This window comes from Nocardia sp. BSTN01 (assembly GCF_015354405.1).
Lineage (GTDB): Bacteria > Actinomycetota > Actinomycetes > Mycobacteriales > Mycobacteriaceae > Nocardia.
Genome location: NZ_JADKYP010000013.1, coordinates 1 through 113,166 on the forward strand (window position 1 = coordinate 1; position 113,166 = coordinate 113,166).

The 113,166-nt window shown below is 68.9% G+C and carries 113 protein-coding genes and 1 pseudogene (1 of these 114 only partly in view); 61 read left to right on the forward strand and 53 right to left on the reverse strand.

The features are described from left to right. Positions 1-83: 83 nt before the first annotated feature. The 6 genes from IRT45_RS13375 to IRT45_RS13400 all read right to left on the reverse strand — a co-directional run bounded on the left by IRT45_RS13375 (position 84) and on the right by IRT45_RS13400 (position 6,631). Positions 84-1,028 carry an alpha/beta hydrolase gene (locus tag IRT45_RS13375; RefSeq protein WP_194806178.1) on the reverse strand — a complete coding sequence of 315 codons (945 nt, stop codon included), beginning with the start codon at positions 1,026-1,028 and terminating at the stop codon, positions 84-86. 85 nt (positions 1,029-1,113) lie between these two features. Further along, entirely contained in the window at positions 1,114-1,497 is a 384-nt protein-coding gene (locus IRT45_RS13380; RefSeq protein ID WP_194806179.1) for a hypothetical protein, read from the reverse strand. Position 1,498: 1 nt separating this feature from the next. Further along, positions 1,499-2,659, reverse strand: a complete 1,161-nt coding sequence (locus IRT45_RS13385) for a thiolase family protein (protein ID WP_194806180.1) — start codon at positions 2,657-2,659, stop codon at positions 1,499-1,501. Between the two features lie 67 nt (positions 2,660-2,726). Beyond that, positions 2,727-3,914, reverse strand: coding sequence for an OB-fold domain-containing protein (locus IRT45_RS13390; protein WP_194806181.1), 1,188 nt, complete (start codon positions 3,912-3,914; stop codon positions 2,727-2,729). Positions 3,915-3,938: 24 nt separating this feature from the next. Continuing rightward, the gene (locus tag IRT45_RS13395; RefSeq protein ID WP_194806182.1) at positions 3,939-5,153 is read right to left on the reverse strand and encodes a CaiB/BaiF CoA-transferase family protein; all 1,215 of its coding nucleotides are present in this window, start codon (positions 5,151-5,153) and stop codon (positions 3,939-3,941) included. Then, positions 5,153-6,631: an aldehyde dehydrogenase family protein gene (locus IRT45_RS13400; RefSeq protein ID WP_194806183.1), complete on the reverse strand. Its 1,479-nt coding sequence runs from the start codon at positions 6,629-6,631 to the stop codon at positions 5,153-5,155. Before IRT45_RS13400 ends, IRT45_RS13395 begins: the two co-directional genes overlap by 1 nt. Positions 6,632-6,834: 203 nt before the next feature. On the opposite strand from IRT45_RS13400, the gene IRT45_RS13405 reads away from it, so the two are divergent. Genes IRT45_RS13405 through IRT45_RS13450 form a run of 10 tightly spaced genes read left to right on the forward strand, consistent with a single transcriptional unit; the run spans position 6,835 to position 15,779 of the window. Beyond that, positions 6,835-7,641 carry a TauD/TfdA family dioxygenase gene (locus IRT45_RS13405; RefSeq protein WP_194806184.1) on the forward strand — a complete coding sequence of 269 codons (807 nt, stop codon included), beginning with the start codon at positions 6,835-6,837 and terminating at the stop codon, positions 7,639-7,641. Next, entirely contained in the window at positions 7,638-8,342 is a 705-nt protein-coding gene (locus IRT45_RS13410) for an SDR family NAD(P)-dependent oxidoreductase (RefSeq protein WP_194806287.1), read from the forward strand. Before IRT45_RS13405 ends, IRT45_RS13410 begins: the two co-directional genes overlap by 4 nt. A gap of 46 nt (positions 8,343-8,388) precedes the next feature. Beyond that, positions 8,389-9,249: a mycofactocin-coupled SDR family oxidoreductase gene (locus tag IRT45_RS13415; RefSeq protein WP_039783446.1), complete on the forward strand. Its 861-nt coding sequence runs from the start codon at positions 8,389-8,391 to the stop codon at positions 9,247-9,249. A gap of 10 nt (positions 9,250-9,259) precedes the next feature. Then, positions 9,260-9,451: a ferredoxin gene (locus tag IRT45_RS13420; RefSeq protein WP_030517538.1), complete on the forward strand. Its 192-nt coding sequence runs from the start codon at positions 9,260-9,262 to the stop codon at positions 9,449-9,451. A gap of 10 nt (positions 9,452-9,461) precedes the next feature. Then, positions 9,462-10,838, forward strand: a complete 1,377-nt coding sequence (locus IRT45_RS13425) for a cytochrome P450 (RefSeq protein ID WP_309240938.1) — start codon at positions 9,462-9,464, stop codon at positions 10,836-10,838. Positions 10,839-10,890: 52 nt separating this feature from the next. Continuing rightward, positions 10,891-12,552, forward strand: coding sequence for a zinc ribbon domain-containing protein (locus IRT45_RS13430; protein ID WP_194806185.1), 1,662 nt, complete (start codon positions 10,891-10,893; stop codon positions 12,550-12,552). Beyond that, entirely contained in the window at positions 12,549-13,562 is a 1,014-nt protein-coding gene (locus tag IRT45_RS13435) for an alpha/beta fold hydrolase (RefSeq protein ID WP_228534298.1), read from the forward strand. Before IRT45_RS13430 ends, IRT45_RS13435 begins: the two co-directional genes overlap by 4 nt. An 8-nt stretch (positions 13,563-13,570) precedes the next feature. Next, on the forward strand, positions 13,571-14,092 hold the full coding sequence (locus IRT45_RS13440) for a DoxX family protein (RefSeq protein ID WP_194806186.1): 522 nt from the start codon (positions 13,571-13,573) through the stop codon (positions 14,090-14,092). A gap of 29 nt (positions 14,093-14,121) precedes the next feature. Next, a complete protein-coding gene (locus tag IRT45_RS13445; RefSeq protein WP_194806187.1) occupies positions 14,122-14,940 on the forward strand; it encodes an NAD(P)-dependent oxidoreductase in 819 nt (272 codons plus the stop codon). 5 nt (positions 14,941-14,945) lie between these two features. After that, the gene (locus IRT45_RS13450; protein WP_194806188.1) at positions 14,946-15,779 is read left to right on the forward strand and encodes an NAD(P)-dependent oxidoreductase; all 834 of its coding nucleotides are present in this window, start codon (positions 14,946-14,948) and stop codon (positions 15,777-15,779) included. 101 nt (positions 15,780-15,880) lie between these two features. Here the strand turns inward: IRT45_RS13450 and IRT45_RS13455 are convergent, their stop codons facing one another. Beyond that, the gene (locus IRT45_RS13455) at positions 15,881-16,435 is read right to left on the reverse strand and encodes a TetR/AcrR family transcriptional regulator (RefSeq protein ID WP_194806189.1); all 555 of its coding nucleotides are present in this window, start codon (positions 16,433-16,435) and stop codon (positions 15,881-15,883) included. Between the two features lie 94 nt (positions 16,436-16,529). On the opposite strand from IRT45_RS13455, the gene IRT45_RS13460 reads away from it, so the two are divergent. Continuing rightward, positions 16,530-17,288: an SDR family NAD(P)-dependent oxidoreductase gene (locus IRT45_RS13460; protein WP_194806190.1), complete on the forward strand. Its 759-nt coding sequence runs from the start codon at positions 16,530-16,532 to the stop codon at positions 17,286-17,288. A 17-nt stretch (positions 17,289-17,305) separates the two neighbouring features. On the opposite strand, the gene IRT45_RS13465 is transcribed toward IRT45_RS13460, so the two are convergent. Continuing rightward, the gene (locus tag IRT45_RS13465; protein WP_194806191.1) at positions 17,306-18,745 is read right to left on the reverse strand and encodes an MFS transporter; all 1,440 of its coding nucleotides are present in this window, start codon (positions 18,743-18,745) and stop codon (positions 17,306-17,308) included. Between the two features lie 127 nt (positions 18,746-18,872). On the opposite strand from IRT45_RS13465, the gene IRT45_RS13470 reads away from it, so the two are divergent. Next, complete coding sequence (locus tag IRT45_RS13470) at positions 18,873-19,316, forward strand: MarR family winged helix-turn-helix transcriptional regulator (protein WP_194806192.1); 444 nt, start codon at positions 18,873-18,875, stop codon at positions 19,314-19,316. On the opposite strand, the pseudogene IRT45_RS37485 reads toward IRT45_RS13470, so the two are convergent. Next, a pseudogene (locus IRT45_RS37485) lies at positions 19,264-20,180 on the reverse strand (TIGR03617 family F420-dependent LLM class oxidoreductase). The gene IRT45_RS13470 and the pseudogene IRT45_RS37485 overlap by 53 nt on opposite strands. Here IRT45_RS37485 and IRT45_RS38000 point away from each other — a divergent pair. After that, a complete protein-coding gene (locus IRT45_RS38000; RefSeq protein WP_375540097.1) occupies positions 20,161-20,337 on the forward strand; it encodes a hypothetical protein in 177 nt (58 codons plus the stop codon). The pseudogene IRT45_RS37485 and the gene IRT45_RS38000 overlap by 20 nt on opposite strands. Here IRT45_RS38000 and IRT45_RS13480 read toward each other — a convergent pair. Beyond that, positions 20,330-21,886, reverse strand: a complete 1,557-nt coding sequence (locus IRT45_RS13480; RefSeq protein ID WP_228534299.1) for an acyl-CoA synthetase — start codon at positions 21,884-21,886, stop codon at positions 20,330-20,332. The two genes, IRT45_RS38000 and IRT45_RS13480, sit on opposite strands and share 8 nt — an antisense overlap. Positions 21,887-22,096: 210 nt before the next feature. Here IRT45_RS13480 and IRT45_RS13485 point away from each other — a divergent pair, with 210 nt between their 5' ends. Then, the gene (locus IRT45_RS13485; protein ID WP_228534313.1) at positions 22,097-22,684 is read left to right on the forward strand and encodes an SDR family NAD(P)-dependent oxidoreductase; all 588 of its coding nucleotides are present in this window, start codon (positions 22,097-22,099) and stop codon (positions 22,682-22,684) included. Here IRT45_RS13485 and IRT45_RS13490 read toward each other — a convergent pair. Together IRT45_RS13490 and IRT45_RS13495 are read right to left on the reverse strand one after the other, a co-directional pair. Then, complete coding sequence (locus tag IRT45_RS13490; RefSeq protein WP_194806193.1) at positions 22,678-22,824, reverse strand: DUF1059 domain-containing protein; 147 nt, start codon at positions 22,822-22,824, stop codon at positions 22,678-22,680. The genes IRT45_RS13485 and IRT45_RS13490 overlap by 7 nt on opposite strands. A 67-nt stretch (positions 22,825-22,891) precedes the next feature. Next, positions 22,892-23,497, reverse strand: a complete 606-nt coding sequence (locus tag IRT45_RS13495) for a TetR family transcriptional regulator (protein WP_194806194.1) — start codon at positions 23,495-23,497, stop codon at positions 22,892-22,894. 133 nt (positions 23,498-23,630) lie between these two features. Between IRT45_RS13495 and IRT45_RS13500 the strand changes: the two genes are divergently transcribed. Then, on the forward strand, positions 23,631-24,425 hold the full coding sequence (locus IRT45_RS13500) for an acyl-CoA thioesterase domain-containing protein (protein WP_194806195.1): 795 nt from the start codon (positions 23,631-23,633) through the stop codon (positions 24,423-24,425). Between the two features lie 30 nt (positions 24,426-24,455). Next, a complete protein-coding gene (locus tag IRT45_RS13505; protein ID WP_194806196.1) occupies positions 24,456-25,334 on the forward strand; it encodes an ATP-grasp domain-containing protein in 879 nt (292 codons plus the stop codon). Here the strand turns inward: IRT45_RS13505 and IRT45_RS13510 are convergent. Genes IRT45_RS13510 through IRT45_RS13520 form a run of 3 tightly spaced genes read right to left on the reverse strand, consistent with a single transcriptional unit; the run spans position 25,294 to position 27,217 of the window. Beyond that, positions 25,294-25,914, reverse strand: a complete 621-nt coding sequence (locus IRT45_RS13510) for a TetR/AcrR family transcriptional regulator (RefSeq protein ID WP_194806197.1) — start codon at positions 25,912-25,914, stop codon at positions 25,294-25,296. The genes IRT45_RS13505 and IRT45_RS13510 overlap by 41 nt on opposite strands. Then, complete coding sequence (locus IRT45_RS13515) at positions 25,911-26,744, reverse strand: SDR family oxidoreductase (RefSeq protein ID WP_194806198.1); 834 nt, start codon at positions 26,742-26,744, stop codon at positions 25,911-25,913. Before IRT45_RS13515 ends, IRT45_RS13510 begins: the two co-directional genes overlap by 4 nt. Next, the gene (locus IRT45_RS13520; RefSeq protein ID WP_194806199.1) at positions 26,741-27,217 is read right to left on the reverse strand and encodes a VOC family protein; all 477 of its coding nucleotides are present in this window, start codon (positions 27,215-27,217) and stop codon (positions 26,741-26,743) included. The genes IRT45_RS13515 and IRT45_RS13520 overlap by 4 nt, the downstream gene beginning before the upstream one ends. Positions 27,218-27,323: 106 nt before the next feature. Between IRT45_RS13520 and IRT45_RS13525 the strand changes: the two genes are divergently transcribed. The 4 genes from IRT45_RS13525 to IRT45_RS13540 are packed head-to-tail and all read left to right on the forward strand — an operon-like array spanning position 27,324 to position 31,415. Beyond that, entirely contained in the window at positions 27,324-28,625 is a 1,302-nt protein-coding gene (locus tag IRT45_RS13525; RefSeq protein WP_194806200.1) for an acyl-CoA dehydrogenase family protein, read from the forward strand. A 26-nt stretch (positions 28,626-28,651) separates the two neighbouring features. Then, the gene (locus tag IRT45_RS13530; RefSeq protein WP_194806292.1) at positions 28,652-29,638 is read left to right on the forward strand and encodes a phosphotransferase family protein; all 987 of its coding nucleotides are present in this window, start codon (positions 28,652-28,654) and stop codon (positions 29,636-29,638) included. Then, a complete protein-coding gene (locus IRT45_RS13535) occupies positions 29,635-30,432 on the forward strand; it encodes an enoyl-CoA hydratase-related protein (protein ID WP_194806201.1) in 798 nt (265 codons plus the stop codon). Before IRT45_RS13530 ends, IRT45_RS13535 begins: the two co-directional genes overlap by 4 nt. A gap of 5 nt (positions 30,433-30,437) precedes the next feature. Continuing rightward, positions 30,438-31,415, forward strand: a complete 978-nt coding sequence (locus tag IRT45_RS13540) for an NADPH:quinone oxidoreductase family protein (RefSeq protein ID WP_194806202.1) — start codon at positions 30,438-30,440, stop codon at positions 31,413-31,415. Here the strand turns inward: IRT45_RS13540 and IRT45_RS13545 are convergent. The 5 genes from IRT45_RS13545 to IRT45_RS13565 form a co-directional block, all read right to left on the reverse strand. Continuing rightward, positions 31,412-31,900, reverse strand: coding sequence for a hypothetical protein (locus tag IRT45_RS13545; RefSeq protein ID WP_373282261.1), 489 nt, complete (start codon positions 31,898-31,900; stop codon positions 31,412-31,414). The genes IRT45_RS13540 and IRT45_RS13545 overlap by 4 nt on opposite strands. 14 nt (positions 31,901-31,914) lie before the next feature. Further along, entirely contained in the window at positions 31,915-32,538 is a 624-nt protein-coding gene (locus tag IRT45_RS13550; protein ID WP_036509135.1) for a TetR/AcrR family transcriptional regulator, read from the reverse strand. Between the two features lie 139 nt (positions 32,539-32,677). Then, positions 32,678-33,475 carry an enoyl-CoA hydratase/isomerase family protein gene (locus IRT45_RS13555; RefSeq protein ID WP_194806204.1) on the reverse strand — a complete coding sequence of 266 codons (798 nt, stop codon included), beginning with the start codon at positions 33,473-33,475 and terminating at the stop codon, positions 32,678-32,680. Continuing rightward, positions 33,476-34,747: an acetyl-CoA hydrolase/transferase family protein gene (locus IRT45_RS13560; RefSeq protein WP_194806205.1), complete on the reverse strand. Its 1,272-nt coding sequence runs from the start codon at positions 34,745-34,747 to the stop codon at positions 33,476-33,478. Further along, positions 34,744-35,931 (reverse strand): CaiB/BaiF CoA transferase family protein, encoded by a 1,188-nt coding sequence (locus IRT45_RS13565; protein ID WP_375540098.1) that lies wholly within the window; start codon positions 35,929-35,931, stop codon positions 34,744-34,746. Before IRT45_RS13565 ends, IRT45_RS13560 begins: the two co-directional genes overlap by 4 nt. Before the next feature lie 179 nt (positions 35,932-36,110). On the opposite strand from IRT45_RS13565, the gene IRT45_RS13570 reads away from it, so the two are divergent. After that, complete coding sequence (locus tag IRT45_RS13570; RefSeq protein WP_309240940.1) at positions 36,111-37,646, forward strand: class I adenylate-forming enzyme family protein; 1,536 nt, start codon at positions 36,111-36,113, stop codon at positions 37,644-37,646. Between the two features lie 28 nt (positions 37,647-37,674). Beyond that, positions 37,675-38,454, forward strand: a complete 780-nt coding sequence (locus IRT45_RS13575) for an SDR family oxidoreductase (RefSeq protein WP_309240941.1) — start codon at positions 37,675-37,677, stop codon at positions 38,452-38,454. A gap of 67 nt (positions 38,455-38,521) precedes the next feature. Here IRT45_RS13575 and IRT45_RS13580 read toward each other — a convergent pair whose 3' ends face one another. From IRT45_RS13580 to IRT45_RS13600, 5 genes are read right to left on the reverse strand one after another with little or no spacing between them, the layout of a single operon-like run. Then, a complete protein-coding gene (locus IRT45_RS13580; RefSeq protein WP_194806207.1) occupies positions 38,522-39,646 on the reverse strand; it encodes an acyl-CoA dehydrogenase family protein in 1,125 nt (374 codons plus the stop codon). Further along, a complete protein-coding gene (locus IRT45_RS13585; protein WP_194806208.1) occupies positions 39,643-40,827 on the reverse strand; it encodes an acyl-CoA dehydrogenase family protein in 1,185 nt (394 codons plus the stop codon). Before IRT45_RS13585 ends, IRT45_RS13580 begins: the two co-directional genes overlap by 4 nt. 3 nt (positions 40,828-40,830) lie before the next feature. Continuing rightward, positions 40,831-41,634: an enoyl-CoA hydratase/isomerase family protein gene (locus IRT45_RS13590; RefSeq protein ID WP_309240942.1), complete on the reverse strand. Its 804-nt coding sequence runs from the start codon at positions 41,632-41,634 to the stop codon at positions 40,831-40,833. Positions 41,635-41,668: 34 nt separating this feature from the next. Beyond that, complete coding sequence (locus IRT45_RS13595; RefSeq protein WP_194806209.1) at positions 41,669-42,628, reverse strand: acyl-CoA dehydrogenase family protein; 960 nt, start codon at positions 42,626-42,628, stop codon at positions 41,669-41,671. Continuing rightward, positions 42,625-43,779 (reverse strand): acyl-CoA dehydrogenase family protein, encoded by a 1,155-nt coding sequence (locus IRT45_RS13600; RefSeq protein WP_194806210.1) that lies wholly within the window; start codon positions 43,777-43,779, stop codon positions 42,625-42,627. Before IRT45_RS13600 ends, IRT45_RS13595 begins: the two co-directional genes overlap by 4 nt. Positions 43,780-43,873: 94 nt before the next feature. On the opposite strand from IRT45_RS13600, the gene IRT45_RS13605 reads away from it, so the two are divergent. Beyond that, complete coding sequence (locus IRT45_RS13605; protein ID WP_194806211.1) at positions 43,874-44,680, forward strand: FadR/GntR family transcriptional regulator; 807 nt, start codon at positions 43,874-43,876, stop codon at positions 44,678-44,680. Positions 44,681-44,790: 110 nt separating this feature from the next. On the opposite strand, the gene IRT45_RS13610 is transcribed toward IRT45_RS13605, so the two are convergent. Continuing rightward, complete coding sequence (locus IRT45_RS13610) at positions 44,791-45,612, reverse strand: LLM class F420-dependent oxidoreductase (protein ID WP_194806212.1); 822 nt, start codon at positions 45,610-45,612, stop codon at positions 44,791-44,793. A 168-nt stretch (positions 45,613-45,780) separates the two neighbouring features. Between IRT45_RS13610 and IRT45_RS13615 the strand changes: the two genes are divergently transcribed. From IRT45_RS13615 to IRT45_RS13660, 10 genes are all read left to right on the forward strand, one after another. Continuing rightward, the gene (locus tag IRT45_RS13615) at positions 45,781-46,482 is read left to right on the forward strand and encodes a DUF4389 domain-containing protein (protein WP_194806213.1); all 702 of its coding nucleotides are present in this window, start codon (positions 45,781-45,783) and stop codon (positions 46,480-46,482) included. A gap of 350 nt (positions 46,483-46,832) precedes the next feature. Then, positions 46,833-48,428: an SMP-30/gluconolactonase/LRE family protein gene (locus tag IRT45_RS13620; RefSeq protein ID WP_309240943.1), complete on the forward strand. Its 1,596-nt coding sequence runs from the start codon at positions 46,833-46,835 to the stop codon at positions 48,426-48,428. A gap of 5 nt (positions 48,429-48,433) precedes the next feature. Next, positions 48,434-49,282, forward strand: coding sequence for an SDR family NAD(P)-dependent oxidoreductase (locus tag IRT45_RS13625; RefSeq protein WP_194806214.1), 849 nt, complete (start codon positions 48,434-48,436; stop codon positions 49,280-49,282). Positions 49,283-49,301: 19 nt separating this feature from the next. After that, positions 49,302-50,687, forward strand: a complete 1,386-nt coding sequence (locus tag IRT45_RS13630) for an SRPBCC family protein (protein WP_194806215.1) — start codon at positions 49,302-49,304, stop codon at positions 50,685-50,687. A gap of 27 nt (positions 50,688-50,714) precedes the next feature. Further along, a complete protein-coding gene (locus tag IRT45_RS13635) occupies positions 50,715-52,541 on the forward strand; it encodes an NAD(P)/FAD-dependent oxidoreductase (RefSeq protein ID WP_194806216.1) in 1,827 nt (608 codons plus the stop codon). Between the two features lie 32 nt (positions 52,542-52,573). After that, complete coding sequence (locus IRT45_RS13640) at positions 52,574-53,491, forward strand: SDR family NAD(P)-dependent oxidoreductase (protein ID WP_228534301.1); 918 nt, start codon at positions 52,574-52,576, stop codon at positions 53,489-53,491. Beyond that, the gene (locus tag IRT45_RS13645; protein WP_194806218.1) at positions 53,488-55,188 is read left to right on the forward strand and encodes a thiamine pyrophosphate-binding protein; all 1,701 of its coding nucleotides are present in this window, start codon (positions 53,488-53,490) and stop codon (positions 55,186-55,188) included. The genes IRT45_RS13640 and IRT45_RS13645 overlap by 4 nt, the downstream gene beginning before the upstream one ends. 57 nt (positions 55,189-55,245) lie before the next feature. Beyond that, entirely contained in the window at positions 55,246-56,679 is a 1,434-nt protein-coding gene (locus tag IRT45_RS13650) for an aldehyde dehydrogenase family protein (protein ID WP_194806219.1), read from the forward strand. Next, positions 56,676-57,494, forward strand: a complete 819-nt coding sequence (locus IRT45_RS13655) for a TauD/TfdA family dioxygenase (RefSeq protein WP_309240944.1) — start codon at positions 56,676-56,678, stop codon at positions 57,492-57,494. Before IRT45_RS13650 ends, IRT45_RS13655 begins: the two co-directional genes overlap by 4 nt. Continuing rightward, positions 57,491-58,234 (forward strand): SDR family NAD(P)-dependent oxidoreductase, encoded by a 744-nt coding sequence (locus IRT45_RS13660; RefSeq protein WP_194806221.1) that lies wholly within the window; start codon positions 57,491-57,493, stop codon positions 58,232-58,234. The genes IRT45_RS13655 and IRT45_RS13660 overlap by 4 nt, the downstream gene beginning before the upstream one ends. An 88-nt stretch (positions 58,235-58,322) precedes the next feature. Here the strand turns inward: IRT45_RS13660 and IRT45_RS13665 are convergent, their stop codons facing one another. Beyond that, positions 58,323-58,904, reverse strand: a complete 582-nt coding sequence (locus tag IRT45_RS13665) for a carboxymuconolactone decarboxylase family protein (RefSeq protein WP_194806222.1) — start codon at positions 58,902-58,904, stop codon at positions 58,323-58,325. A gap of 230 nt (positions 58,905-59,134) precedes the next feature. Here IRT45_RS13665 and IRT45_RS13670 point away from each other — a divergent pair, with 230 nt between their 5' ends. Beyond that, positions 59,135-59,890: a class I SAM-dependent methyltransferase gene (locus tag IRT45_RS13670; RefSeq protein WP_194806223.1), complete on the forward strand. Its 756-nt coding sequence runs from the start codon at positions 59,135-59,137 to the stop codon at positions 59,888-59,890. Positions 59,891-59,907: 17 nt separating this feature from the next. On the opposite strand, the gene IRT45_RS13675 is transcribed toward IRT45_RS13670, so the two are convergent. Further along, positions 59,908-60,579 carry a PAS and ANTAR domain-containing protein gene (locus tag IRT45_RS13675; RefSeq protein ID WP_194806224.1) on the reverse strand — a complete coding sequence of 224 codons (672 nt, stop codon included), beginning with the start codon at positions 60,577-60,579 and terminating at the stop codon, positions 59,908-59,910. Between the two features lie 379 nt (positions 60,580-60,958). Between IRT45_RS13675 and IRT45_RS13680 the strand changes: the two genes are divergently transcribed. Further along, a complete protein-coding gene (locus IRT45_RS13680; protein WP_194806225.1) occupies positions 60,959-61,795 on the forward strand; it encodes an RNA polymerase sigma factor SigF in 837 nt (278 codons plus the stop codon). Between the two features lie 15 nt (positions 61,796-61,810). On the opposite strand, the gene IRT45_RS13685 is transcribed toward IRT45_RS13680, so the two are convergent. From IRT45_RS13685 to IRT45_RS13695, 3 genes are all read right to left on the reverse strand, one after another. Further along, positions 61,811-62,215: a DoxX family protein gene (locus tag IRT45_RS13685; RefSeq protein ID WP_194806226.1), complete on the reverse strand. Its 405-nt coding sequence runs from the start codon at positions 62,213-62,215 to the stop codon at positions 61,811-61,813. A gap of 129 nt (positions 62,216-62,344) precedes the next feature. Further along, complete coding sequence (locus tag IRT45_RS13690) at positions 62,345-62,797, reverse strand: SPW repeat protein (protein WP_194806227.1); 453 nt, start codon at positions 62,795-62,797, stop codon at positions 62,345-62,347. Positions 62,798-62,894: 97 nt separating this feature from the next. After that, positions 62,895-63,938 (reverse strand): alpha/beta fold hydrolase, encoded by a 1,044-nt coding sequence (locus tag IRT45_RS13695; protein ID WP_194806228.1) that lies wholly within the window; start codon positions 63,936-63,938, stop codon positions 62,895-62,897. Positions 63,939-64,046: 108 nt separating this feature from the next. On the opposite strand from IRT45_RS13695, the gene IRT45_RS13700 reads away from it, so the two are divergent. After that, on the forward strand, positions 64,047-64,676 hold the full coding sequence (locus tag IRT45_RS13700; RefSeq protein ID WP_194806229.1) for a class I SAM-dependent methyltransferase: 630 nt from the start codon (positions 64,047-64,049) through the stop codon (positions 64,674-64,676). Positions 64,677-64,679: 3 nt separating this feature from the next. On the opposite strand, the gene IRT45_RS13705 is transcribed toward IRT45_RS13700, so the two are convergent. Genes IRT45_RS13705 through IRT45_RS13715 form a run of 3 tightly spaced genes read right to left on the reverse strand, consistent with a single transcriptional unit; the run spans position 64,680 to position 68,981 of the window. Next, complete coding sequence (locus tag IRT45_RS13705; RefSeq protein WP_194806230.1) at positions 64,680-65,963, reverse strand: ATP-grasp domain-containing protein; 1,284 nt, start codon at positions 65,961-65,963, stop codon at positions 64,680-64,682. Continuing rightward, positions 65,960-66,970 (reverse strand): alpha/beta hydrolase, encoded by a 1,011-nt coding sequence (locus tag IRT45_RS13710; protein ID WP_309240945.1) that lies wholly within the window; start codon positions 66,968-66,970, stop codon positions 65,960-65,962. The genes IRT45_RS13705 and IRT45_RS13710 overlap by 4 nt, the downstream gene beginning before the upstream one ends. After that, entirely contained in the window at positions 66,957-68,981 is a 2,025-nt protein-coding gene (locus IRT45_RS13715) for a CocE/NonD family hydrolase (RefSeq protein ID WP_194806231.1), read from the reverse strand. The genes IRT45_RS13710 and IRT45_RS13715 overlap by 14 nt, the downstream gene beginning before the upstream one ends. A gap of 311 nt (positions 68,982-69,292) precedes the next feature. Between IRT45_RS13715 and IRT45_RS36810 the strand changes: the two genes are divergently transcribed. From IRT45_RS36810 to IRT45_RS13745, 7 genes are all read left to right on the forward strand, one after another. Continuing rightward, positions 69,293-69,805 (forward strand): hypothetical protein, encoded by a 513-nt coding sequence (locus IRT45_RS36810; RefSeq protein WP_228534302.1) that lies wholly within the window; start codon positions 69,293-69,295, stop codon positions 69,803-69,805. Next, complete coding sequence (locus IRT45_RS36815) at positions 69,783-70,193, forward strand: hypothetical protein (protein WP_309240946.1); 411 nt, start codon at positions 69,783-69,785, stop codon at positions 70,191-70,193. Before IRT45_RS36810 ends, IRT45_RS36815 begins: the two co-directional genes overlap by 23 nt. A 92-nt stretch (positions 70,194-70,285) precedes the next feature. Then, positions 70,286-71,122: a hypothetical protein gene (locus IRT45_RS13725; protein ID WP_309240947.1), complete on the forward strand. Its 837-nt coding sequence runs from the start codon at positions 70,286-70,288 to the stop codon at positions 71,120-71,122. 44 nt (positions 71,123-71,166) lie between these two features. Beyond that, positions 71,167-71,466, forward strand: coding sequence for a hypothetical protein (locus IRT45_RS13730; RefSeq protein WP_194806232.1), 300 nt, complete (start codon positions 71,167-71,169; stop codon positions 71,464-71,466). A 144-nt stretch (positions 71,467-71,610) separates the two neighbouring features. Next, positions 71,611-72,948 (forward strand): phosphoribosyltransferase family protein, encoded by a 1,338-nt coding sequence (locus tag IRT45_RS13735; protein WP_194806233.1) that lies wholly within the window; start codon positions 71,611-71,613, stop codon positions 72,946-72,948. A gap of 191 nt (positions 72,949-73,139) precedes the next feature. Next, positions 73,140-74,603, forward strand: coding sequence for an AAA family ATPase (locus tag IRT45_RS13740; protein WP_194806234.1), 1,464 nt, complete (start codon positions 73,140-73,142; stop codon positions 74,601-74,603). A 174-nt stretch (positions 74,604-74,777) separates the two neighbouring features. Beyond that, the gene (locus IRT45_RS13745; protein WP_194806235.1) at positions 74,778-75,767 is read left to right on the forward strand and encodes an Acg family FMN-binding oxidoreductase; all 990 of its coding nucleotides are present in this window, start codon (positions 74,778-74,780) and stop codon (positions 75,765-75,767) included. A 114-nt stretch (positions 75,768-75,881) separates the two neighbouring features. Here the strand turns inward: IRT45_RS13745 and IRT45_RS13750 are convergent, their stop codons facing one another. The 5 genes from IRT45_RS13750 to IRT45_RS13770 form a co-directional block, all read right to left on the reverse strand. Beyond that, the gene (locus tag IRT45_RS13750; protein WP_194806236.1) at positions 75,882-77,132 is read right to left on the reverse strand and encodes an APC family permease; all 1,251 of its coding nucleotides are present in this window, start codon (positions 77,130-77,132) and stop codon (positions 75,882-75,884) included. Between the two features lie 56 nt (positions 77,133-77,188). After that, positions 77,189-77,614 carry a DUF302 domain-containing protein gene (locus IRT45_RS13755; RefSeq protein ID WP_194806237.1) on the reverse strand — a complete coding sequence of 142 codons (426 nt, stop codon included), beginning with the start codon at positions 77,612-77,614 and terminating at the stop codon, positions 77,189-77,191. A gap of 28 nt (positions 77,615-77,642) precedes the next feature. Beyond that, positions 77,643-77,885: a DUF2892 domain-containing protein gene (locus IRT45_RS13760; RefSeq protein WP_039778179.1), complete on the reverse strand. Its 243-nt coding sequence runs from the start codon at positions 77,883-77,885 to the stop codon at positions 77,643-77,645. Positions 77,886-77,923: 38 nt separating this feature from the next. Next, entirely contained in the window at positions 77,924-78,193 is a 270-nt protein-coding gene (locus IRT45_RS13765; RefSeq protein ID WP_030516394.1) for a metal-sensitive transcriptional regulator, read from the reverse strand. A gap of 67 nt (positions 78,194-78,260) precedes the next feature. Then, the gene (locus tag IRT45_RS13770) at positions 78,261-80,414 is read right to left on the reverse strand and encodes an MMPL family transporter (RefSeq protein WP_194806238.1); all 2,154 of its coding nucleotides are present in this window, start codon (positions 80,412-80,414) and stop codon (positions 78,261-78,263) included. Between the two features lie 132 nt (positions 80,415-80,546). Between IRT45_RS13770 and IRT45_RS13775 the strand changes: the two genes are divergently transcribed. The 7 genes from IRT45_RS13775 to IRT45_RS13805 all read left to right on the forward strand — a co-directional run bounded on the left by IRT45_RS13775 (position 80,547) and on the right by IRT45_RS13805 (position 86,865). Continuing rightward, positions 80,547-81,155 carry a DsbA family protein gene (locus IRT45_RS13775; protein WP_194806239.1) on the forward strand — a complete coding sequence of 203 codons (609 nt, stop codon included), beginning with the start codon at positions 80,547-80,549 and terminating at the stop codon, positions 81,153-81,155. A gap of 90 nt (positions 81,156-81,245) precedes the next feature. Next, positions 81,246-82,067, forward strand: a complete 822-nt coding sequence (locus IRT45_RS13780) for a sigma 54 modulation/S30EA ribosomal C-terminal domain-containing protein (protein WP_194806240.1) — start codon at positions 81,246-81,248, stop codon at positions 82,065-82,067. 105 nt (positions 82,068-82,172) lie between these two features. After that, positions 82,173-82,682 (forward strand): pyridoxamine 5'-phosphate oxidase family protein, encoded by a 510-nt coding sequence (locus tag IRT45_RS13785; protein WP_375540099.1) that lies wholly within the window; start codon positions 82,173-82,175, stop codon positions 82,680-82,682. After that, a complete protein-coding gene (locus IRT45_RS13790) occupies positions 82,666-83,127 on the forward strand; it encodes a DUF2267 domain-containing protein (protein ID WP_194806241.1) in 462 nt (153 codons plus the stop codon). The genes IRT45_RS13785 and IRT45_RS13790 overlap by 17 nt, the downstream gene beginning before the upstream one ends. 116 nt (positions 83,128-83,243) lie before the next feature. Beyond that, the gene (locus IRT45_RS13795) at positions 83,244-83,888 is read left to right on the forward strand and encodes a response regulator transcription factor (RefSeq protein WP_194806242.1); all 645 of its coding nucleotides are present in this window, start codon (positions 83,244-83,246) and stop codon (positions 83,886-83,888) included. Between the two features lie 84 nt (positions 83,889-83,972). Next, on the forward strand, positions 83,973-84,971 hold the full coding sequence (locus IRT45_RS13800; RefSeq protein ID WP_194806243.1) for an Acg family FMN-binding oxidoreductase: 999 nt from the start codon (positions 83,973-83,975) through the stop codon (positions 84,969-84,971). A 175-nt stretch (positions 84,972-85,146) separates the two neighbouring features. Then, positions 85,147-86,865, forward strand: a complete 1,719-nt coding sequence (locus IRT45_RS13805; RefSeq protein ID WP_194806244.1) for a GAF domain-containing sensor histidine kinase — start codon at positions 85,147-85,149, stop codon at positions 86,863-86,865. A 40-nt stretch (positions 86,866-86,905) separates the two neighbouring features. Here the strand turns inward: IRT45_RS13805 and IRT45_RS13810 are convergent, their stop codons facing one another. Together IRT45_RS13810 and IRT45_RS13815 are read right to left on the reverse strand one after the other, a co-directional pair. After that, on the reverse strand, positions 86,906-87,817 hold the full coding sequence (locus IRT45_RS13810; RefSeq protein WP_194806245.1) for a universal stress protein: 912 nt from the start codon (positions 87,815-87,817) through the stop codon (positions 86,906-86,908). Between the two features lie 25 nt (positions 87,818-87,842). After that, positions 87,843-88,436 carry a hypothetical protein gene (locus tag IRT45_RS13815; protein WP_194806246.1) on the reverse strand — a complete coding sequence of 198 codons (594 nt, stop codon included), beginning with the start codon at positions 88,434-88,436 and terminating at the stop codon, positions 87,843-87,845. A 307-nt stretch (positions 88,437-88,743) separates the two neighbouring features. Between IRT45_RS13815 and IRT45_RS13820 the strand changes: the two genes are divergently transcribed. From IRT45_RS13820 to IRT45_RS13830, 3 genes are read left to right on the forward strand one after another with little or no spacing between them, the layout of a single operon-like run. Beyond that, the gene (locus IRT45_RS13820; RefSeq protein WP_194806247.1) at positions 88,744-89,694 is read left to right on the forward strand and encodes a universal stress protein; all 951 of its coding nucleotides are present in this window, start codon (positions 88,744-88,746) and stop codon (positions 89,692-89,694) included. Then, on the forward strand, positions 89,681-90,364 hold the full coding sequence (locus tag IRT45_RS13825) for an SRPBCC family protein (RefSeq protein WP_194806248.1): 684 nt from the start codon (positions 89,681-89,683) through the stop codon (positions 90,362-90,364). The genes IRT45_RS13820 and IRT45_RS13825 overlap by 14 nt, the downstream gene beginning before the upstream one ends. Beyond that, positions 90,361-90,936: a hypothetical protein gene (locus IRT45_RS13830; RefSeq protein ID WP_194806249.1), complete on the forward strand. Its 576-nt coding sequence runs from the start codon at positions 90,361-90,363 to the stop codon at positions 90,934-90,936. The genes IRT45_RS13825 and IRT45_RS13830 overlap by 4 nt, the downstream gene beginning before the upstream one ends. 84 nt (positions 90,937-91,020) lie before the next feature. Here IRT45_RS13830 and otsB read toward each other — a convergent pair whose 3' ends face one another. Continuing rightward, the gene (gene otsB / locus IRT45_RS13835; RefSeq protein WP_309240948.1) at positions 91,021-94,992 is read right to left on the reverse strand and encodes a trehalose-phosphatase; all 3,972 of its coding nucleotides are present in this window, start codon (positions 94,990-94,992) and stop codon (positions 91,021-91,023) included. A gap of 216 nt (positions 94,993-95,208) precedes the next feature. After that, the gene (locus IRT45_RS13840; RefSeq protein WP_194806251.1) at positions 95,209-96,093 is read right to left on the reverse strand and encodes a universal stress protein; all 885 of its coding nucleotides are present in this window, start codon (positions 96,091-96,093) and stop codon (positions 95,209-95,211) included. A gap of 165 nt (positions 96,094-96,258) precedes the next feature. On the opposite strand from IRT45_RS13840, the gene IRT45_RS13845 reads away from it, so the two are divergent. Next, on the forward strand, positions 96,259-97,185 hold the full coding sequence (locus IRT45_RS13845; RefSeq protein WP_194806252.1) for a GyrI-like domain-containing protein: 927 nt from the start codon (positions 96,259-96,261) through the stop codon (positions 97,183-97,185). A 120-nt stretch (positions 97,186-97,305) separates the two neighbouring features. Beyond that, complete coding sequence (locus IRT45_RS13850) at positions 97,306-98,154, forward strand: alpha/beta fold hydrolase (protein ID WP_194806253.1); 849 nt, start codon at positions 97,306-97,308, stop codon at positions 98,152-98,154. A gap of 7 nt (positions 98,155-98,161) precedes the next feature. Here the strand turns inward: IRT45_RS13850 and IRT45_RS13855 are convergent, their stop codons facing one another. From IRT45_RS13855 to IRT45_RS13865, 3 genes are all read right to left on the reverse strand, one after another. Beyond that, positions 98,162-99,271 (reverse strand): hypothetical protein, encoded by a 1,110-nt coding sequence (locus IRT45_RS13855; protein ID WP_194806254.1) that lies wholly within the window; start codon positions 99,269-99,271, stop codon positions 98,162-98,164. A gap of 170 nt (positions 99,272-99,441) precedes the next feature. Further along, positions 99,442-100,836, reverse strand: a complete 1,395-nt coding sequence (locus IRT45_RS13860) for a serine hydrolase domain-containing protein (RefSeq protein WP_309240949.1) — start codon at positions 100,834-100,836, stop codon at positions 99,442-99,444. Between the two features lie 45 nt (positions 100,837-100,881). Beyond that, positions 100,882-102,204 carry an MFS transporter gene (locus tag IRT45_RS13865; protein ID WP_309240950.1) on the reverse strand — a complete coding sequence of 441 codons (1,323 nt, stop codon included), beginning with the start codon at positions 102,202-102,204 and terminating at the stop codon, positions 100,882-100,884. A gap of 52 nt (positions 102,205-102,256) precedes the next feature. Between IRT45_RS13865 and IRT45_RS13870 the strand changes: the two genes are divergently transcribed. From IRT45_RS13870 to bfr, 3 genes are all read left to right on the forward strand, one after another. After that, on the forward strand, positions 102,257-103,300 hold the full coding sequence (locus IRT45_RS13870; RefSeq protein ID WP_194806256.1) for a GlxA family transcriptional regulator: 1,044 nt from the start codon (positions 102,257-102,259) through the stop codon (positions 103,298-103,300). A 155-nt stretch (positions 103,301-103,455) separates the two neighbouring features. After that, positions 103,456-103,647: a bacterioferritin-associated ferredoxin gene (locus IRT45_RS13875; protein WP_083904347.1), complete on the forward strand. Its 192-nt coding sequence runs from the start codon at positions 103,456-103,458 to the stop codon at positions 103,645-103,647. A 58-nt stretch (positions 103,648-103,705) separates the two neighbouring features. Continuing rightward, positions 103,706-104,188: a bacterioferritin gene (gene bfr, locus IRT45_RS13880; protein WP_194806257.1), complete on the forward strand. Its 483-nt coding sequence runs from the start codon at positions 103,706-103,708 to the stop codon at positions 104,186-104,188. A gap of 60 nt (positions 104,189-104,248) precedes the next feature. Here bfr and IRT45_RS13885 read toward each other — a convergent pair whose 3' ends face one another. Genes IRT45_RS13885 through IRT45_RS13915 form a run of 7 tightly spaced genes read right to left on the reverse strand, consistent with a single transcriptional unit; the run spans position 104,249 to position 110,901 of the window. Further along, complete coding sequence (locus IRT45_RS13885) at positions 104,249-105,397, reverse strand: acyl-CoA dehydrogenase family protein (protein ID WP_194806258.1); 1,149 nt, start codon at positions 105,395-105,397, stop codon at positions 104,249-104,251. Between the two features lie 13 nt (positions 105,398-105,410). Then, the gene (locus tag IRT45_RS13890; RefSeq protein WP_194806259.1) at positions 105,411-106,556 is read right to left on the reverse strand and encodes a thiolase family protein; all 1,146 of its coding nucleotides are present in this window, start codon (positions 106,554-106,556) and stop codon (positions 105,411-105,413) included. Further along, a complete protein-coding gene (locus IRT45_RS13895) occupies positions 106,549-107,388 on the reverse strand; it encodes an enoyl-CoA hydratase/isomerase family protein (protein ID WP_194806260.1) in 840 nt (279 codons plus the stop codon). Before IRT45_RS13895 ends, IRT45_RS13890 begins: the two co-directional genes overlap by 8 nt. Further along, positions 107,378-108,622, reverse strand: coding sequence for a CaiB/BaiF CoA-transferase family protein (locus IRT45_RS13900; RefSeq protein ID WP_194806261.1), 1,245 nt, complete (start codon positions 108,620-108,622; stop codon positions 107,378-107,380). The genes IRT45_RS13895 and IRT45_RS13900 overlap by 11 nt, the downstream gene beginning before the upstream one ends. Continuing rightward, positions 108,622-109,386: an SDR family NAD(P)-dependent oxidoreductase gene (locus IRT45_RS13905; RefSeq protein ID WP_194806262.1), complete on the reverse strand. Its 765-nt coding sequence runs from the start codon at positions 109,384-109,386 to the stop codon at positions 108,622-108,624. Before IRT45_RS13905 ends, IRT45_RS13900 begins: the two co-directional genes overlap by 1 nt. Next, a complete protein-coding gene (locus IRT45_RS13910) occupies positions 109,386-110,564 on the reverse strand; it encodes an acyl-CoA dehydrogenase family protein (RefSeq protein WP_228534305.1) in 1,179 nt (392 codons plus the stop codon). The genes IRT45_RS13905 and IRT45_RS13910 overlap by 1 nt, the downstream gene beginning before the upstream one ends. Positions 110,565-110,595: 31 nt before the next feature. Then, positions 110,596-110,901 carry a hypothetical protein gene (locus tag IRT45_RS13915; protein WP_194806263.1) on the reverse strand — a complete coding sequence of 102 codons (306 nt, stop codon included), beginning with the start codon at positions 110,899-110,901 and terminating at the stop codon, positions 110,596-110,598. A gap of 295 nt (positions 110,902-111,196) precedes the next feature. Here IRT45_RS13915 and IRT45_RS13920 point away from each other — a divergent pair, with 295 nt between their 5' ends. The 3 genes in view from IRT45_RS13920 to IRT45_RS13930 are tightly spaced (at most 4 nt apart) and all read left to right on the forward strand, a layout consistent with a single transcriptional unit that may run on beyond the window. Continuing rightward, entirely contained in the window at positions 111,197-111,727 is a 531-nt protein-coding gene (locus IRT45_RS13920) for a carboxymuconolactone decarboxylase family protein (RefSeq protein ID WP_194806264.1), read from the forward strand. 4 nt (positions 111,728-111,731) lie between these two features. Continuing rightward, the gene (locus IRT45_RS13925) at positions 111,732-112,997 is read left to right on the forward strand and encodes an aromatic ring-hydroxylating dioxygenase subunit alpha (protein ID WP_194806265.1); all 1,266 of its coding nucleotides are present in this window, start codon (positions 111,732-111,734) and stop codon (positions 112,995-112,997) included. Further along, positions 112,984-113,166: the 5' portion of a hypothetical protein gene (locus IRT45_RS13930; RefSeq protein WP_194806266.1), read on the forward strand. It continues 159 nt past the right edge of the window; 183 of the gene's 342 nt are visible here — the first part of the coding sequence; it begins with the start codon at positions 112,984-112,986; its stop codon lies off the right edge, out of view. Before IRT45_RS13925 ends, IRT45_RS13930 begins: the two co-directional genes overlap by 14 nt.

Sequence of the window (113,166 nt, forward strand, 5' to 3'; positions counted from 1 at the left end):
AATCCCGCAACAATCGGCGAGGTTTGCACGATTTCTTCACCCGGCACGAGCATCGTCACGCACCGTGGCCGGAGAGACGACGATCAGGGATGGGCGCGCTCGCGAACCGCCACCCCCATGGTCCCCGCCACCCACCGGCGGGCCCGTGCGTGGAATTCGCGCGCGAGGCCCGCCCCCGGCGCCCAGCTGTCGAATCCGTGGGGCGCGCCCGGCACGATGTCGAGCTCCACCTCCACACCCGCCGCGCGAAGACGCTCCGCATAGGCCACGTCCTCATCGTGGAACAGGTCGATGGTGCCGACGCCGATCCAGGTGGGCGGGGTGCCGGTGAGGTCGTCGCGGCGGGCGGCGACGGCGAATTCGGGCACGTTCGCGCTGCCGGGTGGGATGGCGAGGTAGCTGCTCCAGCCGTAGAGGTTGTTGTCGTTGGTCCAGCCGAGATGCCGCAGATCGTCCAGGTCGCGGCGGGCGGCGGTGCGGTCGTCGAGCATCGGCGCGCTCAGCCAGAGGGCGGCGGGGCGGGAGCCGCCGTCGGCGACCAGCCGCTGGCACAGGCAGGCAGCCAGGCCGCCACCGGCGCTCTGTCCGCCGAGCACCACCCGGGCGGGGTCGACTCCGAATCGGGAAGCGTTGCGCTGCAACCACATCCATGCGATCCAGCAGTCCTGCAGGGGAGCCGGGAAGGGATGTTCGGGTGCGAGGCGGTAGTCGACCGAGACGATCGTGACGCCGAGGTCGCGGGCGGTGATCGAGCAGAAGGTGTCGTCCTGAACCGGGCTGCCGAGGACGTAGCCGCCGCCGTGAACCCACAACACCGCGACCGGCGAATGTGCACCGGTGGGGCGATAGATCCGCAGCGGTACGCGGCCGGCCGCGAGATGCTCGATGCGCACGCCCGCGATTCGCCGGGCGGGCCGGTGGGCGGCGGCCAGGCGCACCAGGCGTAATGCCCAGCGGCGGCCGATCGCCAGCGGCGGCAACCAGCGCGCGGGTCCGCGCAGTTCCGGCGCTACGAGAGACAGGTCCATCGCGATCTCCTTCTCACACCCGAAACGAAACTATAGTTCGGACAGGTGTCCCACAGCGGCCGATTGCCGGGTAGCGCAGCCACATTCACCCGGGGCAGACGATCCGCACCGAGGGCGGCCGGAGGAATTGCGACCGCGCGGGCACCACCGCGAGCAGGCTCTTGCGCCGCGCGAGGGCCACCGCGTGCCCGACGGCGCCGAAGGGCAGGTGCTGCCACGTCCAGTTGCAGCCGTGCGGCGACAGCAGCATCGCGGTCTGCGCGAAATCGGCATGTTCGACCTGTTCGGCGTCGACGAACATGCCGACCATGATCGAACTCACCAGCGCCGGAGCCAGCGTCCCGTCACAGACGACATGCACGGTCCCGTCGCGGCCGACATAGCGTGCGGCCCAATCCAATACGACACGCCGCCGGGCCACCCGCCCGGTGACGAGCGCGACGACCTCGGATTCGCAGCGCGGAGACATCTCAGCCGTGGGGACCCTCCAGAATCGTCACCGCCGACACCGCCGTGGGGCCACCGAGGTTGTGCGCCAACCCGATTCGCGCCCCGTCGACCTGGTTGACGGCGTGGCCGCGCAACTGCTCGAACAACTCCACGCATTGCGCCACACCCGTCGCCCCCGGCGGATGGCCCTTGGATTTCAATCCGCCGCTCGGATTCACCGGCAGCGCACCGCCCACGCTGGTCGCGCCCGTGTCGACCAGTTTGCAGGCCTCGAAACGGTCGGCGAAGCCGAGGTCCTCGTAACTGATCAACTCGATGCCGGTGAAGAAGTCGTGCACCTCCGCGACATCGATATCGGCCGGGGTCAGCCCCGCCATCGCGAAGGCCTGTTTCGCGGCGCGGACCGTCGCCGGGAAGCTGGTCATATCCCGTTTGTGCTGGTGCATCACCGAATCCAGGCCCAGGCCCACTCCCCGGATCCAGACCGGCCGATCCGTGTAGCGGTCCACCACGTCGTCGGCGGCGAGGATCAGTGCGGCGGCGCCGTCGCTCTGCGGGGCGCAGTCGTACACGCCGAACGGATCCACCACCGTCGGAGCCGCGAGAACCTGCTCCAATGAGATCTCGAAACGCAAGCGCGCCTTGGGATTCGACACGCCGTGCCGGTGGTTCTTCACCGCGATCATGCCCAGATGTTCGCGCCCGGCCGGGGATTCGTGCAGATAGCGGGCGACGTGCAGGGCGAAGCCGGCCGGTGCGATCAGGCCCAGGGGATAGTCCCACGCCATATCGCGGGTCATCGCCTCCCACTCCCAGAGCATGTCCTTGGAGGCCGTTTCGCGGAGTTTGTCCGCGCCGATGACGAGTGCCACATCGCAGGCGCCGGAGGCGATGCCGAACAGGGCGTTGCGCACCGCGTCATTGCCGGTGGCACACGAGTTCTCGACCCGCGTGACCGGCAGGTCCGGCACGCCGAGCACGTCGGCCAGAATGCCCGACGGGAATCCGTCCGGGGTGCCCATCGCGCCGAACCACGCCGCCTGCAGGTCGGATTTCGCGATGCCCTTGTCCACCGACGCCGCGCAGTCGGCGAACGCCATCGGCAGCAGATCCTTGATGCCGAGCGCGAAATGCTCGGCGAACGGTGTCATCCCCGCGCCGACCAGTGCCACCCGTCTCATGCCGCCTCCGTAATCTGCGGGAGCGCCCGCACCCCGGTCGGCGCCACGAGCGCTGCGCGATTGTGTCTCATGCCGCCTCCGAATCCGGCTCGAATGCGTACCCGTAGTCCGGCACCCCCGAGCGCACCGCGACCCGGCGCAGCACCATGCGCCCGCGGTCGCCGATGCGGACCGTGCCGGGATCGGTTCCGGTGACCTTCACCAGTGCCCGCACGTCCACCTCGTCGAGTTCGACGATCACCAGCGAATACGGCGTCCGCAACCCGGGTACCGGCACGTGGACCGTCACCTCGGTGTACACGGTTCCGGTGCGCGGCAACGGAATCAGCGTGTAGTCGGTGCTGAGCCGGCCGTCCTCGCCGAGGCTGTAGCGCGGCGGGAAATCCAGCTCGTCGCGGCCCGGGTGGCGACCGGCCTCCCAGCGCACCTTGGCCTCGAAGGCGCGCTCGTAGGCGGCCAGCGAGATCGGGATGTCGGCACCCGGCACCGCGACCGCCTCCGGTTCGGCTCGCACCGCCGGTTCCCGCCGATACACCCGCACCGGCCCCGCAGACACCGTGACCCCCGACAGACTGGCCTGCTCGACCCCGACGAGCAGACCCGTCTGTCCCCAGTCGGCCAGTGCCGCAAGGGCGAACAGACTCGACCCGGCCCCCGTCGTCGGCAGTCGCGGCGGATCGCCGACGCACAGGTGAGCCGCCTGCGCGTGGTCGACGCCCGATACGATCACCGGCGTATCCACCCACGCTGCCGCCAGCGATGCCAGCAGGCCCCGCTCGTGCAGCAGCCGCGGATCGCCGTAGTCGTGGACGTCGCCGGTGGCATTGCGGGTGCGCACCGGCAGACTGCGCGCCACCCGGGCCGCGGTCCGCACCGCCAGTCCGCGCTCGGCGACCAGGGCCGCCGCCGCACCGGCCGGATCCAGGTCGACGCCGATGATCAGCGTGCGCGGGCGGGCGGAACTGAGCGCGTCGAGTGTCGCGGGCGCGCCGCCGAGTCGTTCGATCACCTCGAGTTCGGGATCCAGACCCAGCCCGGCCAGCAGCACCGCGGCATTGCTGCTCTCCAGCAGCGGTAGATCCCGGCTCACCACGACGACGCGCTCGACGTAGGCGGTGGCGCGCGGGGCGCCCGACAGGGCGGCCCGCCCGGCCTCCACCGCCAGGGTCACCGCATCCTCGTCCGCGCCGGGAACGCGGCCCCGAGGTCCACCCCAGCAGGGCAGATAGGTTCCGATCGATGCGACACAGGGCATGCCCTCAGCCTTCCTGTGTGGAAACTACGTGATGGCGCCGGCGGTCTTGAGCGCGATGATGCGATCCCAGTCCAACCCCAGCTCCAGCAGTACTTCCTCGGTGTGCGCCGCGAATTCCGGCCCGGGTCCGGTATCGGGTGCGGTGAGATCGAATTGCACCGGATTGGCGACCATTTCGAGGCTGCCGACCTGCACCAGGTAGTCGTTGGCGCGAATCTGCGGATCGGAGCCGACCTGCAGGCTGTCCTGTACCGGCGCCCACGGCCCGGCCATGGTCGCCAGCTTCTCGGTCCATTCGGCGAGGGTGCGCTGTCCGATCGCCTCGCGCAGAATCGCCACGCCCGCTTCGGTATTGGCGGCGATCGACTCCGCGGTGGCGAAGCGCGGGTCGTCGGCCAGCTCCGGGCGATCGATATGGCGCATGACGTCGGCCCAGAACTTGGTGGGCTGCAACATGACCAGCGAGAGATAGCGGCCGTCGGCGGTTTCGTAGAGGCCCGAGAGCGGATTGGTCGGCGCCCCGTGCGAACCGGGTGCGGGCGCGATCAACGGCTGCCGCAGATGCGCCGACAGCGCGATGGTGTGGCCCATGGACCACAGGCCGCTGCCCAGCAGCGAGACGTCGACCACCGACGGTTCGCCGGTCCGTTCGCGTTTCAGCAGCGCCGCCGCGATGCCGCCGGCGAGATTCGTTCCGGAGATGGTGTCGCCGAAGGCCGGGCCGGGCGGGGAGATCAGGCCGTCCATCCCTTCCGGGGTGATGGTCGCGGCGACCGAGCCGCGGCACCAGAAGGCGGTCATATCGAAACCGCCCTTGGTCGATTCCTCGCCGCGCGGTCCCAGCGCGCTGCCGCGCGCGTAGACGATATCCGGCTTCACCGCGCGGATGTCGTCGACGTCGATACCGAATTTTGCGCGGGCCTGCGGCAGGAAGCTGGTGAGGAACACATCGGCCGTCTTGGCCAGCTCGTAGATCACCTCGCGCCCCTCGGGGACCGACATGTCCAGTCCGATACTGCGTTTGCCGCGATTGGCGTGCTCGATATTGGGGTTCGGATCGCCCTCGACCTTCAACCGGCCGATCTGGCGCAACCCACGTTGCGGATCACCGGTGCGGGCGTGCTCCACCTTCACCACGTCCGCACCCCATTCGGCCAGTACCGCACCGGCCGAGGGGACGAACCCGTACATCGCGACCTCGAGGACGCGGATGCCGTCCAGGGGTTTGCCGCCGCTCATCAGGCCACCACCGCCGCGAAGGACTTCTGCTCGAGGAACTCCTCGATGCCGGCCACTCCCATCTCCCGGCCGATGCCCGACTGCTTGTAGCCGCCGAAGGGGACATCGGGGTGAAAGTAGTTGCCGCCGTTGATACTCATCGTTCCGGTGCGGATGCGCCGCGCCACCGCCAGCGCTCGGCCCTCGTCGGCGGAGAACACGCCGCCCGACAGTCCGTAGATGGAGTTGTTGGCGATGCGAACCGCATCCTCGTCGTCCTCGAACGGGATCAGGGCCAGCACCGGCCCGAACACCTCTTCCTGGGCGATCTCGCTGTCCGGGTCGACGCCCGCGAGCAGGGTCGGGGCGTAGAAATAGCCCGGGTCCACCTTCTCCCCGCCGTACACCAGTTTCGCCCCGGCCTCCACCGCGCGCTGCACGAGGCCGTGCACCTTGTCACGCTGGCGTTCCGAAATCAGCGGGCCCATATAGTTTTTCGGGTCGCCCGGATCGCCGTAGCTCACCTTGGACATGAATCCGGCGACCATCTCGGCCACCTCGTCGTGGCGTTCGCGTGGCACCAGCATGCGGGTGGTGATGGCGCAGCCCTGCCCGGCGTGGCTGCAGATGCTGAAGGCTCCGAACATCGCGGCGGTGCCGAAATCGGCGTCGTCGAGCACGACCATCGCGGATTTGCCGCCCAGTTCCAGGAAGACCCGTTTGAGCGAATCACCCGCCGCCGACATGATCTGGCGGCCGACCGCGGTGGATCCGGTGAAGCTGACGACGTCGACATCACGATGGGTGGTCAGCGTCCTGCCCACCTCGATATCCGATCCGGACAGCACGTTCACCACGCCCGCCGGAATGTCGGTGTGCGCACCGATCACCTCGCCGAGCGCGAGTGTGGCCAGTGGCGTGTCGGGTGCGCCCTTGAGCACCACGGTGCAGCCGGCCGCCAGCGCCGGCGCCAGTTTCGCCAGCGCCAGCTGATGCGGATAGTTGTAGGCCGCGATGGCCGCGACCACACCGGAGGCCTCGCGCTCCACCCAGCGGCGGTGCATCCGGCCGCGGTCCTCCACCTCGCCCAGCTCCTCGGTGCGCGGGTAGGTGCGGGTGAGACCGGCGAAGTAGTTCACGATTTCGAACGGCGTCTCGAGCTGATTGGCGTGCGTCATCATCCGGGTCGCGCCGACCTCGGCGATGGTCAGCTCGCGCAGGTCCTCGACGTTGGCGCGCAGTGCCGCGTAGAACTGCTCGAGGCAGTGCGCGCGGAATTCGGTGTTCGTGGACCAGTCGGTGGTGTCGAAGGCCCGGCGCGCGGCCGCGATCGCCGCCTCGGTATCGGCGATGCTCGCCTCGGGCGCGTAACCGTAGACCTCTCCGGTAGCCGGGTTGAGTGAGGCGAAACTGCGCTCCCCCGCGACGAGTTCACCGTCGATCAGCATTCGTCTGGTGACGGCGCGCCCGTCGCCGGCCGTCGCGTTGCCCTGTGGCATCCCGTCTCCTCGTTCTATGGAAATTCCATTCTCAGCAATGGAGAATAATGTATCCGAGAGAGTTCGGGCCCAGCAATGGCCGAACGCGCCGAACCGGACGGCTCGACCACCTCCCCGATCCCGGAACGAGCACGAATCCAGGGAAACCTTGCGGAGAAACCGCGAGCGAGAGTACGGTTCTCACATTCGGAAGGGAGATTCTTGTGGTTGAGACGACAGCGTTGAACCCCACCATCGGAGTGGAGGTCACCGGGGTCGAAGATCTGCACGACGACACGGTGATCAGCCGGTGCCTCGAGGCCCTGAAGTGGCGCGGCGTGCTGGTGGTCCGCGGACTGCATCTCGACGACGAGGCCCAGCTGGCGTTCTGCCGGCGACTGGGCACCGTCCTCGCCCCCGGCGGTCGCGAAATCTTCACCATCACACTGAATCCCGAGAAGAACCGGGCCGCGAAATACCTCGAGGGCACCTTCTTCTGGCATATCGACGACACCACCAACGACGTGCCGGCCAAGGCGACCGTGCTCACCGCACGGCACGTGGCGATGGAAGGCGGCGGCACCCAGTTCGCCAGCACCTACGCCGCCTACGAAGGTCTCTCGGAAGCCGAACGCAAGCGCTACGACACCCTGCGCGTAGTGCACAGCTTCGAGGCCTCCCAGCGGCTCGTGCACCCCGACCCGACCCCCGAGCAGGTCGCCGACTGGCGCCAATTGCCCACGCACGAAACATCATTGGTGTGGCAGCGCCGCGACGGCCGCCGTTCGCTGGTCATCGGCGCCACCGCCGACCACATCGTGGGCATGGACGCGGCGGAGAGCCGCGCACTGCTCGACGAACTGCTGGAGTGGTCGACCCAGCCGCGCTTCTCCTACACCCACGACTGGGCGGTGGGCGATCTGGTGGTGTGGGACAACACCGGCATCCTGCACCGCGCCCTGCATTACGACGCGAGCTCCGAACGCGAACTGCACCGCACCACGATCGCCGGAGCCGAACCGTGGGCGTGAGAACAGCGGTGGTCACCGGCGGCGCGTCCGGGATCGGCCTGGCGGTGGCGAATCGGTTGCGCGCCGACGGTTTTCAGGTCGCCACCCTCGACATCAAACCCGGCGACTCCGAATTCGACCACACCGCCGACGTCACCGACCGCGCCCAGATCGACGCCGCGCTCACCGCGATCCGCGAGCGGCTGGGCCCGGTGACGGTGCTGGTGAACTCCGCCGGCGCGGAGGGCTATCGCCGGTTCGCGAATCTGAGCTTCGAACAGTGGGAGCGCACCATCGCGGTGAACCTGCACGGGGTGTTCCACACCATCCAGGCCGTCCTGCCCGATATGCGGGCCGCCCGGTGGGGCCGGATCGTCAACATCTCCTCCTCCAGCACCCATTCCGGGCAACCGTTCATGTCGCACTACGTCTCGGCGAAGTCGGCGGTCAACGGGCTCACGAAATCGCTGGCGCTGGAACTGGGCCCCGAAGGTATCACCGTGAACGCGGTCCCACCCGGGTTCATCGATACCCCGATGCTGCGCAAGACCGAACAGGCGCAGCTGCTCGGCGGAACCATCGATGACCACATCGCCCGCACTCCGGTCCGCCGGGTCGGCCGGCCCGAGGACATCGCCGCCGCCTGCGCGTTCCTCGTCTCCGAGGAAGCCGGCTACATCACCGGCCAGATCCTCGGCGTCAACGGGGGCCGCAACACGTAACCGGCGCGGAACGCGCTGAGGCACAACACAACCGAAAGGACCACCAGTGGGACGCGTGGAAGGCAAAGTCGCCCTCGTCACCGGTGCCGCACGAGGACAGGGCCGCAGTCATGCGGTGAAACTGGCGTCCGAGGGCGCCGACATCATCGCCGTCGACATCTGCCGGGACATCGAGACCATCGGCTATGCGATGGCGCGGCCGGAAGACCTCGAGGAAACCGAACGACTGGTGGAGAAGACCGGCCGCCGGATCGTCGCCGTGCAGGCCGACGTCCGTGATATCGCCGCACTGCGCGACGCGGTGAAACGCGGCGTCGACGAACTGGGGCATCTGGATGTCGTGGTGGCCCAGGCCGGTATCGCCGGCATGAAGGGCGAACCGCAGTGGCAGGCCTGGACCGACGTCATCGACACCAACCTGATCGGCGTGATCAACACCGTGCACGCCGCACTGCCGTATCTGGACACCGGCGCCTCGATCATCGCCACCGGCTCGACCGCGGCGCTGATGGATGTGGCCAAGGTCGATCAGCCCGGTAAGGATCCCGGCGGCATCGCCTATATGGTCGCCAAGCGCGGACTGTCGATGTACATGCACGAGTTGGCGACTCATATCGCCGCGCGCAACATCCGCGCCAATGTCATCCACCCGACCAACTGCAATACGGACATGTTGCGGAGCGAGCCGATGTATCGCTCGTTCCGGCCCGACCTCGAGAAGCCGACCCTGCAGGACGCGCAGCCCGCCTTCCACGTGCAGCAGGCGATGCCGGTGCCGTGGATCGAACCGGAGGACACCAGCAACATGGTGCTGTTCCTGGCCTCCGACGAATCCCGCTACGTCACCGGCATGCAGATGCGGGTGGACGCCGGCGGATACCTCAAGTGGTACGACTATCACATCTAAGGGGAGAACCGTGAAGGTGCGCGTAGATCCGGAGCGCTGCCAGGGACACACCCTGTGCGCCATGGTCGCTCCGAAGTCGTTCGTACTCAGTGAAATCGACGGCCACTCCTCGGCGGTCAGCGAGGACGTTCCGCCCGATCAGGAGGAACAGGTCCGCGAGGCCGCCCAGTCGTGCCCGGAACGAGCGATCACCATCACCTGAGAGGAACGCCGTGACCGCCGAGAACATCACCGCGGCCGGACCGGCGGACGACGAGCGGAAACAACCGCTGTACTCGTTCGACCGGTATGCCCCGGAATATCGCGACAATTTCCTGTCCATCACCCAGGACATGCAGCAGCACTGCCCGATCGCCTGGTCGGATACCCACGGCGGTCACTGGGTCGCCGCCGGCAATCGCGAGGTCTTCGAGCTCGCCCGCTGCCCCTACGTGTCCAACGATCACGATCCCGTCGGGGAACGCCGTGGCTACCAAGGGATTTCGATTCCCAAGCCGCCACGCGCCGCCGCCATCCGGGGCGGGATCCTGGAGATGGACGAGCCCGAGCATCGCGAATTGCGGTCGGCGCTCAATCCGTATCTGTCCCCGGCGGCGGTCAACCGCTGGATTCCGTTCATCGACGAGGTCGTGCGCGCGGCGATCGACGAGAAGATCGAATCGGGCCGCATCGATTTCGTCGACGATCTGGCCAATATCGTGCCCGCCGTTCTCACGTTGGCGATGCTCGGTATCCCGCTGAAGAAGTGGACGGTCTACAACGAACCGGTCCACGCCGCGGTCTATACCCCGCCCGATTCGCCGGATATCGAGCGGATCACCGCGATGCACCGGGAAATGGGACTGGATCTGCTCAACAATCTGATCGAGATCAAGGAGAATCCGCGGCCCGGCATGATCGACGCGGTGGTGCGGGCCACGGTCAACGGCGCTCAGCTGCCCGACCTCGAGATGCTCGGCATGCTGGCGCTGATCATCGGCGGCGGTTTCGACACCACGACCGCGCTGACCGCGCATTCGCTGGAATGGTTGTCGGAGCATCCGGATCAGCGCGAGATCCTCAGCACGGAACGCGAGACCCTGCTCGATTCGGCGACCGAGGAATTCCTGCGGTACTACACGCCGGCCCCGGGCGACGGCCGGACCATCGCCGAGGACTGCGAGGTGGTCGGCACGCGATTCGCCGAGGGCGATCGGCTGTGGCTGTCGTGGGCGATGGCCAACCGCGATCCGTCGATCTTCGAGGACCCCAACGAGATCGTGCTGGACCGGCATCGCAACCGGCACTACAGCTTCGGGCTCGGCATCCACCGTTGCATCGGATCGAATCTGGCCCGCACGGTGTTCAAGCGGATGCTGCTGGCGGTGCTGGACCGGATGCCGGACTACCGCTGCGACCCCGAAACCACGGTGCACTACGACACCATCGCGGTCATCCAGGGCATGCGGCATCTGCCGGCGACCTTCACCCCCGGCCCGCGCCTGGGCGAGGGGCTCGACGCGACGCTGGAGAAGTTGCAGGCGATCTGCGAGGAGCAACAGCTCGCGGCGCCGGTGACCGCCCGCAAGGAACAGGCCGACATCCACTGATCCGCGCGCACAGCCGCATTCGCAGATCGCACCGACAAGCAGGAGGCGTGAGGTGACCACCGCGTCCGGGCGGCCGCTACCGCAGCTCACCGCGCAGAACGAGTTCTTCTGGACCGCCGGCGCCGACGATCGGCTGCGGATTCAGCAGTGCCGGACCTGCGCCGAGCTGATTCATCCGCCGCAGCCGGTGTGCCGTCATTGCCGCGGCACCGATATGGGTGTGCGTGAGGTCTCCGGGGAGGCGACGCTCATCGGCTTCACGCACAACCAGCGGTTCGGATTGCCCGGGTTGCCGCCGCCGTACGTGGTCGGTCAGGTCGCACTGGTGGAGGATCCGCGAATTCGCCTGACCACCACAGTCATCGGCTGCGAGGCCGCCGATCTGGTGCTGGGCATGCGGATGGAAGTCGTGTTCGAACAGCACGAGGACGTGTGGCTGCCGCTGTTCCGGCCCACGGCCGAGCAGCCGGAACCTGCGCCGCTGCCCGCCGACGACATCGACCCGGACCGCTTCGCCGAGCACGTGCGCCCCCGCGTCTGCACGGCCAAATTCGAGGACCGGGTGGCGCTCACCGGCATCGGGATGTCCGATATCGGACGGCGGCTGATGGTGCCCCCGCTGGCATTGACCGTGCAGGCGTGCGAGCGTGCCGTCGCCGATGCCGGACTCACCATGGCCGATATCGACGGGCTCTCCTCGTATCCGGGCGGCGGAAATGTGGGCGGATTCGGCGAGGGCGGGGTGACCGCGCTCGAATCAGCGCTGGGATTGCGACCGACCTGGCACAACGGCGGCATCGAAACCTTCGGGCCCGGTGGCTCGGTGATCGCGGCGATGCTGGCCGTCGCGGGCGGGCTGGCACGGCACGTACTGTGCTTCCGGACCGTCTGGGAGGCCACCTACAACGAGCTGATCCGCACCGGCTCGACGGCACAGCTGGGCGGCGGCCGCACCACCAGCTGGCAGCTGCCGTTCGGCGCGACCTCGGCGGCGCACACCCTCGCCCAGAACGCGCAACGCCACTTCCATCGCTACGGCACGACCAAGGAGACGCTGGGCTGGATCGCGCTGAACCAGCGTGCCAATGCCGCACTGAATCCCACTGCGGTGTATCGGGATCCGCTCACGATGGACGATTACCTGTCGGCGCGGCCGGTGACGAGTCCGTTCGGCCTCTACGACTGCGACGTGCCCTGTGACGGCGCGGTGGCGGTGATCGTCTCGGCCGTGGAGACCGCCGCCGACCTTGCCGAACCACCCGTCTACGTGGAGGCCGTCGGCACACAGATCCTCGAGCGGGTGGAGTGGGATCAGAGCACCCTCACCCACGAGCCACAGGTGCTCGGTCAGTCGGCACATCTGTGGTCGCGCACCGATCTCCGGCCCGAGGACGTCGACGTCGCCGAACTCTACGACGGCTTCAGCTTCAACTGCCTGTCCTGGATCGAGGCGCTGGGATTCTGCAAGATCGGCGAGGCCAAGGACTTCCTCGACGGCGGGAAAAACATTGCGCGCGACGGCATGCTGCCGCTCAACACGCACGGCGGACAACTCTCGCACGGGCGCACCCACGGCATGGGCCTGATCCACGAGGCGGTCGCCCAGCTGCGCGGTGAATGCGGGCCGCGTCAGGTCGCCGGCGCACGGGTGGCGGTCACAAGCAGTGGTGGGCTCACGCCCAGTGGCGTGCTGTTGCTGCGGAGCGAGCGATGACCGTGGAAGCGCCGCGATCCGCAGCCCTCGTACCGGCGGCATCGTCCGAGCGGGGAATCGCCGGCCACCGGGCAGGCGGGCTCGAACCGCCGGGCGTCCCCGAGCAGGTGGTGGCCGAGGCGGACGGGATCGCGGTGTCGGGACTGTTGCTGCGGGCGCGCGAGCCCCGTGCGGTGCTGGTCGCGTTGCACGGGGGCGCGACGACCGCCGCCTATTTCGACTGTCCGGGCCACCCCGAGTTGTCGCTGCTGCGCGTCGCGGCGGAGCTCGGCTTCACCGTGCTGGCTCTGGACCGGCCCGGTTACGGCGCGTCGGCACCGTTCACGGACCGGCTCTGGGATCCGCAGCATCGTGTCGACCTGATGTATTCCGCTGTCACGCAGCTGGTTCCGGATGCCGGCCGGGGCGCGGGCACCTTCGTGATCGCCCATTCCGCCGGGTGTGAACTGGCATTGCGGATGGCCGCCGACCGTCGGGGAGGCGCGTTGCTGGGTATCGAATTGGCCGGTACCGGACGGGAATTCGCTGCGGCTGCCCGGCAGGTATTGATGGGGCCGCGGGGGCCGGTCGAGCGACCGCGCGGACTCGCCGACCTGCTGTGGCGGCCCGCTTCGCTGTATCCGCCGGATGTGGTCGGCGGTGCGGCGCTCGCCGCCGTCGGTCCGCGACTCGAGGCCGCCGCGGTCACGGATTGGGCCGATACCCAATTTCCGGCCCTGGCCACCCGGGTACGTATTCCGGTGCGCTTCACCCTCGGCGATCACGAGCGGGTGTGGCGCAACGATTCCGACGCGATGACACAGGTCGGCGCCACGTTCACCGCGGCGTCGCGAGTGGTACTCAACCGCCAGCCCGGCAGTGGCCACAACCTCAGCGTCGGACGTTCCGCTCGCGCATACCACCTGGGAGTGCTGGGTTTCGCGGAGGAATGCCTGCTGGGCGCGAGAGACAGTTTCGACTGTCTCCCGGAACAATTCGATGGGCCCGAACCGTTCCGGCCCGGAAGGTGAGGTGAGGCGTGCACGCATCCGACACAGCGCTGTTCTTGGTGCGCCTGGTGATCGGCGCGACGATGATCGCGCACGGCTACAACCATTGGCGCGGCGGTGGCCGCATCGACGGAACCGCCCGCTGGTTCGCCGGGCTCGGGTTGCGCAACGGCATCCTGCAGGCCTGGCTGAGTGTGGTCACCGAAATCGGCGCGGGCGCATTGCTGATCGTGGGCCTGTTCACGCCGCTGGCGTGTGCGGCGATCATCTCGGTGATGCTGGTCGCGGGGCTGCTGGCGCATCGCCCGAACGGATTCTTCGTCTTCAAGGAGGGCTACGAGTACGTCCTCGTGCTCGCGGTCACCGCGTTGGCGACGGCCATGCTCGGCCCGGGACGGCTCTCGCTCGACCACGCCACCGATATCGAGGTCGTCGGCTGGGCCGGTGGTGCGATCGCGGCCGGGGTCGCGGTGATCGCGACGGCCGGGCTGCTCGCGACCTTCTGGCGTCCGGCGCCGGCTCCCGCGCACCAGCCGGAACCCACAGCGTGACAGCGGCATTCGACGGAAGAGGTGCGGACATGCGAGTCGGATTCATCGGATTGGGCAGTCAGGGTGGCCCCATGGCGCGGCGAATCATCGCGGCCGGATATCCGACCACACTGTGGGCACGGCGGGCCGCGACCCTGGAGGCGTTCGCCGATACCGGCGCGGCGACCGCCGAAACTCCGGCGGCACTGGGCGCCGACAGCGATCTGGTCTGTGTCTGCGTGGTCGGCGACGACGACGTGCGCGAGGTCCTCACCGGCGAACACGGCGTACTGGCGGGCATGTCGGCGGGCGGTGTGGTGGCCGTCCACAGCACCGTCCATCCCGACACCTGCCGCGACGTGGCGAAAACCGCCGCCGTCCAGGGTATTTCACTGATCGACGCACCGGTCAGCGGCGGCGGACCCGCCGCGGAGGCCGGACGGCTCCTGGTGATGGCCGGTGGTGACGCCGAGGTGGTACAACGCTGCCGCCCCGTATTCGACAGCTACGCCGACCCGGTGGTGCATCTCGGCGACGTCGGCTCCGGTCAGGTCACCAAACTGCTCAACAATCTGCTGTTCACCGCCAACCTCGCGACCGCGATGAGCACCTTCGCCCTGGGCGCCGGCCTGGGTGTGGATCCGGCCCGGCTGGGCGAGGTGATCGCGCACGGCACCGCGAACAGTTTCGCACTCGGGCGCATCGTGGACGCCGGAGTGAGTCTCGACCGGCTCGCCCAGTACGCAGGGGCACTGCTGCGCAAGGACGTCTCCCTGATCGCCGGTCTGGCCGATGCGGCCGGGGCCGACGCCGGCGTCGTCCTCACCGCCGCGGACGCCACCCTGGCGCTGATGAACCAGCAGCGGTGACCCGGATGCGGATCGGATTCGTCGGCGCCGGGCGGATGGGCCTGCCGATGGTGCGGCGGCTCGCCGCGGCCGGGCACGAAGTGCGGGTCACGGTGCGACGCGACGACATTCACACTGCTGTGAGCGAGGCGGGCGCGCACCCGGTGGACACCGCCGCCGCGGCCGCCGAGGGCGCCGACGCGGTACTGGTGTGCCTGTTCTCCGACGATCAGGTGCGCGAGGTTTGTCTCGACGGTGACCTGACCGCGGCCATGGCGCCCGGAGCGATCCTCGCCCTGCACACCACCGGCGATCCGCGCACCGCGCAAGCCGTTGCCGCACAGGCGGTTCCGCATGCCGTGCGGGTGGCCGACGCGCCGGTCAGCGGCGGACCGCACGATATCGCCGCGGGTGCGCTGACGGTCTTCGTCGGCGCCGACGACGACACCGCCGCCGACCTGCGGCCGGTGCTGTCGTGCTATGCCGATCCGATCCTGCACGTCGGCCCGCTCGGCGCGGGTCAGCGGGTGAAACTCGTCAACAACGCTCTGTTCGCGGCACAGGCGGGACTGGTCGCCGCGGCGGTGCGGCTGGCCGGCCAGTTGGGCGTCACGGAAGCGGCATTGCTCTCGGCGCTCCCGCACGCCAGTTCCTCCGGACGTGTCGTGACCAGCATGGCCGCGAAGAAATCGGTGGCCGAATTCGGCGCTGTGGTCGGCGAATTCCTGCGCAAGGACGTCGCCGTGGTCCGCGCCCTCACCACCGAACTCGGCGGCACCCTCGGCGTACTCGACGCCGCCATTTCCGCCGCCCCCTTCGGCCGCGACGACAACGCCGCCCCGCACGTCGGCACCCGCTGACCGCGCCGCGCCGGCTCCGTCACCTGTCACGCGGGCAGGAGCGGCGCGCGGCATCCTCCCCACGGCCCGCCTGCGCCCGAAATCCGGCTCGGCGGGACCGATCATGCTCGTAACCCTTGCTCGATCAGCGACCATCCGCGGGCGGCCAGCACCCGGCGCTCCTGCGCCCCGGTCCGCGTCAGCAGCGCGGCCAGCATCGCCAGCGCGAGCATGAGGTCTTGACACGTCAGATCGGCGCGGACCCGGCCGCGCGCCCGAGCGGTGTCGAGATGATCGCCCAGCAGTGCCGCCACCCGGCTGCTCATCCGCGCCAGCCGCCCGTCGGTGAGCGACGGGTCGATCAATTCGATGAACGCGATCGAGGTCACCACCTGGTCCACGATGCGTTCCAGGAGCTGGTCCAGTCCGGTATCCGGCTGTGCCGCATAGGCTTCCAGCCCCACCACATTGTCCTCGAAGACCGCCAGCGCGAGCGATTCCCGGTCGGCGAAGTGCCGGTACAGACTGCCCTGCCCGACGCCCGCGCGCCGGGCGATCAGATTCAGCGGAGCCTCGAAACCCGATTCGGCGAACACCTCGCGGGCGGCGGCGATCAGAGCCGCTCGATTGGCGGCGGCCGCACCGGGTCCACGATTCCCTCGACGCTGCTCGGTCACCGGCCTACACTACCAACCGGACAGTGATGTCCGGTTGAAACGGCGACGTCGACACGTGCCGGCGGGCCCGCAGCGCACCGAGGAGGGAACACCGTTGAGCACCAGCAATTTTCACAACCGGGTGGCCATCGTCACGGGCGCCGGCTCCGGGATCGGGCGGGCCATGGCCATCGCATTCGCCAAATGCGGCGCCATGGTCGTGGCGGCCGATATCAGTTCCGACGGCGCCCAGGGTACCGCCGCGGAGATCGGCGCGGCCGCGATTCCGGTAGTCATCGACATCTCCGACGAAATCGACGTCGCCCGCGCCACCCGCACCGCGATGGACACCTTCGGCCGTATCGACGTGCTGTGCAACAACGCCGGGATCATGGACAAGATGGCACTACCGGCCGACACCCCGGTGACCACCTGGGAACGCACGGTCGCGGTCAACCTCACCGGCACCTTTCTCATGACCCGGGCGGTGCTGCCCCATATGCTCGACCAGGGCATCGGTTCGATCGTCAACACCGCCTCGGAGGCCGGAATCCGCGGCGGCGCAGCGGGAATCGCCTACACCGCCGCCAAACACGGAGTGGTGGGGCTGACCCGCAATGTGGCCTGGATCCATGCCGGGGACGGCATCCGATGTAATGCGATCCTGCCCGGCCCGACGATGACCGGCATCGCCGGGCCCACCCCGGAATGGGATCTCGACGGGGTGACCCGGCTGCAGCCGGTGATGTCGCTGATGCGCGGTATCGCCGAACCCGAGCAGATGGCCGAGGTGGCCGTCTTCCTCGCCTCCGACGCCGCCTCGTTCATCAACGGCGCGGTGGTCCCGGTGGACGGCGGCTGGTCGGCCGGTTGACCCGGCCGACCAGCGTCTCAGGCCCGTGTCGCGACCGGTTCGGCGACCTCGGTGGCGGTGGCGGGCGCGTTCGGGCGCCGCATCGGGATGAGCGACGCCAGTGCCGCGGCCAGCACCGCGACCCCGCAACCGATGAACAGACCGGTCCGGAAACCACCCTCCGTCGGCACACTGTGGCCGTGGAAGTCCATACTCATCTGGGCCAGCACCACACCGATCACCGCGGCCGACACCGAGGTACCGATCGATCGCATGAGGGTGTTGAAACTGTTGGCGGATGCGGTTTCCGACAGCGGCACCGACGACATGATCAGCGCGGGCATCGCACCGTAGGCCAGCCCGACGCCGCCGTTGATCACGCAGATCGCCACCAGCAGACCCCAGGTCGAACCCATCAGGGCCGTGGTGAGGCCGTATCCGGCCGCGATCACCAGCGCACCGGCGGTGAGCGTGACCTTGGGCCCGCGGGCCGCCGAGAGCCGGGCGCCCAACGGCGAGATCGCCATCATCATCAGGCCGGAGGGGGCCATCCACAGACCCATCGCCATCATGGATTGTCCGAGCCCGTACCCGGTTTCGGTCGGCAACTGCAGCAGCTGCGGCACGATCAGCGACGACGAGTACATCGCGATACCGATCACCACCGAGGCGGCGTTGGTGAGCAGCACCGGCGGCCGGGCGGTGACCCGCAGGTCGACCAGCGGATCGTTGATTCGCAATTCCCACCAGCCCCAGATCAGCAACACCACCGCCGCGGCCACGAACAGTCCCACGGTGGTGGCACTCCCCCAGCCCCAGGTCCCGCCCTTGGACACCGCGAGCAGTAACGCCACGAGACCGGCGCCGAGTCCGACCGCTCCGGCGTAGTCGAACCCACCGCTGCCACGCACCGCGGACTCCGGCACCGCCACCCACACCGCGGCGGCGATCAGCGCGCTCAGCACCGCGGCGCCCCAGAACAGCACCCGCCAGTTCGAATGTTCGGCGACCGCAGCCGACAGCGGAAGGCCCAGGGCGCCACCGATTCCCAGCGAGGCACTCAGCAACGCGACCGCCGAGCCCAGCTTCTCGGCGGGCAGCACGTCGCGCATCACGCTGATTCCGAGCGGAATGATGCCCACGCCCATACCCTGCAGGCCGCGCCCGATGATCATCGGCAGCACCGAGGCCGACAGCGCACACACGATCGAACCGGCGATCAGCGGAATCGTGGACAGCAACAGGATGCGGCGCTTGCCGTAGAGATCGCCGAGGCGGCCGGCCACCGGGGTGGTCACCGCCGCGACCAGCAGCGTCGAGGTCACGATCCACGAGGCATTCGACGGTGTCGTATGCAGCAACTGCGGGAACTGCGCGATCAACGGAATCACGAGGGTCTGCATGACCGAGGCGATGATTCCGGCGAATGCCAGCACCCCGACGATCGAGCTCGACCGGTCGGCGTCCGGCTTGGTCATGTCCACATCTCCCTTTTCCACCTCTGCGATATGTATTATGCACACACAATGTATCATGCACATTCAGGAGCCGGTCACCCGCGCGGCCTGTGATGCCGGTCTCGGTCGCGCACGAGAGGAGGGCGATATGGAACGACCCGTCGCCGCAGTCGAATTCGAAACCATGCTGCTCAGCCGCTATCAGATGATCCGGCGCGATCGGTGCGGTCTCGAGCGCAGCGCCTACGTCCTGCTGAGCCGGCTGACGATGCAGGGGCCGATGTCGATCGGACAGCTCAGCGCCGCCTTCGGCCTCGACACATCCACCCTCAACCGGCAGACGGCGGCGTTGGTGCGCGCCGGGCTGGTGGACCGCATCGCCGATCCGGACGGCGGTCTGGCTCGCAAGTTCCGGGTCACCGAGGCCGGCGCCCGCCGGCTGGAAGAGACCGTGTCCGCGACGGTCGCGAGCCTGGACCGCGTGCTGCACACCTGGCCCGCCGCCGATGTCGCGGAATTCGCGATCTATCTGCGCCGGCTCAACACCGATATCGAGCGTCTCGACGGCCGGCCGTGGCCGCGCCCGGACTGATCCGGACATCGGCACAGGCCTGCCGGATTCGCCGGACCAGATCGGCCATCTCGTCGTCCGGCATATCGCGCGGCGGTGCGAACGACAGTCGCGTGAGCAGGCCACCGAAGCGGTCCGCCGGCCGGCGCGGCAGCTCGTGCACCGCGGCGACGACAGCGAAGGCGTCGACCATATCGTCGGTGATCGACTCCGCCATCCGATCCCAGCGTCCGGCTTTCGACAGTGCGGTCAGTTCCGCGTTCACCGCGCCCCACCCGTGCAGATCGAACAGCGCACGGTAGGCCGGCGTGGAGGCGTAGAAGGCCAGCCGGCGCCGCAGCGTCGCGATACCGCGTTCGATCCGCTCGTCGGTGCCCGTGACGACGAAAGGTGTGGCGACGACCTCGAGTCCCGTGTCGCGGCGGCGCCGAGCGCGGGCAACGTGCGTTCTCGGATCCAGCGGGCGGTGGTGAAACCGTGACAGAGGAATCCGTCGGCGACCTCGGCCGCGACCCGAGTCATGGCCGGGCCGACACCCGCGAGCAGAATCGGCGGCGGGCCGAATTCGTGTGCGGGCGGTACGAAGTCGCGCGGCATCAGGGTATGGCGGGTGAATTCACCCTCGAATGCCAGCTCCGCTCCCTCGTGCCAGTGCGCCCAGACCGCCCGCAGGGCGTGGACGTATTCACGCATCCGCGCGGCCGGACGATCGGCCGGCATCACGAAGCGGCGCTCGATATGCGCGCGCGCCTGCGAACCGAGGCCCAGGTGCAGGCGTCCGCCGGAGAAGCGTGGGTCCGAGTCCGGCCGCTCCCCCGGATCGGGCCCCGGGCGCGGACCCGACGGCCTGTTCCGATTCCTGCCGGTGGTCGACATTCCGGTCATCGGCGCGATCAACGGCGCACGTGTCGCGGGCGGGCTGGAACTGGCGCTGCAGTGCACCTTTCTCGTCGCCTGGTCGCCCGGCACCACCCGCATGGCCGAGTACGGGGCGCGGGTGATCGAACGAGGCCGCGAGCAGATGCGCGGACGGCTCAGATGACCCGGCTTTCGTGGCCGGCCCAATAGCGTTGCCGCAGTAGTCGTTTGTACAGTTTGCCGTTCGGGTCCCGGGGCAGCTCGGTGGTGAAGTCCACGCTCCGCGGGCACTTGTACCCGGCGAGTTCGGCGTGGCACCGGGCGATCAGCTCGGCAGCCAGCGCCGGGCCCGCGGAGGCCGAATCCACCGGCTGCACCACGGCTTTCACCGCCTCTCCCATCTCCGGGTCGGGTACGCCGATCACGGCGACGTCGAGCACCGCGGGGTGGGCGGCGAGCACGTTCTCGGCCTCCTGCGGGTAGATGTTCACGCCGCCGGAGACGATCATGTGTGAGAGCCGGTCGGTCAGATACAGGAAGCCGTCCTCGTCGAGACGGCCGATATCACCGAGGGTGCGCCATCCGTTCGGTCCGGTCGCGGCGGCCGTGCGCTCGGGATCGTTGTGATAGTCGAACGGCCGCCCGCCCTCGAAATACACGACCCCGGTCTCACCCACCGCCACCGGTTGCCCGTCCGCCCCGACGATATGACAGGGCTGCGCCGGGCGGCCGACCGATCCCGGATGAGTCAGCCAATCCTGCGCGCCGATGTAGGTATTGCCGATGTCCTCGGTGCCCGAGTAGTACTCGTTGACGATCGGGCCCAGCCAGTCGATCATCTGCCGCTTGACCGGCACGGGGCAGGGTGCCGCGGAATGCACCACATCGACCAGGCTCGACATGTCGTACCGCCGCCGTTCGGCCTCGGGTAGCCGCAGCATCCGCACGAACATCGTCGGCACCATCTGGGTGTGGGTGACTCGGTGGCGTTCGATCAGTTCCAGGCAGCGGCGCGGATCGAACCGTTCCATCACCACCACGGTGGCGCCGAGGCGCTGCCACGACATCGCGAACACCAGCGGTGCGGCGTGATACAGCGGGGCGGGCGAGAGGTAGACCGCGTCCTGGCGAGCGCCCGCGGCGAGCAGACCGCGCGCGATCTGCACGGGCGGAGCCTGCGGATCGCCCAGCGGCGTCGCGGGCAGCGGTTTGCGCACTCCCTTCGGGCGTCCGGTGGTGCCGCCGGAATACAGCATCTCCCGGCCCTCGCATTCGTCCGGCAGCCGGTCACCGGATTCGGCGGCGAGCAGGTCGTCGTAGCGTTCGAAACCGTCCAGATCGCCTGCGGCGCAAATCTTCACCGCGATCCGGCGCAGATCCAGCCCGGCCACCACCTCGGCCTGCGCCGCCGTGGTCACCAGTGCGATCGCGCCGCAGTCGTCGAGGATGTGCTGCACCTCGCCCGCGCGCAGATGCCGGTTGATCGCCGTGTAATACAGCCCGCAACGCTGTGCGGCCCAAGCGATTTCGAGAAATGAGCGGGTATTCTCGGCCAGAATCGCGAGATGGCCGCCGACCGCGAGACCGCGGCGGCGCAGGGCCTGCGCACCGGCGCGCGACCGCTGTTCCAGCTGTGCGTAGGTCACCGTCTCGCCGCTGTCGCCCATCACGATAGCGGGCCGATCGGGGCAGCGTTCGGCGTACCGGCCCGGAGTCATCGGTGCGGCATTCATCGGCAGTCTCCCGTACCGTCCACAGCATGCGAAGAATTGAATTCACGCTTTGCGAGAATGCTACTCGCGAGAGGTTAGCCTGCGTTTCATCTTCCACTATCCGGACCGGCGGACCCGACGGCGACGTCCTCGACGCCGGCCCGCTGCGCGAGGTCGCGATCACCGCCGAGCGGTGCGGATTCCACGGCGCGGTGGGGCCGGCTCGACATTCTGGTCAACGTCGTCGGGGGCACCTTCCGCGCCGCGTTCACCGACACCCGGCCCAAGGGCTGGGACGCACTGCTGCGCGGCAATCTCACTCATGTGCTGCACGCGTGCGCGCTGGCCGTCCCGCGAATCCGGGCGGGTGGCCGCGGCGGCAGCATCGTCAACCTCACCACGATCGAGGCACACCGGGCGGCACCGGGTTTCGCGGTGTACTCGGCGGCGAAGGCCGCGGTCGAACAGTTCGCCCGCACGCTCGCGGTCGAGCTCGTCCCCGACGGCATTCGCGTCAACAATGTGGCGCCGGACTATGTGCCGACCCCGAATCCGCGCCGGATGCCGCACGGGGATGCGGCGATGACCGATCCACGCGGGCGGCGGGTCGCCATTCCGCTGGGCCGGCCCGGTGAGGTCGGCGACGTCTCGGGGTGCGTGGTGTTCCTCGCCTCGGCGTTGTCGGCCTATCTGACGGGAACGACCCTGCATCCCGACGGTGGGACCGGCGCCTCGGCGGGCTGGTTCAACTGGCCGGAGACCGGCTGGGCGAACTACGCGCCGATGCGCTATCTGGCCGCCGATACGGACGATCAGTAGGCGAGGAAGAGGATTTCGTCGCGCGAGTAGTCGTGGCCGGGGTGGTTCTCGGCCAGATGCTTCTGCGTCTTCTCGACGAGGTCGTCTTCGTCGATGCCGACGATCTGTTCACCGCAGGGGCAGCCCAGTCTGGTCTTCAACGTGGTTCTCCATCGGTCGGGCTGGAATGTCGTTCCCCGTCACCTTAGGCACATTCTGTGCCGCTCGTCACCCCGGGTCACCCGCCCGTTCCCCGTCCGGGACCACCCCTCCGGCGCTGACGGCGGCCCTGAGCTCGGCGTATACCTCGGCTGTAACGTGTGACAATTCGCGCGTGGAGGAACCGTCGAGCCACCGGTCGAAGGCGATGCCGAAGACGGTCACCGCGACCCGGGCGCACAGGGTCGCGACGGCCTCCGAAGCGCCTGCGGTCCGCAGCGCGTCGGCGAGTTCACCACCCAGGACGGCCATTTTCCGGAGTTCACGCTCCTGGAGTCCGGGATTGGCCGCGATCACCGCCCGCCGCTGCCGCTGCCACGCCGGCAGAGCGGGGATCTGCGCACCGGCCGCCTGGATCGCCGCGATCGCCGTCGCCATCGGGTCCGCATCGGCTGGCGCGGCGGCCACCGCTTCGGTGATCGCGCTGCTCAGCAGGTCCTGCCCGCCGAAGAGCACCTCCCGCTTATCGGCGAAATGCCGGAAGAAGGTGCGTTCGGTGAGGCCCGCCCGTTCCGCGATCTCGGCCACCGTGGTCTCGTCGAACCCACGCTCGGTGTACAGCTCGAGGGCCGCCTCCGACAGCCGGCCGCGCGCATTGGGTTCCCATCGGCTCATGATCCGATCCTAGGTGACGACAGTTGCTGACATTCGGCTGCCGGCGGCAACGCGCGAACCGGTGGACACCCTCCGGATACTGTCCTATAACGTGTTCTAATTCGGGTGGGCCGGGAACGGAAGGGCCGAGGCGATGATGGCATTCTTCAGCCGCGACGAACGGGGATTCGTCGCGGGCGACTTCGCGGTGAGCAAATGGTCGCCCGATCACGTAGCCGGACCCGCGATCTGCGGTCTGCTGGCGCGAGAATTGGAAACCCATTGCCCAGGATCGGGTTTCGTTCCCGCCCGCCTCACCGCCGATCTGTTCCGCCCGGTGCGGAACGAACCGATCACGGTGCACAGTGCGGTGGTGCGGTCCGGCACCCGGGTGCGGGTCGCCGATGCGTGGATCACCCAGAACGACGAGGTGCGGGTGCGGGCGTCGGTGATGTATCTGGCCGTCGCGCGGCAACCTCCGGGCCGGATCTGGCAGGCCGAGCAGACTTTGCCGGTGCCCGACCGGCGGCTGGACGCGCCCACCGGTCAGCCACCGGTGTTCAAATGCGGTGACGGCGACTGGTCCGGTGACTTCGCCGCCGCGCAGAACGGCGAACGCAAGTCGGTCTGGCAGAATCTGCCGCCGCTGGTCGAGGGCGAGCCGATCACGCCGTTCCAGCGCGCGGCGTTCCTGGCCGACACCACCAACCTGATCTGCCACTGGGGCACCGAGGGCGTCGGCTACATCAACAGCGACGTGACCCTCACCCTGGCCAGGCTCCCCGAGGGGCGGGAGCTGGGATTGCATGCCCAGGACCACATGTCGGCCGACGGCATCGCGGTCGGCACCGCCACCCTCTACGACCGGGCCGGCCGGATCGGCACCTGCGTCGTCACCGCACTGGCCAACGCCGCCCGCCAGGTGGATATGGCCGAGACGAGGGTCTGAGAGCGTGTGCTCTCATGCGAGGATGACCCGATGATCGTGTTGGTTCCCGCAGACGTTCTGCGCTCCGGCAGCGCCGACGCCCACTTCGCCGCCGATGCCGAGGCCGCGCGGGCGAGTGGAATGCAGGTGGAACTGGTCGATCACGACGCCCTCATTCGCGACGATGCAGCTGCGGCGGTGCGGCGGGTGCGCGGCGATGGGCCCGCGATCTACCGGGGCTGGATGATGCGCAGCGAACAGTACGCCGCCTTCGAGGACGCACTGCGCGCGCGAGGCGTCACATTGTGCACCGATGCCCGGCACTACCGGCGAGCTCACGAATTTCCCGGCTGGTACGACGTCTTCGCCCGGCACACTCCCGAATCGACCTGGACCCGCGGTGTCAGCCGCGACGAATTCGACCTTGCGCGAAGCCATCTGGGATCCGGCCCCGCCGTCGTGCGCGACTACACCAAATCGATGAAGCACCACTGGCACGAGGCGATGTACATCCCGGACCTCGCCGACACCGAGGCGGCCTGGCGGGTCGCACAGCGTCTGTGCGAGCTCCGCGGGCCCGACCTGACCGGCGGCTTCGTACTGCGCCGCTGCGAGGATCTCGCCGCCGAGGAGGTGCGCACCTGGTGGGTCGACGGCAGCTGCCGACTGGCCGGCCCGCATCCCGACACCCCGGACCGGGTGCCGGCACCCGAACTCGATCTCGGTCCAATCGAACCGCTGGTCCGCGACATCGGATGCCGTTTCGTCACAGTCGATTTCGCACTGCGATCCGACGGTGCGTGGCGGGTCCTGGAGATCGGTGACGGGCAGGTCAGCGATCGACCGGGCACCCTCGCACCACACCGGTTACTGGCCGCGCTCGCGCATCTCAGCGGCCCGGCCGCGCCGCGCGAAGACAGAACTCGGTAACCCGCCGCATGTCCGCCGCGGTCGGTTCGGCTCGCCGCCACAGCAGTTCGGCGAGGCGGCCGACCACCGCGTGCGCGGCCAGCGCCGCGCCGACATCCGGTTGTTCGCAGCCCAATTCGGCGAACGGCGCGCGCAGCAGCTCGGCGAGCCGGGTACTGGCCTCCGGCGGTCCGGTCACCAATCCCTGCGCCAGACCGCCGGCATTCCACATCACCGCCCGGGTGGTCGCGGCGACCTCACCGGCACCCTGGGACAGCACGCCGTCCACCCATTCGCGCACCGCCTCCCCGGGTGTGGACCGCTTGCCCATCCGATGCTCCAGATAGTCCAGCAGCCGGGCGGTTCCGTCCTCGAGGAGGGCGGCGACGAGCGCGTCCTTGGAGGCGAAATGCCGGTAGAAGGCATCGTTGGACAGCCCGGCGACGGCGACGATATCGGCGACGCGCGGACGTGACTCGGTTCCGCAGCGCCGCATCACCACCAGCCCGGCATTCAGCAACCGCCGGACCTCCGCGGTGTAGGCGGCGCCGCGTTCGGCCAGGGCCCGCTGCGCGATCCGGGCCGCGACGTCGTCGTTCATCGTCGGCTGTCCGGCCCGGCCCGCAGCGCCGCCGTCACGCCGCCGTCGACGACGAGATCGGTGCCGTTGAGGAAGCTCGCCGCATCGGAGAGCGCGAACGCCACCACGGCCGCGACCTCTTCCGGACGTCCTTCGCGGCGCAGCGGCGTGCGCTCGACCAGCTGCCGCATGGTGGCGTGTTCGGCCGCTTCCTGGCGGCCCTGCGGAGTGTCGATGATGCCGGGCGAGACCGAGCAGATCCGCGCTCCCGCGGGCCCCAGCCGCACCGCCTCCCGCCAGACCAGCCGCTGCACACCGCGTTTGGCCCACCCGTAGGCGATGCCCGGATGCTCCAGCGCCGGGCCCACGGCGTCGCGGATGCGGTCGAGGAAATCCTCGTGCAGCGGATCGTCGAGCACGGCGAGGGCGGCGGGATCCGGTGGATTCGGGTCCAGCAGCGGCGCCATCGACGCGAACACCACCGCCGCGGTGCCCGGGACGGCCAGTGGCCGCACCGCGTCGAGCAGATGAGCGGTGCCGATCAGGTCGACGACGAAGATGCGCCGCCAGTCCGCCATCGTGGGCGAAATCCCCGCCGCATGAGCCACCGCCCGCACTTCGCCGCGTTCGGCGAGGTATGTCGCCAGTTCCGAGACTCGTTCGCGATCGGCGACGTCGACCACGAAGGCCTCGGCCCGGGCGCCATCGGATGTCAGCTGCTCCGCGGCCGCGGTCGCACCCGCCTCGTCGCGATCGGCGAGCACCAGCACATCGACCCGATCCGCCAGGGCGCGGGCGCATTCGGATCCCATCCCACGTCCCGCACCGGTCACCAGCCCAACCGTGGTCATCCGCGATCACCTTCGTTCCGTCGTTCGTGGCCCGGTGCCCAGCAGCGGGCGAGGGCGGATTCGGCTGCGCGACTCAGCAATTCGATGCGGAATCCCGTCGGCCCGGTCAAGAAGGCGAACAGCGGGACACCGCCGGGGCCCGGCCGCACCGCCTCCACCGTGTACCCGGTGTCCTCGAGTTCCGCGATATCGGCGGGCACGTCGTCGGACCAGTAGCCGAGATGGTGAATGCCGCTGCCGGACACCGGCTCCCACAGCGTGCCCGCCACCGCCCGGATCACCTCCACCCGCGGGACGGTCGTGGAGTAGACGCAGCGGATGTCGACGGCCTGCTCGCCGGACGGCGACACCACAGTGAGCGGTCCGCCCGTCTCGATTCCCCACTCGTAGCCCAGCACCCGCGACAGCGCCGCGGTCGTGGCCGCCATATCCGCGGCGACGATACCGATGTGGAACTGGTCGCCGGCCCTCATACGCCGCGCCTCTGCGGAATCCCGTCGGCCAGAATCCCGTCAGCTCGATCAAGAATGCTATTCTTCGTCACGAGAATTATATTTCCATCGAATGGGAGGAGGCGCAATGGCGTGGGATTTCGAGACCGATCCGCAGTTCCAGCAGAAGCTGGACTGGGCCGATGCGTTCGTCCGCGAGGAGGTCGAACCGCTCGACCTGATCTGGCCGCACGAGCAGTTCGTGCCACCGGACCCGGCCCGCCGCGCCGTGCTCGATCCGCTCAAACAGCAGGTGCGCGACCAAGGGTTGTGGGCCACCCATCTGGGGCCCGAACTGGGCGGACAGGGCTACGGGCAGCTGAAACTGGCGCTGCTGAACGAGATCCTGGGCCGATCGTCGTGGGCGCCGGTGATCTTCGGATGCCAGGCTCCCGATACCGGCAACGCCGAGATCATCGCGCATTTCGGCACCGAGGAGCAGAAACGGCGCTATCTGCGACCGCTGCTCGAGGGTGAGCTGTTCTCCAGCTATTCGATGACCGAACCGCAGGCCGGCGCCGACCCGACCCGGTTCACCACCTCCGCGGTGCGCGACGGTGACGACTGGATCATCGACGGCCGGAAATTCTTCTCCTCCAACGCGGCCACCGCGGCCTTCCTCATCGTCATGGTGGTGACCGATCCGAATGTCAGTGCCTATCAAGGCATGTCGATGTTCCTGGTACCGACCGACACCCCCGGCGTGCGCATCGAACGCAATGTCGGACTCTACGGTGAACCGCTCGACGGCGGCGCGCACGCGCTGATCCACTACGACAAGGTGCGCGTTCCGGATTCGGCACTGCTCGGCGGCGCCGGCCAGGCGTTCGCCATCGCACAGACCCGGCTCGGCGGCGGGCGCATCCATCACGCCATGCGCACCATCGGACTGGCTCGCAGCGCCTTGGACATGATGTGCGAGCGGGCGCTGAGCCGCGAAACCGCGGGCAGCCGGTTGTCGGACAAGCAGTTCGTGCAGGGCTATATCGCCGATTCCTACGCCCAGCTGCAGCAATTCCGGCTGTTCGTGCTCTACACCGCCTGGGAGATCGACAAATACAACGACTACCGCAAGGTGCGCAAGGACATCGCCGCGGTGAAGGTCGTGATGCCGACCGTGCTGCACGACATCGCCTGGCGCGCGATGCAGGTGCACGGTGCGCTCGGGGTCACCAACGAGATGCCCTTCTTCACGATGATCCACGGCGCCGGCGTGCTGGGCCTGGCCGACGGGCCGACCGAGGTGCACAAGGGCACCGTCGCCAAACAGGTCCTGCGCGACTACCGGCCGAGCGAGGATCTGTGGCCCAGCCAGTGGATCCCGAAGAAGCTCGACGCCGCCCGCGCGAAATTCGCCGACCATCTCGAACACGAAGTAGGTAACCTGTGATCGACACCGCCCGCCTCGCGGAGTGGATGGACGCCCGCGACCTGCCCGGCCGTGGCGAACCGGCACAGGCCCGGTTCCTCTCCGGCGGCACCCAGAACGAGATCTACCTGATCAGCCGCGGCGAATACCGTTGCGTCCTGCGTATCCCGCCCGCCGGCGCACCTCCCGAACGCGACGCCGGGATCGCGCGGGAGTGGCGGATCACCGCCGCTCTCGAGGGCACCGACGTCCCGCACACGCGCGCCGTCGCGGTCTGCACCGACCATTCCGTCCTGGGCCGCACCTTCTATCTGATGGGCTATGTGGACGGCTGGTCGCCGATGGACAGCAAACGCTGGCCCGCGCCGTTCGATACCGATCTCGAGGCCCGGGCCGGCCTGGCCTACCAGCTCGCCGAAGGTATCGCGCTGCTGTCGCGAGTCGACTGGCGCGCCAAGGGATTACAGGATCTGGGCCGGCCCGACGGATTCCACGAACGGCAGGTCCAGCGCTGGACCGACTTCTTCGCCCGCCACCGCGGCCGCGACCTCGACGGGATGGCCGAGGCCACCGCATGGCTGCGCGCACACCGGCCCCTCGACTACATCCCGGGCCTCATGCACGGTGACTACCAGTTCGCCAACGTCATGTTCGAACACGGCGCGCCCGCTCGGCTGGCGGCACTGGTCGACTGGGAGATGGGAACGGTCGGTGACCCGAAACTGGATCTCGCCTGGATGGTGCAGAGCTGGCCGGACGACACTTCCTCCCCGGAGGCCGCCGGGGTGAGCTATGTGGATCTGCGCGGCATGCCGTCGCGAGACCAGCTGGTCGCGCACTACGCGGACGTGTCCGGCCGGCAGGTCGACGACCTGGACTACTATCTGATCCTGGCGAAATGGAAGCTGGCCATCGTGCTGGAACGCGGATTCCAGCGCGCCGGAGACGATGTCAAGTTGCAGTCCTTCGGCCCGATCGTGCCGAAGTTGATGCGCGAGGCGGCCGACCTCGCCGAGAGCACGGAGTACCGATGAGCACCACCGAATCCACCGACCAGGTCGTCGTCGAGCGCCGCGATGCGGTGCTGATCGCCCGGATCAACCGCCCGGATGCGCGAAACGCGCTCAACGGCACCGTTTTACGCGGTATCGGCGCGGCGGTGCTGACCGCCGAAACCGATCCGGAGATCCGCGCACTGGTGCTCACCGGCACCGGCGACCGCGCGTTCTGTGCCGGGATGGATCTGCGCGAATTCTCCGACGGCTCCGGGAAACACGCGGAGTCACCCGAGGAGCGCAGCGCTCTCGAGGCCTACGCCCGCATGGCCTCGGGCCGCACGCCGGTTCCGGTCATCGGCGCCGCCAATGCCACCGCGGTGGGCGGTGGCCTGGAACTGCTCATGGGCTGTGACATGATCGTGGCCTCCTCGGCGGCGAAGTTCGGACTCCCCGAGGTGAAGCGCGGACTCTTCGCCGCGGCCGGTGGCACCGGTATCGGCACCCGCGTTCCCCTCGGCATCGCCCTCGAATTGCTGCTGACCGGACAGCTCATCGATGCCGAGCGCGCCGAGCGGATCGGTCTGGTGAACGCGGTGGCCGCACCGGCGGACGTTCTCGACACCGCGGTTGCCCTGGCGACCACCGTCGCCGCCAATGCCCCGCTCGGCTTGGCGGCCTCCAAGGAACTCGCCCGCATGGCGGTTACCGACGACGCCGCGGCCACCGAACGCCTGAAGCATTGGCAGCACGCGGTTTTCACCAGCGCCGACGCCGCCGAGGGCGCCCGCGCATTCCTGGAACGGCGCACACCCCGCTGGCAGGGCAAGTGAGCCGGATGCGGGCAGCGGTGTGCCCGGAGTACGGGCCACCGGAGGTGGTGCGCATCGACAAGCGGCCGGTGCCCGAACCGGGCACCGGTGCGGTCCGGGTGCGGGTGCACGCCGCGGCGGTCAACTATCCCGATGTGCTGCTCGTCGCGAACGAATATCAGATCAGCGTGCCCCCACCGTTCGTGCCCGGGAGCGAATTCGCCGGCGAGGTCGTCGCGCTCGGGCCCGGATGCGCAGAGGTCGCGATCGGCGACCGGGTTCGCGGCACCGGCCTGTACGGCGCGTTCGCCGAACAGGTCGTGGTCCCCGCCACCAAGCTCGCACCGATTCCGGACGGTGTCGACGCGGCCGCCGCGGCGGCCTTCGGTGTCACGTATCGCACTGCCTACCACTGCATTCGGTCGGTGGCGCGGGTGTCGGCGGGCGCGGAGCTGATCGTGCTCGGTGCCGGGGGCGGTGTCGGGTCGGCGGCGGTGGCAGTCGGTGCGCGGCTCGGGCTGTCGGTGACCGCGGTGGCCTCCTCTCCCGCCAAACTCGAGGTCGCGGCCTCCCTGGGGGCCACGCGTCTCATCGACCACCGCGACGGCGAGTTGCGCCACGCACTGCGTGCCGCGCTACCCGACGGAGCCGACGCGGTCGTCGACCCGGTCGGCGGGGCGCTCAGCGAACCTGCGCTGCGGTCGGTGCGCCGCGGCGGGCGTTTCGTCACGGTCGGCTACGCCTCGGGCACGGTTCCCCACATCCCCTTGAATCTGGTGCTGGTCAAGGGGATTCACGTACTGGGATTCCAGTTCAAGGATATCGACCGGGCCGAATTCGACCGCAACGAGCGCGAACTCGGGCGGCTGCTGACCGACGGCCTGCGCCCGCATATCGGCGCCCGCTTCCCGCTGTCCGACTCCGCCGCGGCCCTCCGGCTGGTCGCCGACGGGCACGCGGTCGGAAAGGTCGTCATCGATATGGACGACGGGGCGGGCGGTTAACCGGCCACCGGCACCAGATCCACCGGCGGCGCCCACACCGGCGCTCCGCTGCGGAACGTCTCCAGCGGAGCCACCGCGGTGGCCGGTATCCCCGCGGCGGCGAGGGCCTGACGCTTGAAAGCCCGTGCGGCGACACTCAATCGGTGCTGCACCGTATCCACCCGGCAGTCGAGTTCACTGGGACAGAACTCGCCGAGCAGCGTGACCTCGGACAGTCCACGGTCGAGTGTGTCGAGGACGCCGCAGCGGATGCGGTGATCGGTTTCGAACAACTCACCGGCCAGTGCCACCGCATGCGGATGCGGGCCGTGGACGGGCGAGGACAGTGAATCCTCCATATCGAGTACGACGGCGCCGAGAATCTCGAGCGCGCGGGCGTGGGTGGGATCGCCGACGATGACGGTGACCTCCCAGCCCGCCATCCCACGATCGAACAGCCAGCCGCCGGCGCAGCGCACCACTTCGGTCACCGTCGGCGCCACCACACCCAGCCGGTACCTCAATGGACGTCGCTGCGCGTCAGCTCGCGTTCGAGCGACCGAGCGTACTCCTGGAACACCTTGGTCAGTGGAATCGAGGGATCGAGCAGCCATGACGTTTCCATTCCATTGAGAAAAGCGACTATCTCCACAGCCTTGACGGCAGGGTCCACATCGGCGCTGTAGCGCCCGCAGCGCTGTCCGCGCCGGATACTCTCGGCGACCTGATCGGTTGCCGCGCGGTAGCGATCGAGCAGGCGATCGTGCAGCGGCGCATCGGGTTCCAGATTCTCGATCAGCAGCACCGCGTACATGCCGATCAGATCGGGTGCGCGGTGGAAACGATCGGCGACTCCAGAGATCTGTTCGGGCAGTTCGCCTTCCAGATCCGCGTGCATTTCGTCGTCGGTGTCGCGGGCCTCCAGGACCGCGTGCAGCAGTTGATCCTTCGATTCGAAGTGGTGCAGCAACCCGGCCGGGGTGACTCCGGCTTCCCGGGCGATCTGCGCGAGCGTGGTCGACCGCCACCCGTTGCGGGCGAGCATCCGCTGTGCCACGGCGAGGATGCGCAGTTTGCGCTCCTCCCCCTTGGCGAGCAGCGTGTCGTAGGCCCGAACGTTGGCTGGCCGTCGCTGACCGGACACCGAACTCCTTTGGTCGAAGCAACCTACTGAACACACAGTAGGTCGGTTTGCCCCATGTGACAAGGGTCTCATTTGTGCCGACTTTTGCCTCAGATCAGATCCGACACAGCGGACGTATCACGAGCGCGGCCGGCACCGGTCAACGCCCCTTCCACACCGGTGAGCGACGTGCGGCGAACGCCGCCGGCCCCTCCTGCGCATCCTCGCTCCGATAACAGTGTTCACTGGCCGCGCGGGCCGCCCGCAGGGCCGCCGCACGGCCCATCTCGGTGGCGAGCATAACCGTCTCGCGCGCGGCGCGGACCGAAAGTGGTGCGCCGCTGAGGATTTCGCCGGCCAGCTCGATCGCGGTGTCCAGCAGTCGCTCGGGTTCGGCGAGGCGATTGACCAGACCGATCTCGTAGGCTCGCCGCGCGTCGATGGGGGCGCCGGTCAGCAGCAGTTCCATCATGATGCGCTGCGGGATCATGTGGATCAGCGGCGCCGCCCACGGGGAGCTGCGGCCGACCTTCACCTCGGTCACCGCGAAACGCGCGGTCGTCGCGGCGACACACAGATCGCAGGCCTGCGCGATCATCCATCCGCCGGCGAACGCGGCGCCGTTCACCGCGGCGATGGTCGGCTTCGACAACTCGACGGTGTCGTAGGGCAGCGGGTACATCTCCCGCGGCGGCACCCGCATCCCGGTCGCGACCATCTCCTTCAGATCGCCCCCGGCGCAGAAGGCCTTGTCGCCCGCGCCGGTGAGGATCGCGATCCGCAGCGCCGCATCGTGTTCGAAGCGGTCCCAGGCGGCGAACAGACCCGCGCGGATCTCGGCGTCCAGGCAGTTGCGCGTGGCGGGCCGGTTCAGCGTGATGACGGCGATGCCGTCGGCGCGGGCGTCGAACAGCACCGCCCCGGTGCCGGGTGAATCGGTCGCGGGTGTGCCGGCCATTCAGAATCCTCGCTTCGTGATCTCGGCCGCGGCCCGTTCCAGGTCCTCGCGGAAATCGGGATGCGCGATGGCGGTCAACCGGCGCGCCCGCTCGGCGAGGGTGCGCCCCGCCAGCTCGGCCGCGCCGAATTCGGTGACGACGATGTCGGTTTCGCTGCGCGCGGTGGTGACCGGGCCCGACAGCGCGGCGCTGATCCGGCTCACAGTGCCGCCCTTGGCGGTGGCGGGTAGCGCGATGATGGCGTGCCCGCCGCGAGCGCGCGCCGCCCCGCGCACGAAATCGACCTGTCCGCCGGTGCCGCCGAGATAGGCCGTTCCGTGCTGTTCGGCGTTGACCTGTCCGGTGAGGTCGACCTCCACCGCGGAATTGATCGACACCAGATCGTCGAGCCGGGCGAGCACGGCGGCGTCATGGGTGTAGGTGGCCGGGCACATGCGAATCGCGGGGTTGCGGTCGGCGAAGTCGTAGAGCCGGCGGGTGCCGATCAGCGCGCCGGTCACCGAGACGCCGGTGTCGATGCGCTTGCGAGCGTTGGTGATCGCGCCCGCCTCGACGAGGTCGACCAGGCCGTCGCCGATCATTCCGGAGTGCACACCGAGATCCACCCGGTCGCCCAGCATCCGCAACAGCGCGTCGGGCACCGCGCCGATCCCGGTCTGCACCACGGCACCGTCGCCGATGAAGGCGGCCGCGTGGCGTGCGATCGCCTCGTCGACGGGTCCGATCCGCGGCGGGGCGACGGTGACCGGCGGTCGCGATACCTCGACCGCGTAGTCGATCGCGCTGCCGGGAATCGATTCGCCGTAGGTCCACGGCACCTGCTCGTTGATCTCGGCCACCACCACCCGCGCGGCGCGTACCGCCGCGGCGACATGGTCGCTCACCAGCCCGAGGCTGTGGTTGCCGTGCCGGTCGGCGGGCGCGACCTGAACGAAGGCGCAATCGCACCGCAGCGCGCCGGATTCGAGCATCGGCCCGATCTGCCCGACGTGGCAGGCGATCACCTCGAGCGCGTGCGAGGCGGTCAGGCCACGCAGCGCGCCGATCGCGCCCATACTGCGCATCCGCAGGCCGGCCGTGGCGGCCGGGGTGAACGATCCGGAGAAACTGGTAGCGATGAAAACGGTCAGCCCGCCGATCCCCGCGCCTTGCCGCAACAGGATTTCGACCAGGGTCGGCGGTTCGCCGCAGGCCTGCCCGATCACGAGATGATCGCCGGTTCGCAGGAATTCGCTCAGATCCAGGTCCGCCGGATCGCGCACCACCGTCATGCGGCGCCTCCGCCGTCACCGGCACGCGCCAGACCGCTGTCCCGATCGCCGACGAGTTCGGCGGTGTGGGCGCCCAGCCGCGGCGCCGGTCCGGCCACGCGGCCGGGAGTCCGGGAGAACCACGCAGGCGGCCCTGGGAAGCGCACCGGACCGTTCGGCGTGTCGACGGTTTCGAAGAAGCCCACCGCCTCGAGATGCGGATTGTGGAACAGCGCGTCCAGGGAGTTCACCGGCGCCGCCGGGATCTCGAGTGCCCCGAGCAGGTCCAGCCACTGCTGTGTCGTGCGCTCCCGGAACGTGTCGGCCAGCAGGGCGTAGACCTCCTCGATCCGCGCGGCCCGCTGGGCGAGGGTGGCGAATTCGTCTGTGGCCCAGGGCGGACGCACGGCGTCGACGAACGCGATCCACTGTTTGTCGTTGTAGACCAGTGCCGCGAGGTATCCGTCGGCGGTGCGGTAGGGCTTGCGGTCGGGGGTGAGCGCACGCGGATATCCCGGCGGCGCGAGCGCCGGTTCGAACAGAGCGCCGGCGGCGTGCTCCACGAGCATGAACGCCGCCATCGTCTCGAACATGGCGACCTCCACCTCCTGGCCCTCGCCGGTCCGTTCCCGATGGAACAGCGCCATCACCGTCGCGTACAGGGCGGTCAGGCCGGCGATCTTGTCGGCCATGATGGTGCCGACGTAGGCGGTGTTGCCGGTCAGGCGTTGTTGCACATAGGGCAGTCCGCATTCGGCCTGGACCGTGTCGTCGTAGGCGGTGCGATCGGCGGCCGGGCCGCGGCGGCCGTAGCCGTAGCAGTTGGTGTAGACGATCGCCGGATTCACCGCCGCCACCGCCGGATAGTCGAAACCCAGAGCCGCGATCGCCCGTCCGCGCATCGAATGGATGAACACATCGCCGGTGCGGATCACTGCGCGCAGTGCCGCCTTGCCGGACTCGGTGCGCAGATCCAGCACCACGCTGCGTTTGCCGCGGTTGACGTTGACGAACACCCCGCCCATTCCGGGTTCCGGTCCGGCGGAGATGTAGCGAGTGTTGTCCCCGGCGGGCGGCTCGATCTTGATCACCTCCGCGCCCATATCGGCCATGATCTGGGTGCAGTACGGGCCCATGACCATCGCGGTCAGGTCGACGACCCGCACCCCCGCCAGCGGACCGGCGGCGGTGTTCGGCGGCTGCATGATCGGTGCCTCCTCGTTCGACACTTCCGCGCGACGACCGGCTCCGGACGGGCGTGACCACGGCGTCCGGGCACGTGGAATCGAAGCCCACCGGCGGCGCGGAGTCGCGAACCGCCCTCGGGGGCAACATCTTCAGGCTATCTGATGAATCTTTACAAGGATAGTGATATCAAGGTTCGGTGGGCAGTGACAACAACGGCGTGCGGATTCCCGCTTCGGTCGCCGCGATCCTCGATCCGATGCTGGCCACCCGGCCCGACGCCACCGCGATCGAAGCGGTGTCGGGCGCGTGGACGTATGCCGAACTCGACGAGGCGGCGGGGCGGGCGGCGGGTGCGCTGTGGCGACTCGGGGTGCGCCCGGGCGATCGGGTCGCGGCGTGCCTGCCCAACGATCTGCCCATCGTGGCGGCCTTCCACGGCGCCCAGCGGATCGGCGCGGTGTGGGCCGGAATCGGCGAGGCGGCCGCAGCCTCCGAACAACAGCTGCTGTGCGATCTGGTGGAGCCGTCGGTCGTGCTGGCGGGACCGCGATTCGAACCGCGAGTTTCGCACGCTGTCGATCCCGACCGATGGGCCGGGCTGCTCCGCGCGGCCGACCCCGCGCCGCGCGTGGAGCTCAATCCCGAGGCACCGGCCGGAATCGCGTTCACCAGCGGCACCTCCGGGGTTCCCCAGGCCGTCGTGCATTCCCAGCGCGGCATGCTGCTGCCGGGCGCGGTCACGGTGGCGACCCGCGGCTGGGGTCCGGATCTGCGCCGCGGCGACAGTTTCGCGCTGACCATTCTCAACATGATGATCCTGTCCACCCTCACCACCGCCCAGGCCGGCGGCACCGCGGTGATCATGAACCGGCGCGACGCCGACGGCGTGGCGGAATGGATTGCCGCACATCGAGTTACGGTGTGGAACGGCGCACCCGCCCAGCTCTACGATCTGGCCCGCCGCACTGTCGATTCGAGCTCGCTCCGTGAGGTGTGGAGCGGTGGCAGCGACACCTCCGACGCGGTGCGCGACGCCTTCGCCGAGGCTCACGGCCTGGTTCCGCGCGTCACCTACGGGCTCACCGAGGCGCCGACCGTGGTGTCGATCGACCCGCCCGGTTCGGCGTGGCGGCCGGGCACGAGCGGCCGGGTGACGCCGCAATTCGATGTAGCCGCCTACGACGACGATGGGCACCGCCTGCCTGCCGGTGAGCCGGGTGAATTGCGGCTGTCCCCCGCATCGGCCGGGCCGTGGGCGAATCGATGGACACCGATGCTGGGTTACTGGGCCGATGGCCGCGTGCGCCCGGGCGAGCAGCTGCCGCTACCGACCGGCGATATCGGCACCGTCGACGAGGGGGGCTGGCTGCGGGTGATCGACCGCAAGAAGCTGGTGATCATCCGTGGCGGCGCGAACGTCTATCCGCTCGAGGTGGAGCGCGTCATCACCGGATATCCGCAGGTCGCCGCCGCCGCGGTCTGCGCGATACCCGACGAACGGCTCGGCCAGCGCGTCGCCGCCGTGGTCGAGAGTTCGGGTCCGGCACTGGATTTCGATGCGCTGACGGCGTGGTGCCGGCGCGAACTCGCGAGCTACAAGGTGCCCGAGCGCTGGGTTCAGGTGCCGGCGCTGCCGGTGAATGCGATGGGCAAGATCCAGCGCACCGAACTCGCGGCGCTGGTGGCCGCACGGCCCGGCGAACCGCCGTCACCGCCCGGCGCACCCTCATGAAACCCGCTGCGAGGAAAGGAAGTACGCGGTGACCGGACAGCACAGCTCCGGCGGGGCGGACGTCTTCGACCTGAAGGGCCGGGTCGCGATCGTGACCGGGGCGTCATCGGGCCTCGGAGCAGCCGTGGTCCGCACCCTTGCCGGACTCGGCGCCCGGGTAGCGGTGGTGGCGCGCCGGCGCGAGCGGCTGGACGAGCTGGCCGCGGAGATCGACGGCCTCGCCGTCACCGCCGACCTGTCGGAACTCGACCGGATCGGCGCCATCGCCGAGGCCACGGCCGCCGCGCTCGGTCCGCCGGAAATCCTGGTCAACGCGGCGGGCACCATGTTCACCGAGGAACGCGCGGAATCCGAACCGCTGTCGGCCATCCGGTCCACCCTGGAGCTGAATCTGGCCGCACCGCTGCTGCTGTCGCAGGCGGTGTTCGAGCATATGCGCACGGTCGGCCGCGGCAGTATCGTCAACATCTCCTCGATCAGTGGCCGGGTGGGCATCCCCGGCATCCCGCAGGCGTCCTACGCCGCCAGCAAGGCGGGATTGTCCGGTCTGACAGCCGAATTGGCGGTCCAGTGGGCCCGCCACTCCATCCGGGTGAACACGGTGGCCCCGGGCTTCTTCCGCAGCGAGATCACCGCCCCGCTCTACGACAACGAGCGCCCCCGCGATTATCTGCGCCGCAACACTCCCCTGCCCCGCCACGGCACACCGGAGGACGTGGTGGGCGCGGTCGCCTGGCTGGCGGGTGATGCCGCGGGCTATGTCACGGGTCAGACGATCGTCGTCGACGGCGGGTGGACCGCCCGCTGACCCCTACCGAACTCGCAAGCTCGGATGCGCATGGCGTCCGGTCCGGCATTCGATGTCGAGGAAACCCTCAGGGTGTGAAGGCCGGATCCCGGTAGCGGCGGGCGAGGTGTGCTCTGTGTTCGGCCGGGGAGCCGAACAGTGCGCGGTTGAAGGTGGCGCGTTCCAGGTAGCGGTGGATGCCGGTCTCCCAGGTGTATCCCATTCCGCCGTGCAGTTGCATGGCCTTTCCGGCGATGTCGACCGCGACGGCGCAGGCGTGGGACTTGGCCCGGGCGACCGCGATCCACGCATCCGCGCCGCCGCGGACGTGCGCGGCGACGGCGGCGTCGACGAGCCGGCTCGCGACACGCAGTGCGACGAGAATATCCGCGCACGCGTGTTTCACCGCTTGAAAGGACCCGACCGGCCGGCCGAACTGTTCGCGGGTGCGCACGTGGGCGACGGTGGCTTCCAGGGCCGCCTCGGCGAGTCCGACGCTGTCGATCGCGGTGGCCAGCGCGGCTCGCTCGAACAACACGCGCAGCGGGTCGGCCCCTGTCCAGGGCCACACCGACTCCGCCTGGACGCGGGCGTGCTCGGCGTGCACCGCGCCGACGGTGCGGGTCGCGTCGAGAATCGGCTGCCCGGTGACCGCGAGACCGGGCGAGCCGGGTGACACCGCCACCAGAACCGCCGATCCGCCCGGTTCCCTCGCCGGAATCAACAGCGTGGTCGCGGCGGTGACATCGGCGGCGAATTCCGCTGTGCCGGACAGGTATACGGCGTCATCGCGGCGCTCGATCCGGAACGGGACGAATCCAGCGGACCCGCTCCACGGTGGCGCGGCGTCCCCGCCCGCCACCACGATCGGCACATCCGCGCCACCGGCCGTCGCGCGCAACAACCGGTCCCGGGCGGCGTTCGGCGCCACCGCGGCGAGCGCGGGCAGCGTCAGCGCCGTCACCGAGGCGTAAGGGCTGTGGATGAGGGCGCGGCCCATCTCCCGCAGCACCACCGCGACTTCGGCGAATGTGGCTCCCGCGCCGTCGAATTCGGCGGCCACCTCGAGACCCGGCCACCCCGATGCCGCGATCGGCGTCCAGTCCTGCGGCTCCCCCGGCGCGGTCGCCCCGAGGACGCGCCGCGCCACCGCGCGCAACTCGTCGTGCACCTCCGCGAAATCGGTCACCGGCTCCGACAGCTGCCCGGTCATCGCGGCACCACCGGTTCCCGCGGCAGGCCGAGTCCGCGTTCTCCGATGATGGTGCGCTGGATCTCGCTGGTGCCGCCGGGAATGGTCCACTCCCACGAGCCGAGGAAGTCGAGCATCCAGGCCCCCGACTCCCATCCGCTGGACCGCGGTTTGCGCAGCACCGTATGGGCGCTCACCCCCGCCACTTCCGTTCCGAAGTCCGTCATCCGCTGCAGCAGTTCGCTGTAGTACAACTTCACGATCGAGGCATCGGCCGGGCCGGGCCGCTCGGCCGCGACCAGATCCGCGCACAAACCCCGCAGGCCGGCCAGTTCGGTTTCCAGCCGCGCCAGCCGGTCCGCGACCGGTGGATCGTCCAGCGCACATCCGCCACCGGGACGTGGCCGCGCGCACAGCGAGACCAGTCGCCGGAAACCGCCGTGCGCCAGCCGTTCCGCCAGTTCGAGCATCGTCAGCCCGCGTTCGGCGCCGAGTGTCCGCTGCGCCACCTGCCAGCCCTGATGTTCGGGACCGATGAGATTCGCCGCGGGTATCTCGACCTCGTCGAGGAAGATTTCGCAGAAATGCCACTCCCCGGTGGCCTGCCGGATCGGCCGCACCTCCACCCCGGATGAACGCATATCGAGCAGGAAGTATGAAATCCCGTGCCGTTGCGGGGCTTTCGAATCGGTGCGGGCCAGCAGCAGGCACCAGTCGGCGAACGCCGCGCCGCTGGCCCAGAGTTTGCGGCCGTTGACCACGTAGGTGTCGCCGTGGCGGCGCGCGGAGGTGCGCAAGGCCGCCATATCCGATCCGGCGTCGGGTTCGGAGAAACCCTGGCACCAGATCTCGCCGTCCAGAATCGCGGGCAGATGCCGCTCGCGTTGCGCGGCGGTCCCCGCGGCCAGCAGCGTCGAGGCCGCGTGATGAATCGAGACGAACGCCAGCACCAGCCGCGGGGCGTCGTGCGCGGCGAGTTCGGAATACAGCACCGCCTGCTGCGCGACCGGCATACCGCCGCCCCACTCCCGCGGCCAGTGCGGCACCGCGAAGCCGCCCGCCCGCAGGCGTTGAAACCATTCCTGTTGGAAGTCCACGAATTCCGCATCCGTGGCGCCGGTCTGCCGCGCCCGCCACGCGGGCGGAATATTCGCCGCGCACCACTGCCGCACCTGCTCCCGGAATTCGGCCAGGGCATCCATCGGCTACCTCCGGGCCGCCGAGCGCCGCAGCGCCAGCAGCCGTTCACGATGTTCGGGTGAGCACATGGTGACCGATTCGGCGGCGAATCCCGCCTGCATCGCACCGCTGAGAGCCTGTGACAGATACATGTTCGCCACGCGCTTGGTGGCCCGCAGCGCCGGCGCCGGTTGCGCGGCGAGCCGTCGCGCCAGCCGCAGGGCGTCGTCGAGCAGATCCTCCGGTTCGGATACCGCGGTGGCCAGCCCCAAGTCGACGGCGGTCGGGGCGTCGATGCGGTCACCGGTGTAGAGGTAGACGCGCGAGCGCAGCAGCGGAGTGAGCAGCGGCCAGAAGGCCGCGCCCCCGTCACCGGCGACCAGCCCCACGCTCACATGCGGATCGGCCAGATACGCGCTGCGCGACATCAACACCACATCCGACAGGACGGCAACGCTCGCGCCCAGACCCATGGCGGGACCGTTCACCGCGGCGATCACCGGCAGCGGGAAACGCAACATCTCCTCGATGATCTGCGCGCCTTCGCGCAGACTCTCCTCCCGCGCCACCGGATCGTCGAGGAAGGAGGTGATCCAGTCCAGGTCACCGCCCGCGCTGAAGGCCCGGCCGGCGCCGGTCACGACGACCACCTTCGCCGCGGTGTCGGCCGCGAGCTGCCGCCACACATGGGCGAGCGCCCAGTGCAGCGGTTCGTTCACGGCGTTCAATTCACCGGGCCGGTTGATGGTCACCGTTCGCACCGGCCCGCTCCCCGTCACGGTCAGCACATCGGGCAGGTCGTAGGTCGGAATATCGTCCGTCACAGGCACTTACCGCACTTTCGCATTCGGTGCATATGTGCACTCACTGCCATGTCGCATCGACTGCCTCCCCGCCGTCGAACGGCCCGGGCAGGCCCCGTGTGCCGAGATGGCGGGTCAGCCGATCGCGCGTCCCGGAACTCGCCCACGGCAGCCGGCGCAGCGGCAGGCTGTAGCGCGACAACCACGACAGCGGCGATTCGTCGCAGAAGCCGATGGCCCCGTGCAACTGGTGGGCGACCCGGAAGACGATTTCGGCGGCATCGAGCGCGGCGACCCGCGCCGCGAGCGCGTCGCCGAGAGCATCTTCCCCGCCGCACCGGACGCTCCACAAGGCGTATTTCGCGAGGACATCCAGTCCGCTGCGTTCGACTTCGGCATCGGTGAGCTGAAATTGAACGCCCTGGAATTTCGCCAGCGGCTGTCCGAACTGGGTGCGCATCAGGACATGGGAGCGGGTGAGGTCCAGGGCGCGGTCCAGCATGCCCAGCAGCGTCCAGCAGTTGAGCGTCAGCGCGAGTGCCGCGTCCGTGCTCCCGGCCGCCCCGACCGAGGTCAGTGCCAGCGGCGTCACGAAGGCGGAGGTCCGCGGCGACGCACCGTCGGGCAGCGGCCGCGCCTGAAAGAGCTTGCCCTCCACGGTGACTGCCGCCCACCGCAAGTCCAGATCGGCGACCGCACCCCGAGGGCGGGATTCGGTGACCACCACCAGACCGTCGGCCTCCGCGTCGAGCGGCCGCGAGAGCCGTTCGGCCAGCGGATACGGCAGCGCCCGGTAGCCGGCACTGCGGCACAAGGCCGCCGCCGCTTCCAGATCGTCGCCGTCGCGACGCGGATCCAGCTCCCACGCGCCGAGCCCGGCCAGGACGGGCGCGACGATGTCGGCGCGACGGGACGGATCGGCCTCGGCGTCCTGGATCAGCCGGTCCCCGCCCGCGGCCGCGAAGGCCCGGCTCGCCTCGCGGCCGTAGTCGGTGGCCTCCCTGCTCAGGTCGATGTTCACGACGCCCCCAGCAAGGCCCGCGACAACAGCAGTCGCTGCATTTCGATACTTCCCGAAGCGATGGTCGCGGCCTGCGAGTACCGCCAATGGTCGGCGACCGCGCGGCGAAACCAGCTCTCCCGCTGCGTATCCGGTGCGGTGTCGAGCTGGTCTGCCAGTTCGGCGAGTACTTCGGCACTGTCCTGATCGAGCCGGGTCACGGCGATCCGATAGGCAGCGGCATCCGCGGGCGCCACCCGGTCCCCGTTCTGCATCGCGATCACCCGATAGGCCAGCAACCGTGCCCGGCGGCAATGCACCAGCATGCGCGCCCAGCGCCCGCGCAATTCGGCCGGCACCTCCGCCCAGCGATCGCCCAGGACCTGCGGCGCCGCACGCAGCAGTCGTTCACATCGGGCGTAGCGAGCGATGCCGACGCGTTCGAAGGCCAGCACCTCCTGCACGACCGCCCAGCCTTCGCCGACCGTGCCGAGCACATCGTCCTCGGTCACCCGCAACTCGTCGAAGAACACCTCGTTCAGATGGTGCGGGCCCATCATGGCCCGGATCGGCCGCACCTGGACCCCCGGCGAGGACATCGGCACCAGGAAGATGGTCAGCCCGTGGTGTTTGCGGGCGCCGGTGGCCGTGCGCGCCAGCAGGAAACACCACTGCGCCATGGTGGCGTAGGAGGTCCAGATCTTCTGCCCGCTGATCAGCCAGCCGTCGCCGTCGCGGCGGGCCGTGGTGCGCAGCGACGCCAGATCCGAGCCCGCCTCGGGTTCGCTGAATCCCTGGCACCAGATCACCTCACCGCGCGCGATCGGCGGCAGATGGGTGCGTTGCTGCCGCGGGGTGCCGTGCCGCATGAGCGCCGGGCCGACCCAGTTGACCCCCATGTACTGGGCGCCGCGCGGCTCGTGGTGGGCCCACATCTCCTCGCGGACCACCGTCTGCTCCCACACCGATCCGCCGCGCCCGCCGAACTCGCGGGGCCAGGCCGCGCACAGCAGTCCGCGCTCGGCCAGGACCCCGCAGAACTGCTGCGCTACGGCGAGATCGGCCGGATCGTCGGTGAAGGCGCCCAGGAAATCGGCGGGGACATGCTGGGACACCAAGCGCCGCAAGTCATCTCGCAGCGCGTCGGCGGCCTCCCCCATCGTGAAGTCCATCACCCGACGGTACGTCAATCCTCACAAGGATAGCAATATTTGAATGGTCAGCACGGCCTGGTTAGAATCCGTGCATGGACCAAAGGCAGCCCGCGTGACCACCGCGCGTCGCGGGCGGATTCCGCAGCGCCGCATCGCCGAAACGGTCGCCTCCGAGCTGCGTACCCGCATCCTCTCCGGCGACGACGACTATCGCCTGCCCACTCAGGACCAGCTGGTGAAGGAATTCGGCGTCAGCTATCCCTCGATCCGGGAATCGCTGCGCATCCTCGAGACCGAGGGACTGGTCACCGTGCGGCGCGGCAATGTCGGCGGCGCGGAGGTCCACCGGCCCGACGAAACCTCCGCCGCCTACCACCTGGGTCTGGCACTCCAGGGGGCGCGAGTCACCCTCGGCGATCTGGCGGCCGCGCTGCAGATGCTCGAACCGCTGTGCGCCGCCGAATGCGCGCGCCGTCCCGACCGCGCCGAGGTCGTGGTCCCTGCACTCGAGGCCAATATCCACGCCTGCGAGGAAGTGGTCGGCGACGGTGTGGCCTTCACCCGCACCGCGCGCGAATTCCACGACCTGGTGGTCGCTTTCACCCCGAACGCGACGGTGCGCTGCGTGGTGTCCAGCCTGGTCACCCTGTGGTCGGCACAGGAGCAGGCGTGGGCCGAGACACTCACCCGGCGCGGGGAATACCCGTCGAAACCACAGGCCCACGACGCGGCCCGGGTGCACGCCCGGCTGGTCACCGCGATCGCCGACGGCGACGACGCCGAGGCCGAACGCCTGGCCCGCGCCCACCTGCGCGCGACCCAGTCCGTCGTGCTCGAACGCTACGACTCCGGTGTGGTCAACGCTTCCTCGGATCTGGCACGTCAGGCCATCGCCGCGGGTCCGCGCGCGAGACTGTAGGTACCGATCGAAAAGCTCAAGGGCACAGCGCGTTCGGATCGGCTGCGCGCCCCATTCGCACTTGCGGGCAGCGCCGTGAGTATGCCGTCACGACACTGCCCAGCAACACCTCAGTCGCGGTAGCGCTCGGCGACGGCGGCGAATTCGTCGAGAGCGCGCAGCGATTCCGATTCCGGCAGGGTCGGCAACGACAGCGTCACCCGCTCGACGCCGGCCTCCGCATAGGCATCCAGCAGTGCGGGCTCGGGCGCGACCGGCGTGATCGCGATCGGAATGTCGCTGTCGCCGACGGCGGCCAGTTGCGCCGGCACCTCCGAAGGATCGGCCACGCCGTTGGGCACCCACCCGATACCGAGGCGCACCGCACGCCGCGCCGCGACCTCCCCGCCCCCGACGAAGATCGGCGGATGCGGTCGCTGCACCGGCTTGGGCCAGGCGAAGATCGGGTCGAAATCGACGAAGCGGCCGTGGTATTCGGCCAGATCCTGGGTCCAGATCGCCCGGATCGCGGCCAGTTGCTCGTCCAGCAGGGCGCCGCGTGTCCGCGGGTCGGTGCCGTGGTCGGCCATCTCCTCACGGTTCCAGCCGACACCGACACCGAAGACCACCCGCCCGCCGGAAAGGTGGTCGAGGGTGGCCACCTCCTTGGCGGTGTGGATCGGGTCGCGCTGGATCAGCAGCGTGACACCGGTACCGAGCACCAGGCGTTCGGTCACGATCGCCACCGCGGCGAGCGCTACGAACGGATCGAAGGTGCGGTAGTACACACGCGGGAGCTCGCCGCCGCCCGGGTACGGCGTTTCCCGGCTCGCCGGAATGTGGGAATGTTCGGCGAGGAACAGCGATTCGAATCCGCGCTCCTCGAGTGCCGGTCCGAGAACCCGGGGACCGATGCCCTCATCGGTCAGGAAGGTGTTGACTCCGATCTTCATACGAGGCCGAACCTCGCCATCGCATCCGCGTATTCCCCGCCTCGGCGGATGTCTCGCGGGGGGTGACGCGCACCGGCCCGAATTGCCCCTGCGCGCAGCGTGAATGCGAAACAATCGTGCATATCCGACGCGGCTCGGTTGGGCCGCGACCGCCGAGAGGAGCGTGACATGCAACCCGAGGCATCTCCCTACCCGGTCCGCGTGCGCGGCGATCTGGACCCCGCGCTGTCGCGCTGGCAGTGGATCGTCAAATGGATTCTGGCGATACCGCATTACATCGTGCTGTTCTTCCTACATATCGCCTATGCGGTGGTGACGGTCATCGCGTTCTTCGCCATCCTGATCACCGGCCGCTATCCTCGTGGGCTGTTCGATTTCAACGTCGGCGTCCTGCGCTGGTCGTGGCGCGTGCGGTTCTACGCGCTCTCGGCACTCGGCACCGATCGATATCCCCCGTTCAGTCTCCGGTCCGACGAGAGCTATCCGGCCGATCTCGACGTCGACTATCCCGAGCGGCTGCACCGGGGTCTGGTCCTCATCAAATGGTGGTTGCTGGCGATCCCGCAGTATCTGGTCGTCTGGGCGTTCGTCGGCAGCTCGCGGTACTGGGGCGGAGACGACGACGGGACCGCCGTCATCTGGATTCCGCTGCTCGGCATCCTCGTCTTCATCGCGGCGATCGCACTACTGTTCACCGGCCGGTACCCGCACGGGCTGTTCGCCTTCGTACTCGGCATGAACCGATGGACGCTGCGAGTCCGGGCCTACGTGTCGCTGATGCGCGACGAGTACCCGCCGTTCCGGCTGGACCAAGGACCGCGTGAACCCGAAAATGACTCGCGCCCACCGGAATCCGGCTATACCGTCTGATCACTCCCCCGTATGGTCCGGCCGCGGGCGCGGCAACTCCGCGCCCGCGGCCGGACTCACGTTCACCCACGGCCGGCGCGAATGCCGGACGGCGCAGCTGTTTTCACACACCGACAGCTCCACGACCGAGACGAACGTGTCGCCCCACGGGCCGCGGACAGAAGCGGAAACCCGACTGAGCCATGCTACGTCAATCCTGTCAATGATAACAACACTTGAATGATAGGAAGTGGAGAACTACGCTCTCCACAAACGAGAAGGTGTCATACATCACCATCGTCTCGCGGGAGACGGGCGGCCGGCACCGAATCGGGTGATCCCTCGTCCCACAGCACTACGGAGGCTTCGCGGTGACTACACCGGCGCGCTACCTCACCTCGACTGCGGCGAGCGTCGCCGACGGGTGGACCCTCGACCGCATCACCGCACCGAGCAGGTTGTTCGGCGCCAACGGCATTCGCACCGGCGCCGACGGCCGGATCTATGTCGCACAGGTGGCGGGCAGCCAGATCAGCGCCCTGGACCCGGATTCCGGCGATCTGGAGACGATCAGCGCGATGGGCAGCGATATCGTCGCGCCCGACGACATCGCCTTCGCACCCGACGGCGAGCTCTACATCACCGAGTACTACGACGGCCGCGTCAGCATTCGCGACGGCAAGGGCGAAACCCGGGTGCTACGTGACGATCTCCCCGGCGCCAACGGCATCACATTTCATCAGGGCCGGCTGTTCGTCGACGAGTGCCGCCCGGGCGGGCGGCTGATGGAATTGGATCCGGCCGGCGGCGCGCCGCGGATCCTGCTGGACGGCCTGCCGATGCCGAACGCCCTCGAGGTCGGGCCCGACGGCAAGCTCTATTATCCGCTGCTGGGCAGCAACGAGATCTGGCGCATCGACCCCGACGGTGGTGAACCCGAGCGGGTCGCGGCCGATCTGGGCGGACCGGATGCGGTCAAATTCGATGCCGCCGGCCGCATCGTCTCCACCCAGGTCGCGACCGGCGAGGTGGTGCGCATCGATCCGCGCAGCGGCGAGCGAACCGTGCTCGCCACCGTCGGCCCCGGCCTGGACAACCTGACCTTCGTCGGCGAGCGGCTGTTCGTCTCCAGTTTCACCGGCAAGATCACCGAAATCCTCGCCGGCGGGGCCACCCGCACCGCCCTCGCCGACGGACTGACCTGGCCTCTCGATCTGACCGTCGGTCCCGACGGCACCCTCTACATCGCGGACGGCACCTTCCTGCTCGCCATCCCACCGGGCGGCGAATTGTCCACCGCCGGAATGCTTTTCAGCCCCGGTTATCCCGGCTACATCCGCGGCCTCACCGCGACGGGCGACGGGGACCTCATCGTCACCGGCAACGGGTCGGTCTCGCGCTATCGCCCGGCCGCCAGCCAGAGTGAGGTGCTCGTCGAGGGGCTGGACCAGCTCTACGGTGTGGCGGTCGCCCCCGACGGCACCGTCGCGGTCGCCGACCGGGGCACCGGCACGGTGCACGCCGTGCGCGACGGGCGCACCGAACCGCTGGCGAGCGGACTGCGCGATCCGATGGGCGTGGCGTTCACCGCGGGCGGCACCTGCCTGGTCGCCGAAGCGGGCGCGGGCCGGGTGGTCGCGATCGACGGCTCGAAGGCCGATACCGTGGCCGACGGGCTCGGATGTCCGCACGGGCTGGTGGTCCACGACGACCTGGTGTACATCGTCGATGTCGAGGCCAAAGAACTGATCGGCCTGGATCCGAAAACCGAAGCGCGCCAGGCGATCGCGCGGAATCTGCCGGTGGGCGCGCCGCCGGGGGTGACACCCAAACCGTTGCGGGGCCTGCTGCCGTTCTCCGGGCCGCAGGGACCGTTCAGCGGCATCGCCGCCGGTCCCGACGGCACACTCTACCTTTCCGGCGACGCCGAGGGCAGCGTCCTCGCGATCCGGCGCGACGGCCGGTGAGCGCGGTGACGGTCAACGACTTCTTCGGGCTCGACGGCCGCGTCGTCATCGTCTCCGGGGCGAGTGGCGGTGGCATCGGCACGGCGGTCACCCGGCGCATCGCCGAGGCGGGCGCCTCGGTGATCGCGGTGGGCCGCTCCCGCGACAAACTCGCCGCCGATATCGCACCCCTTGCGGCACAGGGACTTCCGATCGTTACGGTGGCCGCCGACGCCGCCACCGACGAGGGCATCGCGACGGTGCTCGACCACGCGCGCGCGGCCGACGGCGAGCTGTACGGCCTGGTCAATATCGCCGGCGGCGCGGCACCGGCGACGTGGATGCCGGCCACCCGGGTCACCCGCGCGGATTGGCGGGCACTACTGGAATGGAATCTGGAGACGATGTTCTTCTTCAGCCAGGCGGTCGCCGCCGAACTGAAAGCACACCGCCTGCCGGGTTCGATCGTGTCGCTGTCGTCGATCAGCGGGATGAACGCCGCCCCCTTCCACATCGCCTACGGCACCGCGAAGGCCGCACTCGTGGCGGCGACCCGGACCCTGGCCGCCGAACTGGCCCTCGACGGCATCCGGGTCAACGCGGTCGCCCCGGGCGTCACCGCGACCCCGGCCTCGGGCACCTACGTGGGCGCCGACCCCGAGCGCGATCGCCGCGCCATCGCCATGGGCCGGCGCGCCCGGCCGGAGGAACAGGCCGGGCCGATCCTGTTCCTGCTGTCGGACCTGTCGAGCTACGTCACCGGGCAGACCCTGCTGGTGGACGGCGGGCTGAACCTGAAATGGACCCATCTGGGCGCGGACAACACCTCGCTGTTCCTCGAGGACGACGGGTTCCGCGCCGCCATCACACGCTGAGACGCCGTCAGGAGAAGTCATGACCGAAACTGCCGACAGCATCACCGAAACGACTGCGGCGCAACCCTTGTCGACGCCGATGACGATCGGCGTCGACGCCTACGTCAGCGCCGAGTACGCCCGCGCCGAGGGCGACAAGCTGTGGGCGAAGGTGTGGCAGCAGGTGTGCCGTGTCGAGGAGCTGCCCCGCGTCGGCGATTTCCTCACCTACGACATCCTCGACGACTCGATCATCGTCGTGCGCACGGCGCCGGATACCCTGCGCGCCTACCACAACGTGTGCGCGCATCGCGGCCGCCGGCTGGTCGACACCCCGCCCGGGGCCCACGACGCGCACGGGCAGCGCAAACAGTTCGTCTGCGGATTCCACGGCTGGCGCTACGACCTCGAGGGCCGCAACACGTTCGTACCCGAACGCGGCGACTGGACGTGCGGGCTGACCGAACGCAACGACGGTTTGCCGCCCGTGCGTATCGATACCTGGGGCGGCTGGGTGTGGATCAATCTCGATTCCTCCTGCGAACCGCTGCGCGATTATCTGGAACCGGCTGCCTCCCTGCTGGATCCGTTCCACCTGGAGAACATGCGGTACCGCTGGCGGCGCTGGCTGACCTTCGACTGCAACTGGAAGGTCGCCTTCGAGGCGTTCATGGAGACCTATCACGTTCCCTACACCCATCCGGAATTCATGAATTTCGGAAATTTCCTCGGCTGGGGCCGCGCCCAGGGCAGGCACAGCAATATCGGCTACGACGCGCCGAAGGGGATGGAGGAGAACCAGGGGAAACTGCGGATCGGCGCCGGTCCCGACGCCCGGATCTCGACCGCGCAACTGCAGAACTTCACCTGGGAGAACGCCAACACCAACACCACCGAGACGATGGTGGAGGTCGCGAATCGGCTCGCCGACGAACTTCCCGCCGACACTCCCCCTGATCAGGTGATGCGCTACTGGCTCGATACCTGCCGCAGGGAGGATGCTGAACGCGGCGTGGTGTGGCCGACCGTGGATCCGGACATCGTCGCGAAAAGCGGTACCGCCTGGCAGATCTTCCCCAATTTCCAGATCGGGCACGCGCTGAACAACATGCTGTGCTACCGATTCCGGCCCTACGGATACGACCCGGACAAGTGCATCTTCGAGGCCGCGGTCTTCGAATTGTTCCCGCCCGGTGCGGAACCGGAGACCGAATGGATCTACACCCCGGTCGGCGACCCGGGCTGGCGGACCGTGCTGCCGCAGGATTTCGACAATATGGCCGCCGTCCAGCAGGGCATGAAATCGCACGGCTTCTCCGGCCCGAAACCCAACCCGTACCGCGAGCGCACGATCGTCAATCTGCACCACAACCTCGCGAAGTACATGGGCACCGGCGCGCCGACCGACCTGGAACGACCCGAATAGAATACTCACCCTCCCAAGGATTTTCCGATGAAACCCTGCGCCCCTACTCGGACCCCCGAGGTCGACAGAGAGGCCCTGCGGCAGAAATATCTGGCCGAACGCGACAAGCGGCTACGTCCGGAGGGACAGCAGCAGTACCTCGAGGCGGCCGGCGAATTCGCGGACTTCTACGAGGCCGACCCGCACCTGCCGGTCGTCCCGCGCGCGCCGATCGACGCCGATATCGAGGTCGTCATCCTCGGCGGAGGTTTCGCCGGGCTGATCACCGCCCACCGGCTGCAGCAGGCCGGCGTCACCGACTTCCGGATCGTGGAACTCGGCGGCGATTTCGGCGGTGTCTGGTACTGGAACCGGTATCCGGGCATCCAGGTCGACTCCGACGCCTACTGCTATCTGCCGTTGCTCGAGGAAACCGGATTCGTTCCGAAGGAGAAATTCTCCCACGGCGACGAATGCTACGAGCAGGCCCAGCGCATCGGTAAACATTTCGGACTCTACGACAAGGCGATCTTCCACACGCTGGTGCGCGCACTGGAATGGGACGAGCAGATCGCGCGCTGGCGAATCGCCACCAACCGCGGCGACGAGATCCGCGCCCACTTCCTGATCATGTGCCAGGGCCCCTACAACCGGCCGAAACTGCCCGGCATTCCCGGGATCACCGACTTCGAGGGCCATACCTTCCACACCGCGCGCTGGGATTACGACTACACCGGCGGTGACCTGCACGGCGGCCTGGATCGTCTCGGCGACAAGAAGATCGCGGTCATCGGCACCGGCGCCAGCGGGGTGCAGGTGATTCCGCATCTGGCGCGCGGTGCGAAGCATGTGACGGTTTTCCAGCGCACGCCGTCCTATATCTTCGAGCGCGACAATCACCCGACCGATCCGGAATGGGTGGCCTCGCTGCAACCGGGGTGGCGCACCGAACGTCAGCGCAATTTCCACAACGCCGCCTTCGCCTTCTACTCCCCCGGCGAACCGGATCTGATCTGCGACGGCTGGACCGAGGTCGCCCGCAATCTGGCCGCGACATTGAACGAGACCGACGGCTGGGCCGCGCTGGCCGATCCGGCGACCTTCCTCGAGCTCAAGGAAATCGAGGACTACCGCGCCATGGAGCGATTGCGGCGACGCGTGGAACAGATCGTCGAGGATCCCGAGACCGCGGAGAAGTTGAAGCCGTATTACCGCAACATGTGTAAGCGGCCGGTGTTCAACGACGACTACCTGCCGACGTTCAACCGGCCCGATGTGACGCTGGTCGACGTCTCCGACACCAAGGGCGTCGAGCGGATCACGCGCAAGGGCATCGTCGCGCACGGCGTCGAATACGAGGTCGACTGCATCGTCTTCGCCAGCGGTTTCGAGATCACCACCGCGCTGGATCGCCAGTTCGACATCGCACCCTTCGCGGGACGCGGCGGGAAATCGCTGTACGAGCACTGGGGCAAGGGTTTTCGCACGCTGCACGGGATCATGGCGCACGGATTCCCGAACCATTTCGCGACCGGATTCATCCAGGGCGGGGTCACGGCGGCCACCACCCTGATGTACGAGCAGCAGGCCGACCATATCGCCTACATCATCGCGCAGGCGCAGTCGCGTGGCGCGACCCGCGTGGAGCCGACGGCGGCGGCCGAAGAGGCATGGGTGCAGACGATCCGGGCCAACACCGTCGACAACAGCACCTTCGTCACGGAATGCACCCCCGGCTACTACAACAGCGAGGGTGAACCGAACGGCCGCTCGTTCCTCGGCGACCCGTTCTGGGGTGGCTTCTACGTGCTCGAGGACCTGCTGCGGGCCTGGCGCGACGCCGGCGATCTGGACGGCCTGACGCTGAGCAGTTAGGCCCGGAACACGATGCGCGAGAGGATATGCCGTTGTCCGAACTGAGATTCGACGATCGCGTCGCGGTGGTCACCGGCGCCGGGCGCGGTCTGGGCCGGGCCTATGCCCTGCTGCTGGCCGAACGCGGCGCGCGCGTGGTGGTCGACGATCCCGGCGGCAGTATGCGCGGTGAGGACCCCGACGCCGGAGTCGCCGCCGAGGTGGTCGCCGAGATCGCCGCCGCGGGCGGCACGGCGGTGGCGTGCACCGCGTCGGTCGCCACCCCGGAGGGCGGGCGGGCGATCGTGGACACGGCGCTCGACCGGTTCGGACGCCTCGACATCCTGATTCACAATGCCGGCACCGTGCGCTACGGATCGCTGACCGAACTGAGTTACGAGGATTTCGAGGCCGTGCTGGATGTGCATCTGCGCGGCGCCTTCCACACCGTGCGCGCGGCCTTCCCGGTCATGAACGAGGCCGGCTACGGCCGGGTGGTGCTGACCTCCTCGATCGGCGGCCTCTACGGCAATCGGTCGGTCGCCAATTACGCGGTGTCGAAGGCGGGCATGATCGGGCTGTCGAATGTGGTCGCCCTCGAGGGCGCCGAGGCGGGAGTGCGCTGCAACATCATCGTGCCCTCGGCGGTGACCCGGATGGCCGACGGTATCGACACCTCCGCCTATCCGGATATGCGCCCGGAACTGGTGGCCCCGGCGGTCGCGTATCTGGCGCACGAATCCTGTTCTCTCACCGGCGAATTGCTGGTCGCGATCGCGGGCCGGGTGGCGCGCGCCTATATCGCCGAGACGCCGGGTGTGTATCAGCCGTCCTGGACCGTCGACGAGGTCGCCGCGCGCATCGACGACATCCGCAACACCGACAACTCGTGGATCCTGCCGCCGCTGAGCGCGCACGCCGATCACATCGGCCGCAGCTTCGCGATGGCGACCGAAGGGAAACAGCAGTGAAGGTTTACGAACGGATTCTCGAACTCTTCGAGGCCGAGGGTATCGACACCATCTTCGGCATTCCGGACCCCAACTTCGTCCACCTGTTCCACCGCGCCGAGGAGCGCGGCTGGAAGGTAGTGGCGCCGCATCACGAGGAATCGGCCGGAATGATGGCCGAGGGCGTCTCGCGGATGACCGGGAAGGCCGCGGTGTGCATCGGCACCCTGGGCCCCGGTATCGCGAATCTGTCCGGCGCCATCATGTGCGCGAAGGTGGAGAATTCGCCGATCATCTTCCTGGGCGGGCAGCGGGCCCGGATCACCGAGCAGCGGGTGCGGCGCGGCCGGATCCAGTTCGTGCAGCAGGCCGGTCTGGTCGAGAATTCCGTGAAGTACAGCGCCAGTATCGAATACGCGGATCAGACCGACGAGATCATCCGTGAGGGCCTGCGCAAGGCGCTGTCGGGCACACCGGGACCGGTGTACATCGAATATCCCTCGCACGTCATCGAGGCGGAACTCGATCTGCCGCCGGCACTGCCACCGCAGCGGTATCGCCTCGTCGGCCAGACCGCGGGCGCCGATCGCATCGCCGAGGCGGCCGAGCACATCCGGGCCGCGCGGCAGCCGATCCTGCTGATCGGGCACGGCGTCCACACCGCGCGGGCGGCGGAATCGGTACGGCAACTGGCCGATCTCATGGCCGCCCCGGTGATCCAGACCTCCGGTGGCACCTCCTATATTCCCGGCCTCGAGGATCGCACCTTTCCCTACGGCTTCTCCCCCTCGGCGGTGGAGGCGGTCGTGCAGTCGGACCTGTGCCTGGCCATCGGCACCGAACTCGGCGAACCCGTGCACTACGGCCGCGGCCGGCACTGGCTCGCGGGCGAGGCGGAGCGGAAATGGATTCTGGTGGAACAGGATCCGGCCGCCATCGGGGTGAACCGTCCCATCGACGTGCCGCTGGTCGGCGATCTGCGGGCGGTGGTCCCACAGCTGGCCGAGGCGCTGCGTGACACTCCACGCACGCCGTCACCGGAGCTGGCGGGCTGGATCGAGCGGGATGCCGCCCGGCTGGCCGAACTGGCCGAATCGGCGCCCAGCGGGAGGAGCCCGGTCCATCCGGCACGCCTGATCGTGGAGGCGACGAAGGCCTTTCCCGCCGACGGCATCATGGCCCGGGACGGCGGCGCCACCACGATCTTCGGCTGGACGTACTCGCAGGCGAAACCGCACGACGTGATGTGGAACCAGAACTTCGGACATCTGGGCACCGGGCTGCCCTACGCCATCGGCGCCTCGGTGGCCGACGGCGGCACCCGGCCGGTCATGCTGATCACCGGCGATTCCTCGTTCCAGTTCCAGATCGCCGAACTCGAAACGGCCGCCCGCCTGAATCTGCCGCTGGTCTGCGTGGTCGGCGTCGACTACGCGTGGGGTCTCGAGGTCGGCGTGTACAAACGCACCTTCGGGCAGGGCTCGCTCGAAACGGGTGTGCACTGGAGTACCGGTGTCCGTCTGGACAAGGTGGCCGAGGGTTTCGGGTGTCACGGCGAATACGTCGAACGCGACGAGGACATCGCACCGGCGATCAAACGTGCCTATGCCAGCGGTAAGCCGGGGGTCGTGCACGTCGCCGTCGATCCGAAGGCCAATTCGGAGGAGATGCCCAGTTACGACGAATTCCGCACCTGGTACGCGGAAGGAATGCAGTAGCCGTGTACACGACAACCTCTGCCCCACAGCGCATCCGGAGAGAAGGACTGGCGGCTCATGCGTGAATATCCGACGTTCTACATCGGCGGGCAATGGGTCGAACCCGCGTCCGCGCAGACCATCGAGGTGATCAACCCGGCGACCGAGCAGATCTGCGGCAGGGTCGCCGCCGGATCGGCCGAGGATGTGGATCGGGCCGTCGCCGCGGCGCGGACCGCGTTCGGGACCTGGTCGGCGACCACCGTCGCCGATCGGCTCGCGGTGTTGCGGGCCGTCGCGGCCGAATATCAGCGCCGCCGTGCGGATCTGGCGGCGGCGCTCACCGAGGAGATGGGCGCACCGGCCGCGCTCGCGGGCGGTTTCCAGGTCGATCTGGGCGCCGGGCATCTCGACACCGCGATCGCCGCACTCGCCGACTACCGCTTCGAGCATCGGCAGGGCGCCTCGCTGGTGGTCAAGGAACCGATCGGCGTGTGCGGACTGATCACACCGTGGAACTGGCCGCTGAATCAGATTGCGGTCAAGGTCTTTCCGGCTCTGGCCACCGGATGCACCGTGATCCTGAAGCCGTCGGAGCAGTCGCCGTTCAACGCGCAGATCTTCGCCGAGATCCTCGACGCGGCCGGTGTGCCCGCCGGAGTGTTCAACCTGGTTCAGGGCGACGGACCGGGCGTGGGGGTGCCGCTGTCGGGCCATCCCGATATCGACATGATCTCGTTCACCGGTTCCACCCGGGCCGGTATCGATATCGCCCGCAACGCCGCGCCCACGGTCAAGCGGGTCACCCAGGAGCTCGGCGGCAAGAGCCCGAACATCGTGCTCGACGACACCGATTTCGCCGCCAACGTCGCCAAGGGCGTGGTGACGATGATGAACAATTCCGGGCAGACGTGCAGCGCCGGATCTCGCATGCTGGTACCCGCCGCGCGCATGGACGAGGCGAAGGAGGCCGCCCGCGAGGCCGCGGGCACCGTGACCGTCGGCGATCCGACCGGTGAGGTCGCGATGGGCCCGGTGGTGTCGGGCGCGCAGTTCGACAAGATCCAGGCGCTGATCCGGAAGGGCATCGAGGAGGGCGCCACCCTGGTCACCGGCGGCACGGGCCGACCGGATGGCCTGGACGTCGGATTCTACGTCCAGCCAACGGTTTTCGCCGACGTCACCAACGATATGACGATCGCGCGCGAGGAGATCTTCGGGCCGGTGCTGACCATCCTCGGTTACGACTCCCTGGATCACGCGATCGAGATCGCCAACGACACCGATTACGGGCTGGCCGGCTTCGTGGCGGGTGCCGACCTGGAGCAGGCCCGCGCGGTGGCCCGCCGCATCCGCGCGGGCTCGGTGGCGATCAACGACGGCTTCGACTTCGCCTGCCCGTTCGGCGGCTACCGCAAGAGCGGCAACGGACGCGAATGGGGCGCATACGGATTCGAGGAGTACCTCGAGACCAAGGCGATTCTCGGATACGCACCGGAGGAGGGGGCGTGAAAACCACGAAACTCAGCGACACGGTCGGCGTGCGGGTCGAGGATGTCGACCTCGATCGTCTCCGCAGCGACGACGACCTGCCGCACGAATGTCTGAACGCGCTCGAAGAACACGGTGTGCTGCTGTTCCCGCGCTTGCACGCCGATGACGAGACGCAGGCCGCGTTCTGCCGCAAACTCGGTGAGCTGGTGCAGTTTCCGCTGTACCCGAATCCGGACGTGATGGAGATCAGTTTCGACCCGGACAACCCCAATGTGGAGTATTTCGCCAGCAACGACTACTGGCATCTGGACGGTTTCATGGACGAGGTGCCGGCCAAGGCGTCCATCATGAGCGCCCACGTGGTAACCGAGACGGGTGGTGAAACCGCGTTCGCCAGCACCTACGTCGCCTACGACGAACTGTCCGAGGAGGAGAAGCGGCGGTTCGAGGGCCTGCGGGTGTGGCACAGTTTCGAGGCCATTCAACGGCTGACATATGCCGATCCGACGCCGGATCAGCTCGACGAGTGGGCACGCCGTGGCGGACGGGAACATCCGCTGGTGTGGACGCACGAATCCGGCCGCCGCTCACTGGTTTTCGGGGCCTCGGCCGATCACGTGGTGGGCATGGACCCGGACGAGGGCCGGGCGCTGCTCGACGATCTGCTGGCGCGGGCGACCGCCCCGGACCGGGTGCTGTCCCATCGGTGGACGGTGGGCGACATGGTGATCTGGGACAACACCGGCCTGGTGCATCGAGCCTGTCCGTTCGATCGGTCGCACCCGCGGCGCATGCACCGGTCCACCCTGGTCGGGCAGGAGTCGATCAAATGAGCGGCCGCACAGCGATCGTGACGGGCGGCGCGTCCGGGATCGGTGGCGCGATCGCGCGGCGTCTGGCCGCCGACGGCTCGCCGGTGGCGGTGTTCGACCTGGACGGCGCGGCGGCCGATCGCGCGGCGCGGGAGATCGGCGAATCCGGCGGTAAGGCGATCGGGGTGGCGGTGGACGTGTCCGACCGCGGCGCCATCGATACCGGCGTGCGGCAAGTGCGCGACGAGCTGGGCCGGCCGTCGATTCTGGTCAACAGTGCCGGAATCACCACGTCCGGTCCGTTTCTCGACATCACCGCGCAGCAGTGGGCGCGGGTGCTGGCGGTCAACCTCACCGGCACGTTCGACTGCTGCCAGGCCGTGCTGCCCGATATGGTCGAGCAGGGCTGGGGGCGGATCGTGAACATCTCCTCGTCGAGTATTCACAGCGGCGCGGCGGGGATGGCCGCCTATGTGTCCTCGAAGTCCGGGGTGCTGGGGTTGACGAAGGTGCTCGCGCTGGAGTTCGCGCGAAAAGGTGTCACCGTCAACACGATTCCGCCGGGGTTCATCGATACGCCCATGATGCGAGCGACCGCCGACCGTGGCTTCATCGATGTGGACAAGCAGATCGACGCTACTCCCGTCGGGCGGATCGGGTTGCCGGAGGATATCGCGGCCGCCTGCGCATTCCTGGTGAGCGAGGAGGCCGGCTATATCACCGGGCAGGTGATCGGCGTGAACGGCGGCCGCAACACCTGAGGCGGGTTGTGTGGAGGCCGGAGCGGGTGTCCGGCCTCCACGGCACCGACTCCGGCCCGGCACCCGCAGGTTCCGGCAGGACGCGCGGTTACCGATGCCGCGGCAGATAGGGCTGCAGATCGTCGTCGGGTTCCACGCCGAAGGATCGCAGAGCCATGGCCAGCATATCGTAGGTGCCGACGGTGAAAACGATATCCATGAGTTGATTCTGCTCGAATTCGGCGGCGAGGACCTCCCAGGTTCGGGCGCCGACCGCACCGTCGGACAGTAATTCGTCGGTGGCGATCAGCAACGCTCTGTCGGCAACCACCCATTCGTCGTCCGGCACCGCCGCCGCGACTCGTTCGATTTCCGCCTTCGACATTCCGGCTATTTCGGCGAGAATGGCGTGCTGGGCCCATTCATAATCACACTGCCGGACGGCGGCGACACGCAGTATCAGCAGTTCGCGCTGCCGATCGCCGAGTGTGGATCCGTACAGCAGATGGCCGTTGAAGCTCAGGAATGCCTTGGCCAGCGCGGGATATCGGGCGAGCGTGCCGAGCAGGTTGGCACCGGCGGGGTGCGTGTCGGCCGGGGTGTCACCGAGCACGGAGGAGCGGAATTCCCCGATGAGTCCGATCAGATCCGGCGACCACTCCGACTTTTCCGCAGGCGTTATTCGAGCCACGACCGACTCCTTCCGGCCGATGCGCAGACCCACCCGGCCATGAATTTCCGGGCCGCATCCCGCCGCCCCGAATCCGCATTTCCGGCGAATACCGGCTTCGGAAATGCTATCAAAACGGCCATTGTTTCGCGATGGTGTTCCGCGCGATGTCCCGCCGCCACGGTCTACACTTCGGTACCGAATTCCGCCGCCCGGCGCGGCGGCCGTCCCGATCGCAGCTTGGAGCGAATGTGCTGGGAGACGAGCCCATCTCGGACGCGTACGCGGCCAACGCCGAGTTCTGGATTCGCATCGTGCGCGACGACCTCGACCCGTACCGCAGCGGCCTCACCGACCCGGCGCTGCTCGCGCTCATCGGCGACTGCACCGGCCTGCACATCCTGGACGCCGGATGCGGTGAAGGCTGTCTGACACGCGAATTGACCACGCGCGGAGCGGGTTTCGTCCACGGCGTCGACACCTGCGCCGAATTCGTCGCGGCCGCCGCGAGCCATCCGGCACACGATCCTGCCCGCGCACGATTCCGGCAGGCCGACGTGGCCGCACTGCCGTTGCCCGACGACAGCGTCGACCTGGTGGTGGCCAACCGCCTGCCGCACGGGCTGTCCGATCCCGGGCGGCGATTCGTCGAATTCGCCCGCGTCGTGCGCCCCGCCGGGCGGCTGGTGATGATGACGATGCATCCCTGCTTCTACGTCGCCCGCGGCGAACGCAGCTGCGCTGGAACGGGTTTCACGATCGGCGACTATTTCGCGGGGCGTGCGGTGCAGCAGCGCTTCGAGGTCGCGGGGACGCGCTCCCCCGCCGCCTCCGTGCAAGCGTTGTATTCACTGGAAACGACGATCGGGATGCTCACCACCGCCGGATTCGCGATCACCGCCGTGCGCGAACCCCGGCCCACCGACCGGCAGCGCCGCGACAACCCCTGGTGGGACGAACATTTCACCCGCCCACTGTTCCTGCTGCTGGAATGCGTCCCGCTATAGAAAGGACCGATGATGTGCTACTCCTCGTCCGTATCCGGTTGGCGGAGCGTCAGCAGGAGATGGTCGAGACGGGTCCGCGTCGGCGCGGGCACCGCGGGCATGGTGTCCAGACCCCCGACGAGCTGCGCGGCCAATTCCTGCAGCTTGACGTTGGTTTCCTGAGATCGCCACGCCAGCACCCGGAACGCCTGCTCCGCCGAGATCCGGTAGACGAACATCAGGATTCCCTTGGCCTGTTCGATCGCCGCGCGGCGCTCGATCACGGCGGGCAGTTCCTCGTCGAGCAGCGCCCGGCGCTGCCGGTCGACCGAGTCGGTGAGATCGACGTAGTAGCCCTGTGTGCCGATCACCTCGCCCGACGCGTCGAGCATCGGCTCCGAGACCACCAGCACATCGCGGACCGTGCCATCGGTGTCGACGATGCGGTGTCTGCTGGAGAACGGTGCGTGGTCTTCGACCGAGGTGACGAGGGTGGCCTCGACCCGATCGCGGTCGTCGGGATGTTTGTGCTCGAGCAGCAGTTCGGTCGTCGGTTCGATCTGCCCCGGTGCGTAACCGTGCATCCTGGCGACCTCGTCCGACCACTCCCATCGCCCTTCGGCGAACCAGAATCGGAACCGGCCGACGCCCTGCGGGTCACCGGCGCCCACCACCCGTTCGACGCCGTCATCATCCCCGCTGGCGACCATGATCGCAGCCTACTCCCCAGCCTCGACGTGCCCCTCACCTGCGCCGATGCCCTGCCGAGGGCGGGCGGTGACGCCACGATGCGCGTCGGCATCCGTTCCGTGGCCCAACCGATACCGGATCCTGTCCGGTTCTCGACCGACGGAACCGGACGGTCCGTAGGATCGGTCCGGTACGCGAACGGCGCGCATCCGCCCGCCTCCCAGCGTGCGATTGTGCACCAGGTAGATGGGTTGCGCGCCAACCAGTTTCGAAACTCCGGCGCAGGCCGAGGCGAACGGTAGACGAATGCGAACATCCGTACGCAGGCGCACCGATGAGCTTGCGTGATCGAGGTGCTCGCTCCATGTCGTCGCATACGACGGAAACGGAGTGGCCCGAATGACACACCCCGCACGAACCCACCGGACCGGAGGCGCCCGGTCGCGTAGCGACAGCTACGACAACATCGAACCGTGGTTCGACAAACTCGCCGACCTCGACGCCACCGACCCGCACCGGCGGGCACTGCGCGAACACATCATCGAACTGTGCCTGCCGTTGGCCGAGCACATCGCACGCCGCTACCTCAACCGTGGCGAGGCCTACGACGACCTGCTGCAGACCGCCCGTATGGGCCTGGTACTCGCCGTCGACCGCTTCGATCCGGGCCGCGGCGCGCCGTTCCTCGGGTTCGCCGTCCCCACCATCATGGGCGAGGTGCGCAAACATTTCCGCGACCACACCTGGGCGGCCCGCGTACCGCGCCGCTACAAGGAACTGCGCCACCGGATCGTGAAGGCCGGCGATCCGCTCACCCAGCGCCTGGGCCGCGCGCCCAATGCCCGGGAACTGGCCGCCGAGCTGGACGTCGACATCGTCGACATCACCCAGGCACTCGTCGCCGCCAATGTCTACCAGTGCGATTCCCTCGACGCCGCCCGCACCGAACGCGACGACACACCGTCCACGGCGGCCGCCGCGCTGGGCGTCGACGAACCCTGCTACGAACTGCTCGAGCAGGCCGCCGCGGTCCGGCCGCTCATCGCCGATCTGCCGCAGCGCGACCGCGACATCCTCGTCCTGCGATTCTTCGAATCGAAAACGCAATCGGAGATCGCCGAGCACTTCGGGGTGTCCCAGATGCATGTGTCACGACTGCTGACCCGCATCCTGGACACCCTGCGCGACGGGGTGTGGAGCACCCCGGAGGACTCGATCGCGCAGATGCAGCCGTAACCGCGGCGGCCTCGGTCAACCGCCCCGCTTCTCCGAGGCGACGAACAGCAGCCCGCCGATCATCGCCATGTTCTTGTGGAACTGCACCTGTTGCGGCTTCCGCGCGCCGGGGTCGTCGATCGCCCAGAACGCATGTCCCGCAATGGTTGTCGGCACCATCGAGGCGACCAGAGCCAGCGCCGACAGGCGGGGCAGTTTGCCCAGTGCCAGCAATACGCCACCGGCCACCTGGACACCCGCATTGACCTGCACCAGCAGCTTGTCGTCCTCGGGCAGCGGCACGACCGAGCGCACCGCGGCGAGGGTCGGCGCCGCCGCCTCCGGCCGAGGTCCGGGCTCGCGCAACGCGTCCGCGCCGAGCACCGCGTAGGTGGAACCCATCAGCACGCGCGCCGCCGCACGCATCGGATCGAAGCGCATATCAACTCCATTCCAGCGACGATGCGGGACAGTTGCCGTCGTGGCGGCGACTACCCCGCTCGCCGGTCTCCATACGCGCGCCGTGCCGACGGACGCGGTTCACGCTCGGTGACCCGGCGCTGGGGCGACTCAATGCTGAGCCGCCGCGGCATGCGGTCGCCGGTCGGTGACGGCCGTGGTCACCAGCAACCCGGCTGCCGCCAGACCCAGAACGGTGACGATCGCACCCATCACCACATTGGTCCACAGCACGCCCGTGGGGCGTTCGCCGACGACCCAGGGGCTGATGATCTGCCAGACACCGATCGGGATCAGGACCCAGCTCAGGCCGTAGCCGTGCGTCGGCATCGCGGTGATCACCAGGCCGATCACCGCCACGGCGAGACCGAGGATCAGGTTCTGGATGACCAATTTCGGGGCGACGGAGAAATCGTTGATCACCCACGGCGTGATGGCCGTGAACAGTCCCGCCAGCAGGACCAATCCGTCGATCGTCACAACCGACGCACCACCCGGGCCGCCATGGCGAGCCTCCCGCCCGGTGGGCCGGTCCACTGCGGTGCTCTGTGGATAGCTGACCATCTCGAGTCTCCTTCCCAACTGTCGTTCGGTACCGTCCGATCGGCCGGCACTGTCGGGCTACCCGGTGTCGCCGCGATGAACCCGGGCGCGCACGGGATCAGGAGGTGCGGTCGGGGCGATCGGTTCGGATCGCGGCCGAGGCAGCGGCGCGGGAACGTACACCGAGCTTGGTGCGCGCGTTCGCGACGTGCCGGTGCACGGTATGGGGACTCAAGGTCAGCCGCTCGCCGATCTGCGCGTCGGTCAGCCCCTCGGACACGAGGCGCAGAATCTCGCGCTCGCGATCGGTCACCGCTTCGGGGCCCGGCGGCGACGGCTGGGACCGCACCGGATATCCCAGCCCCCGCAGGATCGCCTCGGCGACCCCGGTCGCGTCACCGCGCCACGGGAAATGGTCCTCGCCGTACAGTTCGACGAAGGTCGCGCGGCGTACGCGGCGGGCGACGTCGACACCGAGGGCGAAGGGCACCGCGCGATCGTCCTTGCGGTGCAGCACGGTGGTCGGGACGGTCACGGCCGCCAGGTACTCGGTGGCGTCGAGTTCGTAAGTGGCGGACAATGATTGCGCGGCCTGCTCGGCCGTCGCGGACAGCCGCTGGAAGCGGGCGAACCGTTCGCGTTCGGCGCTGTCGGCGCCGGGGACGAACACATCGGCCAGCAATCGGGACCCCAGGCCCCAGTGCGCGGAAATCGCATCCACCAGCGCGCGGCGCGCTCCCTCCGGCGCGATGTCCGCGCCGCGGGCGAATGATCCGTAGAGGACGAGCCGGTGGACCCGGCGGGGCAGCCGGGCTGCGAGTCCGGCGGCGACCGCCGAGCCCGACGACGCGCCCAGCACGGCGACGCGCTCGAACCCCAGCGCATCGACGATATCCGCGGTCACGGCGATTTCGCCGTCCGGATCGACCGGCGCCGCGGTGGCGGACATGCCGCGCCCGGGCTGGTCGTATCGGATGACGGTGAACCGAGTCGCCAGCCGGGACATGAAGGCCCGGAACAGCGGATCCTTCCAGTTGAGGATCAGGTGGCTGCACCACCACCCGCCGATCAACAGCGCGGGACCGCCGCCGACCACCGAACACGCGACCTCGCCGCCGACGGTCCGCACCCGGTGGATCACCTGCTCCTCGGCGCGCACCATGCTGCCACCTCTCGTGCGGCGGCCGTCGAGGCCGGCGCATCATCCGGCATCGATTATGGCCCGAACGGGCCATGCCGCGAAGGGCCGCCGCCCCCCACACTCGTTCACATGACCACTGCAACTCTCGGCCAACGTTTCTTCGCCAGCTGGTATCCGGGCTTCATGTCTCGTGTCGAACGTGCCGGACAGGCCGATCTGCGCCGGGCCCAGCTCTCCTACGCCTCCGGTCGCACCCTCGAAATCGGGGCCGGCGACGGACTGTCCGTCTCGCATTATCCGGACGGCCTGGACGAACTCGTCCTGCTCGAACCGAATCCGGCACTGCGCGCCCGATTGACGGCACGCGCCGGCAGCCTCACCGTGCCCGTCACCGTCGTGGACGGCGACGCGCACCGGCTGGATTTCCCGGCGGCCAGTTTCGATACCGTCACCGCGTCGCTGGTGTTCTGCTCGGTGCGCGATCCGGCCCGGGCGCTGCGCGAGGTGCATCGCGTGCTGCGTCCCGGCGGCCGGTTCCTGTTCCACGAACACGTCCGTGGCACCGGCCTGCGCGCCGGCGTCCAGGACGTGCTGACGCCGCTGCAACGACGCCTCGCGGACGGCTGCCACGCCAATCGGGACTTCGAAAGCCTGCTCGCGGCAGCGGATTTCGCTATCGAGGACATCGCGCACACCCGGATGCCGACGATGATGCCGACCATCGTGCCCCTGGTCGTCGGCACCGCGCGCCGACGGTGAGCGCTATGCCCGGTCCACGTCGTCGAATTCGAAACGCAAGGCGTCGATGCAGCGTTCGTACTTGGCGACCAGATCCGCTTCACTGTCGGCGCCGATGAAGATGTCCGCCAGTTCGTAGCTGTAGCTGTCCTGCGCGGGCATCTCGGACAGGCGCCTTCCTTTGCCGGGAACCACGTCGATGGTGACGCCGGGGATGTCGTCCTGGATCCGCTCGATCTCCGCGGCCGTGGGGATTCTGGTCACGATTCCGTCGGAGAAGCGGCGGTAATAGCATTTGGCGGCGATGTCGTAGCGGCCCTGTCCCTTCGGCAGCCGCGGATCGAGGCCGAGCCCCAGTCGCACCATGCAGTGGTGGTTCGGCACGCCGTCCACGGCATAGAACATGTCGGCGTGCGACTGCGAATGCCGGGCGTTGATCTCCAGCACCGACACCCGTCCGGTGTCCGGATCGCAGAAGAATTCGATGCTGAAGGTCGAATTGTCCAGGCCCATCTGCGCGATCACGCGCTCGGAGATATCGGTCATCCGCGCCACGATCTCGGACGGCAACTGGGACGGATATTGATGCCGGAGAAAACACGGCGTATCCGGGTAGTTGATCGAATCCAGGGCGCCGTTCACGGTGACCTGGCCGCGATAGACGTATCCCTCGGTCGCGGCCTGCACGCCGGTGAGCGTTTCCTCGGCCAGACACGCCTGGCCGCCGATCGCGGCGATCTCCGGGGGAAGGTCGATCCGGTCGAGAACGAATTCGAACGGTTTGCCGACCCGGCCGACGCCCTCGCGGATCTGTTCGACCGCCGCCTCGAGCTCGCTGTCGTCGTGCACGTGGAACGCCAGTTCCGAGGAGAAGGACTTGACGGGTTTGAGCCACACCGGATACGTCATCCCCTCGGGCAGCCTGGCTTCGCCGTCGAGATCGACGATCCCGAACTTGGGGATCTCGTCGATCACCTTGCTCTGCTCGATCCGGCTCCAATATTTGTGCTCACACTTGACCACTGCCTCGAGATCGGCGCTGGGCAATCCGAACCGCTCACACAACATCGGAACCAGGGCGGTCACCGGGAAATCCCAATAACCGACGACGGCCGCGATATCCCCGTCGAAGCCCTTCAGGGCCTCCTCGGCCTTGTGCAGCAGGTCCTCGATCGGAATCTCACCCTCCTGGGTTTCCTCGATTCCGAGCACCCCGTGGAACCGGAATCGCTGTGCGTCCGGAATCAATTCGAGGGTGCGCAGATTTCCGTCGTCGAGACCGATCACGAAGATGTCGGCAGTACTCACAAGCTTCCTCTCTGTGAAACGTCCCCCGTCGGCGCGTACATCGATTCCCCGGTGTCGGACCGGGGCGCCGGGCGTTGCACGAGCCGCACCAGCTGGCGCATCGCGTGGCGGGCCTCGGGAACCTCCGAGAGATGCCACGCGTGGAACATCCCCGGATATTCGAAGTAACCGAGATCGACACCCTCACGCACACACCGCGCCCGGAAACGGCGGGCATCGGCCAGCAGGATGTCGCGGGTGCCGATGAACAGACCGAGTCGCCCGGGCGTCGCGGCGGGCGCATTCAGCGGGCTGATCATCGGATCGCGCCGGTCGAGGTCGCCGGCGTAGAGGCGACCGGCCTCGGCCAATCCGGCGACGCCGAGATAGGGGTCGCACGGGTCGAGGGCCCGGGCCATGGGATCGGTCATGGTGACATCGAGCCACGGGGAGATCATCACGACCTCCTTGGGCGTCACCGCGTCCGTCGCGCCGAGCCGGCGCGCCAGCACCAGCGCCAGCGCGGCACCGGCGGAATCCCCCATGAACACCTTGTTCTCCGACGCGGTGTGCGCGAAGACCTCGTCGTGCACGGCGCGCACCATCGCCACCGTGTCGTCGCCGTGGTACGCGGGGGCCAGCGGGTAGAGCGGCACGGTGACCGTGCACCCGGTCCGGTCGACCAAGCGGGCCAAGAACTTCCAGTGGTCGTGCTGGATCTGGTGGACGTAGGCGCCGCCGTGCAGGTAGAGCACGTGGCGGGAGGTGCCGCCCTCGAGCGGCCGGATGGTGTACACCGGCCGGCCCCGCATGTTCCGGCGCGTCACCCAGTAGTGGGTGTGCAATTCGGCCGGCGGGCGGTCCCGGTCGGGCCGCTGGCTTTTGCGGATACTCTCCCGCAGCGCATGGGCATCGGCAAAGGTCTTGTCCGCGTGCGTCATTCGCATTCCGGCGATCCGCATACGGCTGCGCAGGCTCGGTTTCGCGTGATTCACCGGTCCTACCGGTTCCAGGTCACACGTGGTCACGGGGAATCACCCTCTTCCAGTTCCGCGAGAACATTCGCTGTTCGCCCTCGAATCCGTCGAGTTCGGCGTGGACGTAGAAGTCGGTCGGGGTACAGGTGACGCGGGTCCGGGTTTCGGTGCGGGCCCGCCACTCGCCGCGGGCGAAACTCATCGACCACGACGTTTCCGCTGTGGCGGAACAGAATTCGTCCGCTTTCCAGCTGTAGCGTTCGTGGACGCGGCGGTCGACGTCGAGATCGTGTTCGTCGAAGCGGATCAGGCCGGCGTCCTTGACGATGTCGAGGGCGGATCGGTAGTCGATCAGATCGCGCGAGACCGTCCACTTCTGCTCCCCCGGCCTGATCCGGGTGGTGCGCATCGGCTCGGCGCCTTCGGGTTCCTCGAACGGCCGCACCGCGACATCGTCGGATTCGGCGATCGGCCGGATCGGCAGCGTCAGGGCGCTGACCTCGGTGTACACGGTGACGAGGGCGGGTTCCGGCGGCGGCCACGCCAGCGGCCAGTACGAGGTCGACAGCGACAACCGGATCCGGTGACCCGCCGGAAAGGCCTGGGCCACGGCATTGAGCTGCACGGTGACGCGGTAGCGCCGGCCCGGTTCCAGCGGTCGCGGTTCGTCGTGCCCGTCACGGTGAGTCAGATTGAGCAGGCCGTAGGTCACCCGGGTCGCGCGGCCGTCCGGGGCGACATCCGACAGTCTGGCCGCGATCATCGCCACCGGCTTGTCGGCCGACACCTCCAGCGTCACGGCCGGCGCGCCCACGATCTCGCAGCGTTCGGTCAGCTCGTCGGTATCGAACACCAGCGAGCCGCCGTCCTCTTCGCGCTGGTCGTAGGGCAGATCCGGGGGCGCGCTGTAGGACGCCCACTTCCCGGCGAACTGCCCCACCGACAGCGGCGACTCGACCGCGAGTGCCGCCGGGGACACCGGCTCGCCCGGACGCGTGATCCGGTTACGGGCCAGCGGGTGCGCCACGGCCCGCACGTGCGGCGAGGGCCACGCGGGCTCACCGACCCAGCGGCCGGGCCGCTGTTCGTACGACGTGGACGGCGGGACACTCTCCTGCATCCACGTCCGCAGCATCGGGCCGTCCATCACACCGTTGTCGATATCGCGCAGCCAGTGGTCCCACCAGCGCACCACTTCCTGCAGGTAGCCGATCGCGGGGCCGGGTTCGCCGAGATGCGGGTATTTGTGCGACCACGGGCCGATCAGGCCCTTGCGCGGGACCTCCAGATTCTCGAGCAGCCGTGCGACGGCGTTCGAATAGCCGTCGGCCCAGCCGCTGGAGGCCAGCACCGGAATCTGGACGTCGGCGTAGTTCTCACAGACCGACGCCCGTCGCCAGTAGTCGTCGCGGCGCTGGTGCTCGAGCCACTTCGCGGCCCAGAGGCTGCAGTTCTCCAGCCGCTCCAGCCACATCTCCCGCCACCGGTCACCGACCAGCGCGGGATCGGGCGGCAGGGTGCTGTAGGCGAACATGGTCGCGGATTCGGCGATGTTGTCAGACAGCAGGGCGCCGCCCATGTAGTGCATGTCGTCGGAATAGCGATCGTCGGTGAACGAGGAGATCACGATCGCCTCCAGGCCCGCGGGTTTGCGGGCGGCCACCTGCAGCGCGTTGAATCCGCCCCAGGAGATGCCCATCATGCCGAGCCGGCCGTCGCACCACGGCTGCGCCGCCATCCAGGCGAGCACCGCTTCGGCGTCGAGGTGTTCCTGTTCGAGGTACTCGTCGGCGAGCACTCCCTCCGACTCGCCGGTCCCGCGCAGGTCGACCCGGACACAGCCGTAGCCGTGGCCGGCGAGATACGGGTGGTGAATCGAATCCCGCACCGCGCTCAGGTCCCGCTTGCGATACGGGATGTATTCGAGAATGCCGGGCACCGGGGCGTCGTCGGAGCCGACCGGCCGCCATATCTTCGCGGCCAGCCGCACCCCGTCCGGCATCGGGATCCACACCTGTTCGTCCACGGTGATCTGCTGCGGCATGGACGTCACCGTCCGCATCAGCCCTCCTCGGTTCACATCTCGGTGGTCTGTTCGGCGAAGCGGCGTCTCACCGCCCGCTGCCACCGCCCCCGTCGATTACGCACTTCCGGCGGCTACCCGCTCACGGCCGCGCTACACCGGCAGCGCACCCGGGTGTGCGTTTTCGCACGAAACAACTTCTCGTACAGCATCTTTCGATACGCGGGGGCACGCTCGCGCGCGCTGCGCACCGACGGTGTGAGCTGGGTTACAACACTCGCCGAGCCGTGGCCCCTGGGGCATATGAGCACAGTTTGAATCTCGCACAGCGCGGCTATGACTGCGCCATCATGAGCTCACTGTCTTCCCCGTTGCTCCTGCTGATCTTCCTGGCCTGCGCCGCGGCCATCTGGATGGCCGGCGTGAAACTCTCCGACGCCACCGACGTGTTGTCGCAGCGCTGGCACCTCGGCGAGGCCCTCGGCGGGGTCCTGCTGCTGGCGATCGCCACCAATCTGCCCGAAATCGCGATCACCGCCAGTGCGGCGGCCGCGCATCAGCTCGACGTGGCTGTCGGCAACATCCTCGGCGGGATCGCGGTGCAAACCGTCGTCCTCGTCGCTCTCGACGCCGCCGGTGTGCGCCCGCGCGCGCCGCTGACCTATCTGGCCGCCTCGCTGACGTTGCTGCTGGAAGGTGCGCTGGTCGTGGCGTTGCTGCTGCTCGTGGTGATGTCCACCCAGATGCCGTCCGACGTCATCGCCTGGCGGGTGACGCCGGGAGTCGTCCTCATCGCGCTGCTGTGGGCACTCGGCTTGCTTGGTCACCCTGGCCGCGGGCGTGTACATCGAGCGCAGTGGTGAGGAACTGTTCGGCCGCTGGGGAATGTCCGGAGTGGTGTTCGGCGCGACGGTCCTGGCCGCGGCCACGTCCCTGCCGGAACTGTCGACCGGTCTGACCTCCACCCGGATGGGCGATCACAAACTCGCCGTCAGCGACATCTTCGGCGGAAACGCCTTCCTGCCCGTCCTGTTCCTGCTCGCGACGCTGCTCTCGGGCTCGTCGGTGCTCCCCCGAGCCCACAACACCGACATCTATCTCACCGCCCTCGGCGGCGTACTCACCCTCGTGTACATGACCGGGCTGGTGTTTCGCCCGCGGCGCCAATGGTTGCGGATGGGCCCGGATTCGCTGACCGTGCTGGTCATCTACATCATCGGCATCGTCGGTCTCGCGTTCGTCCCGAGCTGACGGCGGCTCGGTGGCGCGGCGGCGGGGTTGCCCCGCATGCCTAGGATCGAGGTGATCCACTTGCCGAGGATGCGAACAGACAAGGGGTGCGGGTGATTTCAGCACGCGAGATGTGGACGTTGTTCGAGCCGATCCACGCGGTGACCTATTTCGCCCCGGAATGCCGGGCCGCATTCGAGCAGGCGGGGCTGCGCGGCTTCTGGCGTGGATACTTCGGCGGTCGCTCGGCGCCGTTCGGGGCGATCGGACCCGGCGTCGTGACAGCGACCTTCTTCGGCTTCTCCCCCGCCATGGTGGCCCGGGCGCTGCCGGGGGTGTGGGAGCTGGCGACGCCGCAGCGCGTCCTCGAGGCCCGCTCCGCCGGCGCCCGCGCCGCGCTGCTGCGGCTCGGCGGGAGCGACGACGAGTACGCCGAGGCGGCCGAACTGGCCCGGCAGGCCGCCACAGCGGTGGAGCTCGAAGGAAAACCCCTCGCCGCCGCCAATGCCGACCTGGCATGGCCCGAGGACCCGCTGTCGATCCTGTGGCATGCCTGCACGGTGCTGCGCGAGCACCGGGGTGACGGCCACGTCGCGGCGCTGACCACCGCCGGACTGACCGGATGTCAGAGTCTGGCCTGGCGCGCCGCCACCGATTCCGGGCGCGACGTTCTGCAACCGGCTCGCGGCTGGGACGACGAGCACTGGGATCGCGCGCTCGCGGGCCTCACCGAGCGAGGCTGGCTCGACACCGACGGCCGGCCCACGGCTGCCGGTTGTGCCGAATTCGACGAGATCGAAAGCCGCACCGACGATTTGGCCGCACGACCGTGGCGAGCGGTCGGGGCCGCGTCGGCCGAACGCCTCGCCGAGCTGGTGCGACCGCTGGCCCGAGCCGCGCACACCGCGATGCCCGAGCGCACCCCCATCGGCACCCTCCCCCGCCCCTGAGCGGGATCGCTCGCCGTGCGGATCGAGCGGGTGAAAGGCGAGGTATGACGTCCTGGCGTGCGCGGGCCGTGATCGCCCGGATGCGATGGCAGCGCAACAAGCGGTTCTACGCCGACCCCGCCGTCATGCGGGCGCGGTTGGCCGAGCATCAGGCGCCGCGGCGCTCCCGCCCACCGCAGCGCCTCGCCCGCCGGTGCGATATCGCCCATCGCACGGTCGACGGCCGCTCCGTCTACACCTTCACCCCGTTGGGCAGCCCCATGAAGAAGATCCCCGAAGCCCGTCGCGCCACCGACGAATTGGTGGCATCCCTCCACACCGCGGCGGCGCAGACCCTTCGGTAACGCGAGGAGCGTTTCCGTTCGCCGAAAAAACTGACCAACGTCCCACGCATCGGAGCCTTCGGCACGATTCGGCGTCGCCGGCGATCGCGCATAGTGGCCGTATGAGAACCGGCGGTATCGGAAGGGCCGGGCAGGAGGCATTCGATGGTGTTTCGTGATCGCGTCGACGCGGGCAGCCGGCTCGCGACGCGTTTGATCGCCCTGCGTGACACCGATGTCGTCGTACTGGGCCTGCCGCGCGGCGGAGTACCGGTCGCCTTCGAAGTGGCCCGGGCACTGCACGCACCGCTGGACGTCCTGGTGATCCGCAAGCTGGGCGTCCCCTATCAGCCCGAACTCGCCTTCGGCGCGGTCGGCGAGGACGACACCCGCGTACTCAACAGTCTGGTCGTGCGCCGCGCCGGGTTGTCCGAGGACGACATCGATGCGGTGCTGCGGCACGAGCGGGCGGAACTGGCGCGTCGGGTGGACATGTACCGGCAGGGGCGCGACGGACCGTCGCTGCGTGGCCGGACCGTGGTGCTGGTCGACGACGGCATCGCGACGGGGGCCACCGCCCGCGCCGCCTGCCGCGTGGCCCGTGCCCGCGGCGCCGCCCGTATCGTCCTGGCCACTCCCGTCGCCACACGCGAGGCGCTGGCGTCGCTGCGGCCGGAAGCCGACGACATCGTCTGCCTGAAAACGCCACTGCTCTTCGACGCGGTCGGCCAGTGGTACCGGCACTTCGGACAGACGAGCGACGACGAAGTCGTCGATCTGCTCGCCCGGTCGGCGGTCGCCGCCCGCGAACCCCCCGGCGTGCCCGAGCCCGGCGATCCGCCGCTGGTCGACGACGAGGTCACCATCACCATCGGGGAGGCCGAACTGAGCGGCCATCTGACGGTTCCGGAAGCCGCGACGGGCGTGGTCGTCTTCGCCCACGGCAGCGGCAGCAGCAGGCACAGTCCGCGCAACCGATTCGTCGCCACCTCCCTGCAGCGGGCCGGATTCGGAACGCTGCTGTTCGACCTGCTCACCTCCGCCGAAGAGCTCGAGCGCGCCAATGTCTTCGCCATCGGTCTGCTGGCGAATCGGCTGGCAGGTGTCACGCGGTGGCTCGCCGGGATGCACTACGCCGACGACCTCCCGATCGGGTACTTCGGCGCCAGCACCGGGGCCGCTGCCGCGCTGCGGGCGGCCGCCGATCCGGAACTGAGGATCGCCGCCGTCGTCTCCCGCGGCGGCCGGCCCGACCTCGCCGACCTCTTTCTGACCGCCGTGCGCGCGCCGACCCTGTTGATCGTGGGCGGAGACGATCCGGCGGTGATCGAACTGAACCGGTTTGCCCAGCGAGCGATGGCGTGCGAGACACGCGTCGAGATCGTGCCCGGCGCCACCCACCTGTTCGCCGAGCCCGGCACGCTGGAAGTCGTGGCCGAACTGGCCCGCGACTGGTTCCGCACCCATTTCCGCGGGTCGACGACCGACCGCACACGACCGTGACCGGGTATTCCGCCGTACCGCCCGCCCTTCTCCGGCCGCGCGGCAGATTCGAAAGTCCTTGATAATTCCCGACTTCCGGCACCCGTGCGCCACCGGTATCGAGCACATCACCGCACCCCGGGCCACATGGTCCACATTCCGGTGACTTTGGTCCATCACGAATTCTCCGGTCATCGGCGACGCTGGTACCGATGGAGACCAACGATCCCTTCGCCGCGCTCGCCGAAACGCATTCGGCGGTGGTGGTGCTGTACGGCGACCGGGCCTACAAGATCAAGAAGCCGGTGCGGACCGACTTTCTCGACTTCTCCACGCGCGCCGCGCGCGAAGCCGCGTGCCTTCGCGAACTCGAGCTCAATCGGCGGTTCGCTCCCGATGTGTACCTCGGCATCGGGCACCTGTCCGATCCGACGCGGGATGCGGACGAACCCGTGCTGCTGATGCGCCGGCTCCCCGATGCCGCCCGGTTGTCGCGGCGCCTCGACGATCCGGCCGTCGCCCGCGACATCCTGTCGGTGCTCGTTCGCGATGTGGCCGCCTGGCACGACCGGGCGCCGACCGGGACGGCGATCGAACGCGCGGCGACGGTGGCGGCCGTTCGGGAGCGCTGGAAGTCGTTGCTGTCCGGGATGACCCATCCCCCGATCGAACCCGCTGCGGCGCGGGAGCTGACCGACCTGGCGATGCGTTACCTCGACGGACGAAAGGCGTTGTTCGACAAGCGCATCGCTACCGGGCGCATCGTCGACGGCCACGGCGATCTGCGCGCCGACGACATCTTCGTCACCGACGACGGCGTGCGGGTCATCGACTGCCTCGACTTCGACGACGAACTCCGCCACGTCGATCGGCTCGACGACATCTGCTTTCTGGCCATGGATCTGGAACGACTCGGGTACCCGGACCTGGGCCGGGCCGTCGCCGAGGAGTACCTCGAAGCGACCGGCGACCCGGCGCCGGACTCGCTGTATCACCACTACGTCGCCTATCGGGCGGCGGTGCGCGCGAAGGTCGACTGCGTGCGGTTCGGGCAGGGGGAACGGCGAGCGGCGGCCGGTGCGGTGCGGCACGTCGAGGTCGCCCTGCGACACCTCGCCGCCGGCGCGGTGCGCCTCGTGCTGGTCGGTGGCCTGCCGGGTACCGGCAAATCGACGATCGCCCGCCGCCTGGCCACCGCGACCGGCGCGATCCTGTTGTCCAGCGACCACATTCGCGCCGTTGCGCGCGCCGAAGGCGTCCTTGACGGCGCGACCGGCGAATACGACCACGGCGCCTACACCCCCGCCGCCCGCGATCACGTCTACGCGGTCATGTGCGCCGAGGCACGGACCCTGCTCGCCGCGGGCCGCTCGGTCGTTCTGGACGCCAGCTGGATCGACGATGCGCAACGACGCCGCGCGTCTCGGCTCGCCATCGAGACCGCAGCCGACCTCGTCGAACTTTGTTGCAGCGCACCGGCTTCCGTGGCCGCCGCGCGCATCACGGCGCGCACCGGATCCGAATCCGACGCCACACCCACCGTCGCGGCGGCCATGGCCGCGGATCGCGACCCGTGGCCCGGTGCGGTGGTACTGGATACCACCGCACCGGTGGACGAGACCACCGAGGCCGCGCTGCGTAGTTATCGGCACATCGAGGAGGGGACGCGCTCATGACCGCGGAGCCGACCGGGACGCGCGCCCTGGGCGGTCGCCGCCGGGTACTGCTCGAACGGTGCGTGCACGGTGACGAGCGGCGATTGCCGTGATACCGGTGTCGCGGACCATGGTCGCGGCACCTCGGGACCAACGGCCCCTCCGCGGCGCAGAGGGCGAACCTACCGTCGAGATATGAACACAGTGCCCTCACGCGACGTCGTCGAGACAGCGGTCCGGATGGCAGGCCGTGCGCCGTCGCTGCACAACAGTCAGCCGTGGCGGTGGATGTTCGACGGGGCGCAGCTGCGGCTGTTCAGCGTGCACGAACGCATGCTGCCGACGACCGACGACACCGGCCGGCAGCTCGTGATCAGCTGCGGCGTCGTACTCGACCACCTGCGCGCGGCGATAGCCGCCCACGGGTGGCGCGCGATCGTGGCGACCTTCCAGAACCCCAACGACCGCACCCACCTCGCCGATGTCCGGTTCGAGCCGTCGCCGTACATCACCGACGGTGACCGCGAACGCGCCGACGCCATGGCGCGCCGGTACACCGACCGGCTCCCGTTCGACGAACCGGAGGGCTGGGAGCCGTTCGAGACCGTCCTGCGCACGGTGTTCGACCCCGAGGACACGATCGTCGACGTCCTGCCCGACGACAGCCGCGCGGAACTGGCCCGGGCGTCGGAGCTCACCGCGTCGGTGCGCCGCTACGATGCCGACTATCACGCCGAATTGCATTGGTGGACAGGGCATGTGGTGGCCCAGACCGGCATTCCCCGGGAAGCGCTGGTGAGTGAGGAGGAACGCGGGCGCGTCGACGTCGGGCGGAGGTTGCCCACGGTCACCGGCGAACCACGTCGCACCGAGGTGCGCGCCGACCGGTCGAAGATCCTCGTGCTGTCGACCTACGGCGACAGCCCCGCCGAATGGCTGGCCTGCGGACGGGTGCTGTCCACCGTCCTGCTGGAGTGCACGCTCGCCGGCTACGCCACCTGCCCGCTGACCCATCTCACGGAGGTCCCGCGCAGTCGCGGCGTGGTCACGCGGTTGCTCGGCCGCAATGCCTTCCCGCAGGTACTGATTCGCGTCGGGCGGGCGCCGGAGAATCAACCGCGCCCGGACCCGACGCCACGGCTGCCGTTGCGCGAGATCCTGCGCGTCACCGACGGCGCCGGCTAACCGATCGTCCCGGCGAATCGCTTGCCGTCAGCACCGCGCCCGCTGTCACCGCACTGCCGGCACCGTTCGTCTCAGCGCTGCCCGCGGGTACTGGCGTGGTGTGCGGGCGCGGCGCTACCGTGCGAGAGATCGGCGCGCGAAGTAGATCGCCGCACCGATCGCCAGCACGACCGCGCCCGATACCACGGACGTGAGCGGGAGGGTGCAGGCCAGTACTACGCAGCCCACGGCGCCGACCACCGGAACCACGCGCGGCGGTCTGCCTTCCTCCGGAGTCAGCGTCCACGCGGAGGCGTTCGCGACGGCGTAGTAGCCGAGCACCGCGAAGGACGAGAATCCGATCGCGCCACGGAGATCGGCGGTCGCGGCGATCAGCGCCACGACCGCCCCGACCACCAGTTCGGCTCGATGCGGGACGGCGAAACGCGGATGGACCGCGGCCAGCCGATGCGGCAGATGCCGATCCCGGGCCATGGCGAAGGTGGTGCGCGAGACCCCGAGGATCAATGCCAGCAGGGAGCCGAGCGCGGCGACCGCCGCCCCGGCACGCACCACGGGCACGAGCCCGGGTCGCCCCGCCGCGCGCGCCGTCTCGGCGAGCGGCGCTGCGGCCGAGGCCAATTCGTGCGGCCCGAGCACCGTCAGCGCCGCGACGGCGACCACCGCGTAGACGACCAGCGTGATGCCGAGGGCCAGCGGGATCGCCCGCGGGATGATGCGGGCGGGGTCGCGGACCTCCGCACCGAGGGTGGCGATGCGGGCGTAACCGGCGAACGCGAAGAACAACAGTCCGGCGGCCTGCAGAATGCCCCGGACCGATGTGTCGGCTCCGATCGCCAACCGGCCCGCGTCGGCGGCGGAACCGGCGAACGCCGCGACGACGACCGCGGCCAGCACGGCCAGCACCAGCGCGACGACGATCCGGGTCAGCAGCGCCGACTTCTGCACGCCGCGATAGTTCACCGCGGTGAGCGCGACCACCGCCGCGACCGCCACCGCATGCGCATGGCCGGGCCAGGCGTAGGCACCGACGGTGAGTGCCATCGCCGCACACGAGGCCGTCTTACCGACGACGAAGCCCCAGCCGGCGAGATACCCCCAGAACTCCCCCAGGCGTTCCCGGCCGTAGACGTAGGTGCCGCCGGAGGCGGGATAGCGAGCGGCCAGACGGGCCGAGGAGGTGGCATTGCAGTAGGCGACGACGGCCGCGATCGCCAGCCCGATCAGCAGACCGGATCCCGCCGCGGCAGCCGCCGGGCCCAGCGCGGCGAAGATACCCGCGCCGATCATCGACCCGAGTCCGATCACCACCGCGTCGCCGAGGCCGAGCCGACGGCACAGGCCGGCCGTTGCCTCGGAATCCATGAGCTCGAAGATAACGGAGTCCACGCGCGCCCGCCTGCCGGCCGCGCGTGACGCCGTCAGGCCTCGGTCGAAGCGCCGTCAGGCTCGGTCAGCGCATCGATGGCGTCGCGGAGTTTCGCGGCGGCCTCGGTCGCGATCGGTTGCAGTCCGGGATCACCGGTGACCTGCACCATGACCTCGGGATCCATCGCTTCGACGATGACGGCTCCCGCGTCGCCCGGGTCGCGCCGCACGATCACGTTGCAGGGCAATAGCAATCCGATGCGGCGGTCGACGCCGACCGCGCGATGCGCCAGCGGCGGGTTGCACGCCCCGAGGATGAGGTAGTCCTCCATCTCCTCGCCGAGTTTGGCCTTCAGGGTCGCGGCCATATCGATCTCGGTCAGCACTCCGAAACCCTGCTCGGCCAGTGCGGCCCGCGTCCGCTGGACGGCATCGTCGAACCGGTCGGTGTGCAGCGTGGTGGAAATCGCCAGATTCATGGTCGCCCGCTTTCTGTCGATGATGGGGTCAGGTTCGTGAGACGGCGCAGCCGGCGGTGGCCGGCAACCCCAGCCGCCGGAGCAGCAGGGTCGCCGGGCACCAGCCCGCGACGCCGTAGAGCAGCAGATTCGCGCCGACGAACCCGGTGAGAACGAGCCACCAGCCCGACCATGCCGCGGCCGCGACCACACTGATCAGCACGAGGGTGCCGGCCAGCAGCGGTACGACGCGGGCGATGGACCAGCCCTGGTGGCGAGGTAGGTTCGGCATGCGTTCACTTCCGAAAATGGGTTGGGCGCCTTCGCTTTTCAGGCGAGGGCGAGGAACAGTTTCTCGAGTTCGGCTTCGCTCATCGGTTCGGCGCCGTCGGCGCTCTCGCCGGTGAGGCATTCGCGCAGGCCGGTCGCGACGATCTTGAATCCGGCCCGGTCCAGGGCACGCGAGACCGCCGCGAGCTGGGTGACGACGTCCTTGCAGTCGCGTCCCTGCTCGATCATGGCGATCACACCACCCAGTTGCCCCTGTGCGCGGCGCAACCGGTTGAGTACCTGTGCGATCGTTTCCTCGTTGCCGACCATGGCTGTCCGTCCTCTCGTCGCCTACCCCTCCAGCATACCCCTGGGGGTATGCTGGAGGGTTGTGGCGTCAGTCATGCGCGAAGCTGATCGAGGGCAGGATCCGGCGCAACCACCGCGGTGACGCCCAGGCCCGGTGACCGGTCAGGCGCAACAGCACCGGCAGCAGCACCAGTCGCACCGCGGCGGCGTCCAGTAGCACGGCCACGCCGAGAATTACGCCCATCTCCTTGGGCGGTAGCGGATCGGCGAGCGAGAAGGTGAAGAACACCGCCACCATGACCGCCGCGGCGGCGAAGATCACCCGGCCCGAATGGGCCAGTCCGTCCACCAGGGCGCGGCTCGGGTCCCCGGACCGCTCGTAGTGCTCCTTCGCCGTCGCCAGCAGGAAGACCGTGTAGTCCATGGCGATGGCGAAGATCATCGCGAAGAAGAACACCGGACCCCAGCCGTCGAGGAATCCCTGCGGGCGGAAACCGAGCAGGCCCGCCCCATGGCCGTCCTGGAAGATCAGTTTCGCCACTCCGAACGCCGCCGCCGTCGACAGCAGACTCACCACCGTGCCCAGCGCCGCGATCAGCGGAGCCTGCAACGCCACCAGCAGCAGGGCGAAGCCGAGCACCAGGATGATTCCGACGATGATCGGGAAGTAGTGGTTCAGCGCGTGTTGCAGGTCCAGATTCTCCGCGGGTGCGCCGCCGACCAGCGCTCCGGCCGGCAGCCGGTCGCGCAGGTGATCGAGGATCGTGGCCATCCGCGCGTCGGAGGGATCGACGTTGGGCAGCGCCTGCATCATCGCCAGTCCGCTGCCGTCGCGGGCGGGCTGCGGCGGGGTGACCATCGCGATCCCGTCGACCGCCGAGGCGGCATTCGCCACCGCACCGGATTCCGTTGCGGGCGCGATGATCTGCAACATTCCGGGAGCGCCCTCGCCCATCTGCGCCTGCACCAACTCGTAACCCTGACGAACCGGCGCGTCCGCGGGCACGACCTGGATCGACGGCATCGCGACCTTCAGCCCGGTCACCGGGATCGCGAGCGCGACCAGCACCAGCAGCGCGGCGATCGCGAACGGCCACGGCCGATCGTGCAGGATCCGGCCCCAGGCCGCGAACCGCGGTGAGCGGTGCTGCCGGCGGCCGATCCGCGGCAGCGATCCGGCGTTGATCCGGTCACCCAGCGCTCCCAGCGCGGCGGGAAGCAGAGTCAGCGTCGCCAGCAGCACGAACGCCACCGCGAACATGATGCCGACGGCCATCGTCCGCACCGCGGGAGCCGGCACGATCAGCACCGCCGACAAGCTGACCAGCACCGTCAGCCCGGACAGCACCACGGCCTTACCCGCCGTGCTCATGGTCTCGGCGACCGCCGCACGTGGATCAGCACTCGCCGCGAGCGCGCCGCGGAAGCGGGCGACGATGAACAGGGCGTAGTCGATTCCCAGCGCCAGGGCGAACATCATCGCGAAGTTCATGGCCCACACCGAAATCGGCGTCACATGGTTGAGCAGCACCAGACCGCCGGCCGAGGCGATCAAGCCGGCCAGGGTGAGCAGCAGCGGCAGTCCGGCCGCCACCAGCGATCCGAAGGCGACCACCATGATCGCGAGGGTCACCGGCCAGGAGAACATCTCGGCCTTCAACATCGCATCGTGGTTGGCCTTGTTGAAGTCGCTCCACAACGCCGACGCACCGGTCGGATAGACCTCGATTCCGTTGCCCGACAACGCCGTCAGCGCGTCCTTGTGGGCATCGACCGCCTTCACCATGTCGTCGGTCGAGGCCGCGGCGCCGGCGATGAGGATTCCGGTGTGCCCGTCCGGGCTGATCGACCTCCCCGGCTGGGGTGACACCACCTCGCCGAAGCGCGAATCACCGGCGAAGATCGCGGTCATCCGGCCGAGCACCGACTGCACCTGCGGACTCTCGACGGTCCGGCTGTCGGAATGCACCACGACCTGCACCGCTGCCGACGAATTGCCGCCGAAGTGCTGCTGAGCCAGCTCACGCACGCGCACCGAATCCGACCCGTTCGCCTGCCAGCCGGCGCCCGCGAGGGAATTGAACACACTCGGCGCCGCGGCTCCGAGCGCCACCAGCACGAGCAGCCAGACCCCGAACACGATCCGGGCGTGGCCGGCCATGGCGGCTCCCAGTCTGCTCAGCATTCCGCCGGGGCCTCGCGTCGTGGCCGCCGGCGGTGACACGACCTGCGTTTCGGTCATAAAGCACACCTCCTCGATACCCCTGGGGGTATATTTCATCTAGCGGCCAACATACCCCAGGGGGTATCTGGCACGCAAAGGTGCGCTCGGCCACATCCGGGTACACCGGCCGTGAAGACGAAAGGAGACGACATGACGGATATCGCGCTGTATGTGGACCCGGTCTGCCCGTTCAGCTGGGTCACCGCGCGCTGGCTGCAGACCAGCGCCGACGCTCACGTCACGCTGCGGCAGATGAGCCTGGCCGAACTCAACGAGGGACAGGACGTCGACGACGACCAACGGCCGATGATCGAACGATCGCGGCGCCTCGGGCGGGTCTTCGCCGCCGTCACCCGCCGACACGGAGACGACGGGTTCGACCGGCTGTATCAGGAGTTCGCAACCGTGGCGCACACGCGCAAGGAACCGATCACCGACGAGACGATCGCCGCCGTGCTCACCCGCCTGAATCTGGATCCGGCGCTCGCCGCGGCCGCCGACGACGCCGGCCTCGACGCTGTCGTCGCCGAGACGCATCGGGCCGCCCAGCAGGCCCTCGGGCAAACCAGCGGAAGTCCGATCGCCGTCGTCGACGGCCGCGCATTCTCCGGACCCGTGTTGACGAAGATTCCCGATCCGCGGCAGGGAAAGCAGCTGTTCGAAGCGGTGGTCACCCTTGCCTCCACGCCGGAGTTCGCGGCTGTGCAGAGTCCGTACTCCGGGCCGCCGGACACCACCGAACCCGCCGCCGGCACCTGAGAGCGCGGACGAACTCGAGGCGGGCCGGTGACCTTCGGCCCTGGCCCGAGCGCCGGCGATGCGGTGGTATCGACGCGAAGGAGCGTGACCATGAACTTCGCGAGCATCGCGCCGGGCGCTCGGCACGGCACCGCACGCCGCGCCGAATCCGACGACCAGGGCCCCGGGTACGACCGGCCCACCGTCGACATCCGGCTCGGTGATCGAGTCCCCAGCATGTTCGGCGAATACGCGCGGCGGCGCATCGGCGACGCCGCGCGTTGCGCACCTTCGCCGGTGGCGTCGATCCGGGTCCGCCTGGCCGACCATCGCGAGTCGGCGCTCGCGAATCCGTTCGTGGCACAGGCCGATATCGTCGCCGCGCGATTGCTGCGGGTGCAGGTGACCGGAGCAACGGCACGCGAGGCGGTGGATCTGCTGCAGACGCGGACACGCGCTCGGCTGCGCATGCCGACCGGCGGAGGAGCGGCGCAGCAGCAGCGATGTGATCCGCCGGCCGCCACGCTGCTCTATCTGCGCCCGGTCACACAACGGAAAATCATGCGCACCAAGTGTTTTCATCTGCTCGACCGAACGGCGGCAGAGGCCGCGGCCGATATGGCGCTGATGGACTACGACTTCTGGTTGTTCACCGAGTCCGGCGCGGATACCGAGAGCGTGCTCGCGCGCACCACCGGCGGTCACTACCGGTTGACTCGGCTCGACGAACGCGCGCCGACCGCCGATGCGGCGAATCTGCCGCTCACCATCGCCGAGGCCCCGGCTCCGGTTCTCGACCGCGCCGAGGCCCTGACCCGGCTCCAGTTGAGCGGTTCACCGTTCCTCTTCTACCGCGATCGCGAACTCGATCGCGGCGGCGTGTTTTATCACCGCTACGACGGTCACTACGGATTCATCACCTCGCGACGATGAATCCGCCGAAGGCCTCCCAGCGGTGGACCTTCGCCCCTAGCAGCACCGCCCGCGCGGTGGTGGCATGAACAGACCGGATGCTCAGCTCCCGAGAGGTACCGCATCGTGATACCGCCCGACCACACCGACGACGGCGCACCCAACTCCACGGTCGCCCTCGGCCGTGCGGAGGCGATGCGGCTGCTGGCCGGAATCGCTTACGGCCGAGTGGTTTTCACCCGCGACGCACTACCGGCCATTCGCCCCGTCAACCATGTCGTCGAAGCCGACGGGCGCGTCGTGGTGCGCACCCGGCTCACGTCCCGGCTGACCTCGGCGATCCGAGCCGATTCCGGAGTGGTCGTCGCCTACGAGGCCGACGACATCGACCCCGGCACCCACACCGGCTGGTCGGTCGTGGTGACCGGTCTGGCGCGGCCGGTCGCCGATCCGCACCGGGTCGCGCGATACGAGCGACTGCTGCGACCGTGGACAGCGGCGGCCATGGATACGGTCGTCGAAATCGAACCCACCATCGTGACCGGTATCCGTCTCGTCGGCGCACCGGAGTCACCCGGCCCGCCGGCACCACCGATCCCCTCGCCGAAAGTCGAAAAGAATGACCTATCACGATGATCCGTTCGCTCCGGCCCTGAACACCGCCCACACCTGGTTGCGAACCGTCGCCGACCGGCTGGCCACCGAGGACCGGACCTTCGCCCTGCGCGCGCTGCGCGCCTGGCTGCATACCGTGCGCGACCGCCTCGACGTCCCCGTGGCCGCGCATTTCAGCGCTCAATTGCCCGAATTGCTGCGCGGCATCTTCTACGAGGGCTGGGTGCCCGCCCATGTTCCCGTGCACCACGACGTCGCCTCCTTCGTCGACGCGTTCGCCCACGAGGCGGGCGTGAGCGCCGACGAGGCGGTGGCGTTGATCGGCGCCGTGACGATCGCACTGTCCGATGTGTTCTCCCCCGGACATCTCGACCACGTTCTCGCGGTGGTCCCCGAGCCACTGCGTGCGGTGCTGGTCGGCAGCGAACTCAACGGAACCGCCGCGACGGTTCCCGGGGACGCGTAGCCGCCGGCGACGAGGAAGTTCCAGCAACCAGGAAAAGGACTTTCGTCCATGATGAGTCGCTGAGCAGGCGATTATGGTAGGTACATTCGCCGCTTCTCCGATTGGACGCACTCGCCATGATCAAGGTGTTCCTGGTCGACGACCACGAAATCGTCCGCCGCGGACTGAGCGACCTGCTCGACGGCGACCCGGAGTTGTCGGTCGTCGGTGAAGCGGGATCGGTGTCCCAGGCCCTCGCTCGCATCCCCGCGTTGCGGCCCGATGTCGCGGTGCTCGATGTCCGCCTGCCCGACGGAAACGGCATCGAGCTGTGCCGGGAGTTGCTGTCGAAGGTCGACGGCCTGCGCTGCCTGATCCTCACCTCCTTCACCGACGAACACGCCATGCTCGACGCCATTCTGGCCGGTGCCAGCGGTTATGTGGTCAAGGACATCAAAGGCATGGAGCTGGCCCGCGCTGTGAAGGATGTCGGCGCCGGGAAATCGCTGCTGGACAACCGGGCCGCCGCCGCACTGATGGAGCAGCTGCGCCACGGCACCGAGCCCGACGGCCCGCTGGCGACGCTGACCGAGCAGGAACGCACACTGCTCGACCTGCTCGGCGAGGGTCTCACCAACCGCGAGATCGCCGACCGCATGTTCCTGGCCGAGAAGACCGTCAAGAACTACGTGTCGCGGCTGCTGGCCAAACTCGGTATGCAGCGGCGCACCCAGGCGGCCGTCTACGCCACCAAACTGCATTCGCGCACCGCCGCGGAGTAGCCCGGACCGCCGGTGACCATCGGCCCCACCGTGCGGGATCAATGCCCGTATTCGCATCGCCGTGTGGTTGTGAGACTGGACACCATGACCACGGCAAAGCATTCGACAATCGTCGACACGCCCGACGACCGGACGGTCGCGGCAGTGGTCGAGCTGGCGCAGCGAGCACCCTCGGTCCACAACACTCAACCCTGGCGCTGGGTCTTCGATCGGCATCAGCTGCTCTTGTACACCGATCCGGATCGCATCCTCGCCGGCGCGGACCCGCACGGCCGCGAGCAGGTGATCAGCTGCGGCACGGTACTGCATCACGCCCGCACCGCCTTCGCCGCCCGGGACTGGCATACCGATATCGTGCGGATGCCCGATCCGCAGCGGCCCGGACTCATGGCGGTCCTCGAATTCCGGCCGTGGGGCGACCCGCCGGACGGAATCCCGCATCGCGCGGCGGCCATCACCCATCGATACGCCGACCGGCTGCCGATGGACGCACCCCGGCACTGGGAGCAAGTGGCGCCGAGGCTGCGCGCGCTCGTCACCCCGCACGACCTCGACTTCGACGAATTCCCCGCCGACATCCGCGCCCGGGTCGCCGCGATCTCGTGCGCCGCCGCGGCGGCTCGCCGTGACGACTGGATGTACCAGGACGAATTGCACTGGTGGGCAGGGCATGTCGATGGTTCCGAGGGCGTCCCCGCCAGCGGTCTGATCTCCGATGCCGAACTCGCGCGAGTCGACGTCGCCCGGGCCTTCCCGTCGGCGCCGCATTCGGAGCGCCGCGCCGGTCGCCTCGATCACGCCCGGCTCGTCGCGATCAGCTCACCGGAGGACGCACGGCCGTACTGGCTCCGCACCGGCGAGGCACTGTCCGCGGTACTGCTCGAGTGCACCGCCACGGGACTGGGAACCTGCCCGGTCACGCACCTCACGGAGGTGCCCGCGGGTCGCCGGGCCCTGGCCGCACTGCTCCCGCATCACGACTTCCCGCAGGTCCTGGTCCGCATCGGCAACTCCCCCACGGACGAGCCGATCCCGCCCTCGACCCCGCGCCGCGACGTCGACGAGGTGCTGACCTTCCTGTGACGCTGATATCGGAGGACTACGCCTGTCGACGTTCTCCGCCACGAGCACTGTTCGAGCGCACACCCACCGTCCGACCGGCAGATATCTGTTGCGGCCAAGGGCATGGCGGTAGGCTTTGCGCAAGCGTAAACACCGACGTTTCGCGTTACTCGGACAGTGAATCGAGACTGACGATATGCCCGATGATCAGCGAGCCGGTACCTACTCGGTGCGCGACACTCTCTCGCAGCTGCGGCTGCGCGAGTTGCTCGCCGAGGTGCGCGATCGGGTCGACGAGATCATGGATTCCCGCGACCGGATGGACGGTCTGGTCGAGGCGATGCTGTCGGTGACCGCGGGACTCGATCTGGCCGAAACCCTGCGCGCCATCGTGCACGCCGCGATCAGCCTGGTCGACGCCCAGTACGGTGCGCTGGGGGTCCGCGGCCACGACGAACATCTGCTGCAGTTCATCTACGAGGGCATCGACGAACCGACGCGCAAGAAGATCGGCGATCTGCCCGAGGGCCACGGCGTGCTGGGCATGTTGTTCACCCAGCCCAAGCCGATCCGGCTCGAAGATCTCGCGAAGCATCCGTCGTCGGTCGGATTCCCGGCCCACCACCCGCCGATGCGCACGTTCCTCGGTGTTCCGGTGCATATTCGCAACGAGATCTTCGGAAACCTGTATCTCACCGAGAAGGCCGGCGGTCAGCTGTTCACCGAGGACGACGAGCTGATCGTGCAGGCACTCGCGGCCGCCGCGGGTATCGCCATCGAGAATGCCCGGCTGTACGAGGCCGCCCGCAACCGGCAGGCGTGGATCGAGGCCACCCGCGATCTGACCACGGAATTCCTCGCCGCCGACGAACCCGGCCGGGTGCTGGCACATCTGGTCGACCATGTGCGTGTGCTCACCGGATCCGAATGGGTGCTGCTCGCCACGGTCACCGACCCGGATGTGCCGGCCGAGGAGATCACCGAGTTGATCGTCGACCAGGCCGCGGGCGAACGGACCGACGCCGCGGGACGCTCCCTCGACGTCACCGGCGTCATCGGGACGGCCTTCGCGGACCGGAGGCCGCTGCGCTTCGACGACGTGAGCGACCTCGATTTCGCCGCACTGTTCCCCACCGGCGGACCGGTGCTGCTGGTCCCCCTGCACACTCGCGATGCCCCGCAAGGAATCCTGATCGCCGTCCGCGCCAAGGACACCGCTCCCTACGACGACGAGATGCTGGAATTGGCCGCCGCCTTCGCCGATCAGGCGGCACTGGCCATGCAGCTGGCCGCCACCCAACAGCGGTTGCGCGAACTCGACGTACTCACCGACCGCGATCGGATCGCCCGGGATCTGCACGATCACGTCATCCAGCGGTTGTTCGCGATCGGCCTGTCCCTGCAGGGCGCGGTGCCCCGTACCCGCGTTCCCGAGGTCAAGGTCCGGCTCACCGAAGCGATCGACGGACTGCAGGATGTGGTCCAGGAGATCCGCACCTCCATCTTCGATCTGCACGGCGGCACCAGCACGCGCTTGCGCCAGCGCCTCGAGGACGCGATCCGCCAGCAGTGCGGTGACACCCCGATCCGCAGCTCGCTGCGGGTGGCCGGACCGCTGTCGGTGGTGGGTTCGCAGCTTGCCGACCACGCGGAAGCCGTTGTGCGCGAAGCGGTCAGCAACGCGGTCCGCTACGCCGGCGCCACGACGCTCGAGGTCGTGATCGGCGTCGGCGACGACCTGACGATCACCGTCACCGACGACGGCTGCGGTATCGGCGACAACATCACCCCCAGCGGCCTGACCAACCTCGCCGAGCGCGCGCGGTCGCTGGGCGGAACCTTCCGTACCGAGGCCGGCGCGGCGGGTTCGCAGCGGCCGGGTACTCGTCTGGAGTGGTCGGCTCCGCTGAGCTGACCACCCCCGCCGACTGCCACCGAACCCGGTGCGACGCAATCTATTCGGCCGGTCGCCGCACCACGGTGATGGGGCATTCCACCGACTGCGCCAATGCCGCGCTGGTGGAGCCGAGGAGCATTCCGGTGAATCCGCCGCGGCCGTGGCTGCCGACGACCACCAGCTGCGCGTTCTCCGACGCATCGAGCAGGGAGCGCACCGGCCGGTCGAGCACCATTTCGCGACGCACCTTCACGTCCGGATACCGTTCGGAGTATCCGGCCAGGTTCTCGGCCAGCACCGCGTCCTCGGACTCCCGGATCGCGTCCCAGCCGACGATCGCCGGGTCGAGGCCGCTGCTGCGGTCGCTCCACGCGTGCAGCACGACCAGTCCGACGGTGCGCCGCGACGCCTCCGCGAAGGCGAATTCGAGCGCCGGCGCACTGTTCGCCGTGCCGTCGACGCCGACCAGAACCGGCTTCACCGCCGTGACGGCGTCGGTCGCCGATATCGAATGCACCACGGTCACCGGGCAATTCGCGTGCCGGATGATCGCCGAGGACACCGAACCCAGCAGGCCACGCCGGATGGCGCCCAGGCCACGGCTGCCCACCACGATCCCCTCCGCCTGATCGGACTGTGCGATCAGATGCCCGATGACGGCGTCGGTGGTGATCTCGGTGGTGATCACCGGCGTACGGTCCGGTGTCGCGGCGCGGGCGATGCGGGCGGCCTCGACGAGGATGCGTTCCGCGTCCACGCGCAGCCAGCTCATATCGTCCTCGGTGAGGATCGGGGCGGGCCCCAGCCCGCCCGCGACCGAGATCGAGGTGACCAGATGCAGGCGGCAGTCGCGCAGGGCGGCATCGGCGGCGGCCCAGGCGGCCGCGTGATAACCGACGGCCGAGCCGTCGACCGCGGCGACGATCGGCCGATCGATATGCCGCTGCGGTACGGCGGAATGCTCGGTCATGATGTTCTCCTCGTGAATCGTGTGTTTACGGAGTTCCTATGGGGCGACTGATTTTTCGCCATTCCCGGCCCCAGCCGGCACGATGGCGCACGCCGAAGGCCCAGCCCGTCAGCCATACCAGTGCCGCCGTGGCGAAACAGATTTCGACGAAGGTGGCCATTCCCAGCCCGACGCCGCGCATCGCGGCGGTGTCGGCGGGCAGCGGCGCGGCGGTCGGGCGGCCGTCGGGGGCCAGCCACATGGTCACCTGCTGCCCGGGATGCGCCGAGGCGGCCACGGTTGTCGTGGCTTCGCCGGATCGCCCGTCGTGCGTCCACCGAACCGTGGCTTCGTAACGATCGGCGGACACGTCCATCGATGCCGCCGTCGTACGGACCGGATCGGTGACAATCGTGGCGGTAACCGCCGTCTTCGCCGCGTTCTCGCCGCGAATCTGCACGGCGGCATCGGTGTAGCGGGCCGTGCCCATCGCCGCGCAGATCGGCACCGCGGCGAGAACCACGACGACGGCCAGGATCCGGATGACGGACTCGATCCGGTCCGACGGCCGCATCAGCCGGTTCGCCGCCCAGGGACCGGTACGCCACGCGCGCAGGGCCAACGACGGATACCGAGTCATGTCGTCATCTCCTCACAGCCGGGTCACGACGTCGTTCGCACTCAGCATCGCGCCCGGACAGCGGGCGGGGCACGGCCGAAAGTCACCGGAACGCCGAGTCTTCGGACAGTCGTGGTCGTCGTGACGGTCGGCGCCGCGGTAACCGTCGGCCGGTCGCCGGGCGTCCGGCTCCGGTGGACCCTCGTGACGGCAGGGCGGGACCAAAGGCCCTGGTGGCGCTTCCCTGTGTCGGGAAAGGTCGGGGTATGGCAGCAATCACTTGCGGGGTCGGCGCGCGGCGGGTCGATCCGGGTGAAAGGACATACCGATGAGCTCTCAGTACGCGGACGACGCGCACCATCTCGCCTCCGCCCCGATCGTGGTCGGTGTCGACGGGTCGGCCGGTGCCCGCACCGCGCTGCTGTGGGCGGCAGAGGTCGCCCGCGATCGAGGACGCGATCTGCGCATCGCCTACGGACTCGACCTGCCGAGCGCGAACCGGGTGTTCAACAACTACGACCTGTCCGAGCCCGCGGTGCTGGAACGCCTGCGCGCCCACGGCGCCGCACTGGTTGCCCGCGAGGCTCTCGCCGTGCGCGGCACTCTGCCCGAGGTCCAGGTCAGCACGGAGGTCTCCTCGGAGCATCCGGCGCGAATGCTGTTGCGGCACAGCGCTACCGGATATCTGGTCGCCCTGGGGACAGCGGGCGCCGGCGGCTTCGGCGCCCACATCGGTTCGATCCTGCTGTCGGTCACCAGTCATGCCGAGGGCCCGGTCGTGGTGGTACGCACCGAATCCGAGGACCAGCCACGACCGCGCGAGACCGGCCCGGTGGTGGTCGGCGTCGACGGCAGCCCGCTCAGCGAGGCCGCGGTGGCGGCCGCGTTCGAGGAAGCCGCCGAGCGTGGCGCCGAACTGGTCGCCGTCCACGCGTGGAGCGATCTGACGTTCGGCTCGTTCGTCGGCGACCCGTACACCTGGTTCCCGATGTCGGATATCGAGGTGAACGAGGAAGCGATCCTCGCGGAACGACTGGCCGGCTGGCAGGAGAAGTATCCGGACGTCCCGGTGCGCCGCCACATCAGCATGGCCGAGCCCGCTGCCCATCTGCAGCGGTGGAGCGACTCCGCACAGCTCATCGTCGTCGGCAGCCACGGCCGCGGCAGCTTCCGCGGGCTGCTGCTGGGTTCGGTGTCCAATTCCCTTGTCCAGCATGCGAAATGCCCCGTCATGGTAGTGCGTTCGCCGGAGGGAGAGCAGGCGCATGACGAGGACTGAGCATTCGGCGGCCCGTCGCGGTGCGGCCGCGGCGGTCGGCGTCGCATCCTTTCTCGGCGGGCTCGCCACCGGCTACCGGCTCTTCGCCCGCCGCTGGTGTCTGAGCTGGGGCGCGACCGAGGAGGAGGTGCGGCGGCGTATGCCGGGCGACGATCTGCTCCTGCTGCCCGACCTGCTCTCGACCCGGGCGCTCACGATCGCGGCCGATCCCGGCGCGGTCTGGCCTTGGCTCGTGCAGTTCGGACCACAACGCGGCGGAATCTACAGCTACGACTGGATCGACCGGCTCCTGGGCATCGACGTGCACAGCGCCCGGGCGATCCTGCCGCAATTCCAGGACCTCGCCGTCGGTGACGCCGTCACGGTGAATTCCGACAGCACCCCGTCCCGGGTAGTGGTGCTCGAACCCGAACGAGCGCTCGTCTTCCGCACCGACGACGGGAACTGGGTCTGGGCGTTCGGACTGTATCCGTGCCCGGAGGGCACCCGGCTGGTCAGCCGCAACCGGATCGCGACGCCCGGCGCCTCGCCCGTGCTGCGGCTGTTCGACACCTTCGTCCTGGAACCGGGCAGTCTGGTGATGGAGCAGAAGATGTTGCGCGGCATCAAGGAACGCGCCGAAGCACACCGCGTCGCCCAGCCTGTCCCGATCGGAAGCACGACACCGTGACCACCACGGGCACCCCGACACCACTGCCGAGCGCGACCGCGTTCCGCGCGGTCGCCCGGTGCGTGGTCACGACCGCCGGCCTGCTGGCACGCCACCGCATCCGCTGCCCGTCCCGGAACGTCGGAACATGGCTGAGTTTCGGTGACGGAACCTCGGCCTACGTCTACCGGGAAACCGTGATCGATCGGATCCCGTCGCCCGAACCGTGTGTGCTGCTGGTGCGTTTCGAGTTGCGGGGCGTGCGCGGGCGCGGGCATGCGTGGTTCCGTCGCGAGAGCATTCTCAACACCGTGCTCTTCGCCGGGTTCCCTGGCCTGATCACCAAGTTGTGGCTGGCGCACGATCAACGCGGTGCGTATCGCGGGCTCTACGAATGGGACGGGGCGGCCTCCGCCGACGCCTATGCCCGCGCCCTGTGGCGGGTGCTGGCCCTCGTCAGTGTCCCGGGAACGATCGATTATCGGGTGCTGCCCGGCCTGCGCCGCCGCGACCTGCCGGTGGCGGCGACCGGTCACGCCGCGGGTGGCACGCAATGGTGGCGGGTCACCGAATTCCATTCGAGCGCAGCCTGATTCGAAGCAGGGCACGCCGACCTTCACCCGGACGGCCGGCTTCCGCCCGGACGGTTCGGCGTTTCCATGCTCTCTGCTTTGCGATCAGTGCTCGTCGGTCGCCGGCAGCGTGACGCTCTCTCCGGTCGCCAGTACGACGGTGTGGCCGCGGCATTCGATCGTGATCGACCGCGCTCCGTCCGTATCGGAGCTGATCTCGATCCGGCGGGCGTCGATCCGCACGGTCAGGCGATGACCGTGGTAGATGATCGCGAAGGTCAGTGTGCCCAGCTGGGGCGGCCAGCACGGGGCGAAGATCAAGCGGTTGTCGCGGGTCTCGAGCCCGGTGAAGCAGCGCTGGACCAGATCGATACTGCCGGCCATCGCGCCCAGGTGGATCCCCTCGGCCGTGGTGCCGCCCTGGATGTCGGCGATATCGGATTCCAGCACGCTGCCGAAGAATTCCATCGCGCGGTCCCGGTTCGCCCGGGCCAGCACCCAGGCGTGGACGACGGCGCTCAGGGTGGAGCCGTGCGAGGTGCGGGCCAGGTAGTAGTCGACGGTGCGCGGGATGTCCGGGCCGCCGAAGTCGTAGCCGAGCCCGGCGAACAGCCGCCCCAGCTCGTCGGCCGAGAACAGATAGAACAGCATCAGGACGTCGGCCTGTTTCGCCACTCGATACCGGTCGACGTCGTCGCCTTCGGCCTCGAGGATGCGGTCGAGCCGGCTGGTATCGCCGTAGCGGCGCCGGTAGTCGTCCCAATCCAATTCGGCGAGCCGGTCGTATCCGGCGAACTGGCTGATCACTCCCTCGTGGAAGGGCACGAACATCCGATCGGCGACCTCGGCCCAGCGTTCGGATTCGGCGGCCGGCACCGCGAGGCGGTCGAGCAGTTCCGACCGCACCCGCGGCGGCAGCAGTTCGACCGCGTCCAGGGCGCGCCGGATGACCCACACGGCCATGACATTGGTGTAGGCGTTGTCGTCGATGCCCTGGTAGGGCTGCCCGGGATAGCCGGAATGAAATTCGTCGGGTCCGATGACACCGCGGATGTGATATCGGTCGTCGGCCGGATCGTAGCTGGCCCGATCGGACCAGAACCGGGCGATCTCCACCAGTAGTTCGGCGCCGAACTCGGCGAGGAACGCCCGATCTCCGGTGGCCTGGTAGTAGTGCCACACGTTATAGGCCACCGCCGGACCGGCATGTTGCGCGCGAGCGCTGGCGTCCGGATTCCAGTGTCCCGAGCGGGGATTCAGATGCAGGCGCTGACTCTCCTCGCGCCCGTCGCTGCCGGATTGCCAGGGGAACAAGGCGCCGCGGCAGCCCTGTGCGCGCGCCGCGGCCCGCGCCTGCGGCAGGCGGCGGTAGCGGTACCGCAACAGTTCTCGCGTCAGTGCCGGATCGCGCAGGCTCACCACCGGCAGGACGAACAGCTCGTCCCAGAACACGTGCCCCCGGTAGGCCTCGCCGTGCAGCCCTCGTGCGGGCACCCCGGCGTCGAGGTCGGCGGTATGGCGCGACAGCGTCTGCGCCACCTGCAGGACGTGCAGTCGCAGTGCGCGCACCGATTCCTCACTGGCGCCCAGATCGATGCGCAGCCGCCGCCACACATGCTCCCAGGCATCGGCGTGCGCGGCGCGGAGCGCGTCGTAGTCCGGCGCCTCGTCGAGCAGGCGCAGGGCGGCCTCGTCGGGTGCGGAGATCGCGCGGTCGCGGCCGGTGAACACCGCCGCCGTCTTGTCGACGACGATGGCGCTCCGGGACTCGGCACGCACGACGAAATCGTGGGCGGCGGTACCGTCGGCGAGCGGCGAGCCGGCCGTCTGCCGCCCGTGCGATGTCACCGTGGTCCGAGTGGCCACCGCCACGGTAATCAGCGACTGGGTGGTTCGCATCAGCGTGGATGCGGTGTGCGCGTCCGGGATATCGATGCGCAGCTCGCTCAGGTGCGTTCCGGACAGGTCGCGGTACCGCTCGACTCCGGCGTTGCGGACCGATGTGTCGATCGCCGACCGGACGGTGAGCGGCCCGCTCCAGTTCTCGGGCGTCAGCGTGGTTCGCATCGCGCACGCGTGGGGTGAGTCCATCGACGCGAAACGCTGCTGAACCACGGCCGTGATCCGGCCGGCGGCGTCGCGGCAGCGCAGCCTGCGGGTGAGCACCGCCTGGCGCAGATCGAATTGCTGTGTGTAGTCCAGCAATTCGGCATCGTCGAGATCGAACCATTCGCCGTCGGCGATGCGCCAGGTCAGGGGAAGCCAGTTCGGCAGATTCACCAGGCTCTCGTTCTCGACGTGCCGCCCGGCGATATCGTCGCCGAGCCGGTTGTAGATTCCCGCGACATAGGTTCCGGGATAGTGGTGGATTCCCGCGCGCGTCTCCGGTGCGGCCGCGCGGGTGACGAGGTAGCCGTTGCCCACCGCGCACAACGCTTCGCGCAGCCGCTCGGCGCCGGGGTCGTAGCCGTCGTAGGTGAGCAGCCACGAGCGTCCGACCGCCCAGTCGCTCTCCCCGGTCAGCAATTCGGCCATCCGCTGCAGGAATTCGCCGGCCCGCGCGGGACTGTCGAGGGCAAACCGTGCCGCGGTGCGCCGGTCGCCGGTGTCGCCGTGGCGAACCACCAGCGGCACTCCGGTGACCTGGATCGCGTCGAAGGCGTCCTCGTCGGTCAGATCGTCGCCGAGGTACATCGGCATCACCGGGCGGCCCACCAGATCCAGCACCCAGTGCAACGCCCGTCCCTTGTCCCAGTCCACATCGGGACGCAATTCGGTGACCTTGCGGCCGGCGGTCACGCGCAATCCCTGCCCGCGGGCGATATCGTGCACGGTGGCCACGACCGTCGAGACGGCATCGGCGGCGACCTTGCGGTGATGGACGGCGACCGCGAATCGTTTCGGCTCGATCAGCACCCCCGGAATCCGGCTCAACCGGTCGGCGAGTTCGGCCGCCGCCCGCACCAGCGCCCGCTCCGCCTTCGGGCCGCCGTCGTGCACGTGTTCGGTGCCGTCGGGCGCCATCAGTTCGAAACCGTGGCTACCGGCGTACCAGATGCCCTCGACGCCCACGCGCGTGCGCAGATCCTCGAGTCCGCGACCGCTGATCACGGCGACGGGACACCGCGCCGCCAGTGTGACCAGGGTGGCGCGCACATTCTCGATCGGGATCGCCGCCTCGGGATCGGGCACGATCTCCGAGATCGTGCCGTCGAAATCCAGCAGCACCGCGATGTGCTCGTCCTCGACGGCGTCGGCGATCGACGTCCAGCACGCCAGCGCGTCCGCGATCTCCGACAGGCGGCGGAATCCACTGCGCACCCGGATCTCCTCGGCGTCGGCGACCACCACGTCGGCTCCGGTGCACAGCAGCCGGTCCGGATCGCCGGCGCGCTCGATGCCGATCACCAGTCCGAAACCGCCGCGACGCCCGGCGCTCACCCCAGCCTCGGCATCCTCGACGACGACCGTCCGCTCGGGCTCGACGTCCAGCCGTTGCGTGGCCAGCACCATGGTGGCCGGATCCGGCTTCCCCGGCAGGTCGAGTTCTTCGGCCACGACACCGTCCACCCGGACGGCGAACAGGTCCCCGAGCCCCGCGGCGTCGAGTACCTGAGCCGCATTGCGGCTCGCCGAGAACACCGCGGTCCGCACCCCCGCCGCGCGCAGGCGGCGCACCAGCGCCACCGTGGTGGCGAACACCGGGACGCCCGACTCGGCGATCCGGGCGAGGAACATCTCGTCCTTGCCGTTGCCGAGTCCGCAGATCGTGGCGTCGGCCGCCGTGTCCGACGGTTCGCCCCGCGGCAGTGAGATCGCCCGGGAGGCAAGGAAATCCGCGACGCCGTCGTAGCGCGGTTTGCCGTCGACGTAGTCCTGGTAGTCGGAGGCGGTGAACGGCGCGCAGTTCTCGCCCGGCCCGGGTGTGCGCGCGGCGAGGAATCCGTCGAAGACCTGCGTCCAGGCGGCGGCGTGGATCGACGCCGTGTCGGTGACCACACCGTCCATATCGAAGATCACCGCGTCGTAGCGACGCGCGTCGATCACCGGCCCAGCCACCGATTTGTCAGGGTGCACTCCCCCAGGCTCCGCTCGCGTGCGGGCCCCGGCAAGGTACACAAGTCCCCATCCACACGGACACCGGTCCCCGGCCGCTTCAGGCGGCGGCGGCCACGCGCGTATGCCGGTCGGCCGGGACATCGCTTCGAACGGACCACCCGAACCGGCGTCGCCGGCTCCGAGTGTTGCTGTCGCACAGCTGATTCGGGCCGGGCACACACATCCCGGCCGGGCCTACCGCGGCTCCACGTGCTCCGGCACCACGAGTGTCGGGCAGTGGGCGCGATGCAGGACCGCGGCCCGCGTGGACCGCATCGTGGTTCCGACCAGGCCCGTCCAGCGGTGCCGGCCCACCACCAGCAGCTGGGCGTCGCCCGCTCGTTCCAGCAGGACCTGCGCCGGACCGCCGAACATGACCTCCGACTCCAGCGCGACGTCCGGATACTTCCGGTGCCACGGATCCAATTGCCGATCCAGCGCCCGCGTCTCGTCCGCGCGGAACTGCTGGAGTTCCCCGTCCAGGACGAACCCGCCGACGTCGTCATCGCAGCATCGGACAGCCCGCAGACCGACCCCGCGCAACGCCGCCTCCTCGAACGCACAGCCGACCGCGGTGCCCTCCTCGTCGACGCCGACCACCACCGGCCGCCCGTCCTCGCCGACGGTGAACAGGCTTTCGCGGTGGACGACCGCGACCGGGCACCGGGCCTGCCGGGTGACCGCCGAGCTGACCGAGCCCAGCAGCGCCCGGCGGACCGCACCGCGGCCGTGGCTGCCGACCACGATCATCGGCGTGCGCGCCGAGCGCTCCACCAGTGTGTCGATCACCGGATCAGCGGTGAGTTCGGTCGTGACCTCCACACCGTCGGCCACATGCCGGGCCATGGCCGCCGCCTCCGACAGCACGCCTTCGCCGTTCCAGTACAACCATTCCCGGCCGCCGACGATCTCCATCGCGCTGAGTCCGGTGCGCGGGGCCGAGGCCGACGAGAGCAGGATCCGCAATCCCCACCGGCGCACGGCCGCCTCAGCCGCCGCCCACCGCACCGCCTGCAGCGCCGTACCGGATCCGTCGACCGCCGCGACGATCGTCCGCTCGGTCCCGTTGTCAGTGCTCATCGCCGCCTCCTGCTGCCGGGCCTGCTCCGATCGTCCGGCTGCGGTGACCGACGATCTAGGGCCGAAAGTCGCCATCGCGGGCCGCCTTCGTCCGCGGCCCGCCACCGGGGCGAAGTCGGCGCGTTCGTCCCGGCAGGACAGGCCCTTGGTCCCTCGCGCATCGGCGTGACCGCGGGCATTGTCGAGGCAGACACCGAGAAAGAGGACGCCATGGACTACCGGGTGGACGTGTGCGAAGTGCCGCCGCAGGCTCTGTTGCGACTACCTCGCGCGATCCGGACGGATCGGCCCGGTGAGGACATCACCGCGGGTATGCGCGAACTGTTCGCGACCGTCGCCCGATCCGGCCTCACCGCCAGCGGCCCGACCGCGATCACCTACACCGACACCGAACGATCGACGGTCGCGACGAGCGTCGACTTCCGTGTGCCGGTCGAGCCCGCCGCCGAGTTGAGTCTGGCCTCGGGTGCCGAAGTGCTCGTCACCCCCGGCACGACGGTGGCTCGCGCCTGCCACCACGGCGGTTACCGCGATCTCGGCGCCGCCTACCGGAGCCTCGCCGAGTGGGTGGATCGCAATGCCTACCGAGTCGTCGGCCCACCGACCGAGGTCTATCTCGTCGGCCCCGACGAGGTGAGCGATCCGCGCCAGCTCGTCACCGAGATCCGGCTGCCCGTGGCTCCCTCGCCGACGATCGTCACCCGAGTGCTCTCCGACTTCGACACCGCGCTGAATCGGACCCGGAACGCGTTGCGCTCCAACGGCTTCACCATCCTCGCGGAGGTCGACCTGAACACGGCGCGGTACGACGGCCGCACCCGGCGCCTGGCCCACCACACCATCCTGGAGGTCTGCCGCCGCAATCTGCTCGTGGCCGAACTCGCGGACGACGACCGGGCCGACATGATCGTGCCGCATCCGGTGGTCGTGCGTGAACGCTGCGAGACCGTCGTCGTCGAGGCCGTCGATCCGACGATCTGGGCCCGCGCACTGGACGACGAGGAACTCCTGCTCCTCGCCGCCGACAGCCGCCGCCACCTCATCGCGGCGATCGACGACCTCGCCACGACGGCAACGGCCCACGACGGTTAGGTTCTCGCGCAACCCCTTCGGCGATCGCACGCGCGCCCGTGGCGAGCCGTGCGGTGGCGGGCCGCCGCTCCACCTCCTACGGTTGATCTTGTCACCGGCAGTCACCGAAGGAGCCCGCGCATGTCCGACGATCAGTGGCTGAACGCCGAAACCCGCCGCGTCACCACCGATTCCGTGGAGCTGGCGGTGACCGACGCCGGAGCCGGCCCACCGCTGGTCCTGCTGCACGGCTGGCCGCACACCCGCGGGATCTGGCATCGCGTGGCACCGGCGCTGGCGCGGTCCCACCGGATCATCGCGCCGGATCTGCGCGGGCTCGGTGAGAGCGAGCGCCCCGCCGACGGGTACGACGCCGGCACCGTCTCCGCCGATATCGTGAGCCTGCTCGACCACCTGGGCGTCGAGCGCGCCTCGATCATGGCAGTGGACGCCTCGGTGCCGGCCGCGGTACTGACCGCACTGCACCGGCCCGATCGGGTCGACCGCCTGGTGGTGATGGAATCCCTGCTCGGCACGCTGCCCGGCGCCGAGGATTTCCTGGCCGCCGGGCCGCCGTGGTGGTTCGGTTTCCATTCGGTGCCGGGCCTGGCCGAAACCGTGCTGCTCGGCCACGAGTCCGACTACATCGACTGGTTCCTCCGGGTCGGCGTCCCGCATGAGCCGATCGATCCCGTTCTGCGAGCACGCATCCTGAACGCCTATACCGGTGCGGACGCGTTGCGGGCCGGCTTCGAATACTACCGCGCCCTTCCCCGGACGGCCCGGCTGCTGGCCGAGGCGACCGCGTCAGCGCGCCTCACGGTGCCGACCCTCGCGCTGGGCGCGGGCTCGGTCGGCGACGCACTGCATCGCCAACTGAGGCCGATCACGAAAGACGTTGTCGGGCAGGTGATTCCGGACTGCGGTCACATCGTCCCACTGGACGGCCCCGAGGCACTGCTGGAACTGGTCACACCGTTTCTGGCGTGACGCACGCTCACATCGAATAGCGCAGGATGGCGGCGGCCGACGCCTCGTCCGGGATATCTGCCTTGCGCACCGCGAGCACCCGCGCGCCCGAAAGCAGTGCGCGGCGGGCGATCTCGTCGAGGATCCCCGGTATCTCGGTCTCGGATGCGGGACCGAAATCGATCGCACCGGTGTCCTCGGCGACCGTGCCGGGCACGGCGGTGTCGATGTCGACCAGCAACGTCTGCACGCTGCCGAAGGTGGCCGCACGGGCGATATCGGCGAGGTCGGCGGTGGCACGGGCCTCGCTGCGGCGTTTGTCGAACAACCGGCGCAGATCGGCCAGTTGCGCCGCGTAGTGACCGTCGAGGATGTGACGGGCCCTGTCGGCCAGTTCCTGATCCGACAGGTGTTCCGGGTTGCCGGGAATTCCGTCGTCGAGCAGTTCGCCGTAGGTGGCCACCGAGCGGTAGATCGCGTCGATCGGCTCGGGCGCCGCCAGGATGAGCGGCGTGTCGCGCCCGGAGAGAATGTCGCGCAACGCGCGGTCGACGCCGCGCGCGTACTGCCGGACCAGAATCTTCTTCCCTTCGCTGCCGGTCAGCCGCCGCTTGGGCGAACGATCGCCGATCGAGGCCTTCCGCGCGAAATCCGCGGCGTCACTGGGCATGTCGGGCACCCGCACGTCCTCGGCAGGCCGATCGGGGGTCACCTCGACCAGCCGCACGGACCCCTCGGCCAGCGCGAGGACGAAGGCGGCCTGCGGGAAGGTGACGGCCCGCAGCAGCGGCTTGAGCAGGAACCGATCCGAGACGGTGACCGCCGCGCCCAGGCGGTTCGGGATCCGGAAGGTCCACATCCGCTGCGGCGATACGTGCACCACCAGAGTGTGCGACTGGAAGCGCCAGAAATCCTCGTCGTCGGCCAGATCGTCGAGCTGTTCGGCGATGGCCGCGCGACTGTCACTGTCGGTGACCAGGTCGACCGCCTCCCGGACCTGATTGGAGAACGCGATCCGGTTCGCCTCCGGATTCGGGGTGGCGGCCTCGGTGGGCAGGTAGATCGACACCGACCAGGGGCCGGTCCATTCGGCGAGGATTTCGATCTCGCGGCGGGTCGGGATGTCGGTGTGCAGCACTTCGATCCTCCTTCGTTGCCCCGAACTGTTCGACGGGCGCACGGGCCGCGCGAAGAGCCGCCGCCGCGTTTGCCGATTCGTAACCACATCGACGCTACTGGACATCGGCACCGGCAGGCACACGTACGGGCATCGGATGCCGAACTGTTGCTGCTTTCGTGCCGATCGGCTCACCGAGTGGGCGTCGGCGCGCTGGTCGGCGACAGCGGGGTCGGCGCGGCCGGGGGTGTGACAGCGGGGCTGGTGGCGGTGGCCGCACTCGTCGCCCCGGGCGAGACGGTCGCCGATCCGGCGGGCAGTGCGCCCGTCCCGTACAGATGCTCGATGATCTGCTTGGCGATCGCACTCGCCGCCGCGTTCCCGTCGGCGGTGGGTTCCAGATTCGCCCACACCACCACGGTCACCTTGTGCGCCGGATCGGATCCGGCGAAGGTGTTGAAGCCCGGCAGCTCACCCGTATGTCCGTACAGCGCACCGAATTTGGCGATGGCGAGGCCGTATTGCGGCGCCTCCGGCGGGTTGGCCGGATCGGTCGCCTGCAGACTGCCCATGCGCTTGGCCTGCATGTCCACATCGAGGACCTTGCCGTCGGTGAGCGCCTCGGCCCAGGTGGCCAGATCCGCGACCGTGGAGATCCCGGCGCCCGCGGCCCACGCCCAGGAGGGATTGTCCGCGGTGCGATCACCGGGCAGCAGCCGGCCCGCCTTGGCCTCGGCCTGCATCTCGGGCGGCAGCGCCGGCGGCGTCCCCATGGTCAAGACGTTGGTGCCGTACATGTAGCCCTGCGGGTGCGGGTCGGGTAAGGCCGCGGACGTGCGCGCCGGGAACGAGCTCTGGGTCAGCCCGAGCGGCCCGAACAACCGATCCCGCATGATCTGCTCGAGCGGTTTGCCGTCCAGCTGTTCGGCGATCAGCCCGAGCAGGATCGTATTGGTGTTCGAGTAGTGATAGCCCTGTCCCGGTGCGAAATACGGCGGATGCGCATAGGCCATGGCGAGCAGTTCGTCGGGCTGCCACACCCGGCCCGGGTCGGCGTCCATGGCCTCGGCCAGTTCCCGGGTCTCGCTGTAGTTGTAGAGGCCGCTGCGCATATCGAGCAGTTGCGCGATGGTGATCGCCGCGCCGCCGGGCACATCGGTCCGGTACTTCGAGACCGGATCGTCGAGGGCCAGTTTGTGTTCCTGGACCTGTTGCAGGATCACGGTGCCGGTCCAGGTCTTGGTGATCGATCCGATGCGCACATGGTCGGCCGCGGTGACCGCCGGGCCGCCGCCGAAGGTCCGGGTGCCGTAGGAGGTGCCGACCTCGCCGGCGGCGGTGCGGACGAAGGCCACCACTCCCGGCACCGACGCCGGACGCGCCACCGACTCGACGATGCCGCGCAGCGTGGGCTCGTCGAGCGGATGGACGGCCGGGGCCGGCGAGGTGGTCGCGGCGGCGGACGAGGTGCTCGCGGGCGCGGGTTTCGACGACGATCCGCACCCGCAGGCAACGAACAGAACTGCGACGCCGGTCAGCGCCCCGGCGATCAGCCGGGGCGGGATCGGCACGGAAACCACTGGCACTGCACGACCTCCCTCATCGGGAACGGTGGAGCCGGGATTGAAACTCTACTGCGCCAGCGCCTCTCGCGGACGCGGTTGGCGAATGCTCAGCGACATCACCGCCGCCACCGCGCACAGACCTCCGGCGATGAACCAGGCGAGCTGGTAGCTGCCCTGCATGTCCCGGATGACGCCGGCGCCGGACGCGGCGATCGCGGCACCGATCTGATGTGAGGCGAACACCCAGCCGAAGGCGATCGGCCCGTCGGCGCCGAAGTGTTCGCGGCACAGCGCGACCGTCGGCGGCACCGTCGCGATCCAGTCCAGGCCGTAGAAGATGACGAACACCCACATGCTCGGCCGCACATCGGGAGCGAACAGCATCGGCAGGATCACCAGCGACAGACCGCGCAGCGCGTAGTACATCGTCAGCAGATACCGCGAGCCGATGCGGTCGGTGAGCCAGCCCGAGGCGATGGTGCCCGCGACGTCGAAGATGCCGACGGTGGCCAGCAGTCCGGCCGCGGTGGTGGGCGGCATGCCGTGATCGTGTGCTGCACTGACGAAATGGGTGCCGACCAATCCATTCGTGGAGGCGCCGCAGATTGCGAAACCGCCTGCCAGCAACCAGAATACGGGCCGGCGCACGATCGCGGCCAAAACGGTCAGCGCCCGCGCCGCCCCGCCTGCCGCCGCGGTGCGCAGGCCCGCGTCGCTGCCGGGACCGGCGCCGTAGGCGGTGCGTCCGATGTCGCTGGGGAAGTCGCGGATGAACAGCACCACCAGCGGCACCACGGCCAGTGCGGTCGCCGCGACGACCAGGGCCGGGGCCCGCCAGCCGTGATCGCGGGCCAGCATCGAGACGAGCGGCAGGAACACCAGCTGACCGGTGGCACCGGCGGCGGTCAGTACCCCCGTGACGAGGCCGCGGTGCCGGACGAACCAGCGTCCGGTGATGGTGGCGACGAACGGCATCGACATCGATCCCACGCCGACGCCGACCAGCAGCCCCCACGTCGCCATCAACTGCCACGGCTGGGTCATGAAGACGGTGAGCCCGCTGCCGGCGGCGACGAGCAACAACGCGCACGCGACCACCAGCCGAATGCCGAACCGGTCCATCACAGCGGCCGCGAACGGCGAAATCACCCCGTACAAGAGCATATTCACCGAAACCGCGGCGCCGATGGTGCCGTGCGACCAGCCGAATTCCTCGTGCAGCGGATCCATCAGCACGCTCGGCACCGAGCGGAACGCGGCCGCGCCCAGCAGCGCGACGAAGCCGACGGCGGCGACGGTCCACGCCGGATGCGGACCACGCGCGAATCGCGTCGTGGGCCGCTGGGGCGGTGGCGAAGGGACGGGGTCGGTGAGGCGAATCTCGGTCACCGGACGAGCGTGCCGAATCACGCGGTCGCCGACGAGTGGCCTGAATGCCATAATGCGTAAAGATTCAGCCATTCCCGGTATCCACGACGAGGAGGCGACCGTGCCGGACCCGCATCTGGTGGCCGTATTGGCCTTGGCGCCCATCGTCGGCTTCGATCTGACGATTCCGCCGACCGTGCTCGGCGCGGCCACCGCCGACGACGGCACCGCGCTCTACGACGTGCGGATCTGCGGTCTGGACCGGTCCCCGATCCCGTCCACCAACGGTTATGCCATCACCCCGGAGTACGGCGCCGAACTGCTGGGTCGCGCCGACACCGTGATCGTGCCGGGGACGGCCATGCCGGGCCCGCGCCGCGACGGCGTCCTGCCGCCCGAGGTGACGGCCGCGCTGGCGTCGGTCCGGCCCGATGCGCGCCTCGTCTCGATCTGTACCGGCGCGTTCGTCCTGGGCGCGGCGGGTCTTCTCGACGGCCGCCGCGCCACCACGCACTGGAAGTACGCGGCGGAGTTTCGCACCCTGTTTCCCGCCGTACTGCTCGACGAGGATCTGCTGTTCGTCGAGGACGGCACTGTCTCCACCGCAGCGGGTCTGGCGGCCGGGGTGGATCTGTGCCTGCATCTGGTGCGCTCCGATCACGGCAGCGCGGCCGCGAACCGGGCCGCGCGCTACTGCGTCGTACCGCCCTGGCGCGAAGGCGGGCAGTCGCAGTTCATCGAACAGCAGGTCCCGGATCCGGGCGCGGAAAGCACCGCCGAGACCCGGGAATGGGCCCTCGCGCGACTGGACGAGGATCTGGATCTCACCACCCTCGCCGCGCACGCCCGGATGAGCGTGCGCACGTTCACCCGCCGTTTCAAGGCCGAGACCGGCACGGCGCCCGGCGCCTGGATCCTGCACCAGCGGATGCGCCACGCCCGCCATCTGCTGGAAACCACCGCACTCACCGTGGACGAGGTCGCCCGCGCGTCCGGTATGGGTACCGCGGCCTCGCTGCGCCATCACCTGCGCACCCAGCTCGGCGTCGCGCCGATCGCCTATCGCAAGACGTTCCGGCAGCCGAGGCCGGAGCACGATCAGCCGGTCGCGCGGTGAGCGGCGCTCGGCATGCAGCATGTGCGCGACGCGCGCCGACCCATTGACAACCCCCGCTCCCCGGGTGCTACCTTAGGCAAGGGTTACCTGTTTAGGCGAGGCTTACCTCCCGAAGCGACCCCGCAATTGTCATACAGAGCAATCCGAGGCCGACCGTGTACATCTGCATCTGCAACGCCGTCTCCGAGGCAGACGTGCACACCTGCGTCGCCGCCGGCGCCTGTTCGACCAGACAAGTCAAGAAGGCCTGTGGCTGGAAGCCGGGCTGCGGCTCGTGCACCGCCCGATTGGCCGAGGCGATAGGGCGGGCGCGCACCGACGCACCGGCCGAGCCGACTGCTGCCTGACACCGACACGCACCCCGCTCATTCCCCTGATCTGTGATATGTGCCACGATCACACGTCATGGAAGGCGACAAGGAAATCATCGCGCTGCTCAACGAGCAGTTGACGGCCGAACTCACGGCGATCAATCAGTACTTCCTGCACGCCAAGATGCAGGAGAACTGGGGCTATCCCAAGCTGGCCAGGCACACGCGTCACGAATCCATCGATGAGATGAAGCACGCCGAGGTCCTCACCGATCGGATCCTGTTCCTCGACGGTCTGCCGAACTACCAGAAGCTGAATCCGCTGCGGATCGGCCAGACCGTTCCGGAACAGTTGCGGGCCGACCTGCAGATCGAGATGGAGGCCGTGACCCGGCTGCGCGGCGGTATCGAGCTGATGCGCTCGCGCGGCGATGTCACCTCCGCCCGCATCTTCGAGTCGATCCTCGAGGACGAGGAAAGCCACGTCGACTACCTCGAAACCGAGATCGCACTGCTGGACGCGCTGGGCGAGCAGCTCTATCTGCAGCGCTACACCGATACCCCCGAAGGGGACTGACGCCGGCACGCCACCCGGCCGCCGAGCGCTCGCGGCCGGGTGTTCGTGTGCCGGAAACGCTTACAACGCCAGCGATTTGGCGATGATCGTCTTCATCACCTCACTGGTTCCGGCGTAGATGCGCGCCACCCGGGCATCGGTGTAGAGCCGCGCGATCGGATATTCCATCATGTAGCCGTAACCGCCGAACAACTGCAGGCAGCGATCGACCACCCGGGCCTGCACCTCCGTGCAGAACAGCTTCACGCGGGCGGCGTCGGCCCCGGAGAGCACCCCGTCGACCAGGTCGGCGACCGCCCGGTCCAGCATGGTCTGGGCCGCCTCGATCTCTGCGGACATGGCCGCCACTTCGAATTTGGTGTTCTGGAACGAGGCGACCGGCGTGCCGAATGCCTTGCGCTCCTTCACATATGCGACGGTCGCGGTGAGCGCGGCGCGCGATTGCGCCACCGAGCCGACGGCGACGGTCAGCCGTTCCTGGGGCAGATTGTGGCCGAGGTAGCCGAAGCCCGCGCCCTCCTCGCCGAGCCGGTTCGCCACCGGCACCCGCACCTCGTCGAACGACAGCTCGACGGTGTCCTGCACCTTGCAGCCCATCTTCTCCAGCACCCGGCCACGAGCGAAGCCGGGCATGCCGTCCTCGACGACCAGCAGTGTCAGCCCGTGCCGGCGGTTGCCCGGGTCGGTGGAGGTCCGGCACACCACGATCACCAGATCGGCCAGCAGCCCACCGGTGATGAACGTCTTGGCCCCGCTGAGTACGTAGTGGTCACCGTCGCGGACGGCGGTGGTTCGCACCCCGGCCAGATCCGAACCGGTGCCGGGTTCGGTCATGGCGATGGCGGTCAGCAGCTGCCCCGAGGCCAGGCCGGGAAACCAGCGCTCGCGCTGGCCGGCGTCGGCGTAATCGAGGAAGTACGGCAGGATCACGTCCAACTGGGTGCGCACGGTCGACAGCGTGACCAGCGCCCGCGCGGCCTCCTCCTGCAGCACCACGTTGTAGCGGTAGTCGCGCAGCCCCGCTCCCCCGTACTGTTCGGGGATCGCGATGCCGAGCAGACCCAATTCGCCCAGCCGCGTGAAGATCTCGCGCGGCATCCGGCCGGCGCGTTCCCAGTCCGGGTAGTTCTCGACCACATGTTTCTCGATGAATTCGCGGGCCAGTGCCCGGAACGATTCGTGGTCGGCGGTGAACAGTTCTCGGCGCACGCCGGATCTCCGATCAGTTCAGCAGTTCGACGACGGTGGCGTTGGCGGTACCGCCGCCCTCGCACATGGTTTGCAGGCCGTAGCGAATGCCGTTGTCGCGCATGTGATGAATCATGCGGGTCAGCAGTACCGCGCCCGAGGCTCCGAGCGGATGGCCGAGTGCGATCGCTCCGCCCAGCCGATTCACCCGGTCGAGGTCGGCGCCGGTTTCGGCCAGCCAGGCCAGCGGCACCGGCGCGAACGCCTCGTTCACCTCGAACACCCCGATGTCGGCGAGCGACAGCCCGCACCGGCGCAGGACCTTCTCCGTCGCCGGGATCGGGCCGGTGAGCATCAACACCGGATCGGCCCCGGTCACCGCGCCCGCGCGGTAGCGGACCAGCGGGGTCAGGCCCAGCTCACGCGCCCGGTCCGGGGTGGTGACCAGCACCGCGGCCGCGCCGTCGGAGATCTGCGACGAATTGCCGGCGTGGATCACGCCGTCGTCGCGGAAGGCCGGTTTCAGCCTGGCCAGCGTCTCGGCGGAGGTGCCGCGGCGAATGCCCTCGTCGGCAGCGATCGTGGCGGAACCAGCGGGCACGTCGACGATCTGATCGTCGAAGGCCCCACGGTCGACGGCCGCGGCAGCCAGCTCGTGTGAGCGCGCGGCGTAGTCGTCGAGGCGCGTACGGCTGAAACCCCACTTCTCGGCGATCAGTTCGGCCGATATCCCCTGGTCGAAGGAGAAATCGTCATAGCGGGCACGGGCTTTCGGCCCGTACGGCATGCCGGTGGCGCGGGCCGAGCCCAGCGGCACCCGGCTCATCACCTCCACACCGCCGGCGATCACCAGGTCCTGCTGCCCCGAACCGACCACGGCGGCGGCGAAATCGACTGCCTGCTGGCTGGATCCGCACGCGCGGTTGATCGTGGTGCCGGGGACGGCTTCCGGCCAGCCCGCGGCCAGTACCGCGTAGCGGCCGATATTCGAGGACTGGTCGCCGACCTGGGAGACACATCCCCAGATCACGTCCTCGACGAGGGCCGGGTCCAGACCGGTGCGCTCGGCCAGCGCGGACAGCACCCGCGCGGACAGGTCCGCGGGGTGGATGCCGGCCAGGGCGCCGTTGCGTTTGCCGATCGGGGTGCGGACCGCCGCGGCGATGACTACCTCACGCATCTGTTCGACTTTCCTTGTCGGGCCGATCCGTACGGCGGATCGGCGGCCTGGTCACCGTCCAGCGGCCGGTGAACCGAGGTGGACGTTTCTCGGCGAAGGCGGCGAAGGCCTCCGGTGCGTCGGCGGTGGCGAAATTGATGCCCTGTGCCCGTGCCTCCCCGGCCAGCGCCTCCCGCAGACTGCGGTCGGCGCCCTCGTTGAGCAGGGCCTTGGTCTGGGCCAGCGCCACCGGCGGGCCCCCCGCCAGCCGCGCCGCCAGATCGTCGACGAACGCGTCGATCTCGGCGTCCTCGCGCAGCCACGTCACGAGGTTCAGCTCACGCGCCTGTTCGCCGTCGATCGTCTCGCCCAGCAGCGCAAGCCTTTTCGCCTGCTGCAACCCGGCGATCCTGGGCAGCAGCCAGGTGCCGCCCAGATCCGGGGACAGTCCGCGCCGGGCGAAGATCTGGGAGAACCGGGCCTGCGGGGTCGCCACGACGAAGTCGCAACCGAGCGCGAGATTCCACCCGGCACCGACGGCCACGCCGCGCACCTTCGCCACGGTCGGCATCGGTAGCTCGTGCAGGGCCAGCGCCACCTCGGTCAGCGCCCGCATCCGGTAGGTCGGATGGGTGTTGTCGGGGGTGGAAATGTCGGCGCCGGAACAGAATTCACCACCCGCGCCGGTGAGAACCACCACACGCACTTCCAGGTCTGTCGCGGTGGCGCGCAGCACGTCCTGCAGCGCGGCCCACAGTTCGGCGTCGATCGCGTTCTTGTGATGCGGCCGATTCAAGGTCAGCGTCCGCACACCCGCGTGATCGGCGCAGTGCAGGACCGTGTCATCGGACATTGGCGGCACCGGTCCCGAGGTATCGGCGTCCGATCGCGCCCGCCGCTCGCCATCGGTCGATGTCGTCTGCGCTGCAGCCGATTTCGGCCAGTACGGCATCGGTGTGCTCCCCCAGGCCCGGTACCGCGCCCATCGGCGGGTGGAAGCCCTCGATCACGGCCGGGGGCAGCAGGGAGGGAATCGGCCCGGCCGGGGTGTCGATACCGCGCCAGCGGTCGCGTTCGGACAGTTGCGGGTGGGCCAGGACCTCGCTCGGCCGGTTGTAGCGCGCGTTGCCGATTCCGGCGGTGTCGGCCGCCGCTTGGATTTCGGCCAGACCGTGTCGCGCACACCAGGTCCCGATCGCGTCGTCGAGTTCGCCGCGATGGGCGACACGGCCGGGATTGGTGCGGAAACGGTCGTCGGCGGCGAGATCGGGGCGTTCGAGAATGTCGCGGGCCAGCCGCTGCCATTCCCGGTCGTTCGTCGTCCCCAGCACCACGGTCTGCCCGTCGGCCGTGGCATATGCGCCGTAGGGCGCTACCGCCGGAGAACTCATACCGAGCGGCTGCTGGTCGATTCCGCTGTGCCGGGCGTAGGTGAGGTGATAGCCCATCATCTCGGCCATGGTGTCGAACAGGCTCACCGATATCGCGGTGCCCGGGCCCGGCCCGCGCCGCAGCCGCCCGCACAGCGAGGCCACGATCGACAGGGCCGCGTACAGTCCCGTGGTCACATCCGCCACCGGCGGGCCGGGTTTGGCGGGCGCGCCGGCCGTGCCGGTCACCGCGCACACTCCGGCCTCGGCTTGGACCAGCAGGTCGTAGGCGCGTTTGTGCGACAGGGGCCCGCCCGCGCCGAATCCGTCGATGGTCAGCGAGATCAGATCCGGGTGCCGGCTCTCCAACTGCGCGGTCGACAATCCCAGCCGGTCGAGGGCGCCGGGGGCGAGATTGGCGACCAGCACATCGGCACGGTCCAGCAGTCGATGCAGAAGATCGACGCCCGCAACCGATTTCAGGTCGAGCGTCACCGATTCCTTACCGCGGTTGACCCAGACGAAATGCGCGGCCTGGCCCTCGACCACGTCGTCGTAGTAGCGGGCGAAATCGCCGCCGTCCGGGTTCTCCACCTTGATCACCCGGGCTCCGAAGTCGGCGAGGGTGCGCGTGCACATCGGCGCGGACACCGCCTGTTCCAGCGTCACCACCGTCACCCCGGCGAGTGGGCCCGCCGCCTGCGGATCGATGATCATCACATCACCATGCCGCCGTCCACCGGCAGCACCTGCCCGGTGACGAACGAGGCGGCGTCGGAGGCCAGGAAGACGAACGCACCGGCCACCTCGTCCGGTTCGGCCCAGCGGCGCAACGGAATTCGGTTCAGCATCTGCGCAGCGAACTTCTCGTCGGTGCGGATGGTCGTGGTCATCGGGGTGGCCGCCAGCGGCGCCAGCGCGTTCACCAGGATGTTCTTGCGGGCCAGCTCCCGGGCCAGCGATTTGGTGATGCCCACGATCGCGGCCTTGGCGGCCGAATAGTTCACCTGCCCCAGAGTTCCGGTCAGCCCGGCCGAGGAGGTGACATTGATGATGCGCCCGGTGCCGTCGGTCGGCAGGTAGGGCAGCGCCGCCTGTGCGCAGTTGAAGGTGCCCAGGGCGTGGATGTCGTAGAGGCGGCGCATCGAATCCACGGTGGTGGCGCCGAACATCGCCGGCGCCGTCACACCGGCGTTGTTGACCACGATGTGCAGCGTCCCGCCGGCCAGCGCCGCGCCCTGTTCGGCCGCGGAATCGGCTGCGGCACGGTCGGATACGTCCAGTGCACAACTCGCAGCGCGCCCACCGGCGCCGACGATCTTGTCGGCCACCGCCGCCGCGGCGGCGGCGTCGACGTCGGTGACCAGTACCGCGGCGCCAGCGGTCGCGAGCGCCTGCGCCACTGCCGATCCGATGCCGCCCGCGGCGCCGGTGACCATGGCCGCGCGCCCGGTCAGATCGAAAAGTCCTCGTGCCGGCATCAGTAGCTCCTCGGCAATCCCAATGTGTGCGAACCCAGGTAGTTCAAGATCATTTCCTGGCTGACGGGGGCGATGCGCATGACGCGCGCCTCGCGGAAGTAGCGGGCCACGTGGTATTCCTCGGCGTATCCCATCCCGCCGTGGGTCTGCATGGCGCGGTCGGCGGCGGTGAAGCCGGCGTCGGCACACAGGTATTTGGCCGTATTCGCCTCGCGGCCACAGGGTTTGCCGTGGTCGTAGAGCCAGGTCGCCTTGCGCAGCACCAGTTCCGCGGCATCCAGGTGGGCCAGTGAGTCGGCGAGCGGGAACTGGATGCCCTGATTCATGCCGATCGGCCGGTCGAAGACCACGCGCTCACCGGCGTATTTGACCGCCCGGTCCAGCGCGACGCGCCCGATGCCGAGCGCCTCGGCGGCGATGAGCATCCGCTCCGGATTCAGTCCGTCGAGCAGATAGCGGAACCCCTCGCCCTCTTCGCCCACGCGATCCTCGACCGGGATCCGCAGGTCGTCGATGAACACCTCGTTGGAGGAGACCGCGTTGCGGCCCATCTTGGTGATCGGGCGGATGTCGATGTGCGCGCGGTCGATATCGGTGAGGAACAGGGTCATTCCGTCGGTTTTGCGCGTCACTTCGTCGTAGCCGGTGGTCCGGGTCAGCAGCAGGATCTTCTCCGACTCCAGTGCCTTGGAAATCCACACCTTGCGGCCGTTGACGATGTAGTGGTCGCCGTCGCGGCGGGCGAAGGTCGTGATCCGGCTGGTGTCCAGGCCCGCGCCCGGTTCGGTGACCCCGAAGCAGACGTGCAGGTCTCCGGCCGCCACTCGCGGCAGCGTGCGCCGCTTGAGTTCCTCGGAGCCATATCTGACCACCGGCTGCATGCCGAAGATGGACAGGTGAATCGCGGTGGCGGCGTTCATTCCGCCACCCGAGCGGGCGACCTCTTCGGCGAGGATGGTCGCCTCGGTCAGGCCCAGCCCGTGGCCGCCGTACTCCTCGGGGATGGTGATGCCGAGCCAGCCGCCGGCGGCGATCGCCTGATAGAACTCCGTGGGGAATTCGTGGTCCTGATCCTTCCGCATCCAGTAGCGGTCGTCGAATTTGCGGCACAGTTCGGCCACCGCCGAGCGGATCAACTGCTGGTCCTCGGTCGGTTCGAAGGTCATTCCGGCGGACATGCGCACTCCTGCTCTCCGGTCACCACACCCCTCAGTCCGAGGCCGGCAGCGCCTTGGCCGCCTTGATCGTCATGGGGGCGCCGTCGCAGCTCAGTTCGCCGGAACCCGAACTGGTGCAGAGCAATTCGACGGTATCGGCGGCGTCGACGTAGCGCTTGCCGATCAGTGTCACCGGATCCCCCGCGGCGGGGGCGACCGGCGGCGCGCTCGCGGCGGGAACCAGAGGGCTTCCGCCACAGGTCACTACGGGATCGGCATCGGCGGGCGCGCGCACCACCACCACCTTGGTGCCGCAGACGGTGCTGGCGAGCTGTTCACCGGGACGCAGGGCTGCCATGCTCTCGACTCCTCTTTCCTGGACTATCCAACTAGAAAACTATCTTCTCATATTTGGAGAATCAACCTTCTACTTCTGCGCTGGGATCGCCTGCCACCCGCTGCCGCCGGCCTCGCCGAACGAGTGGCGCCGCCGACGACGGCAACCGGCCGACACTCCGCACACCTCGATCGGACCGGCTCTGATCAGGGATTTTCACAAGGTTCGCGCCGAACGTTGACGAGTCGGCCCCTCACGTGAAAATCTATTGGTCCGTTGAGGAGAATGTCATTCTCCTGAATGAGAGGAGGAGAGGATGCGCCTGCCGCCCCTGCCGGCCGATCAATGGGACGATCGGACCCGCGGCGCCCTGGCCGCTCTGCTGCCACGTGCTCGGCGCAATCCCGACGGCGCCGGACCCGCGATGGCGGCTCTGGCCAGACATCCGGACCTGGCCGAGGCGTATCTCGGCTTCGGTGTCTACTTGCTGTTCCGATCCACCTTGCCGCCGCGCGTGCGCGAGATCGCGATCCTGCGTATCGCGCACCGCCGTCAGTGCGCCTACGAATGGGCCCACCATGTCGCGATGGCCGATTCCACCGGTCTGTCCGACGCCGATGTCGACGGGATCCGCGACGGGCGGCTCACCGGCGAGTTCGATCGGCTGCTGCTCGCGGCGGTCGACGAACTCGACGAGAAGTCGCAGCTGTCGGACACCACCTGGGCCGCGTTGAGCGACTACCTCGACGAACGCCAGCGCATGGATCTGGTCTTCACCGTCGGCGGCTACGCCATGGTCGCGATGGCCTTCAACACCTTCGGCATCCAGCCCGATCACGAGAGGTAAACCCTTGCCGCACTTCAGCAAACCAGCCGCCGGAAGCTGGACCGAGAACTATCCCGAATTGGGGACCGGCACCGTCGACTACACCGATTCGATCGACCCGCAGTTCTACGAGGACGAGCGCAACGCCATCTTCCGCAAGAGTTGGCTGTGCGTCGGCCGCGACGTGCTGCTGCCGCGCAGAGGCAGCTACTTCACCAAGGAACTGGCCTGCATCGGGACTTCGCTGATCATCGTGCGCGGCACCGACGATGTGATCCGCGCCTTCCACAACATCTGCCGCCACCGCGGCAACAAACTCGTGTGGGACGACTTCCCGAACGAGGAGACCTCCGGCACCTGCCGGCAGTTCACCTGCAAGTACCACGCCTGGCGCTACAACCTCGACGGCACCTGCACCTTCGTCCAGCAGGAGAAGGAATTCTTCGGCATGGACAAGGCCGACTACGGCCTCGCCGATGTGCGCTGCGAGGTGTGGGAGGGGTTCATCTTCGTCAATGTCGACCCCGAGGCCCCGCCGCTGCAGGATTACCTCGGCCCGATGGTGAAGGGACTGGAAGGATTTCCCTTCCACGAATTCACCGAGGTCTACAGCTACAAGGCCGAGGTGAGCAGCAACTGGAAACTGTTCATCGACGCTTTCGCCGAGTTCTACCACGCGCCGATCCTGCATATGAAGCAAGCCGTGAAGGACGAGGCCGACAAACTGGCCGACGTCGGCTTCGAGGCCCTGCACTATCAGATCGACACTCCCCATTCCATGGTGTCCTCGTGGGGCGGTATGGCACCGCCGAAGGACCTGGACATGGTCAAGCCGATCGAGCGCGTGCTGCGCTCGGGGCTGTTCGGACCGTGGGACCGGCCCGATATCGAGGGGCTGGATCCCATGCCCCCCGGCATCAATCCGTCCGGCCATCGTGCGTGGGGCGTGGACGAATTCGATGTATTTCCCAATTTCGCGATCCTGGTGTGGGCGCCGGGCTGGTTCCTCACCTACAACTGGTGGCCCACCTCGGTGCGCACGCACATCTTCGAGGCGAACCTGTATTTCACACCGCCCAAGAACGCCCGCGAACGGCTGCGCCAGGAATTGACCGGCGTGACGTTCAAGGAATACGCGTTGCAGGACGCCAACACACTGGAGGCCACCCAGACGATGCTGGAAACCAGTGTCGTCAAGGAATTCCCGCTCAACGACCAGGAAGTTCTGCTGCGGCATCTGCATCATGTCGCGCAGCGCAAAGTTCAGGAGTACCGCGATGCCGACGTCTGAGACGAAGAAACTGCCCGGGGAATTCGCCGAACTGGAGAAGTTCTCCGACTGGATCATCGACACCGAGCCCGAACGCTATCGCAAGCGGCTCGCCTCCGATATGGCGCAGATGCAAGCGTTCTACGACGCCGTATTCCCCCGGCTCGAGGAGGCGCTCGACTATCTGGAC

Coding starts and splice junctions, on each gene's coding strand:
- IRT45_RS13375 (WP_194806178.1), bottom strand. CDS start 1,028: ATGGACCTGTCTCTCGTAGCGCCGGAACTGCGCGGACCCGCGCGCTGG.
- IRT45_RS13380 (WP_194806179.1), bottom strand. CDS start 1,497: ATGTCTCCGCGCTGCGAATCCGAGGTCGTCGCGCTCGTCACCGGGCGG.
- IRT45_RS13385 (WP_194806180.1), bottom strand. CDS start 2,659: ATGAGACGGGTGGCACTGGTCGGCGCGGGGATGACACCGTTCGCCGAG.
- IRT45_RS13390 (WP_194806181.1), bottom strand. CDS start 3,914: ATGCCCTGTGTCGCATCGATCGGAACCTATCTGCCCTGCTGGGGTGGA.
- IRT45_RS13395 (WP_194806182.1), bottom strand. CDS start 5,153: ATGAGCGGCGGCAAACCCCTGGACGGCATCCGCGTCCTCGAGGTCGCG.
- IRT45_RS13400 (WP_194806183.1), bottom strand. CDS start 6,631: ATGCCACAGGGCAACGCGACGGCCGGCGACGGGCGCGCCGTCACCAGA.
- IRT45_RS13435 (WP_228534298.1), top strand. CDS start 12,549: ATGACCGTGGAAGCGCCGCGATCCGCAGCCCTCGTACCGGCGGCATCG.
- IRT45_RS13445 (WP_194806187.1), top strand. CDS start 14,122: ATGCGAGTCGGATTCATCGGATTGGGCAGTCAGGGTGGCCCCATGGCG.
- IRT45_RS13450 (WP_194806188.1), top strand. CDS start 14,946: ATGCGGATCGGATTCGTCGGCGCCGGGCGGATGGGCCTGCCGATGGTG.
- IRT45_RS13465 (WP_194806191.1), bottom strand. CDS start 18,745: ATGACCAAGCCGGACGCCGACCGGTCGAGCTCGATCGTCGGGGTGCTG.
- IRT45_RS13470 (WP_194806192.1), top strand. CDS start 18,873: ATGGAACGACCCGTCGCCGCAGTCGAATTCGAAACCATGCTGCTCAGC.
- IRT45_RS13480 (WP_228534299.1), bottom strand. CDS start 21,886: ATGAATGCCGCACCGATGACTCCGGGCCGGTACGCCGAACGCTGCCCC.
- IRT45_RS13495 (WP_194806194.1), bottom strand. CDS start 23,497: ATGAGCCGATGGGAACCCAATGCGCGCGGCCGGCTGTCGGAGGCGGCC.
- IRT45_RS13500 (WP_194806195.1), top strand. CDS start 23,631: ATGATGGCATTCTTCAGCCGCGACGAACGGGGATTCGTCGCGGGCGAC.
- IRT45_RS13505 (WP_194806196.1), top strand. CDS start 24,456: ATGATCGTGTTGGTTCCCGCAGACGTTCTGCGCTCCGGCAGCGCCGAC.
- IRT45_RS13510 (WP_194806197.1), bottom strand. CDS start 25,914: ATGAACGACGACGTCGCGGCCCGGATCGCGCAGCGGGCCCTGGCCGAA.
- IRT45_RS13515 (WP_194806198.1), bottom strand. CDS start 26,744: ATGACCACGGTTGGGCTGGTGACCGGTGCGGGACGTGGGATGGGATCC.
- IRT45_RS13520 (WP_194806199.1), bottom strand. CDS start 27,217: ATGAGGGCCGGCGACCAGTTCCACATCGGTATCGTCGCCGCGGATATG.
- IRT45_RS13525 (WP_194806200.1), top strand. CDS start 27,324: ATGGCGTGGGATTTCGAGACCGATCCGCAGTTCCAGCAGAAGCTGGAC.
- IRT45_RS13530 (WP_194806292.1), top strand. CDS start 28,652: ATGGACGCCCGCGACCTGCCCGGCCGTGGCGAACCGGCACAGGCCCGG.
- IRT45_RS13535 (WP_194806201.1), top strand. CDS start 29,635: ATGAGCACCACCGAATCCACCGACCAGGTCGTCGTCGAGCGCCGCGAT.
- IRT45_RS13540 (WP_194806202.1), top strand. CDS start 30,438: ATGCGGGCAGCGGTGTGCCCGGAGTACGGGCCACCGGAGGTGGTGCGC.
- IRT45_RS13555 (WP_194806204.1), bottom strand. CDS start 33,475: ATGGCCGGCACACCCGCGACCGATTCACCCGGCACCGGGGCGGTGCTG.
- IRT45_RS13560 (WP_194806205.1), bottom strand. CDS start 34,747: ATGACGGTGGTGCGCGATCCGGCGGACCTGGATCTGAGCGAATTCCTG.
- IRT45_RS13565 (WP_375540098.1), bottom strand. CDS start 35,931: ATGCAGCCGCCGAACACCGCCGCCGGTCCGCTGGCGGGGGTGCGGGTC.
- IRT45_RS13580 (WP_194806207.1), bottom strand. CDS start 39,646: ATGACCGGGCAGCTGTCGGAGCCGGTGACCGATTTCGCGGAGGTGCAC.
- IRT45_RS13585 (WP_194806208.1), bottom strand. CDS start 40,827: ATGGATGCCCTGGCCGAATTCCGGGAGCAGGTGCGGCAGTGGTGCGCG.
- IRT45_RS13600 (WP_194806210.1), bottom strand. CDS start 43,779: ATGGACTTCACGATGGGGGAGGCCGCCGACGCGCTGCGAGATGACTTG.
- IRT45_RS13610 (WP_194806212.1), bottom strand. CDS start 45,612: ATGAAGATCGGAGTCAACACCTTCCTGACCGATGAGGGCATCGGTCCC.
- IRT45_RS13615 (WP_194806213.1), top strand. CDS start 45,781: ATGCAACCCGAGGCATCTCCCTACCCGGTCCGCGTGCGCGGCGATCTG.
- IRT45_RS13630 (WP_194806215.1), top strand. CDS start 49,302: ATGACCGAAACTGCCGACAGCATCACCGAAACGACTGCGGCGCAACCC.
- IRT45_RS13635 (WP_194806216.1), top strand. CDS start 50,715: ATGAAACCCTGCGCCCCTACTCGGACCCCCGAGGTCGACAGAGAGGCC.
- IRT45_RS13650 (WP_194806219.1), top strand. CDS start 55,246: ATGCGTGAATATCCGACGTTCTACATCGGCGGGCAATGGGTCGAACCC.
- IRT45_RS13660 (WP_194806221.1), top strand. CDS start 57,491: ATGAGCGGCCGCACAGCGATCGTGACGGGCGGCGCGTCCGGGATCGGT.
- IRT45_RS13675 (WP_194806224.1), bottom strand. CDS start 60,579: ATGGTCGCCAGCGGGGATGATGACGGCGTCGAACGGGTGGTGGGCGCC.
- IRT45_RS13680 (WP_194806225.1), top strand. CDS start 60,959: ATGACACACCCCGCACGAACCCACCGGACCGGAGGCGCCCGGTCGCGT.
- IRT45_RS13685 (WP_194806226.1), bottom strand. CDS start 62,215: ATGCGCTTCGATCCGATGCGTGCGGCGGCGCGCGTGCTGATGGGTTCC.
- IRT45_RS13690 (WP_194806227.1), bottom strand. CDS start 62,797: ATGGTCAGCTATCCACAGAGCACCGCAGTGGACCGGCCCACCGGGCGG.
- IRT45_RS13695 (WP_194806228.1), bottom strand. CDS start 63,938: ATGGTGCGCGCCGAGGAGCAGGTGATCCACCGGGTGCGGACCGTCGGC.
- IRT45_RS13700 (WP_194806229.1), top strand. CDS start 64,047: ATGACCACTGCAACTCTCGGCCAACGTTTCTTCGCCAGCTGGTATCCG.
- IRT45_RS13715 (WP_194806231.1), bottom strand. CDS start 68,981: ATGCGGACGGTGACGTCCATGCCGCAGCAGATCACCGTGGACGAACAG.
- IRT45_RS36810 (WP_228534302.1), top strand. CDS start 69,293: ATGAGCTCACTGTCTTCCCCGTTGCTCCTGCTGATCTTCCTGGCCTGC.
- IRT45_RS13730 (WP_194806232.1), top strand. CDS start 71,167: ATGACGTCCTGGCGTGCGCGGGCCGTGATCGCCCGGATGCGATGGCAG.
- IRT45_RS13735 (WP_194806233.1), top strand. CDS start 71,611: ATGGTGTTTCGTGATCGCGTCGACGCGGGCAGCCGGCTCGCGACGCGT.
- IRT45_RS13740 (WP_194806234.1), top strand. CDS start 73,140: ATGGAGACCAACGATCCCTTCGCCGCGCTCGCCGAAACGCATTCGGCG.
- IRT45_RS13745 (WP_194806235.1), top strand. CDS start 74,778: ATGAACACAGTGCCCTCACGCGACGTCGTCGAGACAGCGGTCCGGATG.
- IRT45_RS13750 (WP_194806236.1), bottom strand. CDS start 77,132: ATGGATTCCGAGGCAACGGCCGGCCTGTGCCGTCGGCTCGGCCTCGGC.
- IRT45_RS13755 (WP_194806237.1), bottom strand. CDS start 77,614: ATGAATCTGGCGATTTCCACCACGCTGCACACCGACCGGTTCGACGAT.
- IRT45_RS13760 (WP_039778179.1), bottom strand. CDS start 77,885: ATGCCGAACCTACCTCGCCACCAGGGCTGGTCCATCGCCCGCGTCGTA.
- IRT45_RS13765 (WP_030516394.1), bottom strand. CDS start 78,193: ATGGTCGGCAACGAGGAAACGATCGCACAGGTACTCAACCGGTTGCGC.
- IRT45_RS13770 (WP_194806238.1), bottom strand. CDS start 80,414: ATGACCGAAACGCAGGTCGTGTCACCGCCGGCGGCCACGACGCGAGGC.
- IRT45_RS13775 (WP_194806239.1), top strand. CDS start 80,547: ATGACGGATATCGCGCTGTATGTGGACCCGGTCTGCCCGTTCAGCTGG.
- IRT45_RS13780 (WP_194806240.1), top strand. CDS start 81,246: ATGAACTTCGCGAGCATCGCGCCGGGCGCTCGGCACGGCACCGCACGC.
- IRT45_RS13790 (WP_194806241.1), top strand. CDS start 82,666: ATGACCTATCACGATGATCCGTTCGCTCCGGCCCTGAACACCGCCCAC.
- IRT45_RS13795 (WP_194806242.1), top strand. CDS start 83,244: ATGATCAAGGTGTTCCTGGTCGACGACCACGAAATCGTCCGCCGCGGA.
- IRT45_RS13800 (WP_194806243.1), top strand. CDS start 83,973: ATGACCACGGCAAAGCATTCGACAATCGTCGACACGCCCGACGACCGG.
- IRT45_RS13805 (WP_194806244.1), top strand. CDS start 85,147: ATGCCCGATGATCAGCGAGCCGGTACCTACTCGGTGCGCGACACTCTC.
- IRT45_RS13810 (WP_194806245.1), bottom strand. CDS start 87,817: ATGACCGAGCATTCCGCCGTACCGCAGCGGCATATCGATCGGCCGATC.
- IRT45_RS13815 (WP_194806246.1), bottom strand. CDS start 88,436: ATGACTCGGTATCCGTCGTTGGCCCTGCGCGCGTGGCGTACCGGTCCC.
- IRT45_RS13820 (WP_194806247.1), top strand. CDS start 88,744: ATGAGCTCTCAGTACGCGGACGACGCGCACCATCTCGCCTCCGCCCCG.
- IRT45_RS13825 (WP_194806248.1), top strand. CDS start 89,681: ATGACGAGGACTGAGCATTCGGCGGCCCGTCGCGGTGCGGCCGCGGCG.
- IRT45_RS13840 (WP_194806251.1), bottom strand. CDS start 96,093: ATGAGCACTGACAACGGGACCGAGCGGACGATCGTCGCGGCGGTCGAC.
- IRT45_RS13850 (WP_194806253.1), top strand. CDS start 97,306: ATGTCCGACGATCAGTGGCTGAACGCCGAAACCCGCCGCGTCACCACC.
- IRT45_RS13870 (WP_194806256.1), top strand. CDS start 102,257: ATGCGTAAAGATTCAGCCATTCCCGGTATCCACGACGAGGAGGCGACC.
- bfr (WP_194806257.1), top strand. CDS start 103,706: ATGGAAGGCGACAAGGAAATCATCGCGCTGCTCAACGAGCAGTTGACG.
- IRT45_RS13890 (WP_194806259.1), bottom strand. CDS start 106,556: ATGCGTGAGGTAGTCATCGCCGCGGCGGTCCGCACCCCGATCGGCAAA.
- IRT45_RS13895 (WP_194806260.1), bottom strand. CDS start 107,388: ATGTCCGATGACACGGTCCTGCACTGCGCCGATCACGCGGGTGTGCGG.
- IRT45_RS13900 (WP_194806261.1), bottom strand. CDS start 108,622: ATGATCATCGATCCGCAGGCGGCGGGCCCACTCGCCGGGGTGACGGTG.
- IRT45_RS13905 (WP_194806262.1), bottom strand. CDS start 109,386: ATGCCGGCACGAGGACTTTTCGATCTGACCGGGCGCGCGGCCATGGTC.
- IRT45_RS13910 (WP_228534305.1), bottom strand. CDS start 110,564: ATGTCCGCCGGAATGACCTTCGAACCGACCGAGGACCAGCAGTTGATC.
- IRT45_RS13915 (WP_194806263.1), bottom strand. CDS start 110,901: ATGGCAGCCCTGCGTCCCGGTGAACAGCTCGCCAGCACCGTCTGCGGC.
- IRT45_RS13920 (WP_194806264.1), top strand. CDS start 111,197: ATGCGCCTGCCGCCCCTGCCGGCCGATCAATGGGACGATCGGACCCGC.